We start from the raw sequence: 115,343 nt of genomic DNA, 5'->3' as shown, positions 1-115,343 counted from the left end.
CCCTGACCCTCGTGGCGGCGCTGCCGCTGGGCGCGTACTGCGCGCGGCGGCGGGTGACCCGTACCGAGTGGCGCGGCGCGCTGCTGACCCTCGGCGGGCTCGTCGGCCTGGTCGCCATGACCGGTCCGGCGGCGCCCGGGGAGGCCCTCAGCCTGCGCGAGGCGCTGGTCGTCGCGGCGGCGACGGCGCTCCTGATCGCGTTCCTGGCCTCCGGGGCGAGCCGTGCGGGCGCCGCCCGGGGCCGCGGGCTCGGGCACGCGACCGCCTCCGGGATCGCGTCCGGTGTCGCCTCCGCGCTCACCCAGACCCTCACGGCCGCGCTGGCCCTCGAACTGCCCGGCCACGCGCTCACGTGGTGGCAGACGACCCTGCTCGCGGTCCTCATCTCCGGCTTCGCCGCCGGCGGACTGCTCCTCTCCCAGGCGGCCTACCGGGGCGGGCTCGCCGCGCCGCTCGCCGTGGTCAACCTGTCCAACCCGGCCGCTGCGGCGGTCATCGGCGTGGCCCTGCTCGGCGAGACCTTCCGGGCCGGCGCGTGGGGCTGGCCCGTCGCGGCGGTCGCCGCGCTGGTCGCGGCGCGCGGGGTGATCCTCCTGACGAAGGGCGCCCCGCAGACCGCCGAGGCACCGGCCCCCTCCCCTGTCGTCGCGGGCTCGGCGCCGCGCGCGACCGCCCTTCCGCTCCCACTGCCCGAGGTGGAGCAGACGCCGGCGACGCTGGTCGGCTGATCCATTACGTCATATTGACGAAAATCAACGGAACCCCCTATCGTCACCATGACGACAAGGGGGTTCCATGGCTGACATCACCCGGCGGTCCGGCTGGCGGCATCTGCGCTCCGCGCCCACCGCCCACATCCGCCACCAGCGCGGCGGGCAGCTCGTCCACGACGGCGCGGGGCTGAGCTTCTGGTTCCGGCCGCGGACCGCAGCGCTCTCCGAAGTGCCCGTGAACGACCGCGAGCTCGCGATGGCCTTTCACGCCCGCACCGCCGACTTCCAGGACGTCAGCGTCCAGTCCACCGTCACGTACCGCATCGGCGACCCGGCCGCGGCGGCCACCCGCCTCGACTTCTCCATCGACCCCGACACGGGCGACTGGCGGGGTACGCCCCTGGAGCAGATCGCCACCCTGCTCACCGAGACCGCCCAGCAGCACGCCCTCGACGTCCTCGCGCGCACCACGCTCGCGTCGGCGCTCGTCGACGGCGTCGCGGCGGTCCGGGACCGGATCTCGGCGGGGCTCGCCGCCGAGCCGCGCCTGCCGGACACCGGGATCGAGCTGGTCGCCGTCCGCGTGGTCGCGATCCGCCCGGAGCCAGAGGTGGAGCGCGCGCTGCGCACGCCCGCGCGCGAGCAGATCCAGCAGGAGGCGGACCGGGCGACGTACGAGCGCCGGGCCGTGGCGGTGGAGCGCGAGCGCGCCATCGCCGAGAACGAGCTCGCCAGCAAGATCGAGCTGGCCCGCCAGGAGGAGCGGCTCGTCGAGCAGCGCGGCACGAACGCGCGCCGCGAGGCGGAGGAGAGCGCGGCGGCCGACGCCGTACGGGCCGAGGCCGAGGGAGCCCGGAAGGTCCGGCTCGCGCAGGCCGAGGCCGAGGCGGCGCGCGTGGTCGGCGACGCGCGCGCCGGGGCGCAGGCGGCGTGGCTGCGGGCGCACGCCGAGGCGGATCCGGCCATGCTGCACGCGCTCGCGGTGACCCGCGCGGCGGAGAACCTGCCGCGCATCGACCACCTCACGCTCTCCCCCGACGTGGTGACCGGGCTGCTCGCGAAGCTCGGCGGCGGCAGCGGCAGCGGTGGCGGCGAGGGCGGTTCCCGGTCGTGAGCCTCGCACCCCGCGCGGTCCTCGTGCACCGGACCACGGAGTACGAGGAGCTGCTCGCCCGGCACGGGACGCACGGCCAGGCGGCGTTCTTCCTCTCCACGCGCGGCCGTTCGATCGAGGACGTGCGCGAGCGGCACGAGCGGGTCCTGCGGGCCCTCGCGGAGGTCACGGCGGCGGTGCCGCCGGCGTGGCGGCAGACCCGGGTGGAGCGCGCGGACCTGGACCGGTTCCTGTTCGGGCCCGAGGACGTCGTGGTGGTGGTCGGGCAGGACGGCCTGGTCGCCAACGCGGCGAAGTACCTCTCGGGTCAGCCGGTGGTCGGGATCGACGCCGACCCTGGGCGCAACGCGGGCGTTCTCGTACGCCACCGCGCGGCCCAGGCGCGGCGGCTGCTTCCGTACGCGGCGGGTGCCGGGGCGACGGCCGACGAGCTGACGATGGTGGAGGCGCGGACGGACGACGCCCAGCGCCTCCTCGCCCTCAACGAGATCTACGTGGGCCCGCCGGGCCACCAGACGGCGCGGTACGCGCTGGCCGTCGAGGGCGAGGGCGTGGGCCTTGGATCGGGTACGGGTACGGGCGCGGGATCGGGTACGGGTACGGGGCCGGGGCCCGCGTCGGAGGCCCAGGCGTCCTCGGGTGTCCTGGTCGGTACCGGGACCGGCGCGACCGGCTGGCTCCGCTCGCTCTGGCAGCAGCGCTCCAGCGCCCTCGCCCTGCCCGCCCCCGCGGACCCCCGCCTCGCCTGGTTCGTCCGCGAGGCGTGGCCGTCCCCGACGACCGGCACGACCCATGTCGAAGGCGTCCTCGAACCGGGCCGCGCCCTCCGCCTCACCGTCGAGTCCGACCTCCTCGTCGCCTTCGGCGACGGCGTCGAATCGGACGCCCTCCACCTGACGTGGGGCCAGACGGTCCGCCTGTCGGCGGCGACGGACCGCCTGAGGCTGGTGGGGTGAGGGGGCGGGGCCTGTACGGGTCCCCGCCGTGGAGCGGTCCCGACTGACGTGCCCCCGCCGCGGAGCGGCCCCGGCTGACGGGTCCCCGCCGTGGAGCGGTCCCGACTGACGTGCCCCCGCCGTGGAGCGGTCCCGGCTGGCGGGTCGTCGGATCCCGCGCCCTACCACGTAACCGTCCAAGTCCCCCCGAAGCGGCCCCCTCGCGCCCCCTCCCCGCACCCCCTCCCCCCGCCGAGGGGTGACAAGGGTTTTCCCCGTATCGGGTTCACCTCCCCGTTCCCTACTGTCCTCCACACCGGCAGATACCATCCCTCGAATGCACCGTGACAGGTGCATGAGGAGGGTGGCATCCGCCGGTGGCGGCCTTGACCCGGGCCGTCGCGCCGGTGGCGGCGCACGGGCTCCCCAGCCCAGGGAACGACGGACCGCGACCCCACTTCGCCCCGTGTGCGTCCCGCGCCGCCGCCACTGCACCGTCACGTCGTACTCGAAAGGGCCACATACCTTGAACGGTTCCAGGCGGAGAGTCATATCCGTGGTCGCGAGCGCCGCGATCCTCGGCGCCGCTGCCACCACCGGGGCGATCGCCGCCGTCCCGGGCGCTGCCACCCCGAAGCCGGCTCCGGCTTCCCAGACCATGCGGGCGCTTCCGACCGCCCCGGTCGAGAAGGTCATCGTCACCTACAAGACGAAGTCCGCCGAGGCCGGTTCCAACGCCGCCGCGAAGACGGACACGGCCGCGAAGGCCAAGGAGACGGGCGAGAAGCTCTCGTTCGAGCGCCGCCTCTCCGGCGGTGCCGCCCTGGTCGACCTGGGCGACAGCGCGACCCCGCAGGACGTCAACGAGGTCATGGACGCGTTCCGCGCCGACCCGTCCGTCGCCCTGGTCGAGCCCGACATCCGCGCCTACGCGATGGCGGCCGCCCCGAACGACACCGACTACGCCAAGCAGTGGGACCTCTTCGAGGCCACCGGCGGCATGAACGTGCCCACGGCCTGGGACAAGACGACCGGCTCCGGCGTCACCGTCGCCGTCATCGACACCGGCTACGCGGCCCACTCGGACCTGGCGTCCAACGTCGTCGCCGGCTACGACTTCATCTCCACGTCCGCCGACGCCCGCGACGGCAACGGCCGTGACGCGGACTCGAAGGACGAGGGCGACTGGAACGCCACCGACGGCGAGTGCGGCACCGGCTCCAAGGCGTCCAACTCCTCCTGGCACGGCACGCACGTGGCCGGCACCATCGCCGCGACCACCAACAACTCCAAGGGCATCGCGGGCATCGCGTACAACGCGAAGATCCAGCCCGTCCGTGTCCTCGGCAAGTGCGGCGGCTCGTCCTCCGACATCGCCGACGCCATCACCTGGGCCTCCGGCGGCACCGTCACGGGCGTCCCGGCGAACCCGACCCCGGCCAAGGTCATCAACCTGAGCCTCGGCGGCGCCAGCTCCACCTGCCCGAGCGTCTACCAGACCGCGATCAACGGCGCCGTCTCGCGCGGCACCACCGTCGTCGTCGCCGCGGGCAACAGCAACGCCGACTCCGCCGGCTTCACCCCGGCGAACTGCAACGGTGTCATCACCGTGGCGTCGACCAACCGCGCCGGCAACCGCTCGTACTACTCGAACTTCGGCGCCAAGGTCGACGTGGCCGCGCCCGGCGGCGAGACCCGCAACGCCACCGACACGCCCGGCACCGTCACCACGCCCGAGAACGCGATCTACTCGACGCTGAACTCCGGCACGACGACCCAGTCGGCCGAGAACTACAAGCCCTACCAGGGCACCTCGATGGCCGCGCCGCACGTCGCCGGTCTCGCCGCGCTGCTGAAGTCGGCCAAGAGCACCCTCACCCCGGCCGAGATCGAGTCCGCGATCAAGGCCAACGCCCGTCCGCTGGCCTCCGGCGCCTGCACCCAGGGCTGCGGCACCGGCATCGCCGACGCCGCGAAGACGGTCGACGCCGTCACCGCCACGCCGCCGGTCGGCACCGTCTTCACCAACGCCACCGACGTCACGATCAACGACAACGCCACCGTGTCGTCCTCGATCGCCGTCACCGGCCGCACCGGCAACGCCCCCGCCGCCCTCAAGGTCGGCGTGGACATCAAGCACACCTGGCGCGGTGACCTGGTCGTCGACCTCGTCGCCCCGGACGGCACCGTGCGCAACCTGAAGGCCTCCTCCTCCAACGACAGCGCCGACAACGTCATCGCGACGTACACGGTCGACGCGTCGAGCGAGGTCGCCAACGGCACCTGGAAGCTCCAGGTCCGCGATGTGGCCACGGGTGACACCGGCTACATCGACTCGTGGAGCCTCACCTTCTGATCCACCGCTCAACCACCCCCCACATCAGCATCATTGCTGGTCAGCGACGCGCTCGTGGTCTATACCACGGGCGCGTTCTGGCGTTCGGGGGGCTTCCGGCCGGGGTTCGCTGTCCGGCATTCGGACAGCGGGCCTGGACTCCGGCCGTCAGCTCCGTATTCTCTGCCCACGGGGCTCATGGGCGGGACCCGTGGGCCGGAGGTGAGGGACAGTGACGACAGCGCCGCACCGGCCTGCGCCCATCGGCCGCGAGGAGTTCCTCGCCCGCCTCGAACGCGTCCTGCACACCCGCGGCCGCGCGCTCCTCACCGGCCCCGCCGGGGTCGGCAAGACCGAGCTCGCGCTCGCCGAGGCCGCCCGCGCGGAGGCCCGCGGCGAGACGGTCCTCTGGCTCGCGACCCTGCCGTCCGACCGGGACATACCCGGCGCGGCCGCCGCCGCGCTCGTCGCCTCCGTGGCCGCGACGGTGACCTGGCCGGGGCTCGGCGCGCTCGTCCCCGACGCGGCGCCCGGGCCCGAGACCCCCGGCCTCTTCGCCCCCGGCGTGCTCGCCTCCGGCGTCTTCGACGAACTGCCGGGTCCTCAGCGCACCGCCGTCGCCATGCTCTGCCGCGAGGCCCCGCTCGCGGCCGGCGGCTGGGACCCGATCGCCCTGCGCCTCGGCATCGCCCGCATCCTCCGCGCGCTCGCCTGCCGCGGGCCCGTCCTGCTCGTCGTCGACGGCGTCCAGCACGTGGACGCCGACAGCGCCGACCTGCTCCGCTTCGCGCTCCATCTCGCGCCGCCCGCCCTGCGGGTGGTCGCGGTCGAGACGCCGGAGCCGTACGGGGAGGCCCCCGAGCCGGACGGCCGGCCCAGGGAGCACCACCGCGAGTCCTTCCGCGCCGACGACCCGCACGCCACGCACCTCTGGGTGCCGTCGGAGGCCGACGTCCTGTTCGTGCCCCCGCTGCACGCCGACGAGATCGCCGCGCTCCTCATCCACCACCGGCTGCCGTCCCGGATGGCCGGCCGCATCCACCGGGCGAGCGGCGGCAATCCGCGCCTCGCCCTCGCCGTGGGCCGCTCGCTCGCGGACGCCCGCACTCCCGTACACCACGCCGAGGCGCTCACCCTCTCCGGGCGCGCCCGGGGGCTCGCGCGGCAGCTGCTCGGGGCCGCGCCCCTTCCCGTACGCGAGACGCTGCTGCTCGCGGCACTCGCGCTGCGGCCCTCGGCGACGCTGATCCGGCGGGCGGGGCGGCCCAACGCGGAGGCCGACCTCGCGGCGGCCGAGCGGGCCGACCTGGTGTCGCTCACCGAGGACGGTTCGGTGACGTTCACCGCCGGGCTGCTGCCGTCCACGCTCGTCCACGACGCCTGCTGGGCCGAGCGGAGCGCCGGGCACGCGGCCCTCGCCGAGGTCGTGGACGATCCCGTCGAGGCCGTACGTCACCGGGCGCTCGCCACCGACAGTCCGGACGAGGAGCTCGCGGCCGAGGTCGCGGCGGCGGCCGACACGGCCAGGCGGCGCGGGAACAGCGCGCTGGCCGCCGAACTCGCCCTGCTCGCGGCCGAGTCGACTCCCGGCAGGCACGGTACGCGGCGGATCGCGCGGCTCGTCGACGCCGCCGAGGAGGCCGCCCGGGCGGCCCGCGCCGACCTCGCGATGCGCGCCGCCACCGACCTCCTCGCCCGGGACGCCGCGCCGCCCGACCGGGTACGGGCGCGGCTCGCCGTCCTCGACACGGCGGGGCAGGGACTGACCGAGCTCGACGAGATGTACGTCCACGCCATGGAGGACTCGGAGGGCGACACCGCGCTCCGGGCCGCCGTACAGCTGCGGCTGGCCGTCAAGTACGTGCTCGCCGACGGCGATCCGGAGCGCTCGCGGACCGCAGCGGCCGAATCGGCCGCGCTGGCCGCCTCGATGGGCGACGCCCGGACGGCCGCGCAGGCGCTGACGGTGCAGGCGCGGATGGAGCGGGCCCTCGGTTCGCCCGACGCGGAGGCCGTTCTCGGCCGGGCGCGGGACCTGGAGCTGGCCGAGCGTCCGCTCGGACTCCGCAACGCCGCACAGATCCTGACGATTCGTCACGCGCTCTTCGACGGACGGCTCACGGACGCCCGCGACGAACTCGGCGCGCTGCTCCCGCTGGTGCAGCGGCGCGGGACCGTCGAGGACGCCATCGAACTCCTCAGCACGCTGGCCGAGATCGAGTCCCGGCTCGGCCCGTGCCAGTCCGCGCTCGCGCACGCCGGGCAGTCGCTCGGTCTCACCCTGGAGGCGGGCCTCTCCCCCGGACCCGCGTGGTACGCGCTCGCGCTGGCCGAGACGGCGGGCGGCAGCTTCGCGCGGGCCACGAGCTACGCGCGGCGCAGCGTCCAGGCCTCGGAGGAGGAGGGCGACCGCGTCTTCCTCTCCCGCAGCCGGTACGCGCTCGGCCGCGTGCAGCTGGTCACCGGGGACGTGGGCGCGGCCCTGGAGACGCTGCGCCGGGTCCAGGCCGACGAGCGCGCCCAGTCGAACGTCGACCCGTCCATGCTGCGCTGGCACGAGGAGCTCGCCGAGGCGCTGCTCGCCAACGACGCCTGCGACGAGGCCCTCGAACTCCTCGCGGAGGTACGGCCGGTGGCGGAGCGTCTCGGCCGCGGCCCCGTCCTCCTCGGCTGCGACCGCGTGCGCGGGCTGTGCCTCGCGGCGGAGGGCCGTACGGACGCGGCGGCCGAGCTGCTCACGGGGACGGCCGAGCGGTTCGACCGCGCCGGGCTGCCCCTGGAGCGCGGGCGGGCGCTGATCGCGCTGGCCCGGGTGGAGCGGCGGCGGCGCAGGCGTTCCGCGGCGCAGGCCGCCCTGAACGAGGCCGCCGCGGTCTTCGAGCGGGTCGGCGCGACGCCGTGGCTGGCCCTCGCGAGCGAGACCGCCGCGGGCACGGCGGGCATGGCGGGCATGGCGGGTATGGGCGGCTTGGCGGGCATGGCGGGCGAGAGCACCGGCTCGGGTCCGGTGGCGCGCGAGGAGACCCCGTCCGCCGCCTCCTCGCTCACCGAGGCCGAACTGCGGCTCGCCCGGCTCGTCTGCCAGGGCGCGAGCAACCAGGAAGCGGCGTCGAAGCTCTACTTGAGCGTGAAGACGGTCGAGGCGCGGCTGACGCGGATCTACCAGAAGCTCGACGTCCGCTCCCGGGCGCAGCTGGCGACGGCGCTCAGACCGTGAACGGGCGCTGGTCCGCGTAGTCCGGTTCCGGGCTCCCCGTCACGTGGAGGTTCGGCCGCTGGCTCGACGGCAGCCGCTCCCGGATCGCGCGGTGGAAGTCGCGGTAGCCGCCCTGGAAGGCGCCGTCGTCCCAGACCGCGAGCAGCGCTTCGGTGAAGGCCCCGTTGACGTCGCCGTCGGAGGCGACCTGGTCGTCCTGGCAGGCCGAGACGAGCAGGGCCGTGTGCGCGGCGCCGTCGTCGGGCGTGTCCTTGGCGAGCGAGCGCCTCAGCTCCTCGACGAAGCCCCGGTCGCGCTCGTACAGCCGCCGCTGCCAGGGCTCGGGGAGGTAGCGTCCCCTGACCTCCTCCGCTCCGCCGGCCTCCTCCGCGCCGCCCGGCAGCTCGATCGAGGTGCCGCTGTGGCAGCAGTCGAGGAAGGCGACGATCCGCACGCCGTCGGCGAAGCCGCGGAAGGCCCGCCGGAGCTCGTCGTCGAGGAACTGGCGGTCGTAGAGGACGAGGGTCTCGTCGAACGCGTCGGGTTCGGCGTCCCCTCCCTCGTCCCGGGGCATCTGGCCGCCGTGCCCCGAATAGGTGAAGAGCAGGACGTCGCCGGGGCCGAGCCGGGCCGCCGCCTCGCCGAGGGCTCCGGTGACGTTGGCGACGCTGCCGTCCGGGGTCAGCAGGACGGTGGCCTCGAAGCCGGCGGCGCGGGCGATCCGCGCCATGTCGTGGGCGTCGTTCTCGCAGGCGACCAGCGTGCCCGCCCAGCCCTCGTAGCGGGCCGGGTCGACCTCGTTGAGGCCGACGTGCAGGGAGAGTCCGGTGGCCATGGGGTGCCTCCTTACGGGGGACGGGAGGGCCCGCACGGACCGGCTGATCGAGTGGCTGATCGAGCGGCCTGCGGTACGCCGCCGAGCGTGACCCTCTCCACGCGGTACTTCCATCGTATGAACCCTTCCGATCCTCCGCCCTCCCCCGGCCACACCGCGTTCGCCGACCGCACCGGGTACGACGAGACCTTCCTCGGGCCCGTCGTCCCCCTGCCGCTCCCCGCCCGCTCCGGCATCGCCACGGTCGTCCTGCCGTACGAGCACTTCTCCGTCGCCTTCCGGCCCGACCGGCGGCTCGCCGCCTCGACCGCCGTCTGCATCGACGGACGCGAGCTCCTGGAGGACGTGCCGCGGGACGACGTGTGGGAGTACGACCCCCGGGTGCCGGCCGAGCAGCAGGCCGGCGAGGCCGTGTACGTGAACAACAGCCTCGACCGCGGGCACCTGGTGCGGCGGCTCGACCCCGTGTGGGGCCCGGCGGCGGTGGCGGCGCGGGCCAACACCGACACCTTCCACTTCACCAACGCGGCCCCGCAGGCGGACGTCTTCAACCAGGGCAAACAGCTCTGGCAGGGCCTGGAGAACCACCTCCTCGGCCACGCCGCCGACTTCGACCGCAAGCTCGTGGTCCTCACCGGGCCCGTACTCCACGACTCCGACCCGCCGTACCGGGGCATCCAGGTGCCCCTGCGCTTCTGGAAAGTCGCCGCGTTCCTCCAGGACGGGGCGCTCGCGGCGAGCGCGTACGTCCTCGACCAGAGCCCCGACCTGAGCCGCGACTCCGAGCGGGCGCTCTCCGGGGCGACGCCGGGCGCGCCGCCGCCGCTCGGACCGTTCCGCACGTACCAGGTGCCGGTGGCGGACGTCGCGGAGCTCACGGAGCTGGAGTTCGGGCCCCTGCCGGACGTGGACGTGATGCCGCCGACCCGGGGCCCCGAGGAACGCTGGCGGCGCCTTGAGTCGTACGGGGACATCGTGCTGCACGGGTGAGGTCCCAGGCGCGTACGGGCGAGGTCCCCGGCCCGTACGGGTGACGTCCCAGGCCCGCACGCCAGACGTCCGCGCGCGATTGCGACGCTCCTGGGGCGGTGGAACGATGGGAGGACGTCCGTCAGACCGTGCACCGGGCAGGTGCCGAATGCCGCTCACCGAGACGGAGTGGGGGCTCGTCGCCACGTGGGTGCGGGCCCATCTCCTGGACAGTCCCGAGCCCCGCGAGCGGCTGCTGCGCGCGGGACTCCCGGCCGATTTCGTCCAGGACCTGCCACTCACCCCCGACCCGGACCGCAACGCCCTCCTCGTCGTCGGCGCGGCCCGCAGGGACATCGCCCACCAGCGCCGCCTGCTCTCGGTGCTCGCCGGACTCGACGCGCTGGCCGCCATCGACGACCCGCACGGCTTCGAGCAGGGCGCCGAGGCGCGGAACCTGCTGACCCGGCTGCGCGAGGACGAGCGGCTGCGGCGCTCGCCCGCCGACCCGTTCGCGAGCATGCTCCTCAAGCACGGCACGGAGGCGTTCCTCGACCGCACGGAGCTGCGCGCCAGGCTCCGGGACTTCGTCGCGGACCCGGAGCAGACGGTCCTCGTCGTCGACGGGCCTCCCGACAGCGGGCGCTCGTACACGTACGAGCTGCTGCGCCATCTCGGCCAGCACCTCGACTTCCGGCCCGTACGCGTCACCCTCTCCCGTACGTCCACGGCAGCGCGGCTCCTCGAACGCCTCACGGCCTTCGTGTCGGGGCCCGACGCAGGGGCCGCCGACGCCGCCTCGCTGAATCCGACCCGGCTCAACGACCCGCTGCCCTCCTTCGAGGACGCGGCCCACCGGATCGTCGGGCGGGCGACCGCCGCCGACGAGCGGTTCTGGCTGGTCCTCGACGACTGCGACCGGCTCGACCCCGGATCGGACGTGTGGGACTGCATCGGCGTCCTCGCGCGGGCGGTCTACGAGCACGCTCCGGTACGGCAGGAGACCGTGCCCCGGCTCGTGCTCCTCGGCTATTCGACGGCGATGCGCCAACTCCCGTACGAGGTGAGGAACAACGAGTGCCGGGACACGACCCGCCTGCTCGACGCGGACGATCTTCGGGATTTCTTCCGGGAGTTCTTCCGGGAGTTCTTCCGGGAGTTCTTCGCGGAGACGGAACAGGCGGCGGGCTCGGCGGGCCCGGCGGGCGACGGCCCGTCCGAAGAGAAGATGGTGAGCGAACTGACGGAGACGGCCGTCGCGGAGGTGCTGAGAGCCGTCGACTGGCCGGACGCCGAGGAGAGTTACATGCGCCGGCTGTGCACGGCGGTGGAGGACGTCGTACGGCTCCACAGGGCGTTCCCCCCGGCGCCGCAGCCCGCCCCCGGGGACGCCGGCCAGGTGCTGCGGGACGCCCTGCGGACGAGCCTCGCCGCACCCGCCCCCGCCCTGCCCGACCTGCGCCGGTCGTACCGCGAAGCGGCCTGCCTCCTCCAGGAGTTCGACCCGGCGCTGCTGCGGCTGCCGGGCGAGTCCCTCGCCACCGGCCGGGCGGTCCTCGAACTGGTCGACGACTGCACGGCCCTGCCCTCGGCCGGCGGCACGCAGGTGTGGACCCTGAAGCCGGAGGTGCGGGAGTCGGCCCTGGCGGGCCTGGCGGGGCCGGCCGCGGCCCTCCGCGCCCTCCGGGCCGCCATCGATCCGCGTCCGGAGGTCCCGGGCCCGGAACGGGCGGCACTGGCACTGCTCGCGGGAGCGGGAACGGGAACGAATGCGGGAGCGGGAACGAATGCGGACGCCTATGCAGGCACGGGGACGGAGGCGAGGGCGGCGACGGGAGCCGAAGCGGACGAGACCGGGCTCGGGGACGACGAGGTGCAGGCACTGTGCGACACCCTCCAGGCCGTCCTCTGGCTGAACCTCGTTCCCGGGGTGACCGGACTCCCGGCCGTCGACGACGTTCAGCAGCGGCTGGAGGAGGCCCGGCTCCGGCAGCCGATGCACCGGCTCGCCCGGGGGACGTTCCACGGGCGGGCCGCCGAGCTCGACTCCCTCCACGCCTATCTGGCGCTGCCGGAGGAGCCTGCGGAGCCGCCCGTCCTCCTGCACGGGGTCGGCGGGATCGGGAAGAGCATGCTGCTCGCCCGGTTCCTCGTCGACGCCCTGGCCGCCGCTCCCGACGGATTCCCCTTCGCCTACCTGGACTTCGAGCGGCCGACGCTCTCGATCAACGAGCCCGCCACCATGCTCGCGGAGACCGCGCGCCAGCTCGGCGTCCAGTACCCGGCCCACCGCGAGGCCTTCGACGCGCTCGCGGACGAGTGCGAGCGGACGGCGGCGCTCCATAGGGGCGAGCGCGGCGAGATGGAGGAGTTCGCCCGGCTGTCGACCACCCGGGCGACGTTCGGCCGGGACTACTCGGTGGACTTCCACGCGCGGGCGACCGCGCGCGAGCAGGAGCTCGCCCGCAGGACGGCGACCCTCGTCGCCGAGGCGGTGCGGCCCCCGGCGGGCACGATGGCACCGCCGTTCCTGATGGTCGTCGACTCCTTCGAGGAGGCGCAGTACCGGGGTTCGCCGATCATCGCCCGGATGTGGTCGATCTGGACGGCGCTGCGCGCCGCGTACTCCCGGCTGCGGTTCGTCGTCGCCGGGCGGGCGCCGATCGACCACCCGGCACGCGTCCTGACGCCCCGGACGATGGAGCTCACCGAGCTCGACCCGCAGGCCTCCGTCGAGCTGCTGCTCTCCTCCGGGGTGACGGACGAGGCGGTCGCCGAGGACCTCGCCGCGCGGATCGGCGGGCATCCGCTGAGCCTCAAGCTGGCCGCCCGCACGGTGACGGCCCTGGGCGCGGACTCGCCCTCGATGGCCGAGCTGCTGCGCGGACTGCCCTCCCGGAGGCGGTACTTCGACCGGCAGGTCGACCAGATGCTCATCCAGGGCACGTTGTACGACCGGATCCTCAAGCACATCGCGGAGGACGACGTACGGGCCCTCGTCCAGGCGGGGTTGGCGCTGCGGCACATCACCCCGGACCTCGTGCGGCACGTGCTCGCGGGTCCGGCGGGGCTGCGGGTCGACACCGCCGCGGAGGCCCGGCGGCTGTACGGGCTCCTCACCTCCCGGGTCGACCTCATGGAGTCGGCGGGCCCCGAGGCGATCCGGCACCGGAGCGACCTGCGGGCCATCATGCTGCGGCTGTCGGACCGGGCGCGGACGGATCTGATGCGGGCCGTCGACCGGAGCGCCGTCGCGTACTACGCGGCCCTCGACGGGCCGCGGAACCGCGCCGAGGAGATCTACCACCGTCTCAGGCTCGGCGAGAACCCCCGCACCGTGGAGGCGCGTTGGGAGCCCGGCGTCACCCTCTACCTGGGCGGCGGGACCCACCGCGAGATGAGTCACCGCTCCGCCGCCTTCCTCCTCGGCAAGATCGGCGGGCACGTCCCCGACCAGATCATGGTCGAGGCCGACCAGGAGGACTGGGAGCGGATCGCGGCACGCGAGGTCGAGGACCTGCTCACCCAGGGATACGTGGAGGTGGCGGCGCAGCGCGTGTCGGAGCGGCGGCCGTGGACGCCGTGCAGCAGGCTCCACGCGCTGCGGGCCGAGACCCTCGCCCGCTCGGGGCAGCTCGCAGAGGCCCGGCTCGGCCTGGAGCACGCCGTGGACGGCGCGACGGACGCGGGGTGCGGGGAGACCCAGCTCGAACTGCTCCAGCTGTCGGCCCGGCTCGCCCAGGACGCGGGCGACCTCCCGGCGGCGGACCGGGATCTCCAGGAGGCCGAGGAGATCGCGGAGGGGCTCGGACTGCGGTACGAGTCCCTGGGCGTCCTGGTGGCCCGGTCACGGCTCGCGGCCCTGGCCGACGGAGACGCCTCCCCGGCGGAGGCGCGGCTCGCCCGCACCCTGCGCGGGATGCCGGACGCCGAGCTCGCCCGGCAGCCTTCCCTGGCCCGCACGGCGGCGGCGACGGCCTGCCGGGCGGACCCGCAGCTCCTGGAGCACACGCTGCGGCTCGTGGGGCTGCCGGCGGACGAGGACGCGGTGGTGTCCGAGCTGGCGCACTGGATCGACCGGACGATGACGGCCGAGCCCCGGCTGAGGGAGCCGCTCGCGCACATCCTGGGCACGGCGGCGGGCGGGCCGGTGGCGCGCCTGGACCGGGAGGGCGTGGAGGCCGCGCTGCGGGAGGCGCGGCGGCGCGGGACCCTGGACAGCGTGGCCCGGCAGGCCCTGACGCTGCGGGACGACAGCGGGGACCTGCTGTTCGGGGTGGCGGCGGCGATGGACGCGGGGCCGACGGTGTACGGGGCGGGTCCGGGGGACGGGCCGGAGGAGGGCAGCGCGGAGGAGGGCGGCTTCGTCTCGGGGCCCGAGACACCGGGGCCCGAGACGGCCGGGGCCCCGGCGCCGGGGGCCGCGGCGCCGTGGCCCGAGGTGTCGGGCAGCCCCGGGTCCGGGCCGCCCACCGGCTCCTGGGCCAGACCCCTCCCCCGGCCTTCGCCCCGGACCGTGACCTCCCGGCGGAGCGTCGGCCTCTGGACCCAGCCTCCGCCGAACGCCGCCGGGGCCGCGCCCCGCAAGAAGCCGTTTCTGCCCCAGGAGGAGCTGGTCCGGGTCCGCAACGCCGCCCTGGAGGCCGGGCTCGCCGACCGGACCCTGCGCCCCGCGCTCCTCAAGGGCATCCCGGCGCACTTCACCACCACCCTCGCGCCGATGAGCGACCCACTGCACCAGGCCCACGCCGACCTCAACGCGATGAACCAGGTCGAGCGGCTCATCGACGGCCTGGTGCCGCTGGAGATCTGGCTGCACAACGCGATCGAGCAGACCCGCGAGCCCGGGCCGCTGGCCGTCCTGCAGGGAGCGCTCGACACGGTCGCGCGGGAGATCACGGGCGAGTCCGTCATGCCGGAGGAGATGATGCCGTCGGAGCTGAAGGAGGCGGCGATCCTCCACGACGACACCGTGCCGTACGAGTTCCTCCATGGCGGCATCAGGACCGGAACCTCCGTCGCGCACCTGCGGATTCCGCCGTACGAGGGCGGGACGCCGCTCCTTCCCTCGTACCCGCACGGCGGCACCGGGTGGATGGTGGCGCCGGGACTGCTCATGACCAACCACCATGTTCTGATGGCCCGTTCATGGGACTCGGGGGTGCGGCCCTTCGTCAGCGACGAGGATCTGCGGCTCCAGACGCTGATGTCCCGGTCGCGGTTCGACTTCGTCGAGAACGCGACGGCGACGCCCGAGGTGGTCGCCGCCGAGCTCGCCGCGTGGGACGCGGACCTGGACTACGCGGTCGTGCGGCTGGCACCGGAGGAGAACCCGCGGCCGACGCTGCGGATCGCCACGCGGCCGCTGCGCGTGGCGGAGCGGCAGCGCGTACCCGTCAACATCATCCAGCACCCGGGCGGCCTGCCGAAGCGGGTCGCGCTGCGCAACAACCTCGTCTACCGGGCGGACGAGCGGAACATCCTCTACTTCACCGACACGCGCGGCGGGGCCTCGGGGTCGCCCGTGTGCCTGGACGACTGGACGGTGGTCGGGCTGCACCGGGCGACGCAGAAGGTGGACGAGGTGGAGTTCCAGGGCGAGAGGACCACGTTCGTGAACGTCGGCACCCAGATGAGCAGCATCATGGCCCATCTGCGGGAGCACAGACCGGAGTTGTACGACGAGATCATGGCCGGCCAGGCGGGACGGCCGGCGCCGAGCCGAGGTGACTGACGATGGCCGACGAAAGGTCGCCCGTGGCGACGACGGCGGAACGGGTCTTCCCGGACCTGCGGGAGGTGGCGGACCGGGTCCGGGCGCAACTGGAGGCCGAGATCACGGAGTCCGTGCTCGAACTCCCCGCCGAGGTGGCACCGGCCGTCGAGATCTCCCGGTTCGCCCGGGAGGAGCGGGCCAGGGTCCTGGAGGCGGGGGTCAGCGGCCTGGAGAAGATGGCGGACCACCGCGAGGACGAGATCGGCGAGGACGAGTACTTCGGGGTGGAGGCGATCGTCCTCCTCCAGGGCCGTCCGGCGATCCTGGTACAGCGCCAGGACTTCGCCCCGCAGCGCGACGAGTGGTCAGTGCTCGACGCGCAACGGCCGTCGATCCACGAGTCGTTGATCCGGGTCGGCCGGGTCGAGGTGTCCGGCCACCCCAGTCTCGACTGGATCGGCACGGCGTTCCTCGTCGGCCCGACGACGGTGATGACGAACCGTCATGTGGCGGCCGAGTTCGCCCTCCGCGAGGCCGACCGCGACCGGTGGGGCTTCGCGTTCGGCATGTCGGCCCGGGTGGACCCGGCGGAGGAACTCCCCCTGGACGGAGCCGCGGCGCCCGCCTCGTCCCCCACGTACGAGGTCACGGAGATCATCGGCATCCACCCCGACGTCGACATGGCCCTGCTGCGCATCGAGTCCTCGGGCCCCGACGCCCTCCCCGCTCCCCTGGCGATAGCCGCCGACGCCCCGGCCGATCTGCCGGGCCGCCCGGTGTACGTGATCGGCTACCCGGCCTGGGACGGCCGGCGCAACGAACCCGAGTCGATGCGCCGGATCTTCATGGACGTGTACAACGTGAAGCGCCTCCAGCCGGGCGCGGCGACGGACTTCGTCCCCGGCAGCCTGGTCATGAAGCACGACTGCTCGACCCTCGGCGGCAACAGCGGCTCCCCGGTCTTCGACCTCGACGACCACCGCGTCCTGGGCCTCCACTTCGGCGGCCGCTACCGCACGGGCAACTTCGCTGTCCCCCTGTGGGAACTGGTGGACGACCCGCTGCTGGCCCGGGCGGAGGTGAACTTCGTCTAGACGGCCTCGTCCACGACGACGAACGTGCCCCGGGCGGTCCCTCCGCCCGGGAGCTGCCATTCGGCCGTGACGCCGCCGCGCCCGCCCGTCGGCTCTCCGGCGGTCAGGGTGCGGCGCAGGGTGAGGCGCTCCGGGGTGGTGGAGGTCCTGAGCGTCACCGTGGTGGCGTCGGTCGTGTCCGCGGCGTTCGCGAGTTCCGCCGCCTCGGCGGCCAGGACGGGGGTGACGGTGACCGTCGTGTCGACCGTGTCGTCCACGGACTGGTGCTGGGCCTTCGCGCGGCCGGTGAGGAGCGCGTACAACTCGGCGACGAGGACCGGGTCGTGGGTGCCGTCGTAGATCCATCGGGTGCCGAGGACGCCGTGCTCGGAGGTGCCGATGAGGGCGTCCTCGGCACCTTCGAGGGGGGCGCCCCGGTAGGTCATGGGGACCAGGTAGGCGGCGGCGTCCGGGCCGTCGCCCTCGGTCACCACCATGAACTCGATGCCCACCTCGCCCGCCGGGTCGTCGAGCCGGAACCCGCCCGCCTTCGCCGGGTCGGCCCCGCCCTCCGGAACGGCGTACCAGGCGCGGGTGGGGAGCCACGCGGCGAGCAGCTCCAACTTGGTCGGTTCCATCGTGGTCTTGTGGATGACGGCCATGGTCGACGGTCCCTCGTCTCTCGGTCGGGCAGGAGGCCTTCGGAACCTAACAGACCGTTCCCGGGCCGGGGCCCGGTCCCCGTCGCCATGCGCCCCCGCCACGGCCGCCCTAGCCTGGGAAGTGGAGTGTTGTCCCCGGCCGGCAGGAGGCCCGCCGTGAGGTACTCATTCGAGCGTCGGCGGCGCCCGTGCGCCGGTGTCGCGGCCCTCGGGCTGTTCGTGGTCCCGCTCGGCGCGGGGGCGGCCGTGGCCGTCGAGCCGCCCGGCCCCGTCGCCGCGTACGCGACGTCGGCCGCCGCCGGCGACTTTCCCGAGCTCACGCCCGCCGTCGCCGCCGAGCTCGACGCCGCCGTCCAGGACGTCATGCGGGACGCGAAGGTCCCGGGTGTCATGGTCGCGCTCTCGGCGCCCGGCAAGGGCACGTACCTGCGGTCCTTCGGTGTCTCCGACAAGCAGACCGGGGCGGCCATGAACCCCGGCCTCTTCATGCGGATCGGCAGCGAGACCAAGACGTTCACCGTGACCGCCCTGCTCCAGCTCGTCGACGAGGGGAAGGTCGGCCTCGACGATCCGATCTCCGAGTACGTCGACGGCGTGCCGAGCGGCGACCGGATCACCCTGCGGAACCTCGCCGCCATGCGCAGCGGGCTCTTCAACTACTCGGCGGACGAGGGGTTCTTCAAGGCCCTGACCTCGAATCCCGGACGGCAGTGGACTCCGCAGGAGGTGCTGGCGTACTCCTTCAAGCACCCGGTGCAGTTCGCGCCGGGCGAGGAGTTCCAGTACTCGAACACGAACACCGTCCTGCTCGGCCTCGTCGTCGAGAAGGTCTCCGGGATGCCCCTGGACGAGTACGTCACGAAGAAGGTCTCGGTCCCGGCGGGGCTCAAGCACACCGTCTTCCCGACGGACGCCTCCTTCCCCAGCCCGCACGCCCACGGCTACACCGAGCAGACCGCGTCGGGCGCCGTCGAGGACGCCACCGACTGGAACCCGTCCTGGGGCTGGGCGGCCGGCGCGATGATCTCGGACCTCCGGGACATGCGCACCTGGGCCAAGGTGCTCGCCACGGGCACGCTCCTCAGCCCCGAGACCCAGGCGGAGCGCCTCAAGGTCTACCCGTCCGCCCCCGACGGCTCCGGTTACGGGCTCGGCCTGTTCGACATCGCGGGCTGGATCGGCCACAACGGCTCGCTGCCGGGCTACCAGTCCCTCACGATCTACCTGCCCGAGTCGGAGGCGACCCTCGTCGTCCTGCTCAACAGCGACGTCACCAAGGACGGCACCGCGCCCAGCACGCTCTTCGGCAAGGCGATCACGGAGATCGTGACCCCGGACCACGTGTACGAGATCCCGGCCGCGCCCGCCGCCCAGCCGACGTCCGGCGAAAGCTGACCGGGCCCGGCGCCCGCGTGGCTGCGCGATCGGGGGCGTGCCCGCCGTCAGCATCGGAGACGTGCTCCTCCTCCCCCGCCGCCGCACCGCCCTGCTCGCGGTCCTGCTCACCGTCCTCCTGGTCCTCGTCCTGCCGCCGGGCGGTCCGGGCTCCCCCCGGGAGGACAAGGGCAGCGCCGTGCGCCCGACGCTCTCCGGGGTCTTCACGGGCTCGGACGCCCGGGGCGTGGCGCGGATCGCCCAGGTGGAGCGGTGGCGCGGGCGCGGTCCGCTCCTCGTCGGCCGCACGTACCTCCCCGGCGACGACTGGGAGAGCATCGAGGGCCCGACGGCCTTCCTGGCGCCGTGGTCGCGCTGGCGCGCCGGGCGGAAGGACCGGCTGCTCGTCCTGAACGTGCCCATGCTGGACCGCAGCGAGGCCCGGCTGCCGGACTCGACGGTCTCCATGCTGCTGAGGCGGGGTGAGCGGGGCCGGTACGACGGGCATTTCCGGACGCTCGCCCGGCATCTGGTCCGCGCGAGGCTGGCGGACAGCGTGCTCGTCCTCGGCTGGGAGATGAACGGGGTCACGTACACGCACCGCTGCGGGCCCGCGCCCGCCGCGTGGCGCGCGTACTGGCGGCGGATCGTGAAGGCGATGCGGTCGGTGCCGGGGCAGCGGTTCCGGTTCGACTTCGCGCCGAGCCGGGGGCGGGACGCCGTGGCCTGGACGCGCTGCTATCCCGGTGACGGATACGTGGACATCATCGGCATGGACACCTACGACCAGCCCCGGAGGATGAGCTTCCGCCGCCAGGTCGAGGAGCCGTACGGGCTCCGCCGGCAGGTGACGTTCGCCCGGCAGCACCGCAAGCCCGTCTCGTACCCGGAGTGGGGGCTCTTCCGCAACGGCGACAACCCGGCGTACGTCCAGGGCATGCGGAAGTGGTTCCGCGACCACCCGCCGGTGTACGAGTCCCTCACCGACTACTGCCCGCACGGGGTCTGGCAGTGCGGGCGGAACAGGAAGGCCGCGCGGGAGTACCGCAGGAGGTGAGTCAACAGAGGGCGTCCCAGTGGTGGAGCGTCCGGAGGGCGGAGGCGCGCAGGTCGGGGGTGACGGGTTCCGGGGCGAGCAGGTAGTCGGCGACGGGGGTGAGGAGGAGGGGCGTGTCGGGGGCGCAGGTGAGGAGGAGGGCCTCGTTCCAGGTGTGGCGGATGACGGTGCGGCGGAGCAGGGTGCCGTGGTGGGTCCGGGTGCGGGGCCGGGGCCGGGCCGGGTCGGGGCCGACGCCGGGCGGGGAGGTCGCCGCGGCCGCCTCGGTACGGCGGCGGTGCTCGGGCCCGAGCTCGGGGGCGAGGGCCTCGCGGACGGCGGCGAGGGGGCCGAGCGGTACGTGCTTGGCGGCGTGGTCGAGGAGGGTCGCGGCCTCGGGGGCCAGCCGGTAGGCGGCGAGGACGGCGGCGGTCTCGGCCGGCTCGAAGGGCTGCCGGGCCAGGCAGGCGATGTCCAGGAGGGTGACGGGGTCGGGGGCGTCGGTGGGCCGGTGGAGGCGGGACTCGGCGAGGGCGATGAGGCACTCGACGGGCTCCTCGGCGACCAGGTAGGGGCGTACGGGGACGGTGGCGCCGTCCCCGGGGAGGGCGGAGGTCGAGAGGTGGACCCGGTACCAGGGGTCCACCAGCGGGTCCTCGGCCGGCCAGCGGACGGTGACGTCGGTGTGATGCGAGGCGGGGCCGTGGGTGTGGTGCGGGGCGAAGGCGTGGGTGTCGTCCCGGGCGCAGCCCGTCAGGGACACGTCGATGTGCTCCACCGGGTGGTCGGTGACCAGGCGGATCACCGCCTGCCAGAGCGCCGCCTCGTCGGGGGCCACCAGATCCAGGGTGGCGAGGGGGCGCAGGAGACCCGGGGGGTAGTAACCGGCCAACGGAAGACCCCGGATCGCGCGGACACCGGTGGTGCGGGCGAGGCCCTCGGCGACCCGCGCGTAGTCGTCGGCGCGGTCCTGGGCGCGGCGCAGTTCGTCGCGCGCGGGCCCGCCCATGCGGACGCCGTCGCGGCACAGCGCGGAGAGTACGAGGTGCGGCAGATGCCGGCCCGTCCTGGCACGTTGTAGCAGCTCAGCCGGGCCTTCGGCCGGGTCGGTGCCGAGCAGCCGGTACAGCAGTGCGGTGTTCACGGACATCCGCCTCCGAGGATATGGTCGGGCCCGGCGCCACCGGCGGCCGAGGGGCGGGCGGTACAGGACAGTCTCCGGTGGCCCGCGGTACGCCGATTCTGTTCGGTGGGGTTCAACACCTGATCACCACAGGCTCAACAGGCTCTCGACACCAGGTGGGACGCTGTGGTTAAAAAGCTTTGACCAAATTGATGACACAAAATCTGACATGTGGGCCGGGCGATGCGGCCACTGTCTTCTGGGGCGGGCTGGAGGCAGGGCGTGAGCGAACTCCGTTTCTCCTTACTCGGTCTGATGCGGGTTCACCGGGGCGCTACCGCGCTCAAGGTGGGCAGCCCGCAGCAGCAGGCGATGCTGGCCGTCCTCCTGCTGAGGCCGGGGTACTCGGCGAGCGCCACCGATCTGATCGGTGCGCTGTGGGGTGAGGAGCCGCCGAACGCGGCGATGACCACGGTCCGTACCTACGCGTGGCGTTGGCGCAAGGTGCTGGACGCGGTGGAACCGGGCGCGGACGGCGGGGCGGGCGCGGCGAAGGCCGAGCGGCCCGCGTCGATGCTGGTGTCGATGGGGGACGGCTACCGGCTCGTCCTGCCGAAGCTGGCCGTGGACACGGCGGAGGCCGAGGCGCTGGCCGCCGAGGCGGAGCGCACCGCGCGCTCCGATCCGTCGCGCGCCCGCGATCTCCTGAACCAGGCGCTGGACCTGTGGCAGGGGACGCCGCTCTCCGGCATCCCGGGCCCGTTCGCGGAGCGGCACCGGCACCGCCTGGAGGAGCTGCGGCTGACGCTCCTGGAGGAGCGCATCGGCCTCGATCTCGCCCTCGGCCGGTACTCGCGCTGCATCCCCGAGCTGACCGCGCTGACGACCGAACACCCGCTGCACGAGCGGGCGTACGGGCTGCTGATGCGAGCCCTGTACCAGGCGGGTAGACAGGCGGACGCGCTCGCGGTGTTCCGCGGCGTGCGACAGCTGTTCCTCGCGGAGCTGGGGGTCGCGCCGGGCGCCGACCTGGAGCAGCTGCACCGGAGGATCCTGGAGGGCGATCCGGCGCTCGCGGCCCCGGAGCCGCCGGTCCGGGAGGCGTCGGCGACCGCCTCGGGTACCGGCGCCTGGACGGGCACGGGCCAGGATCCCGGGAGAACCGGGCCGGCGGGCGCGGCCGGGCGTCCGGGCGACGGATCGGCGCGCGGAAACGTCTCTGCGGACTCCGCGGACGGGGCGGGCGGCTCGGGAGGTTCGGGCGGCTCGGGGCTCGCGGCGGACCTCGGCGACGCGAAGGGCGCCGACGAGGCACCCGTACCGGCGAACCAGGCTCAGGCCCCGTCCCCGGCCACCACTCCCGCTCCGCCCCGTCCTGCTCAACTCCCTCCGGACGCGGTGGACTTCACCGGGCGTGCGGCCACCGTTCACCTCCTCGTCGAGAAGCTCGGGTCGAGCGCGCCGCAGGCGATGGCCATCGCCACGGTGGTCGGCATGGGCGGCGTCGGCAAGACGGCGCTCGCGCTCCACGTCGCCCACCGGGTCCGCGACTCCTACCCGGACGGGCAGCTGTACGTGGACCTGCGGGGCTCCGACCCCGTGCCGGCCGACCCCGAGGCGGTGCTCAGCGGGTTCCTGGTGGCGCTCGGGGTGCCCGGGGACGCCGTCCCCGACGGGCTCGACGCCCGCTCGGCGCTCTTCCGCTCCGTCGTGGACGGGCGGCGGCTCCTCGTCGTGCTGGACAACGCCAAGGACGCCGCCCAGATCCGGCCACTGCTCCCGGGGGCCGTCGGCTGCGCGGTCCTGACCACCGGCCGCACCCGGCCGGCCGGCCTCCCGGCGACCGTCCAGGTCGACCTGGACGTCTTCCGGCCCGCCGAGGCCCTCGACCTCCTCGGCCGTACCATCGGCGCCGACCGGCTCGACGCCGAGCGGGACGCGGCCCTCGAACTGGTCGTGGCCTGCGGCTACCTGCCGCTCGCCGTCCGGATCGTCGCCGCCCGGCTCGCGGCCCGGCCGGGCTGGACGGTGGAGACGCTCAGCCGACGGCTCCAGGTGGAGCGGCGGCGGATCGACGAGCTGCGGATCGGCGACCTGGCGGTAGCGGCGGCCTTCGAACTCAGCTACCGCCAGCTGACCGACGACCAGGCCCGCGCGTTCCGGCTGGTCGCCTCGGTCGACGGGCCCGACATCGGCCTCGCCGCCGCGGCGGCCCTCCTCGACCTCGACGAGTACGACGCCGAGGACCTCCTCGAAGCCCTGGTGGACGTGGCGATGGTGGAGTCGCCGTTCCCCGGCCGCTACCGGTACCACGACCTGCTGCGGTCGTTCGCCCGCCGGCGCCCGGCGGAGGGCGCGGCGGCGTCCGACAGCGGGGAGGCCGTCGCGGCGCGCGACCGGCTCCTGGACCATCTCCTCGCCACGGCCTGCACCGCCTTCCAGCACGCGGTCCCCGGGGACCCGGCGGCCGGTGCCCTCGGCCCGGCCCGCTCCCCCGGAGTCCGGCTCGCCGGCTGGGACGCGGCGCGGGAGTGGGCGTCGGCCGAACGCGCGGGCGCGGTGGCGCTCGCCGCCCAGGTCGCACGAGACGCCGAGGTCACGGGAGACGCGGGAGACGCGGAGGCGGGTGCACCCGGTCCCGCGCTGCGGGCCGCGATCGACCTGCTCATCGCGCTCACTCCCTTCGTCCTCACTCCCCCCAGCCGTCAACTCTCGCTCACCGCCGACGCGCTGGCGGACGCGGCGCTGCGCCACGGGGACGTACGGGCCGCCGGGCGGGCGCACTTCCTGCGCGGGAACGCCGCCCTCGCGGCGACCCGTCTCGACGCGGCCGAGGCCGCCGCCCGGGCGGCGGTGGACGCGGCGCGGACCGCCGGCGACACGGTGATCCTGCGGCAGGCGCTCAACGACCTCGGTCTGATCTGCCAGTTCCTCAGCCGCTACGACGAGGCCGTGGACCACTACGACGAGGCGCTGCTCCTCGCCAACGAACTGGGGCACCGTTCCGGCGCCTTGGTGACCACGGTGAACGCCGCGCTGGCTCGGGTGCGCAGCGGACGGGCGGACGAGGCGGTGGAGATCTGTCACGAGGTGCTCGCCGAGCTGCGGACCCGGCAGGACGACCCCGGGCGGGCGTACACCCTGTACGTGCTGGGTCTCGCGCTGCACGGGCTCGGGCGGCACGAGGAGGCGGTGACCTGGTTCCGCGAGTGCCTGGCGGTGGCGACGGGCGCCGGTCTCCGTGACCGGGCGGCGCACGCGCGCTACCGGATGGCGGACAGTCTGCGTTCGCTCGGCAGGGCCGACGAGGCGCTGGACCACGCGGGGCAGGCGCTGGCGCTCTGCGAGGAGCTGGGGGCGGAACGGGACCAGGCGCAGGCGCTGCTGGTCCTCGGCCGTTCGCTCGCCGACCTCGGGCGTGGTGACGAGGCGGGGGCGCGGTTGCGGCAGGCGTACGAGCTGTTCAGGCGGCTCGGGCTCCCGGAGGCCGCTGAAGTGGCCGGCCTGCTGGAGGAGTCCGCGTTGGCGCTGGTCGATCCCTGAGAGGTCGGGTCGGTTCAGGAGCCGGTGCTGTTCCAGTCCTTGTCGTCGGTCGGGGTGGGGGTGGGCGTCGGGGCGGCGGCCGGGGAGGTGACGGTGGTGCCGCCCGTCTCGGTGCCGGAGACACCGTCCGCCATCGCCGTGCCGGCCGCGCCGAGGGCGATCAGGGCGCCGATGCCGATTCCCGCGAGGGTGAAGCGGATACGGGCGGCACCGGGGGTCTGCGAACGCTTGGCCATGTCTGCTCCCTTGGAGGATTCCCCTGGGATTCAGGGGGGTGATCCGGGTTCCCCGGTGTGCTCCGGGGCTGATGGGATGAGATTGGCCTGTGACGTTCAACAGCCGATCGACGCACGAGCACCGTGCGTCGATCGGCTGCGTTGATCGGGGCGTTGATCGGGGCGTTGATCAGATGAATCCCTGGTCAGACCGCTTCGCGGATCTCCAGCGTGCAGCACTTCACGCTGCCGCCGCCCTTGAAGAGCTCCGACAGGTCCATCCCGATCGGGCGGAAGCCGCGCTCGCGCAGCCGCGCCGCCACCCCCGTCGCCGCCTCCGGGATCACCACGTTGAGGCCGTCGCTCATGACGTTGAGCCCGAACACCTCCGCGTCCGCCTCCTCGACGAGGACCGCGTCGGGGAAGAGCCGCCGCAGGACGGCCTGGCTGCCCTCGGAGAAGGCGCCCGGGTAGTACATGACCTCGTCGGTGTCGAGGACGCTGAGCGCGGTGTCCAGGTGGTAGAAGCGGGGGTCGACGAGGTCGAGGCCGATGACCGGGCGGCCGAGGAACTCCTGGGCCTCCGCGTGGCCGGCGGAGACGCTGCGGAAGCCGCGGCCCGCGAGGAGGTACGTCCCCGTCAGGAGGATGTCTCCCTCGCCCTCGTTGACGTGGGCCGGGTCGTGGGTGAGGAAGCCCTGGGCGCGGAACCACTCCAGGTAGGCGGGGCCCTCGGCGGCGCGCTCCGCGTCGCGGAACCGGGCGCCGAGCACCTTGCCGTCGACGACGGTGGCGCCGTTCGCCGCGTACACCATGTCGGGCAGGCCGGGGACGGGGTCGATGAGGTCGACGCGGTGACCGAGGGACACGTACAGCTCGTACAGCCGCTCCCACTGGGCGACGGCGAGGTCGGTGTCGACCGGCTTCGCCGGGTCCATCCAGGGGTTGATCGCGTAGCTGACCTCGAAGTGGGTCGGGCGGCACATCAGGAAGCGGCGCGGGCGAGCGGTGCGGCTCATGGAGGGCTCCGGGGAGTGAGGGTGGGGCGCGGGGACACGGACGTCGTTGCAGGTGGTGCTGTGCTCTGGACGTCAGTGTGGAGAACCGGGCGGCGTTCTGTGAAGATCAAGAGGCCGAACTGCCGGGGAAGATTGCGTCGTTGCCGACTGCCGCCGGAAGATCTCCGGCTCCGGCAGGCCCTCAGGTCCCAGGCGGCGTCACCGGCCGCTCGGGGAAGCTCCGCAGGCCCCGGAGCGGGCTGAGGAGGAGGACCACACCGGCCGAGAGCAGCACGCTCGCCATGATCCACAGGGTGGTGCGGGCGCCGAGCACCTCGCCCAGCCAGCCGCCGAGGAGGGCGCCCACCGGGATGGCGCTGAAGTTGACGGTCGAGGCGCTCGCCCGGATCCGGCCGATCATCGCGGGCGGGCAGTACGCCTGGTAGAAGCTGCCGGCGATGACGTTGCCCGCGACGACTCCGCAGACCGCGACCGCCCAGGCCACCGCGCTCACCGCCAGCGGCAGCCGCTCCCCCGCCATCGGGAGCAGGAGGATGAACGGCGCCCCGACCAGCTCGCAGAGGAGCAGTCCGCGCGCGGTCCCGAACCGTCGGGCGATCCTTCCGGCGAGCGCGGCCCCGGCGAGGCCGCCGATCGACACGACCGCGAAGACCGCGCCGACCCCGCCGGGGGTCACGCCCACCGCGCGGACGAGGAAGACGGTCTGCACCGCCTGGATGCCGTTGAGGCCGAGGTTGCCGACGGCCGCGAAGCTCGCGAGCGTCCGCAGGTACGGGTCGCGGACCAGGAACCGTACGCCCTCGCCGATCTCCCGGAGGATGCCCCGCCGTTCGGCGGCGGGCGGCGGCTTCTCGTCGGCCTCGATGCGGCTCACGCAGACCGCCGCGACCAGGTACGTGACCGCGTCGGCGAGGATGCCGCTGACCGCGCCGAAGGCCTGGGCGAGGAGGCCCGCGAGGCCGGGTCCGGCGATCTCGGCGGCCGCGTCCCCGGAGCGGAGCTTGACGTTGGCCTCCAGGATGTCCGGCTTGGGGACGATCGAGGGCAGCGCGGCGCTGTTCGCGGTCGACAGGAAGACCTTCACCGCGCCGGCGAGCAGGGCCACCCCGATGAGCTGGGTCATGCTGAGGACGCCGAGCCAGCCGGCGACCGGCACGCTGCCGAAGAGGAGGAGCAGGAGCAGGTCGCAGACCAGCATGACCTTGAGGCGGGGCCAGCGGTCCACCCAGGCCCCGGCGAGGAGGCCGAGGAAGAGCCAGGGGACCCAGGCGGAGGCGGTCAGGACGCCGACGGTGAAGGGCGAGGCCTCCAGGGTGACGACGGCGACCAGGGCGAGGGAGACGTTGCCGACGGCGGTGCCGAGGCTGCTGGTCGTCTGGCCGATCCAGAGCCTGCGGAAGTTCGCCTGGGCCCAGAGGCCCCAGCGGCTCCGGCGCGGGCCGTCCCCGACGGGCGGGGAGGCGGGCGTCGGCGGCCTGACGGGCGCGGTGGTCATGAGCGGGTCACTCTCCCAGCTTCTCGGCCAGCACGGAGGCGATCCGCGCGAGGGGCTCCGGCCGCGTCATGGCGCCGTGCGTGCAGGTGATGCGGTGCTCCTCGACCCGGCCGTCGACGTACGGGCCCCAGGCCGCCGCGTAGGGCCAGTCGGCGGGCTTGTCGAGGGTCGCGCCGAAGAAGACGGCCTCGCCCCGGTAGCGGCCGGGGACGTGCTCGGCCATCAGCTTGCGGTGGCGGTCGAAGACCTCGGGCAGCACCTCGGCGGCCTCTCCGAGGAGGGCCCGGAGGTCCGCCTCGCCACGTCCGTCGGCGGGGTCGTAGCCGAGGGAGGCGAGCAGCTCGGCGAGGGTGTCCACCGGGTCGTCGCCGGAGGATCCGTGCGGGGCCTCGGCGGTGGCGTACCGCCCCGGGTCGGCGGGGAGGCCGTCGAGGAGGGCGAGCAGCGCGACCTCCTCCCCTTCCGCCTGCAGGGACACGGCCATGGCCTGGGCGACGACGCCGCCGAAGGACCAGCCGAGCAGGTGGTACGGGCCGTCCGGCTGGACCGCGCGGATCTGCCGTACGTAGTCCTCGGCGATCTCGGCGACCGAGGCCGGCGCCCCTCCCTGGAGCCCGCGGGCCTGGAGGCCGTACACGGGCCGCTCGGGGTCGAGGTGGCGCAGCAGGCCGCTGTAGACCCAGCTGATGCCGGCGGCGGGGTGGACGCAGAAGAGCGGGGGCTTGGTGCCGTCGGCGCGCAGCGGGAGCAGGACGTCGAGGGCTCCACCGGCGGTCGCGGACGCGGTAGCGGACACGGTCGCGGTCGCGGAGGCCGTCGGATCCAGTCTCCGGGCGAGGGCGGCCGGGGTGGGGGCCTCGAAGAGCGCCCGCATGCCGAGGTCGACGCCGAGGGCGGTGCGGAGCCGGCCGAGGAGCTTCATCGCGAGGAGCGAGTGGCCGCCCAGGTCGAAGAAGCCGTCGTCGGCGGAGACCGGCCCCGGCAGGCCGAGGACCTCGGCGTAGAGGCCGCAGAGCAGTTCCTCGTACGCCGTCCGGGGTGCCCGGCCGGCGGTCGAGGCGGTGAAGTCGGGGGCGGGCAGGGCGCGGCGGTCTACCTTGCCGCTGGGGGTGAGGGGCAGCGCGTCGAGCGGGACGACGGCGGCCGGGAGCATGTAGCCGGGGAGCGACTCGGCGGCGAAGGCGCGCAGGTCGGCCGCGAACTCCGGCGGCACCGGCCCGCCGGTCGCCACGTGCGCGACGAGGCGGGGTCCCGCGGTGCCGTCCTCGTGGACCGACACGGTGGCCGCGAGGACGGCCGGGTGCCGGGTCAGGACGTGCTCGATCTCGCCGAGCTCGATCCGGAAGCCGCGGATCTTGACCTGGTGGTCCGTACGGCCCAGGTACTCCAGGTGTCCTTCCCGGGTGCGGCGGACCAGGTCGCCGGTGCGGTACATCCGTTCCCCCGGCGCGAACGGGCAGGCGACGAAGCGCTCGGCGGTGAGGGCCGGGCGGCCGAGGTAGCCGCGGGCGAGGCCGGCGCCGGCGAGGTACAGCTCGCCGGGGACTCCGGCGGGGACCGGGTTCAGGTGCTCGTCCAGGACGTACGCGCGGGTGCCGAGGACCGTGCGGCCGAGGGCCGGGCGGCCGGTGGCGGCGAAGGTCTGGGTGAGCGCGTCGACGGTGGATTCGGTGGGCCCGTACAGGTTGTGTGCCGTCGTGTCCGGGGCTTCCCGGAGCCGGGTCCACAGGGCGGGTCCGACCGCTTCGCCGCCGAGCAGCACCACGCGGGGCGCGGGCTCCGCCAACAGGCCCTCGTCGATGAGCTGTTCGGCGTAGGAGGGGGTGACCTCCAGGACGTCGAGGGACCGGTCGCGGACGTGGCGGACGAGCGCGGCGGCGTCGCGCCGCACCTCGTCGCCGATGAGGTGCAGTTCGTGTCCGGCGGCGAGCCAGAGCAGGCCGTCCCAGGAGGCGTCGAAGCAGAGCGAGGCGGTGAGGGCCACGCGCTGCCGGCCGTGCGCGTCTTCGGTCGCGCCGATCGGGCCGGTGGGCGCGCGGTGCGAGGCCAGCAGCGCGGCGATCGAGCCGTGGTTGACGACGACGCCCTTGGGACGGCCGGTGGAGCCCGAGGTGTAGATGACGTACGCGGCGTCCTCGGCGGCCGCGGCGCGGGGCGGCGGGGTGGCGGCGGCGCGGGGTGGCGGGGTGGCGGCCGGGGTGCCCGCCCCTCTCGGTTCCGCCGTGAGGACGGGGAGGTCCGCGAGGAGTTCCGGCAGGGGCCAGCCGTCGCCGGTGACGACCAGGGCGGGGGCGGCGTCCGCCAGCATGGCGGCGGTGCGGTCCGCCGGGTACTCGGCGTCCAGCGGGAGCGAGGCGGCGCCCGACTTGAGGACGGCGAGCAGGGCGACGACGGTCTCCGCCGAGCGGGGCAGGGCGAGGGCGACGACCGCGTCTGGTCCGGCCCCGGCGGCCGTGAGACGGCCGGCGAGCTCGTCGGCCCGGGCGTCCAGCTCGGCCCAGGTGAGCCGGGTCTCCCCGGCGACCAGGGCGGTCGCCTCCGGGGTACGGGCCGCCTGCGCCGCGAACACGGCGGGCAGCAGGGGGATGTCCGCGGGTGCGTCGGCGTCCTGCGGCGCGAGGAGCGCGGCACGCTCCTCCTCCCCCATGATGTCGGCCTGCCCGATGGGGAGTTCGGGACGGGCCGCGACCTCGGCGAGGAGGCGTCCGAACCGGTCCGCGAGGGCTTCGACGGTCTCCCGGTCGAAGAGGTCGGTGGCGAAGTCGACGGCGCATTCGAGTCCGGCGGGCATCCCGTCGGCGTCGAAGGACTCACCGAGCGCGACGGAGAGGTCGAACTTGGCGACGTGCCCGCCGACGGTCTCGACGGCGGCCGGGAGACCGGCCAGGTCGAGCGGGTCGTCACCGGTGCCGCTCTGCCCCTGGAGGAGCAGCATGACCTGGAAGAGCGGGTGGCGGGCGAGGGAACGAGTCGGGTTGAGCTCCTCGACGAGCCGCTCGAAGGGGATGTCCTGGTGGGCGTGGGCGTCGAGCTGGGTCTCCCGGACGCGGGCGAGGAGGTCGGCGAAGGCCGGGTTGCCCGAGGTGTCGGTGCGCAGGACGAGGGTGTTGACGAAGAAGCCGACCAGGTCGTCCAGGGCCTCGTCCGAACGGCCCGCGACCACCGAGCCGATGGGCACGTCGGTCCCGGCGCCGAGCCGCGTGAGGAGCGCGGCCAGGGCGGCCTGGAAGGTCATGAACATCGTGACCCGGTGCGCACGGCTCAACTCGACGAGTGAGGCGTGCAGTTCTCCGCCGAGCTGGACGACCACGCGGTCGCCCCGGTGGCTGCTGTCGGCGCGGCGCGGGCGGTCCACGGGGAGTGGGATCTCCTCCGGGAGTCCGGCGAGGGCGCCGCGCCAGTAGGCGAGTTGGGCGGCGGCCAGGCTGTCCGGGTCGGTCTCGTCGCCGAGCAGCTCGCGCTGCCAGAGGGCGTAGTCCGCGTACTGGACGGGCAGCGGCTGCCACGCGGGCTCCGCGCCCTCCCGGCGGGCACCGTAGGCGGCGCCCAGGTCGCGCAGGAGCGGGTCCATGGACAGGCCGTCGCCGGCGATGTGGTGCAGGACGAGGACGAGGAGGTGTTCGTCCTCGCCGGCCGGGAAGAGGTGGGCGCGGACGGGGAGTTCGGTGGCGAGGTCGAAGGGGAGGGCGGTGCAGGCGACGAGGGCGGCGGCCGGGTCGGCGGGCGCGGTGGTGCGCCGGTCGAAGGGGACGCGCGCCTCGGCGGGCGGGAGGATGCGCTGGCGGGGTTCGCCGTCCTGTTCGGTGAGGAGCGTGCGCAGGCTCTCGTGGCGGGCCACGAGGTCGCCGAGGGCGAGTTCCAGGGCGTCCGGGTCGAGCGGGCCGGTGAGCCGGAGGGCGAGCGGCAGGTTGTAGAGGGAGCTGGGGCCCTCCATGCGGTCGATCAGCCACAGGCGCCGCTGGGCGTACGAGAGCGGGAGCGGGTCCGGGCGTGCGCCGGCGGTGAGGGCGGGCCGGGTGCCCCGGCCGTCGGCGTCGAGGCGCTGGGCGAGACCGGCGACGGTCGGCGCCTCGAAGACGTCCCGGACGCCGAGCTCGGTCGCGAAGACCGCGCGGATCCGGCTGAGGAGTTTCATGGCGAGGAGCGAGTGCCCGCCGAGGGCGAAGAAGTCGTCGTCGACGGCCACCGGGCCCTGGACGCCGAGGACCTCGCCGAACAGGCCGCAGAGCAGTTCCTCGCGGGCGGTGCGGGCGGCGCGGCCTCCGGAGAAGATCCGGTAGTCGGGGGCGGGGAGGGCGCGCCGGTCGACCTTGCCGCTGCCGGTGAGGGGCAGCGCGTCGAGGGTGACGATCGCGGCGGGGACCATGTAGGCGGGGAGCTCGCCCGCGACGAACCCGCGGAGTTCGACGGCGAGTTCGGGGCTCGGCGCCGTGACCGCGCAGTGGGCGACGAGCCGGAGGTCGCCCTCGGCGCCCTCGTGCGGGGTGACGACGGCCTGGCGGACGGCCGGGTGCCGGGCGAGGACCTGCTCGATCTCGCCGGGCTCGATGCGGAAGCCGCGGATCTTCACCTGGTGGTCGGTGCGGCCCAGGTAGTCGATCCGGCCGTCGCGGGTGCGGCGGACGAGGTCGCCGGTGCGGTACGTCCGCTCGCCCGGGGTGAAGGGGTCGGCGACGAAGCGTTCGGCGGTGAGCGCCGGGCGGCCGAGGTAGCCGCGGGCGAGGCTGTCGCCGGAGAGGTAGAGCTCGCCGGGGACTCCGGCGGGCACGGGGTTGAGGTGTTCGTCGAGGACGTGGGCGCGGGTGCCGAGGACGGTGTGGCCCATGGTGGGGCGCTCGGTCTCGCCGTACGCCTGGAGCAGGGTGTCGACGGTGCACTCGGTGGGGCCGTAGAGGTTGTGGCCCGTGGTGCCCGGGGCCTCGCGGAGCCGGGTCCACAGGGCCTGGCCGACGGCCTCGCCGCCGAGGAGGACGACGCGGGGTGCCGGGTCGTCGAGGAGGCCTTCGGCGATGAGCTGTTCGGCGTAGGTCGGGGTGAACTGGAGCGCCTGGATGCCGTTCTCGCGGACGTGCCGGACGAGGGCGGCGGGCTCGCGGCGCAAGTCGTCGCCGATGAGGTGCAGTTCGTGCCCGGCGACCATCCACAGGAGGCTGTTCCAGGAGGCGTCGAAGCAGAGCGAGGCGGTGAGGGCGGCGCGCAGCCGTCCGTGGGCGCGGACGGGTTCGGCGAAGGTCTCGGCCCGGTGGACGGCGAGGAGGCCGGCGATCGAGCCGTGGCTGACGACGACGCCCTTGGGGCGGCCGGTGGAGCCGGAGGTGTAGATGACGTACGCGGCGTTCGCCGGCCGGAGCCGTACGACGGGAGCCTCGGCCGAACGGCCGGACCAGGTCTCCTCCTCGGCGTCCAGGATCCTGAGTCCTTCGAGGACGTCCGGGAGGGGCCAGCCGTCCCCGGTGAGGACGGCCGCCGGGCGGGCGTCGGCGAGCATGTGGGCGATCCGGTCCCTCGGGTACTCGGCGTCCAGCGGCAGGAACGCCGCACCCGCCTTGAGGACCGCGAGCTGGGAGACGACGGTCTCGGCCGAACGGGGCAGGGCGAGGGCGACGACGTCCTCGGATCCGATCCCGGCGGCCCGCAGTCCGTGGGCGAGGCGGTTGGCGCGGGCGTCGAGTTCGGCGTACGACAGCCTCGTGCCCTCGAAGACCAGGGCGGTCAGGTCGGGGGTCGCGGCGACCTGGGCGGCGAACGCGTCCGGGATGAGGGGCAGTTCGGCGGGGAGCGGCCGGTAGGTGCCGTGGAGCGCGGCGCGCTCCTGTTCGGCGAGCAGGTCGACCTCGCCGATGCGCTGCTCCGGCCGGGCCGTCATGGCCGCGAGGAGCAGGCCGAAGCGGGCGGCGAGGGCCTCGACGGTCTCGCGGTCGAAGAGGTCGGTGGCGAAGTCGACGGCGCAGTCCAGGCCGGCGGGCGAGCCGTCGGGGCCGTGGAACTCCTCCAGGGTCATGTTGAGGTCGAACTTGGCGACCCCGGTGTCCGCCGCCAGGGACTCGGCCCGCAGCCCGGAGAGGGTGAGGTCGGATCCGTCGTTGGACTGGAGGACCATCGCCACCTGAAAGAGCGGGTGGCGGGCGAGGGAGCGGGTCGGGTTGAGCTCCTCGACGAGCCGCTCGAAGGGCACGTCCTGGTGGGCGTAGGCGCCGAGGCCCGTCTCCCGTACACGGCCGAGGAGTTCGGCGAAGGTCGGGTTGCCCGAGGTGTCGGTGCGCAGGACGAGGGTGTTGACGAAGAAGCCGACCAGGTCGTCCAGGGCCTCGTCCGAACGGCCCGCGACCACCGAGCCGATCGGCACGTCGGTCCCGGCGCCGAGCCGCGTGAGCAGCGCGGCCAGGGCGGCCTGGAAGGTCATGAACATCGTGACCCGGCGCTCACGGCTCAACTCGACGAGCGCCTGGTGCAGTTCGGCGTCGACGGTCAGGGCGACGCGGTCGCCCCGGTGGTCGGCGCGGGTGCCGCGCGGCCGGTCGACGGGGAGCGCGAGCTCCTCCGGGAGGTCGGACAGGTTCTCCCGCCAGTAGGCGAGCTGACGCGAGACGAGGCTCTCGGGGTCGGTCTCGTCGCCGAGCAGCTCGCGCTGCCAGAGGGCGTAGTCCGCGTACTGGACGGGCAGCGGCTGCCAGGCGGGCTCCGCGCCCTCCCGGCGGGCGCCGTAGGCGGCGGCGAGGTCGCGCAGGAGGGGTCCCATGGACCAGCCGTCGCCGACGATGTGGTGCAGCGCGACGACGAGGACGTGCTCCTCGGGGGCGGTACGGAGCAGGGTGACCCGCACGGGCGGTTCGGCGGCGAGGTCGAAGGGGCGGCGGGCGGCCCGGTCGATCTCGGCGTCGACGGCTTCGGGCGCGCAGTCGCGTGCCTCGACGGGCAGCGGGGCGTCGGCGGGCGCGAGGACGACCTGGTGGGGCTCGCCGTCGCGTTCGGCGATGACGGTCCGCAGGCTCTCGTGGCGTCCGGCCAGGTCGCCGAGGGCGAGGGTCAGGGCCTCGGGGTCGAGCGGGCCGGTGAGGCGGAGGGCGAGCGGCATGTTGTAGAGGGCGCTCGGTCCCTCCATCCGGTCGATGAGCCACAGGCGCCGCTGGGCGGAGGAGAGCGGGAGGCGCTCGGGGCGCGGGCCGGCCGTCAGGGCGAGGCGGGCACCGGCGCCGTCGAGGCGCTGGGCGAGACCGGCGACGGTCGGCGCCTCGAAGACGTCCCGGATGCCGAGCTCGGCGCCGAGGACGGCGCGGACGCGGCTGAGGAGGCGGGTGGCGAGGAGCGAGTGGCCGCCGAGGGCGAAGAAGTCGTCGTCGACGGTGACGCCGTCGACACCGAGGATCTCGCCGAACAGGCCGCAGAGGATCTCCTCGGGTGCCGTGCGGGCGGCGCGGCCGCCGGCGGCCGTGACGAACTCGGGGGCGGGCAGCGCGGCCCGGTCGAGCTTGCCGTTGACGCCCAGCGGGAGGGCGTCGAGTGCGGCGAAGGCCGCGGGGACCATGTAGTCGGGCAGGGCGGCGGCCACGTGGGCGCGCAGCTCGGCCGGGTCGACGGGGACGCGGGTGACGACGTGGGCGGCGAGGCGGGTGGCCCCCGCGCTCTCTGTCGCGGTCGTGGACCCGTACGGCAGGACGGCGGCCTGGAGGACGTCCGGGTGGCTGGTGAGGACGGCCTCGATCTCGCCGAGCTCGATCCGGAAGCCGCGCACCTTGACCTGGTGGTCCGTACGGCCCAGGTACGCGATCCGGCCGTCCTGGCGGCGGCGCACGAGGTCGCCGGTGCGGTACATCCGCTCGCCCGGGGCGAACGGGTCGGCGACGAAGCGTTCGGCGGTGAGCGCCGGGCGGCCGAGGTAGCCGCGGGCCAGGCTCGCGCCGCTGAGGTACAGCTCGCCGGGGACGCCGGCCGGGACGGGCCGCAGGGCGGCGTCGAGGACGTGGGCGCGGAGGTTCGGCAGCGGGCGGCCGACGAGGGGACGTTCGTCGTCGCCGAGCAGGTGGTGCAGGGAGTCGACGGTGCACTCCGTGGGGCCGTACATGTTCATGACGAGGGTGTCGGGGGCGGCGGAGAGCGCGGTCCAGAGGGACTGGCCGAAGGCCTCGCCGCCGACGAGCAGCAGCGCGGGCGGGCAGCGGTCGAGGAGTCCCTCCTCGACGAGGCGCTCGGCCTGGCCCGGGGTGACGTTGACGATGTCGGCGCCGGTGCTCTCGGCGTACCGCACGATCGCGGCGGCGTCGCGGCGCGTGTCGTCGTCGAGCAGGTGGAGCTCCTGGCCCGCGACCATCCAGAGCAGCGGTTCGAGGGCCGTGTCGAAGGACAGGGACGCGGTGTGGACGAAGCGGAACCTGCGGTCCGGGTGCGCCTGCCGCACGGCGGCGATCGTCTCGGTGCGGTGGAAGGCGAGCAGGTTGGCGAGTCCGCCGTGGCGGACGACGACGCCCTTGGGGCGGCCGGTGGAGCCCGAGGTGTAGATGACGTACGCGGCGTTCGCCGGCCGGAGCCGTACGACGGGAGCCTCGGCCGGCTGTCCCGCCCAGGTCTCCTCGCCCGCGTCGAGGACCGCGAGTCCGTCGAGGACGTCCGGGAGCGGCCAGCCCTCGCCGGTCAGGACGACCGCCGGGCGGGCGTCGGCCAGCATGTGGGCGATCCGGTCCCTCGGGTACTCGGCGTCCAGCGGCAGGAACGCCGCACCCGCCTTGAGGACCGCGAGGACGGCGACGAGCGCGTCCAGGGAGCGCGGGAGGGCGAGGCCGACGAGGTCCTCCGGGCCGACACCGGCGGCGGCGAGGCCCTGGGCCAGGCGGTTGGCGCGGGCGTCGAGCTCCGCGTACGTCAGCCGGGACGCGCCGAGGACGAGCGCGGTCGCGTCGGGGGTGGCGGCGGCCTGGGCGGCGAAGGCGTCCGTGACGAGCGCGTCGGCGCCGGGGAGGGCCGTGTCGTGCCAGGCGGCCAGGGCGGCGCGGCCGGAGTCGCCGAGGACGTCGAGCTCGCCGACCGGGCGGTGCGGGTCGTCGGCGGCCTGGGCGAGCAGGCGCCGCAGGGCGTCGGCGAGGCGTTCGGCGGTGGCGCGGTCGAAGAGGTCGGTGGCGAACTCCAGGCCGCCGTCGAGGCCGGCCGGGGTGCCGTCGGCGTGGTGGCGCTCGGAGAGGTTGAGGGTGAGGTCGAAGGCCGTGGTGGGCAGGCCGAGGGGCTCGTAGGAGGTGCGGGTGCCGGGGAACTCGGGTCCGCCGCCCGCCGTGTTGTCGAAGGCGATCATCACCTGGAAGAGCGGGTGCCGGGACAGCGTGCGCGCCGGGTTCAGCTCCTCGACGAGCCGCTCGAAGGGGACGTCCTGGTGGGCGTAGGCCGCGAGGTCGGCCTCCCTGACCCGGGCGAGCAGCTCGGCGAAGGTCGGCCGGCCGGTGAGGTCGGTGCGGAGCACGAGGGTGCTGGCGAAGAAGCCGACGAGCTCGTCGAGGGACGGGTCGAGGCGCCCGGCGAGCGGGGTGCCGATGGGCAGGTCGTCGCCAGCCCCGAAGCGGTGCAGCAGGGTGGCGTAGGCGGCCTGGAGGACCATGAAGAGGGTGACGCCGTTGGCCGAGGCCAACCCGGAGAGCCTGGCGTGGAGTTCGGCGTCGAGCTCCAGCGGGACGACGTCGCCGCGGTGGCTCGCGACGGCGGGCCGCGGGCGGTCGAGGGGCAGCGGGAGTTCGTCGGGTATGCCGGCCAAGGCCTGGCGCCAGTGGCCGAGTTGGCGGCTGATCGGGGACTGGGGGTCGGCGTCGTCGCCGAGGAGGCGGCGCTGCCAGAGGGTGAAGTCGGCGTACTGGACGGGCAGCGGCTCCACGGCGGGAGCCTCGCCGCCGAGGCGGGCGGTGTAGGCGGCGGCGAGGTCGCGGAAGAGCGGCCGGAGCGACCAGCCGTCGCTGGCGCTGTGGTGCATGACCAGGAGGAGGACGTGCTCCTCGGGCGTCTCGGAGCGCAGATAGGCGTGGATCGGCACGTCGACGGCGAGGTCGAAGGTGTGGCCGACGAGCTCCTGCGCGGGACGCTCGGTCACGGTGAGCAGCGGGGCCGGGGGCGCGGCCAGGATCCGCTGGTACGGGACGCCGTCGTGCTCCCCGAAGACGGTACGGAGCGATTCGTGGCGGGCGACGACGTCGCCGAGCGCCTCCTCCAGGGCCCGGACGTCGAGCGGTCCGGCGAGCCGGAGGGCGAGGGTGACGTTGTACGTGGCCGAGGGGCCCTCGGTCTGACCGAGGAACCACAGGCGGCGCTGGGCGAACGAGAGCGGCAGCCGCTCAGGCCGGGGCTCGGGGCGGAGCGCGGGGCGGGCCGGCTCGGTGGCGAGCCGTTCGGCGAGGGCGGCGACGGTCGGGGCCTGGAAGAGGTCGCCGATGGCGAGTTCGGCGCCGAGTTCGGCGCGCGCCCGGCCGACGAGCCGGGTGGCGAGCAGGGAGTGGCCGCCGAGCTCGAAGAAGTCGTCGTCGATGGTGATGTCCTCGATGCCGAGGATCTCGCCGAAGAGGTCACAGAGGGCCCGCTCGCGCTCGTCGCGCGGGGCGCGGCCCTCGGCGTCGGTGCCGAGCTCGGGGGCGGGCAGGGCGCGCCGGTCGATCTTGCCGTTGGCGTTGAGCGGCAGGGCGGGGAGGACGACCACGGCGGAGGGGACCATGTAGCCGGGGAGGGTCTCGGCGGCGGACCGCTTGATCTCGGCGCCGAGTCCGGCCGCGTCGGCGGCGGACTCCAGGGCCGCTTCCGGGACGGCGCAGTAGGCGACGAGGCGGGTGTCGCCGGGGCGGTCCTCGCGCGGGACGACGATGACCTGGCGGACGGCGGGGTGCCGGGAGAGGACGGCCTCGATCTCGCCGAGCTCGATGCGGAAGCCGCGCAGCTTGACCTGGCCGTCGACCCGGCCGAGGAACTCGACGGCGCCGTCGGCGCGGCGGCGGACGAGGTCGCCGGTGCGGTACATCCGCTCCCCCGGCGTGAACGGGTCGGCGACGAACCGCTCGGCGGTCAGCGCGGGGCGGCGCCAGTAGCCGCGGGCGAGCCCGGCCCCCGCCACGTACAGCTCGCCGGGGACGCCGGGCGGGACGGGCCGCAGGCGGGCGTCGAGGACGTGGGCCCGCATGTTGTCGAGCGGGCCGCCGATCGGCGGGCGCGGGCCCGCCAGGTCGGCGGGGGTGAGCGGGTGGTGGGTGGCGAAGGTGGTGGCCTCCGTCGGCCCGTACACGTGGGCGAGGAGCAGGTCGGGGCAGCGGTCGAGGACGCGGCGCATCAGGGTGCCGGAGGCGGCCTCGCCGCCGGTGCAGACGGTCCGCAGCGCGCGGAAGGTCTCCGGGGCCTGCTCGGCGACCAGGTCGAAGAGGGCCTTGGTGAGGAAGACGGCGCTGACCCGGTGGCGGGTGACGACGGCGCCCAGGGTGTCGGCGTCGAGGCCGCCGGGCGGGGCCACGACGACGGTGCCGCCGGAGAGGAGCGGGGTCCAGAGCTCGTAGGTGGCCGCGTCGAAGGCGTGCGGCGAGTGGAGCAGGATCCGCTCGTGGCGGCCGTCGCGCCAGCGGCGGTCGGCGGCGAGGTCGACGACGTCGCGGTGGCGGACGGCGACGCCCTTGGGGGTTCCGGTGGAGCCGGAGGTGAACATGACGTAGGCGAGCGCGTCGGGGTGGACGGGGACGCCGGGGGCGGTCGCCTCCGCTCCGTGCTCGTCACCGGGGCGGACCACGACGGCCTCGTGCGCGAAGCCCGGTTCGGCGCGGTCGGTGACGAGGACGGGGGCGCCGGTGTCGGCGAGCAGCGCGGTCATCCGCTCCGGCGGCAGGCTCGCGTGCATCGGTACGTAGCAGCCGCCGGCCTTGAGGACGGCGAGGGTCGCGACGACCAGGTCGACCGAGCGCTCCATGAGGAGGGCGACCGGCGACTCGGGGCGGACGCCGGAGGCGATGAGGTGGTGGGCGAGGCGGTTGGCGCGGGCGTCGAGCTCGGCGTAGGTGACGGCACCCGGGCCGGTGCTCGTCCCGGTCCCGTTCCCGGTCCCGGCGCCGTCGTCGTGGGCGAGGGCGGTCGCGTCCGGCGTACGGGCGGCCTGGGCCTCGAAGAGCTCGGGCAGCGAGCCGTACGGGACGGGGGACGCGGTCGCGTTCCACTCGCCGTCCAGGAGCTCGCGCTCCTCGGGGGCGAGGATGCCGAGGGCGCCGATGGGGGCCTCGGGGTCGGCGACGGCGGCGGCGAGCAGACGGCCGAGGCGGTCGAAGAGGGTGGCGACGGTGGCGCGGTCGTAGAGGTCGGCGGCGTACTCGACGGAGCCGGTGAGGCCGTCGGGGGCTCCGTCGGCCGTGTGGCGTTCGGTGATGCCGATGTTGAGGTCGAACTTGGCCACCCGCAGGCCGAGTTCCTCGGGGGTGGCCGCCAGGCCGGGGAGACCGAGCTCGCCCTCCTCGTGGTTCTGGAGAACCAGGAGGGTCTGGAAGAGGGGGTGCCGGCCGAGGGCACGGACCGGGTTGACCTCCTCGACGAGCCGCTCGAAGGGCACGTCCTGGTGGGCGAAGGCGTCGAGCTGGGCCTCGCGGACCCGGCGGAGGAGCTCGGCGAAGGACGGGTCCCCCGAGGTGTCGGTGCGCAGGACGAGGGTGTTGACGAAGAAGCCGACCAGGTCGTTGAGCGCCTCGTCGGAACGGCCCGCGACACCCGTGCCGAGCGGGATGTCGGTACCGGCGCCGAGCCGGGTGAACAGGGCGGCCAGACCGGCCTGGAGGACGGAGAACAGGGTGGAGCGGTGGCGGCGGGCGAGCTCCGCGAGTGCGGCGTGGAGCTCGGGGCCGTACGCGAAGGAGACGGCGTCAGCGGCACCGGTGGGGACCGGCGGCCGGGGCCGGTCCACGGGCAGCTCCAGCTCTTCGGGGAGTCCGGCCAGCACCTCGCCCCAGTAGCCGACCTGACGGCTCATCACACTGTCGGGGTCGGTGTCGTCGCCGAGGAGTTCGCGCTGCCAGAGCGTGTAGTCGGCGTACTGGACCGGGAGCGGCTCCCAGTCGGGCGCGGCGCCGCCGAGGCGGGCGGTGTAGGCGGTGGTGAGATCGCGCAGGAGCGGGCCGAGGGACCAGCCGTCACCGGCGATGTGGTGCAGGACGAGGAGCAGGACGTGCTCGGAGTCCGGGGAGTCCTGGAAGTCCTGGGAATCCCGACCGTCCGCGCCGGGAGTGAGCGAGAAGACCGTGACCCTGAGGGGCAGTTCGACCCCCAGGTCGAAGACGTGCGCCGCGGCGCTGTCCCGTAGCGCCGGATAGTCGTCCGGTGCGCATTCCACCGCGTCGAAGGCGAACTCCGCCTCCGCCGACGGCAGGATGTGCTGCACCGGTACACCCCCGGACACCGGGAACACCGTGCGCAAGGCCTCGTGCCGGGCGACCAGGTCGGCCGTCGCGGCACGCAGCGCCGCGAGGTCGAGCGAGCCGCGCAGGCGGACCGCGAAGGGCAGGTTGTAGAGCGCGGACGGCCCTTCGATCTGGTCGATCAGCCAGAGACGCTGTTGTGCGTACGAAACCGGGATCACGGTGCTTCCTCTGCTCACGTCACGGCGTGGACGGTGGTCGGATTTCCTCAGGCGGGGACGGCGGCGACGGTGGGTTGCACCGTGGGCCGGCAGTCCGGGAGTTCCACGGGGCGGCCCATCGCGACGGCGATGCTCCGGTCTCCGCGGAACGGGTCGCGGCCGTGCGCGCAGAGCACGTTGTCGACCAGCATGACGTCGCCGACCTGCCAGGTCTCGCGGACCGTGGCGGCCTCGTAGGCGGCGTTGAGGGCGTCCACGTCCTCCCGTGACAGCGGTTCGCCGTCACCGAAGCCCGTGTTGAACGGGAATCCGTCCGGGCCGAACTCGTCGGCCATGGCCTCCCGGATGTCCGGGTCGAGGGACCATTCGTTCCAGAACGCGAGGTGGTTGAACCAGACCTCCTCACCCGTCTCGGGGTGGTGGATGGTCGCCGAACGGAGCTGGCTGGTCCGGAGGTTGCCGTCCGGCTGCCACTCCCAGGTGATGCCGTTCTCCCGGCAGTACGCCTCGACGTCGGCGCGGTCCTCGGTGGCGAAGGCGGTCCGCCAGCCGAGCGAGATGTAGTCCGAGTAGTTCCGGGTGAGCGTCCAGCCGGTGGTGCGGCCCCGCTCCGCGAGGTGGGCGGGGAGACCGGCGAGGACCTTGCGGACGTCGGCGGTCGGGGTGGCACCGCCCGCTTCGGGAGCGGTGAGGCAGGCGAAGAGGAGCCTGCCGGGGAAGGTCAGGGTGTAGCTGTTCTCGTTGTGCATCCGGATCGACTGGGCCGGCGGCAGGTCCGTGGAGGAGAAGACGCCGTTGCCGTAGTCGCTGCGGGGGGTGGCCTTCTCCCGGTACGGGGTGGGCTCGGGGATCAGGATGTCGCGGACGGCGGCGACGTCCTCGGTGCGCGCCACCGGCAGGCCCCGCAGGAAGATCGTGCCGTGCTCGTGCAGGGCGGCGGTCAGCGCGGCCTCGTTCTCGCGCAGCCACGCGCACGCCTCGGCGAGGTCGGCGGTGGGCGGCACGTGGGTGAGGGCCGGGCGGCCGGGGTTCAGTTCCCAGGTCGGCATGGCGGCGCTCACCGCTGGTCGAGGGTGGCGAGCAGGCTCGCCGGGCGGATGTCGGTCCAGTTGGCCTCGATCCAGTCGAGGCACTCCTGACGGGTGGCCTCGCCGTGGACGGTGGCCCAGCCGGCGGGGACGTCGATCCAGACCGGCCAGAGCGAGTGCTGGTTCTCGTCGTTGGCCAGGACCAGGTAGCCGGCGCTGTCGTCCTCGAACGGGTTGCTCATGGTGACCTCCGAGACGGTGGAGAGCGGGAGGCGCTCTCGGGTGTGATTCGAAGGTAGGGGCGGTGCGCGGGCCCGAGCGGCACAAGCTCAGGCAGGAGAGCGGCAGTTGTCCTCCCCGCCGCTCCGCCGGTCAGCGGGGGGTGATGTGGACCGGGAAGTGGTCGAGGCCGAAGTTGATGATGGAGCGGTTGTACTGGACGGGGCCGGCCGGTTCGATGACGGCGGCCTTCTCCAGGGCGGCCGTGTACAGGGCGCTGAGCTCGGCCTTCGCCAGGGGGGCGCCGATGCAGTAGTGGGCGCCGAGGCCGAGGGCGAGGTGCTTGTTGGGCGAGCGGTCGAGCAGGATCTCCTCGGGCCGGTCGAAGGCCTCGGGGTCGCGGTTGGCGGACCAGACCCAGACGGCGACGCGGTCGCCGCGGCGGATCTGGCGTCCGCCGAGCTCGATGTCGCGGCTGGCGGTGCGGAGGGTGTGGAGGCCGACGGAGGACCAGCGGAGCAGCTCGTCCACGGCGGAGTCCATGCCGACCTCGCCCCGCTGGAGCTTCTGCCACAGGTCGGGGCGCTGCACGAGCGTGTGGAGGCCCATGGCGGCGGTGTGGCGGACGGTCTGGACGCCGCCGACGACGATGTTGTCGAGGTTGAGGACGACGTCCTCGATCGGCATGTAGCGTCCGTTGATCTTGTACGTGGCCATCATCGAGATCAGGTCGTCGCGCGGGTCCGAGCGGCGCAGCATCACCTGGTGGAGCAGGTAGGGGATCAACTGCTGGTGCCCGGCACGCCGTTCCTCCGGCGTACGGCCCAGGAAGGCGACGTCGCAGACGCGGACGACCATCTCGCGGTCCGCCTCGGGGACGTCGAGGAGGTCGCACATGACGGCGAGCGGGAGCGCGGAGACGACGTCGACGAGGTCGACGGTCCCCTGTTCGAGGGCGCGGTCGAAGAGCTCGCCGGCGCGCTCGGAGATGGAGCGGGCGGCGCCCTTGACCCCGTTCTTGGAGAAGAACGGGTTGGCTGGGGCGCGGAGTTCGCGGTGGCGGGGCGGGTCGGTGAGGGCCATCATGCGGCCGGAGCCGACGGGCACGTTCCCCTCGCCGGCCCCGAGGAGGGAGCCGGACTCGGAGCTGAAGACGGCCGCGTTGCGCAGCACGTCGGCCGACTCCTTGTAGCGGAGCACGGACCAGACGGGACCGTCGTCGACGGTGTCGGTGAGGTGGACGGAGGCCTCGCGGCGGAGCTCGTCGACGAGGGCGGGGGTGTCCGGGCGGGCCCAGAGGGACGGATCGGTGAGGTCGACGGAGGTGGTGGGGGCGGTGGGGGCGGCGGAAGCGGTCAGCACGGGAACTCCTAGGAAGCGACGCGGGTACGGATGAGGGAGGTGAGCAGCTCGACCGGCCCGGGCCGGTCGACGGTCGCGAGCAGGTGCCCGCCGGGGACGACACGGTGTCCGAAGGCGCCGCGGGTGTGGGCGGCCCAGCCGGTGAGCCCGCCGGTGGCGAGCATCGGGTCCTCGGCACCGGCCAGGGCGAAGAGGCGGGAGCCGAGGGGGGCGTGCGGGCGGTGCCGGTACGTCCCGCTGACGGCGAGGTCGACGCGGATGGCCGCGAGGGCGCGCTCGGTCAGCTCGGGGTCGGCGAGGACGAGCTCGTCGAGCCCGGTGAGCCGGAGGAGCTCGGCGGCGTCCAGGTCCTTGGTGCGCCGCCCGCTCCACTCGCCCGGGGAGGGCGCGCCGACGGTGACGACGAGCTCGGGACGGCGGTCGGCGGGGAGGGCGCGGGCGACCTCGTACGCGAGGAGGGCGCCGAAGCTCTGCCCGTAGAAGCCGAAGCGTCCGTCGGCGGCGCCGGTGAGGTGCGGGGTGATCGCCTCGACGACGGCGGCGACGAGCCGGTCGAAGTCGGCTGGCATGGGGTGCCGCCCCCTGCCGCCCCGGGCTGGCGGCCGCAGCGCCCAGACCTCGGCGGCGGGCGCGAGGGCGCGGGCGAGCGGGGTGTAGGCGGTGGCGTCGCCACCGGCGTGCGGGAAGCAGAAGAGCCGGTAGGGCCGGTGCGCCTGCGGCGCGGGCACGAGCAGCCAGTCGCCTTCGACGCGGGGGCGGGTGGCCCGGACCGGCGCGGGCGCCACGGCCTGGCGGAGCGGCGCAGACGCCACGGCCTCGCGGACCGCCGCAGACGCCACGGCCTCGCGGACCGCCGCAGGCGCCACGGCCTCGCGGACCGGCGCAGGCGCCGCAGCCTCGCGGACCGGCGCGGGCTCCGAGGACGGGGTCGGTACGGGGGCCGTCGTGGGCGGCGTGGCGGTCGCGCGGCGGCCGTTCTGCGCCGTCCAGCGGCTCAGTGCGGTCGTCATCGGACGGCCTCGCGGCGGGCCGTCAGGGTGGGGCGGGCCTTGGCCGGGCCGGCCGAGGCGGCGCGGCGGACGGCGGCGGTGAAGTCGGCGAGGTCGGTCGCGTCCAGGAGGTGGCGGAGCTGGAGTTCGACGTCGAGCTTGCGGCGGAGCATGTGGACGACGCGGAGGGCGGCGAGCGAGTGGCCGCCGAGCGAGAGGAAGTCGTCGGTGGGTTCGACGCGGTCGACGCCGAGCACCTTCCGCCAGACGTCCGCGACCTGCTCCTCCACTCCTCCCCCGGCCACACCTCCCCCGGCCGCGGGTGCCTCCGGCTCCGCCGCCGGCTTCGGCAGGGCCGCGTGGTCGACCTTGCCGTTCGGCGTGAGCGGGAGCGCGTCCAGGACGGTGACGCTGTTGGGGACCAGGTGCGCCGGGAGCGTGCGGCGCAGTGCGGCGAGGAGGTCTCCGGACGTGATGCCCGCGCCCGTCACGTACCCGGCCAGACGGGGGTCGCCCGGCGCCGCCTCGTACAGCGTGACCGCCGCGCCGCTCACCCCCGTCAGCGCGCCGAGCGCGTGCTCGACCTCGCCCAGCTCGATCCGGAAGCCGCGCAGCTTGACCTGGCGGTCCACCCTGCCCACGTACTCCAGGAGGCCCTCGGCGGACCGTCGTGCCTGGTCACCGGTGCGGTACATCCGCGCGCCGGGCTCCGTCGCGAACGGGTCCGCGACGAAGCGGCCCGCCGTCAGTCCGGCGTTCCCGGCGTAGCCGTGGGCGAGCCCCGGCCCCGCGAGGTACAGCTCGCCGACCGCGCCGGCCTCCGTGACGGGGGCGAGCCGCGCGTCGAGCAGGTAGGCGCGGACGCCCGGCAGGGGTTCGCCGAGGTGCGGGCCGGGGCCGGCGATCGGGGCCGTGATGGCGTCGACGGTGCACTCCGTGGGGCCGTACAGGTTGAGCGCGTCGACGCCTCCCTCGGCGAGCTCGTTCCACGTCCGTACGGGGACGGGCTCGCCGCCCATGAACAGGCGGGGGACGCGGGTGCCCGCGAGCGGCTCGCGCAGCAGGCGCCAGTGCGAGGGGGTGAGGTCGAGGTCGGTCACCTCGTGCTCGGCGAGGAGCCGGGCGAGGCGCGCGGGGTCGGCGCGCCGCTCGTCGTCGATGACGACGAGGGTGTCGCCCCGGCAGATCCGGACCCACTGCTGGACGGAGGCGTCGAAGGAGACGCTGGCGTTCCAGGCGACGACGCCGGGCTCCGGCCGGTACGCGCCGCTGAGTTCGAGCGCGTCGACGAGGTCGGCGACGGCCCCGTGGGACACCTCGACGCCCTTGGGGCGGCCGGTGGAGCCGGAGGTGTAGATGACGTAGGCGGAGTCGAGGGGGTGGGGGGCGAAGGCCGTGGCCGGGCCCTCGGCGGCCGCGTCCGGGCGGACCACCGGCACTCCGGCCGGGACCGGCGGCTCGGCGTCCGCGCTCACCACGGCCGCGAGGCCCGCGTCGGCCGCCATGAAGGCGATCCGCTCGGCCGGGTAGGCCGGGTCGAGCGGGACGTACGCGGCCCCGGCCCGCCACGCGGCGAGGAGGGCGACGGGCAGGTCGGCGGTACGGGCGAGGTGGACGCCGACGCGGTCGCCGCGCCGCACCCCGGCCGCCCGCAGGGCGCGGGCCAGGGCGTCGGTGCGCCGGTCGAGGGCGGCGAAGTCGAGGCTGCCGTCGACGCCGTGCACGGCGGGCCGGGCGGGGTGGGCGGCGGTGGCGGCGCGCAGCCGGGAGAGCAGGTCGGTGGAGGGGAGGGCGTCGGCGGTGGTCGACGACGGCTCGGCGAAGGTGGTCATGTCTCGGGTGCTCCTCGGAGGAAGGTGAAGGGGCGGTGCGCGTGCGGGGCGTGCGGTGCGCGTGCGGGGCGTGCGGTGCGGGCCGTCTCAGGAGGTGCTGCCGGCCACCTCCTCCGCGAGCCGCGCCAGCGCTCCCGCGTACGTGTCGATGAACTCCTCCGCCGTCGCGTCGTCGACCAGCGCCCGCTGGTGGTCGACCGCGAGGAGGACGCGCTGCGAGACGGGGTCCTGGATGAGGGAGGCGCCGAAGGTGAAGCTGTTGGGCTCGTGGCGGTAGGTCGGTTCGGTGCCGATGCGGCCGTCCTCGATGCGGGCGGCGCTGAGCCGGCCGAGCGCGTGGAACCGCAGGTAGCCGAACTGGCTGTCGAGGGCGGTGTCGGCCATCATCCGGGCGAGCCGGGCGAAGGGCACGCGCCGGTGCGGCATCATGTCGAGCTCTTCGCGGTGGACGTGCCGGACCAGGGCGCTGAGGTCGTTCTCGTCGGGTTCGGCGACGAGCGGCACGGTGTTGAGGAACAGCCCGTAGACCTCCGTACCGCCGAGCCGTTCGAGGCGGCCGTTCATGGCGAGGCCGGTGGTGACCCGGCGGCGTCCGGTGATGCGGGCGAGGGCGTGGAGGTGGGCGGCGAGGGCTACGGACTTGACCGGTACGCCCAACGCGTCGGCGACCGTGCGGAGTTGGTCGGGCGCGTCGGGCAGGACGCGTTCGACGGTGCGCGGGAGGTCGTGGACGTCCTCGCTGCCGGGCCAGAGCTGCCCGGTGGCGCCGTCGAGCCGCTCGTGCCAGTACGCCAGGGACTCGCGGTCCGTCGCGGCGGCGCGTTCCACGGCGACGAAGTCGCGGAAGGCGGTGCGGGGCGGCGGGGTGGGCGCGGAGCCCGGGTCGGCGGCGAGCGCGCTGTGCCGTTCGAGGATCTCGGTGAGCAGGGAGGTGAAGCTCCAGCCGTCGAGGATGGCGTGGTGCTCGGAGATGGTGAGCTGGAAGGCGTCGGCGGCGAGCCGCTGCACGGTGATCCGGAAGAGCGGCGGGGCGGCGAGGTCGAAGGGGTGGTCGCGGTGGTGCGCGAACACCTCCCGTACGGCGGCGTCCTGTTCGGCCTCGTCCCTCTCGCGCAGGTCCGCGAACTCGACGGGCGCGGGCAGCGTGCCGTGGACGAGCTGGAGGGGTTCGCCGTAGCCGGAGAGGTCGAGTCCGGTGCGCAGGACGGCGTGCCGGGCCATGGCCTCCTCGACGGAGCGGCGGAGCGCGGTCTCGTCGAGATCGCCGCTGATCCGGTACGAGTTGACGTTGTGGTAGCTGTCGGTGCCGCCGGCGACCTCCATGTGGAAGACCATGGAGAGCTGCATGGACACCATCGGGTAGGCGTCGACGATGCCGGCGGGCAGGTCGGCCCGGTCGTCCTCGTCGACGAGGGCGAAGGGCTGGTCGGCCGTCGGGTCGGCCTCCACGGGCCGTGCCAGGGGCAGGAGTTCGGCGACGGTCGGGGCGTTGAAGACGTCACGGAGGGCGACCTGCCAGCCGCGGTCGTGGAGGGCTCCGGCGAGCTGGACGGCGCGGATGGAGTCGCCGCCGAGGTGGAAGAAGTCGTCGTGGACGCCGATGTCGGCGATGCCGAGGACGTCGGTCCAGACGGCGGCGAACAGCTCCTCCTCCGGTGTACGGGGCTCCACGTGCCGTCCGGCGCCCAGGGTCGGCGTGGCCCGGTCGGGGGCGGGCAGCGCGGCCCGGTCGACCTTGCCGTTGACGGTGAGGGGCAGGGCGTCGAGGACGGTGACGGTGGCCGGGATCATGTACTCGGGGAGCGTGAGTCCGAGGAAGGCCCGCAGGTCGGCGGGTTCGGCGGGGGCGCGTCCGGTGACGTAGGCGGCGAGCCGGTCGTCGTGCACGGTGACGACGCAGGCGTCGATCTCGGGGTGGGCGGCGACGGCGTTCTCGATCTCGCCGAGCTCGATCCGGAAGCCGCGCAGCTTGACCTGGAAGTCGGCGCGGCCGACGTACTCCAGGCCGCCGCCGGGGAGCCGCTTGGCGACGTCGCCGGTGCGGTAGAGGCGGGCGCCGGGCGGCCCGTACGGGTCGGCGACGAAGCGTCCGGCGGTGAGGCCGGGGCGGCCCCAGTAGCCGTGGGCGAGGCTGCCGCCGCCGATGTACAGCTCACCGGGGACGCCGGGCGGGCTGGGCCGCAGCCAGTCGTCGAGGACGAGGGCGGTGAGGTGCGGCATGGCCTCGCCGACGAGGCTGCGTTCGAAGCCCGCGCCGCCCGCGGCGACGTCGTGGATCGTGACGTGGACGGTGGTCTCGGTGATGCCGTAGAGGTTGCAGAGGCGGGCGGGCGGCAGCGGGTCGAGCTCGTGCCAGCGCTGGACGACGCCGGGGTCGAGCGCCTCGCCGCCGAGCATGATCCAGCGCAGGGCGGGCAGGGCGCGCGGGTGGCGGCGGAGCGCCGGTTCGAGCTGGCGCAGGGCGGAGGGGGTGAGGCAGAGGTGGGTGATCCGATCCTGGTCGAGCAGGCCGGCGAACTCGTCGGGCGAGCGGCTGGTCAGGTACGGGACGACGACGAGCCGGCCGCCGTGGAGCAGCGCGCCCCAGAGCTCCCAGACCGTCCAGTCGAAGGCGTAGCTGTGGAACAGGGTCCAGGCGGTGTCCGGGCCGAAGCCGAAGTGGTCCCTGCCGGAGTCGAGGAGGCGGCTGACGTGCTCGTGGGCGACGGCGACGCCCTTGGGGCGGCCGGTGGAGCCCGAGGTGAAGATGAGGTAGGCGATGTCTCCGGGGCGGCCGACGGCGGGCGGGCGGGTGGCCGGGTGGGCGTCGATCTCCTCGGCTCCGGCGGCGAGGTCGAGGGTTGCCCAGGGGCCCTCGGGGGCGCGGTCGGGGCGGTCGGTGAGGACGAGGGTGACGGCGGTGTCGCCGAAGACGAGGGCGGCGCGGTCGGCGGGTGCGGCGAGGTCGACGGGGACGTACGCGGCGCCCGCCTTGAGGACGGCGAGGATCGACGCCGGTACGGCGGCGGTGCGTTCGAGCAGGAGGCCGACGCGGTCGCCGGGGCGGACCCCGCGGGCGATCAGCGCCCGGGCCAACCGGTTGGCGCGGGCGTCGAGTTCGGCGTAGGTGAGCGTGCCGTCCTCGTCGGCGACGGCCGGCCGGTCGCCGTGGGCGTCGACGGTCCGCTCGAAGAGGTGGTGGAGGCACGTTCCGGGGTCGAGCCGGGCCGGCCGGTGCGTACCGCCGTCCGAGGTGAGGCGGAGGACGGTGGCGTCGGGGTCGGCGAGGGCCGCGTCGAGCAGCTCGGCGTAGTCGGCGGCGAGCCGGCGGACGGTCCCGGCGTCGAAGAGGTCGGTGCTGTACTCGGCTTCGCCGCGTGACAGGCCGCCCTTGCCCTCGGAGCCGTCCGTCGACTCGAAGACCGACCAGGTCAGGTCGAACTTGCTGGTCCCGTTGGAGCGGACCCTCCGCTCGGCGGTCGCGCCGCCGAGGGCGAGCGGTGTCCGGTCCTCGGCGTGGGCGCCGAACACGACCTGGACGAGCGGCGGGTGCTGCGGGGTGCGGGTGGTGCCGAGCAGGTCCACGACCTGGTCGAAGGGGACGTCGAGATAGCCGAAGGCGTCGAAGACGCCGTCCTGGAGGTCGACGAGGAGCCGCCGGAAGGTGTCGCGGGGCGCGAGTCGCACGCGGATCGGCAGGAGGTTCACGAAGTAGCCGAGCAGGTCGGCCACTTCGGGGCGGTTGCGGGTGGTGACGGGGGTGCCGATCACCAGGTCGTCCGCTCCGGTCCAGCGCCCCATGAGCAGGGCGAAGGCGGCGAGCTGGACGGTGAAGGGGGTGACGCCCTCCTGCTCGGCGAGCTCCCGCACCCGGGCGGCGGTGCCCGGGGCGAGGAAGAAGGGCTCGGTGGCGCCGCGCTGGCTGCGCTCGGCCGGCCTCGGCCGGTCGCCGGGCAGTTCGAGCAGGGCGGGGACGCCGTCGAGGCTCCGCTTCCAGTGGGCGAGGTGCTCCTCGTAGGAGGTCTGCTGCTCCTCCTCGGCCCAGTCGGCGTACTGGGTGGTGAGCACCGGCAGGACGGCGTCCCGGCCCTCGGTCAAGGAGCCGTAGATCTCGGTGAGTTCGCGCTCGAAGATCTCGGCGGACCAGCCGTCCCAGACGATGTGGTGGACGACGAACAGCAGGGTGGTGAGATCGTCGGCGACGCGGATCGCCTCGGCGCGGAGCAGCGGCCCCGTGCTCAGGTCGAAGGGGACGGCGGACCGCTCGGCGATCAGCTCCTCGGCGCGGTCGGCCCGCCGGGCGTCGGGCAGTGCGCGGAGGTCGGTGACCGCGAGCGGCACGGCGAGGGCGTCGTGGACGTACTGGCGCGGCCCGTCGGGGTGGAGCGCGAAGGTGGTGCGCAGCGCCTCGTGCCGGGCGACGACGCCGTCCAGGGCGCGCTGGAGCAGGTCGAGGTCGAGCGGTCCGGTGACGTCGTACGTCCACGGGGTGGTGTACGTGGTGGCCTGCGGGTCCCAGCGGTCGAGGAACCACAGTCCGCGCTGGAGGCCGGAGGCGGGAGCCGTGCGGAGGACGCTCCCGCCCTCCTGCGGGGCGGTCGGGTCGGCGGACGGGTCGACGGACGGGCTCACGGCCTCGTTCCCTTCACGGAGGGGCGTACGGGTGGGCGGGGGGTCCAGGGGACGGAGGCTCATCGCGCGACCAGCCGCTCGGCGATGGCGCCGACGGTGCGGCCCCGGAAGACCGTCTGCGGCGGGACGCGGGTGCCGGTCTCCTGGGAGAGCCGCATGGCGACCCGTACGGCGGCGAGGGAGTTGCCTCCGAGCCGGAAGAAGTCGTCCTCCGGGCCGAGGTCGCCGGCGAGGCTGAGGATGCTGCGCACGGCGTCGGCGACGAGCCGCTGGTCGGCGGTGAGGGGGTCGGCGGTGAGCGGGTCGGCGGAGCCCGGCGCCTCCTCGGCGGCCCCGCGCTCGGCCGGGGCGGGCAGTGCCCGCCGGTCCACCTTCCCGTTCGGGTTGAGCGGCAGCGTGTCGAGGACGTCGAGCGTCGCGGGCACCATGTGCTGGGGCAGCAGCCCCGCCAGGTGGTCGAGGAGCGCGTCCGGGTCGGGCGCGAGGCCGCCGACCGCGCCGACGGCGGCGGTGACGTAGGCGGCGAGCCGCGCGTCGCCCTCGGCGGGCTCGTACACGGTCACGGCCGCCTCGCCGACGGACGGGTGACGGGTGAGCGCGTCCTCGATCTCGCCGGGCTCGACCCGGAAGCCGCGGATCTTGACCTGGTCGTCGACGCGGCCGGTGATCTCCAGGACGCCGTCCGCCGTGCGGTGGCCGAGGTCGCCGGTGCGGTAGAGCCGCTCGCCGGGCGCGCCGTACGGGGAGGCGACGAACCGTTCGGCGGTCAGTCCCGGCCTGCCGACGTATCCGAGGGCGAGCCCGCCGCCGGCCGCGTACAGCTCGCCGGTGGTGCCGTCGGGGACGGGCCTGAGCCGCTCGTCGAGGACGTGGACGTCCTTGCCGTTCAGCGGGCGGCCGATCGGGATGGAGGAGCCGGCCGCGTCCTCGCGGGTGGCGCGGTGGCAGGTGGTGAGGCCGAGGCTCTCGACGGGGCCGTAGCCGTTGGCGACGACGAGCTCGGGGTACTGGTCGATCGCCTTGCCGACGTGGGTGACGGAGGCCCGCTCGCCGGCGGTGAAGGCGACGCGGACGTCGTCGTACGTCTCCGGGAACTCCTCCAGGAGGAAGTTGAACAGGCTCGCGGAGAGCTGGAGTTGGGTGACGCCGTGGCGCCGGGTCAGTTCGGCGACGGCCTGCGGGTCGGGCCGCTGGCCGGGCTGGAGGACGCAGGTGCCGCCGAAGGCGAGGGCGCCGTAGAGCTCCAGGGCGAAGGCGTCCCAGGAGACCGGGGAGCACTGGAGCCAGATCTCGTCGGGGCCGAAGCGGGCGTAGTCCTGGCCGAGGTACGTGGTGGTGAGGGCGCGGTGCGGGACGGCGACGCCCTTGGGGCGGCCGGTGGAGCCGGAGGTGAACATCACGCAGGCGAGGTCGGTGCCGGTGACGGGGAGGCCCGGGTCGTGGCCGGGGCGGTGCGCGAGGGCGGTCGCCTCCGCGTCCAGGTCGAGGTGGCGGGAGACGGGGAACGGCGGGCTCGCGTGGCGGTGGGTGACCAGCAGGGCGGCGCCGCTGTCGGCGACCGCGCCGGCCAGGCGCTCGGCCGGGAAGTCCGGGTCGAGGAGGGTGTAGGCGGCGCCGGACTTGAGCGCGGCGAGCAGGGCGACGACGAGGTCCGGGCCGCGTTCGACGAGGACGGCGACGGTGTCGCCGCGTCCCACGCCGAGGTCGCCGAGGTGGTGGGCGAGGCGGTTGGCCCGCGTGTTGAGGGTGCCGTAGTCGACACGCTCGTCGCCGGAGACGAGGGCGAGGGCGCCGGGCTCCCGGGCGGCGCGGTCCTCGAAGAGGGCGTGGACGGGCGCCTCGACAGCGGCGGCGAGGGTGCCGAGCCAGGCCTCGCACAGCTCGGCCATGGTGGCGGGGTCGAAAAGGTCGGAGTCGTACTCGAAGCGGCCGGTGAAGTCGGTGCCCCGGTCGTCGACGGAGATCGAGAGGTCGAAGCGGGAGACGGGATTGGAGTGCAGCTCGCGAGTGACCTCGGTGCCGCCGATGGTCAGCGGACGGCTGTCGAGCGGGTGGAGCTCCAGCAGGACCTGGCAGAGCGGGTTGCGGTCCTCGGCGCGGTCGTCGGGGCGCTCCTCCATGACGGCGCCGGCGATGGCGTCGAAGGGGGCCTCCTGGTGGCGGTAGCCGCCGATGGCGACCTCGCGGACGTGCCGGACGAGCTCGCGGAAGTCCGTGGACTCGTCGACGCGGACCCGGAGCGGCAGCAGGTTGACGAAGTAGCCGATGAGCGCGTCGAGTTCGGAGCGCCCGCGGACGCTCACCGGGGAGCCGAGGACCAGGTCGTCCTGGCCGGTGCGCCGGTGCAGGGTGAGCGCGAGTCCGGCGAGGAGCACCATGAACGGTGTCGCGTCCTCGCTCCGGGCGAGTTCCCTGACGGCCTCGGCGACCGGCCGGGGCATCGCGAAGCGGTGGAACGCGCCCCGGAAGGCCTGGAGTTCGGGGCGGGGGCGGTCGGTGGGGAGCGGTGACTCGGTGGGCGCGTCACGGAGGTGCTCGCGCCAGTAGGCGAGCTGCCGCTCGGCGGTGCCGTCCTGCTGCTGCCAGGCGGCGTAGTCCGCGTACTGGACGGGCAGTTCGGGCAGCTCGGAGGGCCGGCCGGCGGCCAGGGACTCGTACAGGGCGGCGAGTTCGGTCTCCAGGACGGCGAGGGAGCCCTCGTCCCAGACGATGTGGTGGCAGAGGAAGAGCAGGGTGGAGGTGGCGCCGGTGCGGAAGAGATGGGCGCGGACGAGCGGGCCGGTCTCCAGGTCGAAGGGCACGAGGGCGGCCTCGGCGATGCGCTCTCCCACGGCGTCGGCGGTGGTCTCCTCGACGGTGAACGGAACCTCCACGGAGGGGTGGATCACCTGCCGGGGGCCGTCCTCGCCCCACGCGAAGGTGGTGCGCAGGGCGCCGTGCCGGGCGACGACCCCGTTCAGTGCGCCCCGGAGCAGGCCGGGGTCGACGGGTCCGGCGAAGCGGAACACCCAGGGCACGACGTAGGTCGGGGCTCCGGGGTTCCATTGATCCAGAAACCACAGTCCGCGCTGGAAGTTGGCCAGGGGCGCGATGTCGTCGACGGTCCGTTCCAGCGCCGGGCGTTCACCTCCGTCCGTGGCTGCGGTGACGGCGGCGGCGAACTCGGCGAGGGTGGGGGCGTCGAAGATGGTGTACGGCGAGATCATGCCGAACACGTCGAAGACGCGGCCGACCACGCGCACGGCGGTGAGCGAATCACCGCCCAGGTGGAAGAAGTTGTCGTCGGCGCCGACCTCGGGGACGCCGAGGACGTCCGCCCAGACGGCGGCGATGAGCTGCTCGGCGGGGGTACGGGGAGGGCGTCGCCCGGCGACGGGGGCGGCGGGCGCGGCCTGCGGGGCGGGGAGCGCGGCCCGGTCGACCTTGCCGCCGCCGGTCAGCGGGAGGGCGTCGAGGACGGTGACGGTCGCCGGGACCATGTGCTCGGGGAGCCGCTCGGCGAGGTGGGCACGGAGCGCGGCGGGGTCGGGAGCGCCGGCGGGGTCGGGAGCGCCGGCCGGGCCGGTGACGTAGGCGGCGAGCCTTCCCTCGTACGCGACCACGACCGCCGAGGCGATCTCCGGCCGCCCGGTGAGGACCTGCTCGATCTCGCCGGGCTCGACGCGGAAGCCGCGGATCTTCACCTGGTGGTCGGAGCGGCCGACGAACTCGATCGCGTCGCCCTCGGCGGGCTGCCGGACGACGTCGCCGGTGCGGTACATCCGGCCGCCGGGCTCGGGGGCGAAGGGGTCGGCGAGGAAGCGGCCGGCGGTCAGGGCGGGGCGGCCGTGGTAGCCGGAGGCGAGGAGGGACCCGCCGACGTACAGCTCGCCGGTCTCGCCGGGAGACACCGGCGTCAGCTTGTCGTCGAGGACGTAGGCGCGGCGCTCGCCGAGGGGCCGTCCGATCGGGACCGTACCCGCGTCCCCGCCGGCCGGGCCCGTCAGCTCGTGGACGGTGGCGGTGACGACGGTTTCGGTCGGCCCGTACGCGTTGAGCAGGGGCACGCCGGTGGCGGCCCACCAGGTCGCGGCGGCGTCCGGGTAGAGCCGGTCGCTGCCGGAGATCATCAGGCGGAGGGCGCGCGGGGCGCGGCCGTACTCCCGCAGGGCGCCGACGATCTCCTGGAAGTACCCGGCGGCGAGGTTGGCCACCGTGACCGCCTCGGAGTCGAGCAGGTCGAGGAGGGCGGCGGGGGCGAGCAGCTGCTCTTCCGGTACGAGGACGCAGGCGCCGGCCGACAGGGCGGTGAGGACCTGCTCAACGGCGACGTCGACGGTGGGGCGGGCGGCGTGGAGCACCACGTCGTCCTCGGTGAGGCCGAAGCGCTCGACGGCGGCGGCCAGGTGGCCGGCGAGGGCGGCGAGCGGGACGTGGACGCCCTTGGGGCGGCCGGTGGTGCCGGAGGTGTAGATGAGGTATCCGGCGGCCGGGGCGAGGTCCTCGCCCTCGGGACCGGTGCGGGTCAGCTCCCCGTCGACGTACGCGAACGTGGCCCCGGCGTCCTCGCGGATCCAGGCGTTGCGCTCCTCGGGCGCCTCCCGGTCCAGCGGCAGGTACGTGGCGCCCGCCCGCAGGGCGGCGAGCAGGCCGACCACGTGGTCGATCCGGTCCCGGCCGGTGACGGCCACCGTGTGTCCGGGCGCGATCCGGGCGGCGAGTGCGCCGCTCAGCTCGTCGAGCTCCCGGTAGTCGACGGTCCGGGTGCCCAGCCGGAGGGCAGGGCGGTCCGGGAAACGGCGTGCTGCGGACATGAAGGCAAAACCGCGAGATTCCATCATCCAACCCCGATGAATTAACGACGCTGTGGGCAGTGAGAAAACGATAGGACGGGGTTCGGGGGCCGATCGGCAGATCCCCGGGAAGGACATCGGCAGTTTCAACTGCCTGTCGGCGAAAAAGAAAGCAGCCCGCCAAGACGCAGTTCAGGCGTCTTGACGGGCTGCTTCCCTCGATCACGAAGAGAAATTCGGTTCAGAATTCGGGCGACCAGACGTCGTCCCTCTCCAGGGCTCCGGGGGAATACTTCCCGAGTGCGCTGATCAACATTCTGATTTCCAGCGCGAGGCATTCCGCGAACCGTACGAGGCCGGCATCCGGGTCCTCGGCCGTGGCGAGCAGGGCCGCCCGGCCGAGGCCCACCGCGCGGGCGCCGAGGGCGAGGCTCTTCACCGCGCGGCCGCCCTCCCACATGCGCCCGGAGACCAGGAGGCAGGGCGGCGGTCCGGCGGCCGCGAGCCGGCGGAGGCACTCGGCGAGCGGCAGGCCGACCTGGGCGGGGAAGGCCCCCGGCGCCCAGCCGGTGCCGCCCTCCGCCCCGTCGACGGTGACGGCGTCCGCGCCCGCCTCCGCCGCCACCCGGGCGGCCTCGGCGACGTCCCGGCCGGGGTGCAGCTTCACCCAGACGCGGGCCCGGGGGAAGTTGTTGCGCATGAGCCGGATCTGCTGGCGCAGGATCTCCGCCGTGAAGGTGCCGGGGGTGCTGGAGCGCAGGACGCGCCCGTCGCCGAAGACGTCGTCGATGCCGTACCGGTCACCGAGCCTGGCGGCCGCCTCGGCGTCGAGGACGGTCATCCCGCCGAGGCCCGGCTTGGCGCCCTGGCCGACCTTCAACTCGAAGGCGAGCCGCCCGGATTCGAGGAGCGGGAGCGCGGCCGGGTCGCTGTAGACGAGGTTCCACACCTCGGCGTCGGCGTCCTCGGTGGACTGCTGGACGGCGACGCCGCCGCGCCCGTCGGGGAGTTCCTCGGCGTAGGCGCGGAGGCGGCCGAGGAGGGCCCGGTCGGCGGCCTCGCCGAGCCGGCCGTAGCCGTTGACGGGGACGACGTTCTCGCCGATCACCATGGGGAGTCCGAGGGCGCCGGCCTGGCGGCTGAGCGCGAGCCCGAGGTCGCCGCCGGCGGCCCGGGTGGAGCCGAGGGCGGAGACGTACACGGGCAGGGAGGAGGTGAACCCGCCGATCTCCGTGGCGAGTTCGACGTCCCGGTAGTCGGGTTCGCGGCCGAGGTCGATCAGCCGGGCGAGCCGCTGGGGCATGAAGACCGGCGGGGTGATCCGCAGCGCGTCGAGCGCGTCGGCCGCGCGCCCGGCGCCTTCTCCCCCGTCCGCGCCGAACAGGGTACGGCCGTACTCGCCGGGCGGCGGGAAGGCCGCGGCGGCACCGGCGCGGGCGCGCTGCCGGACCTCCTCCTCGGGGAAGCCGGGTGCGGAGAGGTCGCTCACGGCGACACCACCCCGGGCACCTTGGGGAAGGCGCTGGCCTGCCAGACGGCGTCGAGGCCGGCGACGTAACGGGTCAGGCGCTCGACGCCGATGCCGAAGCCGGCGCTCGCGGGGACGCCCTCGCGCACGAGGTCGAGGTACCAGCGGTACTTCTGCGGGTTCTCGCCGGTCTCGCGGATGCGGGTGACGATCTCGGCGTAGTCGTTGGTGCGCTGGCTGCCGCTGCACAGCTCGCCGTAGCCCTCGGCGGCGACGAGGTCGAAGTTCTTGAGCAGGCCCGGCGCCTCGGGGTTCTCGCGGTCGTAGAAGCCGCGCGAGCCCTTCGGGTAGTCGGTGACGAAGAACGGCCGGTCGCGCTGGGCGGAGAGCAGGGCCTCGCCGGTCCAGTCGAGTTCGGCGTCCGGGCTCTGCGGGTGGCCGAGCCCCTGGAGCTCGGAGACCGCCTCGGCGTGCCGCATCCGGCCGAACGAGCCCTTGAGGAGCTCGGTGAACGCGTCGACGTCCCGGCCGAGTTCGGCGAAGTCCTTGGGGAGTTCCCGGACGACGCTGTCGACCATGCGGACGACGAGGTCCTCGACCAGCTGCACGGCGTCGTCCCGGCTCGCGCCCGCGACCTCCACGTCGAGCTGGTGGAACTCGGCGAGGTGCCGGCTGGTGCCCGCGGTCTCCAGCGGTTCCAGCCGGACGTTGGGGGCGACGCAGAAGATCTTGTCGAAGGCGAGCAGCGAGGCCTGCTTGTAGAGGATCGCGCTCGTCATCAGCTTGTAGCGGTGGCCGTAGTAGTCGACGTCGACCTGCTTGGAGCCGCGCGAACCGGGGTCGGTGACCGGCCCGATGATCGGCGGGAACACCTCCGTGAAGCCCTGCTCGCACAGGTACGCGCGGGCGGCGGAGATCAGGTGGTGCTGGATGCGCAGCACACTGCGAGTGGTGGGGGAGGTCAGGTGGCGGCCGGGGTCCGGGAGCGCCGCGGGGGCGGAGGGTCCGTCGGTGGTCATGGCGTGGTGAGTCCCAACTCTCGTCGTGGCACGGACGTGCTGCGGGGCGGTACGGGGGTGAGCGGTGCGGGGACGCGGACCGTTTCGCGTACGAGTCCCGTGGTCGGCGGCGCCGGGACCGGAAGCTCGGACACCGGAAGCTCGGACACCGGAAGCGCGGATACCGGAAGCGCGGATACCGGAAGCGCGGCGGCCCGGTCGTCGTAGGTCCGCTGGACGTGGGAGAGGGCGGAGAGCAGCCCGGCCGAGCCGAGGATCGGCGGGCGGGGTCCGGCCGCGCCGAGCCCGGCGATCGGCATGGACCCGGTGTTCGACCAGGACAGCCGCCCGTCGGCCGCGAGCGAGCTGCGCGTCCGGCCGGCGTTGTCGGGGTGGAGGCAGTAGGGCACGTCGAGGTATCCGGCCGCGAAGGCCCGTACGAGCGCGCGGCCGATGTCGGGGTCGAGGTCGAGGACGGCCCCGATGAGCGCCCGCGCCTCGGCCTCGATGCCGGTGTCCTCCACGGGGACCGTACGCGCGGGGGCGGCGGACCGCTCCTGGGCGGCGGCTACCGCGGCCGTCTCCAGGGCGCGGACGTTCTCGGCCACGGTCGGGATGCGGTGCGCCTCGGCGGTCGTCTTCACGATCAGTCGCGCGGCCCCTGCCCGTACCGCGAGCCGGGCGGCGTCCTGGAGCAGCAGCCGGGCCCCGCCGGGTGTCACGGGGAAGACGCCCATGTAGGCGTAGAGCACGACGTGGTGGTCGACGTCCGGCAGCAGTTCGCCGGCCAGCCGCGCGAGGACGGTGAGCGCCTCCTCGTCCTGGCGGGGGTCGGCCTGCTGGGCGTAGCTGAGCGAGACCGACCGCAGTCCGTTCTGCCGGAAGAAGAGCGCTTCGAGCACGCTGACGGCGACGAGCAGGCTCGGCGGGCAGAGCTGCCCCATGAGGCAGCCCCCGAAGGTCTCCAGGTGCGGTTCGGCGCCCGACTCCCCGGCTTCGGCGAGGAGTTCGCAGGCCCGCCGCCAGGCGACGACCGCTTCGCGCAGGGGCGTACGGCTGTACGGGAGGCAGTACGAGACGGGGCCGCCCTCGGTGGCGTCGAGGCCGACCGACAGGAGCGCGCGGATGATGTGCTGCGGCAGGGCGGAGCCGTGCCGCACCTGGACGGGGAAGCGGGCGTCCGCGAGGCCCCGGAGGACGGCGCGGGTGGTGTCCGCCGGATGGGTGGCGAGGGGGTAGCCGTTGAGGCCGACTCCCTCGGCGAGGGCGCGGCGGGCGGCGGCGAGGTCGCCGGTGCGGGTGTAGCTGTCGAGGGTGAGGGTGCCGACGGTGACGGCCGAGGCGCCCCGGGTGGCGAGGAGGCCGTCGCGCATCCGCGCGGGGTCGGCCATGCCCATGCGGGGCTGGACGACGAGCTGTCCGGCGGCCCGGGCGGCGGCGACGAAGCCGCCGAAGCCCCGCGCGTTCACAGCAGGACTCCCGACGGCGCCGCGGCGAGCGAGCCGACGAAGGACCGGAAGTCGGCCACCGACCGTCCCTCCTCGAAGACCCCGTCGAAGCCGGCGGCGAGGAGTTCCCGCCGGCGCTCGGGGGCGCCGGAGCCGGCGATGCCGAGCTTGCCGCCGATGACCGTCGTCGTACGGGCGAGCTCGGGGCAGGCGCGCAGGGCGGCGATCACGCGCAGCCCGTCGTGGAAGCCGTGGCCGTTGACGCTGCTCAGGACGATCAGGTCGGGGGCGTTCCTGCGGCACTCGGCGACGAGGAGCTCGTCGGGGACGCAGGCGCCCAGGTTGGTGACCCGGTGGCCGAGCTCCTCCAGGAGCAACTGGAGGAAGAACAGGTTCCAGGTGTGCGAGTCGGAGGCCATGGTCGTCACGACGACGTCCAGACCGGTGCCGCCGGTCCCGGCGGGCTCTCCGTACTGCTCCACAGCGTGTTGCTGGTCCACGGCGCGAACCTCTGTGTCGGTGGTGAGGGTGGGTGACATGTCCGGCTGTTCGGCCGTGGACAGAACGCTAGGGACGTTCCGGGCACGGGACCGGCAGGTGCCCCGGCAGGATGCGGGCAGTATCGGGGCGTGGGTGAACCGTCCGGCGGGCGCGTTCACGCCGCGCCCACGAGCTCCCCGTTCCTGCCGCTCGCGGCGAAGCTCCGGCAGAGGTTGAGCACGGTGAACCGGACGCCGTCCCGGGCCGGTACGGTGCGGATGAGCCCGCCGGCGAGCAGCTCGTGCAGCGCCGCGAGGCACTCCTGCGGCGGCCGGCCGCCGAGCACGACGGCGTCCTCGCCGGACCAGTCGCCGGGCTGGGCGGCGAGCCGGTCGAGCAGGTCGCGCTGGTCGAGGGTGAGCCGGTCGAGGGCGGCCCTGAGCGCGGCACGGACGTCGGTCCTGCCGCCGTACCCGGCGGGCGGCGGCGCGAGGTGGAACGGCCCGTCGGCGAGGCGGACGACGAGCTGGCGCGGGGAGAGCACGGTGGACCATCCGGCGGCGAGCTCCAACGCGCCCGGTATCCCGTCGAGTTGACGGCAGAGCGCGGCGACGGCGGGAGCCTCGTCGGCCTCCAGGCGGTAGCGCGGCCGCAGCCTTCGCAGGTGCGAGAGGAGGAGGCGTACGGCTCCGACCTCGGCGAGGGCCACGGGGTCGTGGTCGAGCTCGGGGCCCGGGGTGGGCAGCGGGGCGAGCGGGATGACCTGCCCGCCGGGCAGCGGCTCCGCGAGCCGGGAGGTGATCAGCACCCGCAGGCCGGGGCAGCGCTGGAAGAGCTCGTCGAGGAGGGCGGTGTCCACACCGGCGTCGGCGCCGTCGAGGACGAGGAGGGTGGGCCGGTCCCCGATCGTCCGCGCGAGCTCCGCGCGCCGCTCCGCTCCGGCGGACGGCTGCCGGCCGCAGTCGATCCAGCGCACCGACCAGCGGGAGGCGAGGTAGAGCCGGCGGGCGACCTCCAGGGCGAGCCGGGTCTTGCCGACCCCGCCGAGCCCGGCCAGGGTGACGAGCCGGTCGCCGTGCTCGGCGAAGGCGTCGGCGAGGACCTCGACCTCGAGCTCGCGGCCGACGATGGCGCCGCGCGCGACCGGCGGCGCGGTCGGCTCGTCGCGGGGCTCCTCGGCGAGCGCCTGGCGGCGGGCCGCCGCCTCGAAGACCGAGCGGTGGTGGCCGCCGAGCCGCAGGGCGTCGGCGAGCAGTCGGACGGTCTCCTGGCGGGGCCGCTGCACGCGGCCGCTCTCCATGTCTCGGATCGCCCGGACGCTCAGGGTCGCGTGGTCGGCGAGCACCTGCTGCGTGAGCCCGACGCGCTCGCGCCAGACCCTGAGCAGCTCGCCGAAGCCCGCCGTCGACTGTGCCGACTGAAGAACGTCCATGCCTCGTCCACCTTCCGTGGGTTGGCCAACTCCGGGGAACGGGGGGCCCGGCGCCCGTGTGGAACGCCGAGGTCGACGACGCCCGGTGATAACCGGGCGAGCCGTGTTCCCTTGGTGTCGATGCTCTCCGGCACGGCTCTACGGCCGATCAACGACCGATCACCGCGGGTTCACCCCTGCTCAACGCCCCTTCTCGACGGCCCGTCGTGATCCGCCCCCGCCTGGCGGCCGACCGGAGGCGGACGCCCTGCGGCTCCCCGCCGTGAGATCTCCCCGACTCACGCCGCCACGGGTCGTCTCCCCTCCAGTACGGGCTCGCCGGGCGTCGTCGCGGATCGCGTCATGTCCGAGGCCCCCCGGCCTCTACCGGCTCGCCGGACAGGGCACAGCCACTCTGTGCGGCGCCCGCACGTCCTGACCGGGTGGGCCACTCCCCTACCCCTGGAAGACCCGCACGTCGAGCGGGCTGGCCACGAGGCAGCGCGGCCCCTGGTCGCCGGCGGGCAGTACGGCGCTGACCCGCGCGTATCCGGTCATCATCGCCGACATGTCGATGTCGCCGGTCTGAGCGTCAAGCGCCCAGAGGAGCCGCCTGACCCCCAGGCTGTTCAGGTGCAACCCCGGCGCCGCCTCCGCGTCGGCCTCGGGGCGCTCCTCCCGCACGGAGAGCTCTTGCACGACCTGCCCGACCCTGGAGAGGAAGACGGCCCCGAAGCTGGATCCGCCGTCACTCGACTCCCGCTCGTCGACATCGACGGGCGTGGGCGCCCAGCCCCGCAGGTGGCGGACGGAGCCGTGCAGCAGCCTCGGCAGTCCGACGGGTTCCGGTGCGCGGTCCCGGCGGTACGGGGCGGGTCAACGAACAGCACGAGGTTCCGGTGCGCGCCTCCGAGCGTGACGCACCGGAGCGGGGCCTCGAACTGCACCCACTGCGCGGGAGCGAGGTCGGGCTCCTCGAACCAGCGGGCGACCTCCGTCATGTGGCGGCTCACCTGCCCCAGGTGCCGCAGTCGTGACTGCTCGCCGTCCGGTGTCGGGGGCTCCATGTCGAATCCGCCCACCGGCGTCGTCACCCGCAGCGCGCCCGCACGGGGCACCTTCCTCGGCTCCGGCAGGAACTGCTGGAGTTTGCCCTCGGAAAGATAGACGATCTCTCGCACCGATACCCCTCAAGGTGTCCGGGTCAGTTGGGTAGACCACCAATCATGACGTCACCAGCCCTCGACAGAAGACGACATGACGGATTATCAGATGCACTGGTCCCATGCTCGACGACGCATACCCGATAATGGCCGAGGCACGGGCACGGCACCACGGCGATGACCTCGGGGGACGGGACGTCATGACGGATCAGGCCGATACGAGCTCCGCACTCGACCGGCTGGGCAGCCGCCTCTCCGAAGTGGTGCGACGTCAGGAGGAGTTCGACTACCGGCTGTCCTCGGTGGACAGCAGCCTCGCCGGCCTGCAAGAGCAGGTGGCCCACACGCGCCGGACGCTCGACACGCTGGTCGAGCAATACGGGCGGGACCGGGAAATCGCAAAGGCACAGGCGGAGCTGACGCGGCTGAACGCCGAGTGGCACACCGTCTTCGACCAACGCCGCCACACCCGCACTCTGGCCCGCGGCCTGGTCCACACGCTGACGGCACGAGCAGTGCGGGACCAGGTGGTGAACTCCTCCACCGTGCAGGCCTGCGCCGAGGAACGCATGCTCCTGGAACCGACGTACTGGCTCGCTCCCGCCCTCACGGCCGTGGCCGCGGGCTACCGGTCCGAGACCAGCCGCGCCGAGCGAGCCCGCGCCTACGCCCAAACCCTCGACGAGGCCAAGGCGTTTCTGTTCTTCGCGCTCACCTCCGCGCGCCTCGGCGAGGAACGGGAAGCGGCGGCATGGATGGACCAGTACCTGAGCTCGCTCGATCCCGACAGGCTCGGACAGGACTTCCTCATCGTCCTGGACGCCATCGCCAGCAATGACCTGGGCGAGGAGGCACTCGGCTACGCACGGCAGACCATGTCCCTCTGGAGCACCGGGGGCCAGGGCGCCCACTTGGACACCCTGCACCAGCACCGCTGGGACCGGCTATGGAACCTGGCCGACCGCATGCCCGAGAACCGCTTCCCCGGACTGCGCGTGTCGTGCTCCGAGCTCTGGCCGAGTCTCCAGCAGGGGTGGGAGGCGGCTTCCATCCCGCGCAAGGCCCTGGCACACCTCCGCGACACGTACCCCGGGGAAGCCGTCGCCCCGGAGAGCCCCACGGGGCACGACGCGCACCGCGTCCTGCACGCGCTGGAACGTCTCATCGACCAACTGGAGCCCGACGAGGCCGAGCACAGCGACGCGATGCGGTGGCAGAAGCACATCGTCGAGTGCGGGGGCGACCTGGACGCGGCACAGAAGGCGTTCCTTCCGACCGGTGGCCTCGACGACGAGCCGCTGAACATCTCGGCCCTCCTGGACCGGGGCGTCTTCGACCCCGAGAACGCCGCGATGGGCCCGGCAGCCCGGCGCATGGCCGTCCAGGCCGTGTGGCCGTCGCTCGAAGCGTGCGTACGGCAGTACGTGGCGACCGCGGAGAAGCTGCTTCCCGCTTCGGTCACGCTCACGTTCGAGGACTGGACGTGCACCGTGCCGACGGACCCGCACGCGCGGGTGGAACAGGAGGCGCTCGTCGAGGCGCTGGCGGAGCACATCACCGAGCGCGGCCAGGTCCTTTCCGAGGCGGTCGTACGCCGGTGGCCGCGCGTCGTCCTCGCCGTCCTCGTCGGCGCGCTCACCGGTGGCCTCATCGTCCCGTTCGTCGACGGATCTTGGCGGTACGTCTACGGCACGCTCACCGTGCTGATGGTCGGCTGGGTCATCTGGGAGCTGTGCCGGGTCCCGATACAGCGGTGGCGGCTCGAGGACGACACCGCCCTGCGCCGGAGCCTCGCGGTGAAACTCCTGGAGAAGTCGTTGAACGAACGCCCCGTCATCTTCGCGGAGTGGCTGGCCGGAATGGCGGGCCTCGACGCATTCGCCCTGTGGAACGCACACGACGGAGGACACGAATGACCGCGCCGCGCCGCGGTGACCTCGTCGAGAATCGCTACGAACTGCGCGATCTCCACGGCCGAGGAGCCATGGGAGACGTGTGGACGGCGAAGGACACCAAACTGGACCGGACCGTCGCCGTGAAGTTCCTGGCCGGCCGGCGCATCGGCGGTGAGGACCTGGCCACGGAGTACGCCGACTGGCCGGTCGAGACCTTCAAGGGCGAAGCCAGGGCCATGGCCCGCGTGAACCACAGCAATGTCGCCCACATCTACGACACCGGCGAGCACGCGGACACGCTCTACATCGCCATGGAGTACGTCGAGGGCGGCTCGCTGGCGGACCGACTGACGGCGGGGGTGGCCCTGACGCTGGAGCAGACCGTGCGGTGGACCCGGCACATCTGCGCGGGCCTCGGCGCGGCCCACCTCGCCGGTGTGATCCACCGGGACATCAAGCCGGGCAACATCATGATCGACGAGCAGGGCGACGCGAAGATCGTCGACTTCGGGCTCGCCCGTTTCGCGGACGCCAGCCTCTCGCACATCGGCGCGGGCACTCCCTTGTACAAGGCGCCCGAACGCTGGAAAGGGAAGCAGGGGACCGTCCAGAGCGACCTGTACTCGCTGGGCTGTGTCATGTACGAGATGCTGACGGGGCGCCCGCCGTTCGGCACCCGCAAGGATGACCCCGGTGCCGTGATGCGACGGCACCTCGACGAGCCGCCCGTCTCCACACAGGCGCATCGCCCGGGCATCCCGGCCGCGCTCGATCAGATCGTGCTCGGTCTTCTGACGAAGGAGCCGGCGGACCGGCCGGCCACCGCCGGGGACGTGGCCCGCGCGGTCGACCTGGTGCAGTACGCGCCGGACGGGCCGGCTGACGCGCCGGACATGGCGGCGACCACACATCCGCAGGCCGACGTCATCCACCGCATCCGCGAGGCGGAACGCCGGATCCTGAGGCTGCACTGGGAGCACGGCCCGCGCCACCCCACCGTGATCGAGGCGCGCACGGAGCTGGCCGAGCTGACGGGCCGATCGGGCGACTCCCGTGGAGCCGCGACCCTGTACAACCAGCTCGGCAGGGACTGCCAGGAGTACTTCGGCCCGTACGACGGCCACGTCCTGGACGCCTTCGAAGGCGTCGCGCGCTGGATCGGTCGCCCGGGCGGGGCGTAAGGGCGCCTCGCCACCGGAAGGGCACGGTCGGCGACCGTGCTGCCACTGAACGGGTACGCCCCCGAAACACGCGAAAGGCCGCCCTCTCGGTTGAGAGAACGACCTCCGACGTACGTTTCCGTACAGTCGGGACGACAGGATTTGAACCTGCGACCCCTTGACCCCCAGTCAAGTGCGCTACCAAGCTGCGCCACGTCCCGGTGCCCGTCTGACCTGGGGTTTCCCCTGGCCGAACGCGCATGAGAACAATACCGCACTTTCTCCGGTGGTCACGAACCCTTTCCCGGCGCCCGGACGGCGGATGCGCGCCGCGAGGGCGTCGCTCACTCTCCGTAACGCTTCCGCGCGCCCCCTGATACCTCCGCGCGCCGGGGATGAGGGGCCGGAGAGTGGGGAGCGCGGGCGCCCGGCCCGTGTTCTCGGGGCGGAGGGCGGGTGGCGGCGTGGCCCGTATATCGCTCCTCTGGTGAGCGTGGGGCTCATGCGACGAGGCCAGGGGCGGGTCGGCCATATGCCGTCGAGTTCGTTGCCGTTGGCATGTGGCAGAAAGATGTCCACGGGGAAGGGACTCCGGACCAGACCGAGGGGGCCAACACCACACGAAACACAGTCACATTCGATCGTCAAGAGCTCGTGTTTCGGACAAAAGTCGTGGCGATATTGCTCCGTCCCGGAAAGATCAACACCATGAAGTGGTCGGCCTGTTCGGGACGGGACCACTGCCGATGTACCACCTGCCGGACCACCGCCGGGCAGGCTTTCGCAGGGGAGGACTCGCATGGACAGCTACTTCAGCAGCCGACTGCATCATCAACTCAGAGAGACCGTGCGTGACTTCGCGGAGCGTGAGGTCCGGCCCCGGATAGCCGAGATGGAGGCGTCCAGGACCGTCCACCACGAACTGTCCCGGCGCATCGCCGCGCAGGGGTGGCTGGGCGCGACGATCAGCCAGGAGTACGGCGGCATGGGCGCCGGCCATCTCGCCAAGACGATCATCATCGAGGAGCTCTCCCGGGTCAGCGGCGCGATGGGCGCCATGGTCCAGGCCTCCCAGCTGGGCACCGCCAAGATCGTCCACTTCGGCAGCGACGAGCAGCGCAAGACCTGGCTCCCGGCCGTCGCGGCCGGCGACTGCCTGCCGACCATCGCGGTCACCGAGCCCGAGTCGGGCGGTCACGTCCTCGGGATGTCCGCCACCGCCGTCCGGGACGGCGACGACTACATCCTCAACGGCCGCAAGGTCTACGTCGGCAACAGCCACGTGGGCGACCTGCACGGCGTCGTGGTCAGGACCGGTCCCGGCTCGCGCGGGCTCACGGCCTTTCTGGTCGAATCCGACCGACCCGGCTTCAGGACCGGTCCGCAACAGCCCGCCATGGGCCTGCACGGCTTCAGCTTCGGCGAGCTGATCTTCGAGAACTGCCGGGTACCGGCCTCCAACCGGCTCGGCGACGAGGGCGACGGCCTGTCCGTCGCGTACTCCTCCAGCGTCCTGTACGGCCGGGCCAACCTGACCGCCGTCTCGCTCGGCATCCACCAGGCGATCCTGGAGGAGACCACCCGCTTCGCCTCCGAGCGCATCCGCTACGGCAAGCCGCTCCACGACCTGCCCACGGTCAAGCTCAAGCTCGGCCAGATGCAGTCCCGGCTGATGACGGCCCGGCTGGCCGCGTACCACGCCGTGCACCTGCTCGACCAGGGCCTGTCCTGCGACGCCGAGCTGATGAACGCCAAGCTGGTCAACGTCGAGGCGGCGATCGACTCCGGCCGCAACGCCATGGAGATCCACGCCGCCGCCGGCCTCTTCACCGACCGGGCCATCGAGCGGTACCTCCGGGACGCGCACCACATCTTCGCCCCGGCCGGCACCTCCGACGTCCAGCTCCTCCGCCTCGCCGAGGTCGCCCTCGGCCAGGACAAGGGCAGCTGGTCGGAGCGGCTCTCCGAGGTGGTCCGCACCCGGGAGCTCGAACCCGTGCACGCGTAGGAGCAACGGCGGAGCGGACGGGGCCCCGTACGGCGATCACTCGCCGTGCCGGGGCCCCGTCCGCGTTCCCGCGCGGCGTACCGCGATCAGAACATGCCGTCCTCACGGCGGTGGATCTGCTCCACCAGCTCCGCCGCCATCGCCTTGATCGTCTCCAGACCCGCCCGCCCCCACGGCCGTACGTCCGTGTCGACCACGCAGATCGTGCCCAGCGCGACCCCGGAGCGGTCGATCAGCGGCGCGCCCATGTACGAGCGGATGCCGATCTCGTCCACGACCGGGTTGCCCGCGAAGCGCGGGTAGTCGCAGACGTCCTCCAGGACGAGCGCCTTGCGCCGTACCACCACGTGCGGGCAGTAGCCGTGGTCGCGGGCCATGTACCGCCCGACGCCACCGGCGCCGGCCGCCGCCGCGCCCAGGTCGCTGCCCGAGTGGGTGCCCTCGGGGGTGTGCAGTCCGGCGAAGAACTGCCGGTTCTCGTCGATGAAGTTGACCATCGAGAACGGCGCGCCCGTCACGTCGGCGAGCCGGTGGGCGAACTCGTCGAACGCCGGGTCCGGGCGCTCGCCGAGGCCGAGCTCGCGAAGCCGCCGCACCCGCGCGGGGGCCTCCTTGTCGATGGGGGTCAGGAGGAGATGACCCGTCGGGTCGTAGGTCATGGCGTCGCTCCGAAGCTCGGCACTGCGGCCGGGTTGGTCGGGATGGTGGTGAGCAGGTGCTGGACGAGGGTCACCAGGGTGCGGATGCCGGAGCTGGAGATCCGCGCGTCACAGACGACGACCGGCACCTCCGGCTTGAGGTCGAGCGCGGCCCGTACCTCGTCCGGCTCGTAACGGTAGGCGCCGTCGAACTCGTTGACCGCCACGACGAACCGGATGCCCCGCCGCTCGAAGAAGTCGACGGCGGAGAAGCACTCCTGGAGCCTGCGGGTGTCGGCGAGGACGACCGCGCCGAGCGCGCCCTCGGAGAGCTCGTCCCACATGAACCAGAAGCGCTCCTGTCCGGGCGTGCCGAACAGGTAGAGCACATGACGGTCGTCGAGGGTCATGCGGCCGAAGTCCATGGCCACGGTGGTCGTGGTCTTGGACTCCACGCCCTCCAGGCTGTCGGTGGCCGCGCTGACCGAGGTCAGCAGCTCCTCGGTGCTGAGCGGTTCGATCTCGCTGACCGCGCCCACGAAGGTCGTCTTGCCCACGCCGAACCCGCCCGCCACCAGGATCTTCAGGGCGGCGGGGAAGGGGTCGGTCGCGAAACTCTCGTGGCGCTCAGAGCCGTTGTCGTAGGCCATCGAGCACTGCCTCCAGCAAGGAACGGTCGGTTGGGTTGGCGTGGAACCGGGGGGCCCTGGCGGTCAGCGCCCCGCAGTCCACGAGGTCGGACAGCAGCACCTTGGTGACGACGGCCGGGAGCCGTAAGTGCGCCGCGATCTCCGCCACCGAGGTGGGCCCGTCGCACAGCCCGAGGGCCAGGCTGTGCTCGGGGCCCATGTGGGCCTGCGGGGACGAGCCGGTCGCCATCACCATCGAGAGGAGGTCCAGCGCGGTGCTGGGCTTGGTCCGGCCGCCGCTCACGGTGTACGGCCTGATGAGCCGGCCTGCCGCGTCGTCGAGCCAGGGCCCTTCCTGATGGGACGTCACGTTCACTGCCCGATGCCACCTGCCGCGCCGGCCGCCTGCCGGGCCGGGGTCACCAGGTAGGGCCGGACGCTCTTGACGAGCATCGCCATCTCGTAGCCGAGGACGGCGGCGTCGGCCTCACGCCCGGCGAGGACGGCGAGGCAGGTGCCGGAGCCCGCGGTGGAGACGAACAGGAGCGTGGAGTCGAGCTCCACGACCACCTGCCGGACCTCCCCGCCGTCGCCGAACCGCGCGCCGGCGCTGCGGCCGAGCGAGTACAGGCCGGAGGCGAGGGCCGCCATGTGGTCGGCCGCGTCGGGGTCGAGACCGTGGACGGACTTCACGAGACCGTCGGAGGAGAGCAGGACCGCGTTGCGGGTGTACGGGACGCGCTGGACCAGTCCGCTCAGGAGCCAGTCGAGGTCCGAGGAATGGCCGGTCGGCACATTGCTCGCCATGGTGCATCTACTCCTTGTGCGCGTCGCCTGGACGCAACGATTCGTGGGGGGCGGGCGTGGATTCTGCGAGGCCGATCCCGCGCTGGAACGCGGCCATGAGGCCGGGGTCGAGCAGCGCGTGCTCCTCGGGCTTGCGGGCCGCGGGCTCGTCGCGCAGCTGCGGGACGAGGTGCTCCTGGGCGCGCCGCTTGGGGAGCAGGGGCCGGCCGGACTCCTCGGTGCGGGGGGCCGGGGGCAGCAGCGGGGCCGCGTGCCCGGCACCGGCCGACTGCGCCGGTATCGCGGGGAGGGAGCCGGAGCCGGCCCGGCCTTCGTGAATTCCCTGACCGCCGTGGACTCCCTGGCCGCCATGGACATCCTGACCGCCGTGCCCGCCGTGCCCGCCGTCGTCCGGCCGCCCGCCGGTACGGGTGTACGCGAGCGGGTCCGGCGCCGTCAGGGCCTCCGTGTAGGCCGCGGCCGGTACGGGTGCCGGAGCCGGAGCCGGTACGGGGGCCGGGACCGGGGCCGGAGGCCGTACGGGCTCGGGGGTCTGGACCGGCGGGGCCGACGGAGACGGGGCCGACGGGGGCTGGGAGACGTGGGACTGCGGCTGGGTCTGTGCCTGGGCCTGGGGCTGCATCTGGACCTGCCCCGGCGGGATCGCCGTCGACCCGGTGGCCGCGGCCGCCTGGCGCTCGTGCTGGGCGAGGCCCTCGGGGTCGGCGCCGAGCAGGCCCTGCGGAAGCACCAGGACGGCCTGGACGCCGCCGTAGATGTTCGACTGGAGCCGTACGGCGATGCCGTGCCGGCGCGCCAGCGCCGAGACGACGAAGAGCCCGATGCGGCCGTCCTGGAGCAGGTGCGCCACGTTGACCTGGTCGGGGTCGGAGAGCAGGGCGTTCATCTTGCTCTGCTCGGTGACGGGCATGCCGAGACCGCGGTCCTCGACCTCGATCGCGAGACCCGCCGTGACGTACTGCGCGCGCAGCAGCACGGTGGTGTGCGGCGCGGAGAACAGCGTCGCGTTCTCGACGAGTTCGGCGAGGAGGTGGATGACGTCGGCCACGGCATGGCCCCGGAGCGTACCGTCGATCGGCGGTACGAGCTTCACGCGCGGGTACTGCTCGACCTCGGCGATCGAGGAGCGCAGCACCTCGGTCATGGTGACCGGGTTCGACCACTGGCGGCGGGAGATCGCGCCGCCGAGCACGGCGAGGTTCTCGGCGTGGCGGCGGATGCGGGTGGCCAGGTGGTCGACGTGGAACAGGCCCTTGAGCAGCTCCGGGTCCTCGACCTCGTTCTCCAGCTCGTCGAGGAGCTGGATCTCGCGGTGGACGAGGGACTGGAGACGCCGGGCGAGGTTGACGAAGACCTCGACCTTCTGTTCGTTTCCGACGCTGCTGGAGAGCCGGGACGCCTGGACGACGGCCGCGACCGCGGCCTCGTGCGAGCGGTTCAACTCGTGCGAGAGCAGATCGAATTCGTCACCGGCCTTGGGTCCCGACGGCAGCGCGGGACGGGGCGGAAGCGCCTCGCCCCTGCGCAACTGTTCGACGACCGTACGCAGTTCGCTCTGGCCGCGGGCACTGGAGCGGCGCAGGGCGTTGGCACGGTCGAGGACCGACTTGGCCGCCCGGTCCGCGCCGAGGGCGGCGGCGGTCACCGAGGCGACGGTGAGCGCGGCAGCGCCGGTCAGCGCGGCCCAGAGGCCGGGGGTGGGACCGGCTCCGGTGGAGCGGATGGTGAAGAGGACGGCGGCCGCGCCACCGAGTGCCACCGCGACGGCGGGAAGCACGGAGGTGCGCAGGAGTTGGGAGCGTATGCGGGCTTCCGTCGGGAGCGACGCGGGGGGCTGCGCCGGGGACGTGCTGCTGGCACCGGGGGCGGAGCGGGCGCCCGACCGGCCGTGCCGCCCGCCCTCGCGTCGTTCGGACCGCGAGGCGGGTGCGCGAAGTTGAGACATGAGTGTCCTTGGTACGTGCCCAGGAATCGGCGTACTGCGGGGTACAGGGGGGTGGACTGCGGGGGTCTAACCGAGGGTTCTACGGGGGTTCTACGGGGGTTCTACGGGGGGCCTACAGGGGTGGATTCCAACAGAGGTGCGATGAGCCTACCGATGATCACCAACCACACACTGTAGTCGTCAACCGTTCATGTGCGGTGCGCAGTTGGCAAACTTACCCGTACCGCGACCCGCTCTGGTATCGGCCCCCGCACGCACGGCGTGAAACCAACTGGCCGAAATTCGACGGCTCTACGCCGGCACCCCGCCGAACTGCGGGAACCGCGGGAACGGAAGAGAGCGGAGGCGCTCGTACGCCTCCGCCCCCTGCGGAAATCAGCCCTGACCGGAATCCGACCGGCGGGAAGGGGACCGTGCGGCCCGCCGAAGCTCTACGGGGTCCGCGCGGCCTCCGGCTCGCCGCGACCGGGCTCCGCGGCGGGGTCTTCGGACACCCGGCCGCCTCCCGCGTCGGCGTTCCCGCCCACCGCGCGACCCTCCGGCCCGTGACCGTCGGTGAGACCGGAGCCTCCCCAGCCGCCCACGCCGGAGGGGGCGCCGCCCCGGAGGTCGAGGTGGACGCGGTGACCCTCCTCGGGCGTCATCTGGATACAGTGCGCGAGACATCAGCCTGGTCAAGGAGGGAAGCGTGACCGACACCAGCGACACCCGTCCCGCCGAGGGTGAAGTGCCACGGCAGAGCCGGTTGCACCGCCTGATGCGTTACCTCCCCCTGGTCGCCCCCGTCCTCCTGTGGTCCGTACCCTGCGGGGTGCTCCTGTACGGCGGCCAGCACTGGCCGCTGCCCGCCACTCTGCTCGGCACCGTCCTGTTCGTCCTCGGACTCGTCGGGATGCCGTTCGCGATGGCGCGCGGCCACGGACGGCGTCAGCAGGACCGGGCGGCGATCATCGGCGACACCCTGCTGGGCGCGAGCTGGGTCCTGTTCACCTGGTCCGTGCTCCTCGGCGTCCTCCTGCGGCTCGCCCTGACCGTGGCCGGCGTCGGCGAGAGCCAGGACCGGGCCCGGATCGTCACCTGGGCGGTCCTCGGCGTCACGGCCGTACTGCTCGGCTGGGGATACGCCGAGGCCCGCCGCGTGCCCCGCGTGCGCCGACTCGATGTGCGGCTCCCGCGGCTGGGTCCCGGCCTGGACGGCTTCCGCGTCGTCCTCGTCACCGACACCCACTACGGCCCGCTGGACCGGGCCCGCTGGTCGGCACGGGTGTGCGAGACGGTGAACGCCTTGGAGGCCGATCTGGTCTGCCACACCGGTGACATCGCGGACGGTACGGCCGAACGCCGCCGCGCCCAGGCCGCACCGCTCGGCACCGTGCGAGCCACCCGGGCACGGGTGTACGTCACCGGCAACCACGAGTACTACAGCGAGGCCCAGGGGTGGGTCGACCTGATGGACGAACTGGGCTGGCAGCCACTGCGCAACCGCAACCTGCTCCTCGAACGCGGCGGCGACACCCTCGTGGTCGCCGGCGTGGACGACGTCACCGCCGAGTCCTCCGGCCTGGCCGGCCACCGCGCCCACCTCGCCGGAGCCCTGCGCGGCGCCGACCCCGACCTGCCCGTCCTGCTCCTCGCCCACCAGCCCAAGTTCGTCGACCGCGCGGCAGCCGCCGGCATCGACCTCCAGCTCTCCGGCCACACCCACGGCGGCCAGATCTGGCCCTTCCACCACCTGGTCCGCCTCGACCAGCCCGCCGTCGCCGGCCTCAGCCACCACGGCGACCGGACCCTCCTCTACACGAGCCGAGGCACCGGCTTCTGGGGCCCGCCCTTCCGCGTCTTCGCCCCCAGCGAGATCACCCTGCTGGTCCTCCGCTCCCCGCACCCGCGCACCTCCACGGAGCGCTGAACGGGCCGAACCGACCGCATCTCCACCGGCTGCTCGTCCACGTTCGTCCCGCTCGGCGCCCCACGGTGCGTGGTGTCACCTCTCACCCGCGAGGTCGAGATCAGGCTCGGCCGCCTCGGCGGGAGCCTCGACCGACCGGGGCCGGCGCCACGGCTGCGCGACCGGACGGGACACCCCGCTCCACCAGGGGTCGGACGGCAGCTTCCCCGCAGGCTCGAACGGCTCACCAGGACGAGGGAAGGCCACCGCCTGGCCGGCTTCCTCGGCCTCGTACCTCGTCCACTCCCCCGGCTCCGCCCACGCGTGCGGGGCCAAGTTGAAGGTGCCCCAGTGGATCGGGAGGAGGACGCCCGAGGGGGCGCCGCCCTGGAGGTCGAGGTGGGCGCGGAGGCCCTCCTCGGGGGTCATGTGGATGTCGGGCCAGAAGTCCGAGTAGGCGCCGATCTGGATCATCGTGACGTCGAAGGGGCCGTGGGCCGCGCCGATGTCCTTGAAGCCCGAGAAGTAGCCCGTGTCGCCCGAGTGGTACACGCGGTGCTCGGGGCCCTCGACGGCCCAGGAGGCCCAGAGGGTGTGCTGCTTGTTGCGGATGCCGCGGCCGCAGAAGTGGCGGGCCGGGGTGGCGGTGAGCCGGAGCGCGCCGATCTCGGTGGACTCGTTCCAGTCCAGCTCGCGCAGGCGGGAGGCGGGCACGCCCCAGCGCTCCAGGTGGGCGCCGACGCCGAGCGGCACCGCGAAGACGGTGTCGGTGGCGACGAGCTCCTTGATCGTCGGCAGGTCGAGGTGGTCGTAGTGGTCGTGCGAGATGACGACGACGTCGACCGGGCCCAGGGCCGCCAGGGGGGCCGGGACCGGGTGGAGGCGCTTGGGGCCGACGAACGGGAAGGGGGAGCAGCGCTCGCCCCAGACCGGGTCGAAGAGGACGCGGTGGCCGTCGATCTCCGCCAGGACGCCCGAGTGGCCCATCCAGGTGATGCGCAGGCCGGTGGCCGGGGGCCGGGCGAGGTCGGCGACGGTGGTCGGGTGGACGGGGATCGTGCCGGTGGGGGCTCGGCGCGCCCGTCCCTCCTTCTCGAAGTAGATCTTGGCGAATTCCAGGCTGGAGCCCGAGGGCCCGCGCCGGGCGGGTTCGGGGTTCTGGAAGATCCCGTCCGCGAAGTTCGGCGAGCGGAGGATGCGGGCGAGGCGCTCGCCCGAGGGATCCGCGCCGAAGGACTCGGGGCGCAGAGCGCGCAGCCGGGCCCGTGGGGAACGGTCGGAGCCGGTACCGGTCACAGGACCTCCTGATCTCTGGGGGTCGTTCCATTATGGGCGGCCCGCGTCCCGTACGGCCGGAAGGTCGGCCATACTGAACCGTCGTTCAGTAAGACTCGGCAAGACTTCGGCAAGACCGCAGCAAGAGGCCCCTTCGGAGGCGCGCCATGGAATCCACCCCCCTCCTCTCCGTCGGCTGGACCGACCACGTCACCGGACGTCGCGGCCATCTCGTCGTCGACCGGCTCGTGCGCGGGGTGGCCAGCGGCGGGCTGCGGATGCGGGAGGGGTGCACGGTGGAGGAGGTCACCGGGCTGGCCCGCGGGATGACCATGAAGGAGGCCCTCCACTACGACCCCGAGGCCCGGTACGTGCCGCTGGGCGGCGCGAAGGGCGGCATCGACTGCGACCCGCGCTCCCCGGAGGCGTACGGCGTCCTCGTGCGGTACCTGCGGGCCATGCGTCCGTACATCGAACGCTTCTGGACGACCGGCGAGGACCTCGGGCTCACCCAGGACCTGGTGGACCGCGCCGCGGCCGAGGCCGGGCTCGTGTCCTCCGTACAGGCCGTGTACCCGCTCCTCGACGACGAGGCGGCCGCCAGGAAGCGGCTCTCCGACGCGTTCGCGATCGACGTGGACGGGATCGGTCTCGACGAGCTCGTCGGCGGGCGCGGGGTCGCCGAGTCCGTCCTCGTCGCCCTGGACCGCGCCGGACGCCCGTACGCCGGGACCCGGGTCTCGGTGCAGGGCCTCGGCACGATGGGCGGGGCGACCGCCCTGTTCCTGGCCCGGGCGGGGCTGCGCGTGGTCGCCGTCGCCGACGTGCACGGCACGGTCGTGAACCCCGACGGGCTCGACGTCGAGGCGCTCCTCGCCGCCCGCGACGCCCACGGCGCCGTCGACCGCGCGGCCCTGCGGCCCGGCGACCGGCAGGAGCCGGGGGACGCCTGGCTCGCGGCCGACGCCGAGGTCCTGGTCCCGGCGGCCGTCTCGTACGCGATCGACGCCGGGAACCAGGGACGCGTCACCGCCCGCTGGATCGCGGAGGCGGCGAACATGCCGGTCACGCCGGAGGCCGAGGAGGCCCTCACCGCGCGCGGGGTGACGGTCCTGCCCGACGTCGTCGTGAACTCGTGCACCAACGCCTGGTGGTGGTGGACCCTCTTCGGCGACATCGAGGCCGACGCCGACCAGGCCTTCGCGCGGGTACGGAGCTCGATGCGGGAGCTCGTGGACGGCATGCTCGACCGGGCCGAGGCGGACGGCTCGACCCCGCGCGCGGCAGCGCACGCGCTGGTCGCGGAGCGGCTGCCGGTGATCGCCGAGCGTTACGGCTGGTACTGAGGTGACGCGGGTGCGGTTGGGCGCGGCGGAGCGGCGGGAGGAGCTGCTGCGGGCCGCCGTCGCCCAGATCGAGGAGCGCGGCGTCGCGGCGGTCCGGGTCGCGGACGTGGCCTCCACGCTCGGGGTGAGCAACGCCCTCGTCCTCTACCACTTCTCCACCAAGGAACAGCTGGTCGCCGCCGCCTTCGCGCACGCGGCCGAGGCCGATCTCGTACGGCTCAGGCAGCTCCTCGGCCGGCGTTCCCCGGCGGTGAGCCGGCTGCGCGCCGCCGTCCGCTGGTACGCGCCGACCGGCGAGGCCAAGGGCTGGCGCCTGTGGATCGAGGGCTGGGCGGCCTCGCTGCGCGACCCCGGGCTGCGGCGGGTGGCGGCCTCGCTCGACCGGGAGTGGAAGGCGGCCCTGACGGCGGTGATCGCGGAGGGGGCCGCGGCCGGCGAGTTCCGCTGCGCGGACCCGGGCGCCGCGGCCTGGCGGCTCACCGCCTTCCTCGACGGGCTCGCCGTGCAGACCACGGCGTACGCCGGCTCCCTCCCGCACGCCGGGTCCCTCCCGAACGCCGGTTCCCTCCCGCGCGCCACGCTCCTGCGCTGGGCGGACGAGGCCCTGGACCGGGAGCTGGGCCTGCCCGGGGAGCCGGACGCCGGCGCGTCCGCCCCCGGCTCGTAGGTCAGAGCAGCTCGAAGACGGCCGAGACCGTCACCTGCTCCTCGATCTCGCCGGGCGCGAGCGGGACGCCGGGGTCGTCCGCCGGCATGCTCGGTACGGCTCCGGGGCCCGGCCGCAGCGAGTCGCCCTCGCTGAGCGAGATCAGCTTCCCGAGCTCGTGCCCACTGAGCGCCGCGTGCTGCGAGGCCTTGTCGTAGGCGTCGCGGAAGGCGGCCTCGCGTGCCTTCGTGCGCAGGGCCGACGGGTCGGCGACGTCGAAGACGACGCCGTTGATCCGGCCGGCGTCCCCGGTGGCGTCGTTGACCGCCCCGATGACCTGCCCCGTGCGGTCGAGCTCGCGGACCTTGACCGAGAAGGACTGCCCGGCCTGGTAGGCCGTCACCTTGCTCTCGCCGTCCGCGTTCTGCGTGTACACCGGCGACAGCGAGAGGCTGTCGGTCCTGATGTCCCGGTCGGCGATGCCCTCCTTGCGCAGGACGGCGAGGAGCGCCTTCGACGCCTCGCTCTGCGCCGCCATCGCCTCCTTGGCCGTCTTCTTGGTGGCCTCGACGGCCACCGAGAGGATCGCCAGGTCCGGGGCGGAGGCGGCCCGTCCGCTGCCGGTGACGCTGACCGTGGCGGGGGCGACGGCCGTCACGGCGAGCCGTGGAGCGGTGCCCCCCGGCGCGGCGGCGAGGGCGGGGACCGCGGAGCCCGCGAGGAGCCCGCCGGCCACGACGGTGGCGGCGAGCAGCCGGGCGCCACGCGCGCGCGTGGAGGTCACGGGAGAGAGGTACGGAGGAGGCTGGCGGTTCGTCACGGGCGGTCCCTTCGGGGGCGGGTGCCGGGGCTCCGGCGCGCGCTTCGCAACACCCGTTACCACGGCCCCTCGGACGCCACTCCTGATCGCCGGTCCGCTTCACCTCTCCGTACCAGCCCGACCCGGCCGGGGCCGCTGTCAGACCCGCTTGGTAGAACTCATGACGTCAGCCGATCCCCTTCGTCCGTCGTCTGGAGCACCACCATGACCATCGGTCACCACCTCGAGGAATTCCACGGTCTGCCCGTCTTCGACCTCCCGGAGGCGGAGGCGCGGGTCGAGCTTCCGGAGCCCGGCGCGGTCGCCTGGCGGATCTCCGCCGCGACGTACGCCGAGGGCGACGACGAGCTGTGGGAGCCGATGTTCGAGCGGTTCCTGAAGACGGTCGACCCGAGCCGGGTGCGGGCCCTGGTCGTCGGCGGCTGGAGCGAGGCGTACGAGAACTCGTCGGCCGACATCGTCGCCGCGCTGGGCGCCGCCCGCGACCGGCTGACGGCGCTCGAAGCCGTCTTCCTCGGGGACATGACCTCCGAGGACTGCGAGATCTCCTGGATCATCCAGTCCGACGTGACGCCCCTCCTCGCCGCCTACCCGGCGCTCAAGGAGCTCGGTGTGCGCGGCGGCTCGGACCTGGCCTTCCCCCCGGTCCGTCACAACGCCCTGGAGACCCTGGTGGTCGAGACGGGCGGCCTGGGCGCCGAGGTCGTGCGCGGCATCGTGGGCAGCGAGCTGCCCGCCCTGGTGAAGCTGGACCTGTGGCTGGGCACCGACGAGTACGGCGGCGACAGCACGACCGAGGACCTGGCGCCGCTGCTCTCCGGGACGGCCTTCCCGGCCCTGCGCGACCTGGCCCTGCGCAACAGCGTGATCCAGGACGCCGTGGCCGCCGCCGTGGCGGACGCGCCGGTCGTCGCCCGCGTCGAGCGCCTCGACCTCTCGATGGGCGTGCTCACCGACAAGGGCGCGAGCGCCCTCCTCGCCGGACAGCCGCTGACCCACCTCACGGAGCTCGACCTGTCCCACCACTACCTGTCGGAGGAGACCCAGGAGCGGGTCCGCGCCGCGCTCGCCCCGCACGGTGTGACGGTCGTCCTCGACGACGCGGAGGAGCCGGACGACGACGGGGACGGCGAGGTCTACCGGTACGTCGCGGTCGCGGAATGACCGAGGCCCCGCGCCTCGTGGTCGTCGGCGATCCGGCCGGCCGCCGTGTCGCCTTCTTCCAGGACGCGCTGCGCTCCGCCGGGCTGCCCGCCGCGCGCGTGGTGTCCTGGCCCGAGGTGCTGTGCGGCCGGGCCCGGTTCGCCGGGGGCGAGGCCGTGCGGCTCGACTCGCCCGGCGAGGACCCGGAGGCCGAGCGGCTGCTGCGCGAGGTCGACGACCCGGCCCGGGTCGAGGGCAGCCGCCTCTGGTACGAGCGGTTCACCGCCGCGGTGGCGGGGCTGGCGCTGACCGTCGCCGAGGCGGGGGCGCGTCTGCTCGACGACCCGGCCGAGCTGCCCGTCCTCTTCGACAAGCGGCTGAGCCACGCGCGGCTGCGGGCCGCCGGGGTCCCGGTGCCCGAGTCGCCGACCTCCGGCGCCTCCGCCCCGGTCGTACGGGGCTGGGCGGACGTCCGGGCGATCGCCGAGGGCCCGGGGATGCGCCGGATGTTCGTGAAGCTCGCGCACGGCTCCTCCGCCTCGGGGGTGCTCGCGGTGGAGACGAACGGCGCGGGCCGGGTCCAGGCCACGACCTCGGTCGAGCGCGGCCCGGACGGGCGGCTCTTCAACTCGCTGCGGGTACGGCGCTACACGCGCGAGGAGGAGGTCGCCGCGCTCGTGGACGCCCTCGCCCCCGACGGCCTGCACGTCGAGCGCTGGCTGCCCAAGGCCACCCAGGACGGCCGGGCCGCCGACCTCCGGGTCGTGGTGGTCGACGGGCGGGCCACGCACGCCGTGCTCCGTACCAGCCGCTCCCCCATGACCAACCTCCACCTGGGCGGCGTCCGGGGCGACCTGACGGCCGCCCGGGCCGCGATCACCGCCGCCGGCGGCCGGTGGGAGGAGGCGCTCGGCGTCTGCGAGCGGGCCGCCGCCGCCTTCCCCGGTCGGCGCTGCGTCGGTGTCGACCTGCTGCCCGCCGCCGGCTGGCGCCGCTTCGCCGTGGGCGAGGTCAACGCCTTCGGCGACCTGCTGCCGCGCCTGACGGGCCTGCCCGGCAGCGGAGCCGAGGGCCTCGACACGTACGCGGCGCAGGTCGCCGCCCACTTCCCGCGCGCTGACGCACCACCCCGCACCACAGGAACGAGCACCCCGTGAAACACCCCGACATGAACACGATCGTCGGAAGCCACGACCTGCTCCTGGTCACCCTCGACACGCTGCGGTACGACGTGGCCGTCGAGCTGGCGGCCGAGGGGCGCCTCCCGAACCTGGCCCGGCATCTGCCCGAGGGCGGCTGGGAGCGCCGGCACGCGCCAGGGAGCTTCACCTACGCCTCCCACCAGGCGATCTTCGCCGGTTTCCTGCCGACCCCGGCCGCCCCGGGACCGCACCCCCGGCTCTTCGCGGCCCGCTTCGCGGGAAGCGAGACGACCGCCGACGGCACGTACGTGTACGACACCCCGGACATCGTGTCGGCGCTCGCCGCCGAGGGCTACCGGACGGTCTGCGTCGGCGGGGTGGGCTTCTTCAACCAGCAGCCCCCGCTCGGCACCGTGCTGCCCGGCCTCTTCCAGGAGAGCCACTGGGAGCCCGCCTTCGGCGTCGCCTCGCCGACCTCCTTCGCGTCCCAGGTGGACCGCGCCGAGGAGGTCGTCGCCGGGCTCCCCCGCGAGCGCCGCCTCTTCCTCTTCGTGAACGTGTCCGCGCTGCACCAGCCCAACTGGTTCCACCAGCCGGGGGCGACCCGCGAGGCGGGCGACTCCCGGGCCACGCACGCGGCGGCCCTGGAGTACGTCGACCGGCACATCGGCCGGCTCTTCGCCGCGATGAGCAGCCGCCGTCCGTGCTTCGCGATCGTCTGCTCCGACCACGGGACGGCGTACGGGGAGGACGGCTTCACCGGCCACCGGCTCGGCCACGAGGTCGTGTGGACGGTGCCGTACGCGCAGTTCGTCCTGCCCGGCCCCGAGGAGGGTGACGCCGCATGAGCCCGACCCCCCGCCCGTACCGCAGCTACGTCTACGCGTACCCGCACAAGACGGCCTACCGCGCGCTCCCCGAGCGCCCCGGGCTCGCCGGCCTCTGGGCCGACGAGCCGAAGGACGCGCTCTCGCTCTACGCGCACATACCGTTCTGCGAGGTCCGCTGCGGCTTCTGCAACCTCTTCACCCGGATCGGCGCCCCCGACGAGCTGACGACCCGCTACCTGGACGCGCTCGACCGCCAGGCCACGGCCGTCCGCGAGGCGCTCGGGGACCGCGGGCCGGTGCGCTTCGCCACGGCCGCCTTCGGCGGCGGCACGCCGACCTTCCTCACCGCCGCCGAGCTGGAGCGGCTCTGCGACATCGCCGAGAAGCGGATGGGCGCCGACCTGCGGGCCGTGCCGCTCTCCGTGGAGACCTCGCCGTCGACCGCCACGGCCGACCGGCTGGCCGTCCTCGCCGAGCGGGGCGCGACCCGGCTGAGCATCGGCGTGCAGAGCTTCGTGGAGGCGGAGGCGCGGGCGGCCGTCCGGCCGCAGCGGCGCGCCGACGTGGAGGCGGCGCTCGGCCGCATCCGCGACACCGGCGTCCCCGTGCTCAACATCGACCTCATCTACGGCATCGACGGCCAGACCGAGACGTCCTGGCGGAGCTCGCTCGACGCGGCCCTCGCCTGGCGCCCGGAGGAGCTGTACCTCTACCCGCTGTACGTGCGGCCGCTCACCGGCCTCGGCCGGATCCAGGACCCCGCCGCCGCCGACCGGGAGTGGGACGAGCAGCGGCTCCGCCTCTACCGGTACGGCCGCGACCACCTCCTCGCGCAGGGCTACGAGCAGGTGTCGATGCGGATGTTCCGCCGCGCGGACGCGGGCCCGTCGGGGCCCGACGACTACGCGTGCCAGACGGACGGCATGATCGGCCTGGGCTGCGGCGCCCGCTCGTACACCTCGGCGCTGCACTACTCCTTCGACTACGCCGTCGACATGCGGAAGATCCGCACGATCATCGACACCTACACGGAGACCGGGTCGGAGGAGTTCGCGCGCGCCCACCACGGCTTCGCGACGACCGGCGCCGAGGCCCGGCGCCGCCACCTCCTCCAGTCGCTGCTCCAGGCCGAGGGCATGCCGGTCGCCGGGTACGAGGAGCGGTTCGGCTCCTCTCCGTTCGCGGACTTCGGTCCGGAGCTCGGCCGCTTCGAGGGGTACGGCTGGCTCGACGCGGACGCCCCGGCCGGGCTGCTGCGCCTGTCGCCCGAGGGCCTCGCGCACTCCGACGGGCTCGGGCCCGAGCTCTTCTCCCCCGCCGTGCGGGCCGCCATGGCCGCGTACGAGCTGAAGTAGGCGGTCGTCGTGGATCTCACCGTGCTCTACCGGGGGCCGCTCTCCTCCTGCGACTTCGACTGCCCGTACTGTCCCTTCGCCAAGCGCCGGGACAGCCGGGAGCAGCTGCGCGCGGACCGGGCCGCGCTGGAACGGTTCACCGGCTGGGCGGCCGCGCAGACCGGCGACCGGCTGCGCATCCTCTTCACCCCGTGGGGCGAGGGCCTGGTCCGCTCCTGGTACCGGCGCGCGCTGGTGGAGCTGTCGCGGCTCCCGCACGTCGAGCGGGTCGCGATCCAGACCAACCTGAGCTGCCGCACGGAGTGGCTGGCGGAGGCCGACCCGTCGAGCGTGGCGCTGTGGTGCACGTACCACCCGGGGCAGACGCCGTTCGAGCGGTTCCTCGGCAAGTGCCGGGAGCTCGCGGAGCGGGGCGTCCGGTTCAGCGTGGGCGTGGTCGGCCTGCCGGAGCACGCGGAGGAGGCGCGGCGGCTGCGGGCCGCGCTGCCGCCCCACGTCTACCTGTGGGTGAACGCGGCCGAGGGGCACACGTACACCGACGCGGAGGCGGCGGAGTGGACGGCCCTCGACCCGCTCTTCCCGTACAGCCGGCATCCGCACCGTTCGGCCGGGCTGCCTTGCCGCACGGGCGAGTCGGTGATCTCGGTGGACGGCGAGGGGACGGTGCGGCGCTGCCACTTCGTCAGGGCCGAGCTGGGGAACCTGTACGACGGCTCGTACCGCGCCGCCCTGCGTCCCCGCGCCTGCCCCCTCGCCGTCTGCGACTGTCACATCGGGTACGTCCACCTGGAGACGCTGCCGCTGTACGACGTCTTCGCCGGCGGGGTCCTGGAGCGGATCCCCGCCGCGCGTCCCCCCGGCCTGCCCCTGGGGCTCACAGGGGCATGAGATCCGGGCGCTTGGCCTCGACGTGGTCGCCGGAGCTCTCGCCCCGGAGCCGGCGGCCGATCCAGGGCACGAGGAACTCCTTGGCCCAGTGGAGGTCGTCGCGCCGGACCTCCAGGGTGCCGCGCACCGGCAGCGGCGGCCAGGGCTGGTCCGGGTCGGCCGGGACCTCCATACCGAGGACCTGGGCGGCGCGGAGCGCGACCCGGGTGTGGCCGTCGGGCGAGAGGTGGAGCCGGTCGTCGTCCCAGGCCCGCCGGTCCTGCACGGACTTCAGGGACCACAGGTCGAGGACCGGGCAGTCGTACCGGTCGGCGATGGACCGCACGTGCGCGGTGTACGTGGCGATCTTGCCCCGCAGGTGCTTGAGCACGGGGACGTCACGGGTGTCGAAGCCGGTGGTCACCATGACCGTGCCGACGGCGGACGTGAGGTCCGCGACGGCACGCTCGAAGCGCTCGGCCACGTCGTCGGGGTCCGTGCCGGGGCGGATGATGTCGTTGCCGCCGGCGCAGAAGGTCACCAGGTCGGGGGCGAGTTCCTTCGCCCTCGGGACCTGTTCCGCCACGATCTGGTCGAGCAGGCGTCCCCGTACGGCCAGGTTGGCGTAGCGGAAGGCGTCGTGCTCCGGCAGCTGGTCGGCGAGCAGGACCGCGAAGCGGTCCGCCCAGCCGACGAACGTCCCGTCGGGCCCGGGGTCTCCGACGCCCTCGGTGAAGCTGTCACCGATCGCCGCGTACGACCCGAATGCGTTCTTGTCTTCTGATCTCGAATCGTCTGCCACGGGAGCACATCCTTCCCTTTCGAATGTGACCTACGCGACCGTAGGGAGGGGTTGACGAGCAGTGACATATGCCACCGATAAAGATTCTCCCAAGACGGAATACGAGAACGGCCCGGCACATGAGTGCCGGGCCGTCTCGCTGTCAGGTGTCTCAGATGGAGACGCCGTGGCCGCGCAGGTACGCGAGCGGGTCGATGTCCGAGCCGTAGCTCGGCGAGGTGCGGATCTCGAAGTGCAGGTGCGGGCCGGTGGAGTTGCCGGTCGAGCCGGAGAGGCCGATCTGCTGACCGCCGCTGACCTGCTGGCCGGCGGAGACGGCGAGGGACGAGAGGTGCGCGTACTGCGAGTAGTTGCCGTCGGCGTGCTGGATGACGACCTCGTTGCCGTAGGCGCCGCTCCAGCCGGCGGAGACGACCGTGCCGGCGCCGACGGCGCGGACGGTGGTGCCGGAGGAGGCGATGAAGTCGGCACCGGTGTGGTAGCCGGAGGACCACATGGAGCCGGAGGCGCGGTACGGGGTGGAGACGCCGTTGCCGACGGGGGCGACCCAGCCGGACGAGGTGGCGGCCACCGAGGTGCGCTCGGTGCTGCGGGAGGCGCGCTGGGTGTCGCCGTTCTTCGCGGAGGACGAAGAGGAGGAGGCGGAGGACGAGGAAGAGGAGGCCGCGGAGGACTTCTTCTTGGTGTGCTTGGTCTGCGCCTTCTCGGTGCTCTTCGGGGCGGCCTTCACGGCGGCGGCCGAGGTGCTCTTCGCGCCGAGGGTCAGCTTCATGCCGGGCATGATCAGCGACGGGTCCGCGCCGACGACCTGGCGGTTGTCCTCGTAGAGCTTCTCCCAGCCGCCGGCGACGTTCTGCTCGTCGGCGATCTTCGAGAGGTAGTCGCCGCTGACGACGGAGTACGTCTTCGGGGCCGCCTTCACGGCGGCGGGGGTCGCCTTCACCGCGGCGGGGGCCTTCACCTGGGCGGCGACGGCCACGGCCTGGGCGGGGACGGTCGCCGGGGCGGCCTGCTCGGCGGCGTAGGCCCCGGTGGCGCCGAAGATCGGCAGGGCGACGACGGCGCCGCCCGTACCGGCGGCGACGAGGCCGCGGGTCAGGGGGCTGAACTTGGGACGGCGGTGCTTACCCTTCGTGGGCATGGCGAATTCCTCTCCGGCGCCTACGAGGTGAGCTGTCGGGTTCGGACTGGAGATGCCCGGCCGCGTGTCTCACGCGGCTTCACCCCAAGCCGTCCTGCGTCGCGGGACCGGCGTCTTTCCTGGGTCCCCCGCTCCTGCCACGCATGGGATGAGTGCGGATTCCGGGCGGTGGCAGGATTAGGCGGTCCGACCGGATTGATGGCGACGCTAGACGAGCGGGGTCGGAGCAAACAAGCCGCACTTTTCCTTTCTCAAGATCGGCGGCTAATTCCGGGCCGAATTCCGATCACCCTGCGTGGATGACGGTCCCTCGATTTCCTTTTCATGCACGGGAATTGCTCCGGGCCTCCGACCACGATCCGTCACCTCTATGACCCTGCTCACCAGCGCCCGCCCATCTCACCTGCAAACGGGGCGCGTTGTGGCCTAGACCTCATAACGGACAGATCGACCATTTCGACCAGATGGGGTGCGCCGACACGGCGTCACCTGGATGATTGCCCCAGGAACCGACTCGCGTGCCCGGCACCCGAACACCGACCACCAGGAGCATCCGTGACGCAGCAGCTGCCGCAGGTCCCGCCCACCGACGCGAACGAGCCCGAGCTCGCCGAGGTCCGCAACTTCCGGGACGTGGGCGGCCTGCCGACGACGGACGGGCGCGCGGTGCGGCCCGGGCGCCTCTTCCGCAGCGGCCACCTCGCCCACGCGACCGAGGAGGACGCGGCCTTCCTCGCCTCGCTGAACCTGCACACCGTCTTCGACTTCCGCAACGCCGCCGACCGCCAGGTCGAGGGCGCGGACGTCGAGCTCCCCGGCGTGCGGAACGTGAACATACCGCTGAGCGACCCGGCCGACGGCAAGGAGTTCTGGAAGATGGTCCGCGACGGCGACGTCGCGCAGCTGCGGGAGATCCTGGGCGAGGGCAAGGCCGCGGCCCGTATGTCCGATTCGTACCGCTCGATGCTGGTCGAGCGGACCGCCGAGCACAGCCGCCTCCTGCACGCCCTGGCGGAGGACAGCGTCCCGGCCCTGATGCACTGCGCGGCCGGCAAGGACCGCGCGGGCCTCTCCATCGCGATCACCCTGCTCGCGATCGGCGTCGAGCGGGAGGCCATCGAGGCCGACTACGTGAAGTCGAACGCTCCGCACCGCCGCTACAAGGTGCGACGCAGCTCCACCACGACGGACGCCATGTCGCCCGAGGTGATGGAGCTGCTGAGCCCGCTCTTCGACGCGCGGGTGGAGTACCTGCGGGCCGCCCTGGAGTCGGTCGAGGCGACCTGGGGTTCGGTGGAGGCGTACCTCACGGAGGGCCTGAAGCTCTCTCCGGAGACCCGCGAGCGCCTGCGCGGGCAGTTCCTCACCGAGGCCTGAGCCCGCCGGACGGGCCCTAGCCGTTGCCGCCCATGGAGAACAGCAGGTAGAGGAAGCCGGCGAAGAGGTGACCGGCGATCAGGTAGGCGAAGAGGCGGAGCACGAGCCCCTTCGGGAACTTGCCTTCACCGCGCTCTTCGCCGGTGACCGCTGCGGACTTCTCGGACATGTCGGTCCTTTCGGGGTGAATCAGCGCCGGTGCGGGGTCCCGTCGCCGAGGCACAGCTCGGCGACGGGGCTCTGCATGAGGGTGTGGACGAAGAGCAGCTCGGCACCGCCGCGCGTGGCGGCGCCGATGCGGTGCGGGGTGAGCGAGTCGAAGTGCGCGCTGTCCCCGGGATCGAGGACGTGCACGGCGTCGCCGAGCGCGAGCCGCACCTGGCCCTCCAGGACGTGGATCCACTCCTCGCCCGGGTGGACGCGCACGATGTCGGCCTTCGTGGCGTACGGGACGTGGACGCGGAGGCACTGGAGGGCGCGCCCGGCGCCGCCCGCCTGCCGGTAGATCCAGCCGTCGGCCTCGACGGGATCGGAGCGGCCGGCCCGGACGACGGGGTCGTGCTCGGGAGGGGTCTCGCCGAGCAGCTCGGAGACCGTCGTACCGTAGGTACGGGACAGGGCGAGCAGCATCGGGAGCGAGGGCTGCCGGTTCCCCGTCTCCAGCCGGGAGAGGTGGGCCGGCGAGAGTCCGGCCCGGTGGGCGGCGGCCTCCAGGGTGAGTCGCCGGCGGCGGCGCAGGGCCCGCAGCTGCGGGGCGACGTCCGGCAGGAGGTCGGGCGCGCCGGGAGCGGCGGCGGCAGGGTCCGGGGAGCGGTCCCCGGGGACGTGGTCCATGCGTCCATTCCGCCAGGATCATGCCTCTGAGGCAAGTTTCTTGCCTCAGAGGCAAAACTTCGCGTGATGATCCGTACTGATCCGTGATGATCCCGGGATGCCGCGGATCAGCGCTGCGCGACCGCCTGCTTCACCAGTGTGCGCCCGAAGTCCCACATCAGCCCGCCCCCGCCGTGCGCGTCGTCCATGACCGCCGTGAAGGCCCTGACGAACCGGTCCACGTCCGCCTCGTCGATGACCAGCGGCGGGATCAGTTTGATCACCTCCAGGTGGTCCCCGGAGACCTGGGTGAGGATCCGGTGCCGCTGGAGCAGGGGCACCACGACCATCTGGGCGAAGAGGCCCTTGCGGGCCGCCTGGAGCATCGCCCACCGGCCGCGCAGCCCCAGCGAGGTCGGCCGGCCGAACTCGATCCCGATCATCAGACCGCGCCCCCGCACCTGGTGCAGCAGCTCGTACCGGGGTACGAGCTCCGCCAGGCGCGAGCGCAGCAGCCCGCCGACCCGCCGGACGTGGCCGACGACGTCCTCGTCCTCCATGACGGAGAGCACGGCGAGCCCGGCGGCCATGGCCTGCGCGTTCGCACCGAAGCTCGCCGAGTGGACGAGGACCCGGTCCATCGAGGAGTAGACCTTCCTGAAGATCCAGTCCTTGCCGAGGGTGGCGCCGACCGGCACGTACCCGCCGGAGAGCGCCTTGGCGACGCACACGAGGTCCGGCTCGACGCCGGGCTCGTGCTGGTACGCGTAGAAGTCGCCGGTCCTGCCGAGGCCGGTCTGCACCTCGTCGGCGACGAGCAGCGCGCCGTGCCGGTGCAGCAGCTCCTGGGCGGCACGCAGGAAGCCGGGCGGTGCCTCGTGGACGCCCTTGCCCTGGATGGGCTCGACGACGAAGGCGGCCACGTCGCCCTTGCGCAGCTCCCGCTCCAGGGCGTCGAGGTCCCCGAGGGCGATCGCGGTGTCCGGCAGGAGCGGGCCGAAGCCCTCCCGGAAGCCCTGCTCGCCGTTGACGGAGAGCGCGCCGGTGGTGAGTCCGTGAAAGGCGTGCGCGCAGTAGAGGACCCTGGGCCGCCCGGTGGCGTACCGGGCGAACTTGAGGGCGGTCTCGACGGCCTCGGTGCCGCTGTTGCCGAAGAAGACCCGGTCGAGGTGGGGGCTGTGGGCGAGCAGCCGCTCGGCGAGGAGGCCGGGCAGCGGCTGGCAGTCGAAGCGGGTGAGGTCGGCGAGCTGGGCGTCCAGGACGTCGTGGAGCGCCTTGCGGACGACGGGGTGGTGCCGCCCGAGGCCCATGACGCCGAAGCCGGCGAGCATGTCGAGGTGGTCGACGCCGTCGGCGTCCCAGAAGTGGGCGCCTTCGGCCCGCTCGTAGACCTTGTCGAAGCCGATGGTGTGGAGCATGCGCGGCAGCTGCGGGTTGAGGTACCTCGCGTGCAGCTCGTACCGCTCGCCGCCGCGCTCGGCGAGCAGGGCCCGCAGGTCGAACTCCCCGCTCATCGGAGCCGCCTCACGCCTTGTTCCCCGAGCCCCCGGAGACGGTCTCCCGGACCGCCCGCAGGGATTCCTTGAGGGAGCCCATGGTGGCGAGGACGGCGGTGGGCTCGTATCCGCAGTGCGCCATGCAGTTGGCGCAGCGCGGGTCCTTTCCGCGGCCGTACTTGTCCCAGTCGGTCTCCTCGATGAGTTCGCGGTACGTGGGGACGTAGCCGTCGCTCATGAGATAGCAGGGGCGCTGCCATCCGAAGAGGGAGTAGTTGGGAATGGCCCAGGCGGTGCAGGGGAAATCGGCCTTTCCTTCGAGGAAGTCGAGGAAGAGCGGGGAGTGGTTGAGGCGCCAGCGGCGCCGGTTTCCGCCCGCGAAGGCCTTCTTGAAGAGTTCCCTGGTCTGTTCGACGCCGAGGAAGTGCTCCTGGTCGGGCGCCTTCTCGTAGGCGTAGGCGGGAGAGATCATCATTTCGTCGACCTGGAGGTCGTCGTTGAGGAAATTCAGGACCTCGATGATCGTCTGGGGGGTGTCGGTGTTGAAGAAGGTCGAATTGGTGGTGACGCGGAATCCGCGCCGCCTGGCCTCCTTGATGGCCGCCACGGCCTCGTCGAACACGCCCTCCTTGGCGACGGATTCGTCGTGCCGCTCGCGCAGGCCGTCGATGTGGACGGCGAAGGCGAAGTACGGGGAGGGGGTGAAGTTCTCCAGCTTCTTGCGGAGCAGCATGGCGTTGGTGCAGAGGAAGACGTACTTCCTCTTGGCCACCAACTGCCGGACGATCTCGTGGATCTGAGGGTGCATCAGGGGCTCGCCGCCCGCGATGGACACCATGGGGGCGCCGGACTCCAGGACGGCGCCGACCGCCTGGGCGACGGGCATGCGCTGCTTGAGGACACCCGCCGGGTGCTGGATCTTTCCGCAGCCCTCGCACTTGAGGTTGCAGGCGAAGAGCGGCTCCAGCTCGACGATGAGCGGGAACTTCTCCCGCTTGCGGAGCTTCTGTTCGAAGAGATAGGTCCCGACCCGGATGGACTGACGGAGCGGCATGGCCATAACTCGCTCACCTCCTGGGGAGCAGCAAAGAACGGTGCCATTCGAAGAATGCGGGAAGGACGGCACGGAGAACACGGAAGGCCGATATTCCCCCGCGTACCGTGCCGATCCGGACCAGTTCATGTTCCGGAGCGTCCACGACCACCCGGACGGCCGCAACCGGACGCCCTCCGGGACCGTCTCCGGGGCGGCGGGCGGCCCGCAGGGTCGCCGCGGACTCCATGTCGACCGCGAGGGCACCGGTGGCGCGGAGCGCGGCCCGCTCGGGCCCGCGCACGACGTGGTCGGAGCCGGTGAGCGGGCCGGTGTGGACGGTCCGCCCGGGTACGGCCCTGGCCAGGGCCTTCACGAGGAGGTCGGTGCCGACGCACGCGGTGGTCGTGCCGTCGGGGCCGCGGGTCTCCTCGGCCACGACGATGTCCCCGGGGTGCATGCCGGGGGCCAGCCCGGCGCAGAAGCCGGAGGCGATGACGGCGGCGTCGCGCCACCGCTCCTCGCCGAGCGCCCGGGAGACGGCGCGGTCGGCGCGGTCGGGGCCCATGCCCGTACGCACGACGGTGACGGGGCCGGGCGCGCCGGCGAGACCGCCGCCGCGCAGGGCGAACCGCTCGATGCGCAGCGCGCAGGCGACGAGCAGCGGGGGCACGTCCACGGGACTCTCGGCCCGTTCGCGGCCCATCACCCCTCCTCGGACGACCGGGCGGCCCGTGCCTGGGCCTGGGACCGTGCCTGGGCCTGGGCCCGCGCGAGGGCCCCCGTGGCCGGTTTCGGCTCCCCGTGCAGGTACCGCCCCAGCGCCGTCAGCGGGAAGACCTGACGGTAGAGGTGGTAGTTGATGGAGAAGTCCCAGGGGAAGCCGGTGCCGGTGAAGTACGGCTCGTCCCAGGTGCCGTCCTCCGCCTGCGTGCCGACCAGCCAGGCGACGCCCCGCCGGACGGGCTCGGAGTCGCGCTCGCCTGCGGCGAGGAGGCTGATGAGCGCCCACGCGGTCTGCGAGGCGGTGGAGGCGCCGCGCCCGATCCAGGCCGGGTCGCGGTACGAGCGGAGGTCCTCGCCCCAGCCGCCGTCCTCGTTCTGGCTGGAGCCCAGCCAGGCGACGGCCCGGCGGATCGCCGGGTGGGAGACGGGCATCCCGGCGGCGGTCAGCGCGGGGAGCACCGAGGCCGTGCCGTAGAGGTGGTTGACGCCCCAGCGGCCGAACCAGGCGCCGTTCGGCTCCTGTTCGGCTAGGAGCCAGTCGATGCCCCTGCGGGTGCGCGGGTGTTCGGCCTGTCCCTCGTAGCCGAGCATCTCGACGACGTGGGCGGTGACGTCGGCCGACGGCGGGTCGGTGACCTCGCCGAAGTCGCAGAACGGCAGCTTGTCGGGGAACGGGCTGGTGTTGTCGGCGTCGAAGGCGCCCCAGGCGCCGTTGCGGGACTGCATGCCGAGCGTCCAGCGCGCGCCCCGGGCGACGGCCGCCTCGACGCGGGCGGGGTCCGGGTGGTCGACCCGGCGGAGGGCGAGGAGCACCTCGGCGGTGTCGTCGATGTCGGGGTAGTTGTCGTTGTGGAACTCGAACGCCCAGCCGCCGGGCGGGAGTCCGGGACGGCGCACGGCCCAGTCGCCGGACTTGGTGATCTCCTCGTCGAGCATCCAGTCGACGGCCTTGACCAGGGCCGGGTGGTCGGGCCGCAGCCCGGCGTCGGCGAGCGCGATGGTCGCGAGGCAGGTGTCCCAGACCGGGGACTGGCAGGCCTCGATCATCCGCGAGCCGTCCTCGCGCCACACGGCGAACCGGTCGAGGGACTCCAGGCCCGCGCGCATGACGGGGTGCCCGAGGTCGTAGCCGAGGAGGTGCAGGGCGATGAGGGAGTAGACGGCCGGGGGCTGGATGCCGCCCCAGCAGCCGTCGTTCTCCTGGCGCTCGACGATCCACCGGGCGGCCACGTTCAGCGCGGTGCCCCGCAGGGCGCGCGGGGCCATCCGGTGGTAGACGCGCAGGGCCTTGTCGAGCCGCTGGAAGACCCCGTCCCAGCCGGTGAGGGGCGCGAGGGGCCGGGGCGGGTTCGGCCGGGCGGGGTCGACGTGGAGCTCGTCGAGGGGGAAGGGCGCGGGGCGGACCGGGCGCTTCGCGGAGACGACGGTGAGCGGCACGATGGTCTGGCGGGCCCAGCAGCCGAAGTCGTAGATGTTGAGCGGGAACCACCGGGGCAGGAAGAGCAGTTCCGGCGGCACCTCCGGGAGGTCCTCCCAGCGCCACCAGCCGAAGAGGGCCAGCCAGATGCGGGTGAAGACGCGGGCGCGGGCGATGCCGCCCCCGGCCCGGACCCAGGCGGAGGCGCGGGCCATGTGCGGGGCCTCGGGCGGGTCGCCCGCGAGCCGGAGCGCCACGTAGGCCTCGACGGTGGCGGAGAGCTCGCCGGGCCCGCCGTAGAAGGTGGCCCAGGCGCCGTCCTCGCGCTGCGCGCGGCGGATGTGGAGGGCGGAGGCCCGGGTGGTGTCGGCGTCGAGGATGCCGAGGAACTGCCGGAGCAGCAGGTCCTCGGCGTCCATGGTGACGTTGGTCTCCAGGTCGCCCTTCCACCAGCCCGCCGGATCCTGCTGGGCGAGGAGGTGGTCGACGGCGCGGTCCGCGGCCCGCGCCGCGGCCCCGTCGAGCTCCGGCACCGGGGCGCCGGAGGCGTACGTCGTGCTGGCCGCGGCCGCCCGGGGGCCCGAGGCCCCGGCGCTTCCGTCGGTCGTCGCTGTCATGGCTTCCCCTTTTGGCAGTCGGTGTCATCTGCTTCTGCGGGTCTGCCGTCGGCCGGCGCCGGAAGGCACCGGCCGGCGACCGCGAACTCATATCAGGGTGCGGGCGCTCATCGCTTCCGTACGACCACGAAGTCGGCGAGCGCGGTGAGCTGCTCCCGCACGCGGGCGGGCATGTCCACCTCGTGCAGGGCCTCGATCGCGATGGCGTGCTGGCGGCGGGCCTCCTGGGAGGTCCACTCGCGTCCTCCGGCCTCCTCGATGAGGGCGGCGCGGAAGGCGAACTCCTCCTCGGAGAACGAGTCGAAGTCGTTGGACTTGGCGTCCTCGGCGAGGAGTTCGCCGAGCCGCTCCGAGGCGGGACCGCCGGCGGCGAGCGCGGCGACGACCGGGAGGGACTTCTTGCGCTGGCGCAGGTCGCTCCAGGTCTGCTTGCCGGTGGACTCCGGGTCGCCCCAGATGCCGAGCAGGTCGTCGACGGCCTGGAAGGCGAGGCCGAGGTGGTAGCCGTACTCCTCCAGCTTGTCGGCGGTCCGGTCGTCGGCGCCGCCGAGGACGGCGCCGATGGAGACGGCGCAGGCGAGGAGGGCGCCGGTCTTGTTGCCCTCCATCTCCAGGCACTCCTCGACGGTGACCCGCTCGCGGTGCTCGTAGCTGATGTCCTGGGCCTGGCCGTCGATGAGCTTGCGGGTGGCGGTGGTGAGGCGGCGGGTGGCCCGGCCGGCCTCGACGGTGCCGAGTTCGAGCAGCAGCTCGTTGGCGAGCGCGAAGAGCGCGTCGCCGACGAGGATGGCCTGCGCGGGGCCGTGCACCTTCCACACGGTGTCCCGGTGGCGGCGCTGCTCGTCGCCGTCCATCAGGTCGTCGTGGAGCAGCGAGAAGTTGTGGACGAGCTCCACGGCGACGGCGCCGGGGACGCCGACCTCGGGCGCGGCGCCCGCGGCCTCGGCCGACAGCAGGGCGAGCGCCGGGCGGACGGCCTTGCCGCCGTCGCCGTCGGCGGGGTTGCCCTGGGCGTCGATCCACCCGAAGTGGTAGGCGGCCACGGTGTCCATGGGCGGTGCGAGGCGGTCGACGGCCGCCCGCAGTACGGGGGTGGACAGGGTCCGCCCCCGCTCCAGCAGTGCGGACACGTCCGCGGTGTCGACGGCCGGATTACCCGGCTGCGCAGTCGGCACGGTCTCTCCTCTTGTTCCGGTACTCACAGTCATGCCGCCTCCTGCAGCGGATGGTCATGACGGCGGCCGAGGGTGGAGAGCGCGGCGCCCGCTGCGCTGAAGCCGCTGCGGACGGCGCTCTCCATGGTCGCGGGCCAGCCGGTGGCGGTCCAGGATCCGGCCAGGTAGAGGCCGGTTGCCCGGGTGCGGGCGCCGGGGCGGAGCCGCCCGACGCCGGGGGTGGGGGCGAACGTCGCTGTCCGCTCCCGGGTGACGAAGAAGTCGCGGATCCCGGCGCCCCGGGCGGCGGGCAGCAGCCGCTCCAGCTCCGGGAGGTACCGCTCGCGCAGGACGGCGACGGGCTCGTCGATGTCGTCCTGGGCGGCGGACTGGGACACCGCGAGGTACTGTCCGGGGCCCTTGAGGCCGGAGGATTCGGTGCGGTCGAAGACCCACTGCACCGGGGAGCCGAGGGCGGTGAAGAACGGCTGCCGCAGGACCTTGCGGTCGTAGACGACGTGCAGGTTGAGGATGGGCGCCGTGGCGATGTCGAGAAGCCGGTCGGGGTCGTCGAGGGCGCCCTCGGGCAGCAGCGCGTGCGTCTCGGCCTGCGGCACGGCGAGGACCACCGCGTCGGCGTCGAGGGTCTCCCCGGGCACCTCGACGGACCAACGCCCGTCGTCCGTACGGGAGATCCGCTCGGCCTTGGTGCGCAGCGCGACCCGCACGCCCCCGGCTTCGAGGGCCTTGCCCGCGAGGGTGTCGTGGAGGTCGCCGAGCGGGACGTGGGCCCAGCCGATGTCGGCGGCCCCGGCCTCGGAGAGCAGGCCGGTCTTGAAGACCATCGCGGCGAGGCCCATCGAGGCGTTCGGCGCGGTGGCGTTGAGGGTCGCGACGCCGACGAGGTCCCACAGCGCCTCGACGGTCCGCGGGGACTGGCCGTGACGGCCGAGCCAGGTGGCGAAGTCGATGCCGTCGAGGGCCGGGTCGGCGGGGTCGAGCCGGCCGAGCGCGAGCGCGGCGCGGCCGACGCTCGCGCGTTCGGCGAGGCTGAGGTGCGGGTAGGCGGCGAGGCTGCGGGCCAGGTGCAGCGGTACGGGGAGGGCGTCGCGGCGCAGCCGGCCGAGGCGCGGCCCCTTGGGGTGGGCGACGTCGAGGACGGGCACGTCCATGCGGTCCTGGACGGGGGCGAGGTGGGCGCCGTCGATCCGGTCGAGGAACCAGCGGTAGGCGGTGCAGCACCGCAGGTAGACGTGCTGGCCGTTGTCGACGCTCAGGTCGCCGCGGCGGAAGGAGAAGGCGAGGCCGCCGAGCCGGGGCCGCCCTTCGAGCAGGGTGACCCGCACCCCGGCGTCGGCGAGCTGGAGCGCGGACGTGACTCCGGCGAGACCGCCGCCGACGACGACGGCGTGCGGCCGCCGTTCGCCCGCCCCGGTGTCGTACGTCCCCATCAGGCACGCCTCCTGACGTCGCGTCGGGCGATGCCGCGGGTGTCGAGGCCGGAGAGGCCGCGCACCGCGACGTACGCCTTCTCGCGTCCCGGCAGCGAGACCCGGCCGCGCAGCACGGCCTCGGGGTCGCGCTCGATCCGGTCGAGGAGGCGCCGGTAGATGCCGGCCATGGCGGCGACGCAGGCGCCGCTGCGGCGGTCGAGCATCGGCAGGAGCCGGTACCCCTCGGCGAACAGGGCGCGGGCGCGCCGGACTTCGAAGTGGACGAGCCCGGCGAAGTCGGATCCGACGGGCATGGTCGCGCTGCCGAAGCCGTCCTGGCAGCCGAACTTGTCGAGGTCCTGGGCGGGCAGGTAGGTGCGTCCGTTGCCCGCGTCTTCGCGGACGTCCCTGAGGATGTTGGTGAGTTGGAGCGCGAGGCCGAGGACGTCGGCGTACTCGGGGGCCTTGTGGGCGTCCCGGGCGCCGGGCTGGGTGCCGAAGACGCCGAGGGAGAGCCGGCCGATGGCGCCCGCGACGCAGCGGCAGTAGACCTTCAGGTCGTCCCAGGTCTCGTAGGTCGCGCCGCGCACGTCCATGAGGACGCCGTCGATGAGTTCGTCGAGGCCGCCGAGCGGGATCGGGAAGCGGCGGGCCGAGTCGGCGAGCGCCACGGCGACGGGGTCGGTGTCGTCCTCCTCGACCTCGCCCGCGCGGATCCGGTCGAGCAGGGCGCGGGTCGCTTCGAGCCGCTCCCGCTTGACCTCGGGCGCGAGCGGGCCGTCGCCGATGTCGTCGACGCGGCGCGAGAACGCGTACAGCGCCGACATCGCCTGGCGCTTGTCGGCCGGCAGCAGCCTGATCCCGTACGCGAAGTTACGGGCCTGCTGCCCGGTGACCGCCTCGCAGTAGCTGTAGGCGGCCTGGACCGGCGCGGACGGCTGGGACAGTCCCTCCACGGTCACGCTCACCCCTCTTTCCGCGCCCGGAGCATGACCGCTCCGACCTGGCGCATCAGGCTCGGCTTGCCGGCCTTCGGCGGGCCGGCGAGCACGTCGTATCCGGCGTCGGTGATCGCGTCGAGCGCCGCGATCCCCCCGCCGGTGAAGCCCGCGAGAAGCAGGCGGAGACGGCCGTGGACGCTGCCGACGAGCGGCTCACCGGCGTCCAGCAGGTCGCGGGCGCGCTGGGCCTCGTAGGCGATCAGCGCGCGCACGGAGGCTCCGGCGGTGGGCCGGGCGAGGTCGTCCTCGGTGACGTGGAAGCGCTTCAGGTCCTCCGCCGGCAGGTAGATCCGGTCGCGGCCGAGGTCCTCGGCGACGTCCTGGAGGTGCTCGACGACCTGGAGCGCGGTGCAGATCTCGTCGGAGCGGCGGATCCGCTCGGGCGTCGCGGTGCCGGTGATGCCGAGGACCAGGCGGCCGACGGGGTTCGCCGAGAGCTCGCAGTACGCGAGGAGGTCGTCGTACGTCTCGTAGCGGCGGACCTGCTGGTCCTGGCGGTTGGCCGCGATCAGGCCGAGGAAGGGCTCGGGCGTGAGGCCGCACCGGCGGACGGTCGGCTGGAGCGCGCGGAGCAGGGGGTGGTGCGGGGTGCCGTCGAAGACGCGCCGGAGGTCGGTCTCGAAGGCGTCGAGGAAGGCGAGACGGTTCTCCGTCTCCTCCGGGGAGAGTCCCAGGTGACGGGCGTCGGCGCCGCCGGGGGCGAGGTCGCCGTCGCCGATGTCGTCGACGAGGCGGGCGAAGCCGTAGACGGCCATGAGGTCGTCGCGCCACTCGCGGGGCAGGAAGAAGGGGGCCACGGGGAAGTTCTCGTCCGCGGCCTTGCCGAGTGTGGTGCGCGAGGAGGCGTCGGGGCGCACCTGCCGGGTACCCGTCACTGGGCGCTGTCCGACAAGGGGACGGCGACACCCTCGTGGAGCTGGAGATTCTGCGTCATGGCCGTCACGACTCCCGTTCTACACTGCCGATCCAATCCATCCTATTTCGGACACGCCGCCTACCCCTGCCCGCCGGGCCGTCTCCGGGCGACCCGATGGCCGCGGGGTATGGCCCTACTTGCCTCGAAACAGACCGGTCCAGCTTACGTTGTACGACGGCCGTCGGCGTTCGGGGGTGGCACCGAGCAGGCACTTCGCCCGCACGCGCACACAACACCCCTGCAAAGAGGGGAAGTTGGGGATGCCGGAGGTCAGCGGACCCGGGTGCCGGAGACGACCATCGCGAGGGTGGATTCGACGACGTCGTTCCTGCGCTGGGCGGGCAGGCGGCGGAGGGGGCCTTCGAGCAGGAGCAGTGACAGTCCGTGCACGGCCGACCACGCGGCCACGCCGGCCGCCACCTCCAGGGACTCCAGGGCCTCCAGGGCTTCCTTCAGCAGCGTGAACGCCCTGACCTCGGGTTCGGCGCAGGGTTCGGGCCCCTCGGCGGTCCGGGGGACGCAGAACGCCGCCCGGTAGAGACCGGGCTGCTCCACGGCGAAGCCGACGTACCCCCGGCAGAGGGCGACGAGCCTGCGCTCGGCCGCCAGGGCGGCGTCGTCGGCGCCGGGCTCGCGGGCCACGGCCGACTCCATCGAGTCGGCGAGCAGGCGCAGGGCATGGACCTTGACCGTACGGAGCAGCTCGCCCCGTCCGTCGAAGTGGCGGTAGGCGGCGGTGGGCGAGACGCCGACCCGGCGGGCGGCCTCGCGCAGGACGACCCGCTCGGGGCCGCCGTCGGTGGCGAGGTCGACGGCCGCGCAGATCAGCGCGTTGCGCAGATCGCCGTGGTGGTAGGTCTTTCCCCCCGAGATCGCTGCCATGGGCTCATCCTGCCCGATGTTGACCGCATGAACATTCCAGGTGGGGGCGCGACGCGCGGAAACCGGAAGAGCCCCTACCGGGTGACCGGCAGGGGCTCCGCAGCGCGATCGGGGGCGCTAGCGGGCGGTCTCCCGCTCGTACGCCTTGATGACCTCGTCCGTCGGGCCGTCCATCAGGAGCTGACCCTTCTCCAGCCAGAGCACCCGGTCGCAGGTGTCCCGGATGGACTTGTTGCTGTGGCTGACCAGGAAGACCGTGCCGGCCTCCTTGCGCAGCTCGCGGATGCGCTCCTCGGAGCGGATCTGGAACTTGCGGTCACCGGTCGCGAGCGCCTCGTCGATGAGGAGGACGTCGTGGTTCTTGGCGGCCGCGATGGCGAAGCGGAGCCGGGCGCCCATGCCGGAGGAGTACGTCCGCATCGGGAGGCTGATGAAGTCGCCCTTCTCGTTGATGCCGGAGAAGTCGACGATGCCGTCGTAGCGGGAGCGCACCTCCTCGCGGCTCATGCCCATGGCGAGCCCGCCGAGGATCACGTTGCGCTCACCCGTCAGGTCGTTCATCAGGGCCGCGTTGACGCCGAGCAGCGAGGGCTGGCCGTCGGTGTAGACCTTGCCGCTCTCGGTGGGGAGCAGGCCGGCGATGGCGCGCAGCAGCGTGGACTTGCCGGAGCCGTTGCTGCCGATGAGGCCGATGGCCTCGCCCTTGTACGCGGTGAAGGTGACGCCCCGGACGGCGTGGACCTTGCGGACGCCCCGGGAGACCTCGGCCTTGCCGCGGCCCACGATCCGGCTGAGGGCCGCGGTGGCGCTGCCCTTGCCCCCGCCGCCGGTGTGGACCCGGTAGACGATGTGGACGTCGTCGCAGATGACGGTGGGGACCTGCGCGTCCCGCTCGGTGGTGTCAGCCACGGCCGTACCTCTCCTCGGCCTTCCAGAAGTAGACGAAGCCGCCGATGCCGAAGACCACGGCCCAGGCGAGCGCGGTGATCCAGACGTGGTCGGGCAGGTTGCTCGCGCTGTAGCCGTCGATGAGGGCGAAGCGGATCAGGTCCATGTACACCGCGGCGGGGTTGTACATGAGGATGTCGGCGATCCAGGCCGGCTTGTCGGCCAGCATCGTCTTGATCGAGAACATGACGCCGGAGGCGTACATCCACGTCCGCATGATGAAGGGCATGAGCTGGGCGAGGTCGGGCGTCTTCGCGCCCATCCGGGCCATGATCATGGCGAGGCCCGTGTTGAACACGAACTGGAGGGCGAGCGCCGGGATCACGAGCAGCCACCGGAGGGAGGGGTAGCTGCCGAACGCGATGGCGACGGCCACGAGCACGATCATCGAGTACAGCAGCTGCTGGAGCTGCTGCAACGAGAAGGAGATCGGGAGGGTGGCGCGGGGGAAGTGCAGGGCGCGCACGAGACCGAGGTTGCCCGAGATCGCCCGGACACCGGCCATGACCGAGCTCTGGGTGAAGGTGAACACGAAGATGCCGGTGACCAGGAAGGGGATGTAGACCTCCTTGGTCATCCCCTGTCCGGCGCCCAGGATCAGCCCGAAGATCAGGTAGTAGACCAGGGCGTTGAGCAGCGGGGTCGCCACCTGCCACACCTGGCCCAGCTTCGCCTGGCTGTACTGGGCGGCGAGCTTCGCCGAGGAGAAGGCCAGGATGAAGTGGCGGCGGCTCCACAGGTCGCGCACGTACGCGAAAATCCCGGGCCGGGCGCCGCTGACCGAGAGGCCGTACTTCGCGGCCAGCTCGGCCGGGGCAAGGCCCGCGTCGGGGGAGGGGGGCGCGCTCGTCGCGACCGCCCCGCCCTGGGGTGTGTCACTCACAGTCGAAACCTTCGTGTTCAAAATACGCGGCACGTCGGTACCACGATGTCAGACGACCGGGGGGCGACCCAGCCGGGTCAGCCGCCACACCGTACGCCACCTCATGGGGCGCCGGGGCCCGCAGGGGGCGGCCCATCCCTCGCGGAAACCGCCGGACCACGCCTTGAGGGCGGAGAGCGAGGGCCGACGGGCGAGGGTGAGAAGGAGCCAGACGCCGAGATACACCGGCACCAGAGGCGCGGGCAGATTGCGACGTGCCAGCCAGACGCGGTTGCGGGCCACGTTGAAGTGGTACGAGGCGTGGCGGGACGGTGCGGTGGTGGGATGCAACAGCACCATGTCGGAACGGTAGTCGATCATCCAGTCGGCGTCGAGCGCCCGCCAGGCGAGATCGGTCTCCTCGTGCGCGTAGAAGAACTCGCCCGGGAGCAGGCCGACTTCGGCGAAGACCTTGGTCCGGACGGCGTTGGCGCCACCGAGGAAGGTGGTGACCCGGGAGGAGCGCATCGGGTCCGAGGCGCGGAGCCTCGGGACGTGCCGGCGCTGGGTCTCGCCGGTCTCCGGGTCGGCGATCCGGAAGCTGATGATCCCGAGCCGCGGGTCGGCCGTGAACGCCTGGCGGACGAGCTCGGCGGTGTCCGTGTGCGCGAGGAGGCCGTCGTCGTCGAGGAAGAGCAGGACGTCGACGTCGGTGCCGCCGGGCCCGAAGGCCTCGATGCCGACGTTGCGGCCCGCCGGGATGCCGACGTTCTCCGGCAGGTCGACGGTCCGTACCCAGTCGGGCACCCCGGTGACCGGGGTGCCCTGGCCGACGACGACGACCTCGACCGGGTCGCCCTCCTGCTTGGCGACCGAGTCGATCAACGCGCGCAGGTCGTCGGGGCGGGTGCCCATCGTGATGACGACGGCACCCACCTTGAGCGGCGCACTCACGGCCGGCCTCACTTCAGCCTGCTCGATACCAGGATCGAGACCAGGTGCAGCACGGTCTGGAGCAGGGCGATGCCGCAGAGGACGGCGACACCCAGCCGGGAGAAGAAGAGGTCGCCCCTGATCTGGTCCGCGATGGCGAGGAACAGGATCAGGAAGGAGGCCTCGATCCCCAGGATCAGGCGGTGGAACTTGAGCGCGGCGGCGGCCTTGCGGGCCAGCGCCATGCCGGAGGAGCGCGGCTCGGAGGCCGACTCCTTGACCGGCGGCAGCCCGCCCTGGTGCCGGGCGACACCGACGAGGTCGGTCTCGGCCTTGATCAGGATCGCGCCGAGCGCGGCCAGCGTGCCGAGGAAGGCCCACAGCCAGTCGATCCGGCCCGAGCCCCACAGGTCGGCGGCGCGCAGGCCGAAGCCCACGAGCACCGCCGCGTCGCAGAGGTACGCGCCGACGCGGTCCAGCCAGACGCCCTGCAGAGAGAACTGCTTCTTCCAGCGGGCCACCTCGCCGTCGACACAGTCGAGCAGCAGGTACATCTGGACCATCACGACACCGAGGACGGCGCCCGCGATGCCCGGCACCAGGAGCGCCGGGGCGGCGAGCACGCCGAAGAGGGTCATCAGGTAGGTCAGCTGGTTGGGCGTGACCTTGGTGGTCACCAGCCGCCGGGTGATGCGGAGGGAGATCTCCCGCATGTACAGGCGGCCGCCCCAGTGCTCACCGCTCCGCCGGTCCTTCACACCCGGGGGGTGGACGACCGGACGGAGCTCAGCTACCGATGGCTTTTGCATAGTCGGCGTACGCGTCCCTGATCTCGTCGTCGGACAGGTCGAGGTGTTCCAGGATGGTGAAGCGGCCCGGCCGGGTCTGCGGGGCGAAGGACACCGCCTGGACGAACTCGTCCACGGTGAAGCCCATCTCCTCCGGCAGCACGGGCAGCCCGTGCCGGCGCAGGGTCTCGACCATCTGGGCGGAGCCCTCGGGGGCGCCGCGCAGGTGCATGGCGAAGGCCGCGCCGAGACCGCACTGCTCGCCGTGGCTCGCGGCCCGCGTCGGGAAGAGCAGGTCGAAGGCGTGGCTGATCTCGTGGCAGGCGCCCGAGGAGGGGCGGCTGTCCCCGCTGATCGACATGGCGATGCCGGACATCACCAGGCCCTCGGAGAGGGTGACGAGGAAGTCGTCGTCGCCGACCCCGCCGGGGTGGCGGAGCACGGCCTCGCCGGCGCTGCGGGCCATGGCGGCCGCGAGGCCGTCGACGGGCTCCCCGTTCACCTGGTGGGAGAGCTCCCAGTCGGCGAGGGCGGAGATGTTGGAGATCGCGTCGCCGATGCCGGAACGGATGAACCGGATCGGGGCGTCCCTGATCACGTCCAGGTCGATGACGAGGGCGATCGGGGTGGGCACACCGTACGAACCCCGGCCGTTGTCGTTGTCCAGGGTCGAGATCGGGGAGCAGATCCCGTCGTGCGAGAGGTTGGTGGCGATGGCCACCAGCGGCAGGCCCACCCGGGCCGCCGCGTACTTCGTCACGTCGATGATCTTGCCGCCGCCGAGGGCGACCACGGCGTCGTACCGCTTGCCGCGCATGGCGTCGGCGAGCTTCACGGCCTCGTCGATCGTCCCGCCGGCCACCGGGTACCAGTCGGCACCCGGCAGCTCCGGCGCGAACCGGTCACGCAGCTTGAGACCCGACCCGCCGCTGATCGCGACAGCGATCTTGCCGTTGCTGGAGATCCGCTGGTCCGCGAGGATCGAGGACAGGTCGTCCAGCGCTCCCCCGCGGATGTCGACGACGACCGGCGACGGGATCAGTCGGGTCAGTACTGGCACGCGATCTCCCGGCCCTTGGCGAGGTCGTCGTGGTTGTCGATCTCGACCCACTTGACGTCGCCGATGGGGGCCACGTCGATCTTGAAGCCGCGGTTGACCAGCTCCTGGTAGCCGTCCTCGTAGTAGAGGTCGGGGTCCCGCTCGAAGGTGGTCTTGAGCGCGTCGGCGAGCTCCTCGGCCGCCTCGCCCTCGATGAGGGTGACACCGATGTACTCGCCGGTGGCGGTGGCGGGGTCCATCAGCTTGGTGATGCGCTGGACGCCCTTCTCCGGGTCGACGATGACCTTCATCTCCTCGTCGGCGAGGGTCTTCACCGTGTCGAGGGCGAGGATGATCTTCTTGCCGTCGCCGCGGGCGGCGAGCAGGGTCTTCTCGACGGAGACCGGGTGCACGGTGTCGCCGTTGGCGAGGATCACGGTGTGCTTGATCGAGTCACGGCCGCACCAGAGGGAGTAGGCGTTGTTCCACTCCTCGGCCTTGTCGTTGTCGATCAGCGTGATCTTCAGCCCGTACTTGGCCTCCAGGGCCTCCTTGCGGGCGTAGACGGCCTCCTTGCGGTAGCCGACGATGATCGCGACATCGGTGAGGCCGATCTCGGCGAAGTTCTTGAGCGTCCCGTCGAGGATGGTCAGCTCGTTCTCGGTGCCCTCGCCGGACACGGGCACGAGGGCCTTCGGAAGCGTCTCGGTGTAGGGACGCAGACGCCGTCCGGCACCGGCTGCCAGTACGAGGCCGATCATGCTGTTTCTCCTTCGTCGTGAACGGCGGGTGCTCCGGAGGAGACCCAGAAACGGATGGACTCCACGAGCACCACGAGCGCGACGGCGACCGCGAGTGCGGTCAGTGCCAGGGTGAAGTCGTCACCGCGGTCCGCCAGGAAGGCGGCGAGGACGGTCACCAGGAGCGTGCGCCCCTCGTGTCCGCCGGTGACGCGCACCAGCCACGCGGGCGGCGCGCCGGTGCCTCCGCGAATGCGGTACACCGTGTCGTAGTGATGGTAGGCGACGGCCGCGACCAGCCCGAATGCGGCGGGGAGCGCCTGGGGGGCGTCCGACTTCGCGGCGAGGACCAGGACCGTGCCGTACTCGGCCGCGCGGAGGATCGGCGGGACGAGCCAGTCGAGGGCGCCCTTGAGGGGCGCGGCGACCGCGAATCCGGCGAAGCAGGCGTAGCCGACGGCCGCCGCGATGTTCGCGGGCCCGGGGCCGACGACGTACGAGTTGACCAGGATCAGCACGGCGGCGACGAGCGCGAGGAGCGGCGCCGTGAAGCCCTTGGCGGTACGGCGGCGGCCGATCCGGGCGAAGAGGGTGGCCAGCGGGCCCGAGTCCGCCAGGTCCGCGAGGGCCTGGGCGGCGCGGTCGGTGCGGGTGGCCTTGCGGGTCAGGGAGCGCAGGACGCGGCCGGCGGTGGTGTAGCAGGCGCCGAAGGCGCAGCCGACGATCAGCGCCCAGAAGACGATCCGGGGCGTGGTGAGGGCGGTGAGGACCGCGATCATCGCCCAGCGCTCGCCGATCGGCAGGATGATCATGCGGCGGGCCCAGACGGTCCAGCCGAGGTTGTCGAGCCGGTCGGAGAGGGCCGCGGTGGGGCTCGTGTTCGCCGTGGCGTCGTGGTTGGCCTCGTTGAACGAGAAGTCGACCACGTGCCGGCAGGTCATGAGGATCATCGCGCCGAGCGCGAGGGCCCAGACGTCGTCGCCGTTGCGGGCGGCGCCGAGCGCGAGGCCCGCGTAGAAGGCGTACTCCTTGGCCCGGTCGAAGGTCGCGTCGAGCCAGGCGCCCATCGTCGAGTACTTGAGCGCGTACCGGGCGAGCTGCCCGTCCGTGCAGTCGAGGACGAAGGAGACGAGGAGCAGCACGCCGGCGGCGACGTAGCCGCCGCGCTCGCCGGTCGCCGCGCAGCCGGCCGCGATCAGCGCGGTGAGCAGCGAGGCGGTGGTGACCTGGTTGGGGGTCAGTCCGCGGCGCGCGCACCAGCGGGCGATGTACCGCGAGTACGGGCTGATGAAGAAGGTGGTGAAGAAGCCGTCGTGGGCCTTGACCGCCGAGCGGAGGCGTACGGCCTCCTCGTCGACGGCGGCGACGGCGGCGCGGGCCTCGGCGCGGGCCGTGTCGTCGCCGGGCACGGTGGCGACGAGGGTGCCGAGCTGCGGCCGGTGCACGGCGACGCCGTCGGCGTCGAGGGCGTCGGCGAGCGTGCCGGGGAGGTCGTCGGCGAGGTCGTCGGTGAGCGTGCCGGTGGCCCGGTCCGCACCGGGGACGGAGGCGGCGGTCAGCGCGCGGGCGAGCGCGGGGCGGGCCGCGCTCTGCGCGGTCATCGCGCCGGGCGCCGCGGCGGCCGGGAACCGGGGGTCGGTCAGGGTGAGGCGCAGCGCGTGGCGGTGGCCGACGAACCGGGGGTCGACGAGCGCGACGCGCTCCCCCGCCGGTACGGCGGCCAGCAGCGCGCCCGCTTCCTCGGCGCCGGAGGCGATCCGGACGTCGAAGCCGAGCGACCGCAGATCACCGTCGAGCGAGGATCCGGGTGCCGGCGGGCCGGTGAGGATGGCGGTCGACAGACGAACTCACTCCTTGGAGCTGACAGAGGGGCCGTCGGGCCCATGACGGCCCGGGGCGCTGCGGTGCGCTCCGCACCGGGCGGCGACACGTCGGCTGAGGCTATCGGATGAACAGAGCGTGAGTTCACCGAGGCTTCTCGGGCCGGACTCCCCCGGGACGGCCCGCGGACGCGCGGATGCGGGTGTCGCACCGGGACCGGCCCCCGGGAGCGGTTTCCCGCCACGGTCGGCCGGGAGGGCATCGTCGCAGGTCAGGGCAATGACAACGGTGTTCAGTACCGTGTTGCAGATACCCCCCTCCCGTAGTTCACTGGGCCCCTGGGCAGACGGAACGACTCGACCGGGAGGCCATGTCATGGGGGCTGGACACGACCACGGGCACAGCCACGGGGGACCGCCCCCGACGGGCACCGCCGGGGCCGCGTACAAGAACCGGCTGCGGATCGCGCTCGGCATCACACTCTCCGTGATGGTGATCGAGATCATCGGCGGTGTGGTCGCCGACTCGCTCGCCCTGATCGCGGACGCGGCCCACATGGCGACCGACGCGGTCGGCCTCGCGATGGCCCTGCTCGCCATCCACTTCGCCAACCGCCCGCCCTCCGGCAACCGCACCTTCGGCTTCGCGCGGGCCGAGATCCTGGCCGCGCTCGCCAACTGTCTGCTGCTGCTCGTCGTCGGCGGCTACGTGCTGTACGAGGCGATCCAGCGGTTCGTCGAGCCGGCGGAGACCAAGGGCGGACTGGCCATCGCGTTCGCGGTGGTCGGCCTGGTGGCCAACATCATCTCCCTGTCCCTGCTCATGCGCGGGCAGAAGGAGAGCCTCAACGTCCGGGGCGCCTATCTGGAGGTCCTCGCGGACGCGCTCGGCTCGGTGACGGTGATCGTCGCCTCCGGCATCATCCTCGCCACCGGCTGGCAGTACGCGGACCCGATCGCCTCGATCGTGATCGGCCTGATGATCGTGCCGCGCACGCTCAAGCTGCTGCGCGAGACGCTGGACGTCCTCCTGGAGGCGGCCCCCAAGGGCGTCGACATGGCGGAGGTACGGGCCCACATCCTGGCCCTGCCGGGCGTCGAGGGCGTCCACGACCTGCACGCCTGGACGATCACCTCCGGGATGCCGGTCCTCTCCGCCCACGTGGTGGTGGACCAGGACGCGCTCGACTCGGTCGGCCACGAGAAGATGCTGCACGACCTCCAGGGCTGCCTGGGCTCCCACTTCGACGTGGAGCACTGCACCTTCCAGCTGGAGCCGGTGGGCCACGCGCAGCACGAGGCGAAGCTCTGTCTCTGACTCCCGCGCTCCGCGCCTGTTAGGCTTTTCGTACGAACACGTGTGGAGAGGAGCTGAGGTTGATGACCGTCGCTATGGAGGCTGCCCAGTGCGGCAGCGCCCGGTCGTCCCTCAGCCTCCGGGTCTCCGGCTGACCTGATCCCGGTCTCACCACCGGTACGTCACGTCGTCGGCCGGGACCCTCACCTCAAAGGGTTTCCCACGTTGTCCGACAACGCCATGCACGACGCCTTCTTCGCCCTGCACCACGGTCTTCCGCGACAGGGTCCCGGCTCCGACTCCACCACCCGTCGGCTCCTCGCGCTCGCGGGGCCGCTCCCCGAGCGTCCCCGGGTGCTCGACCTGGGCTGCGGCCCGGGCCGTTCCGCGCTGCTCCTCGCCGCCGAGGCGGGAGCCGAGGTCACCGCCGTCGACACCCACGAGCCGTTCCTCGACGAGCTGCGCGCGAGCGCCGCCGCGCGCGGACTCGACGGCTCGATCCGTACCCTCAACGCCGACATGGGCGCACTGCCCTTCGCCGACGGCTCCTTCGACCTGGTCTGGGCCGAGAGCTCGGTCTTCGTCCTCGGCTTCGACCGGGCGCTGGCCGAGTGGCGCAGGCTGCTCGCGCCCGGCGGCACCCTCGTCCTCACCGAGTGCGTGTGGACGACCGGGGAGCCGGGCCCGGTGGCCCGCGCCTTCTGGGACGAGAACTACCCGCTCCGTACGGTCACCGCGAACGCGGCGGCGGCCGTCGCGGCCGGCTACCACGTCCTCGGCACCGTCCCGCAGCCCGAGGGCGACTGGGCGGAGTACTACGGTCCGCTCGCCACCCACGTGGAGGCCGCGGACACCTCGGTCCCCGGCATGGCCGAGGCCGTGGCGGGGGCGCGTGCCGAGATCGCGCTCCGGCGCGAGCACGGCACCGACTACGGGTACGCGGGCTTCGTCCTGCGTCCCGCCGACCCGCGCTGGCCCGTCCGCCCGGAGGCTCCCGAGGACGCCCCGGCGGTCTGGCGGGTCACCGCGGAGGCCTTCGACTCGGACGCGGAGGCCGAACTGGTCGACGCGCTCCGGCAGGACCCCGAGGCCTGGCTGCCCGGCCTGTCGTACGTGGCGGAGGCCCCGGACGGCTCGGTCGCGGCGCACGCGCTGATCACCCGGTGCCTCGTGGGCGGCGCCCCCGCGGCGGCGCTCGCGCCGGTGTCGGTGGCTCCCGCGTACCAGCGGACGGGCGCGGGGCAGGCCGTGGTCCGGGCGGTGCTCGACGCGGCCCGGCTGCGGGGCGAGTCGCTCGTCCTCGTCCTGGGCCACCCGGAGTACTACCCGAAGTTCGGGTTCGTACGAGCGTCCGCATATGGAATCAAGCCAGGTTTCGAGGTCCCCGACGAGGCCATGATGGCGCTCGTCCTGGACGAATCCGCACCCGTTCCGTCCGGGACGATCGTCTACCCGGCGGCTTTCGGCGTCTGACCGGCTCCTTCGGGGGTGCCTGGGGCCCCTGAGCCGTCAGCCGCTCCCGTCGCGCCGACGTACGCCGGTGCGACGGGAGCGGCGCCGTCCGGCCGACGAAGTGCGGACAAGCCGCTTTTGTACGGCAGACTGGGGTGGCCCTACCGGGGCCGAGGACCGAAGCGAAGGATGGGTATGCCGACCACACCAGCCACCGCGGACCAGATCTCGCCGGAGATCCTGTCGAACGGTGTCCAGTCGTCCGGGGTTCCGGAGTCGATCATGCTCGAACTGGTCGACGAGGACGGGACGACCATCGGCACGGCGGAGAAGCTCGCCGCCCACCAGGCGCCGGGCCAGCTGCACCGCGCCTTCTCCGTCTTCCTCTTCGACGAGTCGGGCCGGCTGCTGCTCCAGCGGCGGGCGCTCGGCAAGTACCACTCCCCCGGCGTCTGGTCGAACACCTGCTGCGGCCACCCCTACCCGGGCGAGGCGCCGTTCGCCGCCGCCGCCCGGCGCACCTTCGAGGAGCTCGGGGTCTCGCCGTCGCTGATGGCCGAGGCGGGCACCGTCCGCTACAACCACCCGGACCCGGCCTCGGGCCTGGTGGAGCAGGAGTTCAACCACCTCTTCGTCGGCCTCGTGCAGGCCGAGCCGCGGCCGGACCCGGAGGAGATCGCGGACACCGCGTTCGTGACCGCCGCCGAGCTGACCGAGCGGCACGCCGCCGCGCCGTTCTCCGCCTGGTTCATGACGGTGCTCGACGCGGCGCGCCCCGCGATCCGCGAGCTGACCGGCGACTCCGGCGGCTGGTAGAACGCCTGGTCAGATCGCGCCCCCTGGTCCCGGTGCCATCGGGACCAGGGGCAGCGCCGCCCAGATGATCTTGCCACCGCTCGCCGTGTGCTCGACGTCGCACGCGCCGCCGGCCTCCAGGGCGATCTCCCGGACCAGGAGCAGCCCGCGGCCGCCGGTCTGGCCCCAGTCCGCCTCCAGGGCCTTGGGACGGTACGGGTGGTTGTCCTCGACGGACACCCGGACCCACTCGGGGCCGATGGCGACCTCCACCGCTATCTCCGGGGACAGCAGCGCCGCGTGCCGCACGGCGTTGGTGACCAGCTCGGAGACGATCAGCAGCAGGCCGTCCATGATGTCGTCGTGGACGGGTACGGCCTGGCGGACCAGCAGGTCGCGCACCGCGTGCCGGGCCTGCGGGACGGAGACGTCGACCGCGGGTGCGGTGAAGCGCCAGACTCCTTCGTAGGACGGTGACCGGGCGGGTACACCTCCGTGGGTCTCCACGGTACGGTTCCCACCCTCGTGCTCGATTCTCGCCACGGATCGAGTCTTGGCAATCCGCGCGGGCGGCCCGCCCTACTGACCAGAAGTCGACACTTATCGACCACCTTCTGATCGATGGAGTATGCCGACGTCAGTTGTGCGACTGATTCGGCTCGCTTTTTTGCTGCGCGACCAGGCGAGGACACCCGGCGGATCCCGGAAGATCCCGGCGGATAGCATCCGGCCCATGGAGCCGCAGCTGAAGGACAGCGTCACGGACGGGGTCGCCACCGTCGTCATCGCCAACCCCGCGAAGCGCAACGCGATGAGCGCCGGGATGTGGCGTGCGCTGCCCGGCGTGCTGGAGCGGCTCGCCGCCGACCCGGCGGTGCGGGCGCTCGTCCTCACCGGCGAGGGGGAGACGTTCTGCGCGGGCGCGGACATCTCGACGCTGCGGGAGCCCGGCGACGAGCAGCAGACGCTCGCGGTACGGGCCGAGGAGGCCCTCGCGGCCTTCCCGAAGCCGACCCTGGCCGCCGTCCGGGGCTTCTGCGTCGGCGGCGGCAGCCAGCTCGCCGCCGCCTGCGACCTGCGGTTCGCCGAGGAGGGCTCCCGGTTCGGGATCACCCCGTCGAAGCTCGGGATCGTCTACCCGTCCTCGTCCACCCGGAGGCTGACCGCCCTGGTGGGGCCGTCGACCGCCAAGTACCTGCTGTTCTCGGGCGAGTTGATGGACGCGGAGCGGGCGCTGCGGACCGGGTTCGTGGACGAGCTGCATCCGGCGGGCGAACTGGACAAGCGGGTCGCGGAGTTCGGCCGCCTCCTCGTCTCGCGCTCGCTCCTCACGCAGGCGGCGGCGAAGGAGTTCGCCGACGGGCGCCTCGACCGGGACGCGTACTGGGCGGAGCAGGCGCGCGGCAGCGGCGACACCGCCGAGGGGGTCGCCGCCTTCCTGGAGCGCCGCGCGCCCCGCTTCACGTACGGGCTCTGAAGGCCCTCACTTCCCCACGAGCGTCTCCGTGCGCTGCCCGCGCCACTGGGCGACGATCTCGGCCGGGGCCTTCTCCGGCGAGCCCGCGTCGTACGGCGGCTGCGGGTCGTACTCCGTGAGCAGCTGGACCGTCTGGGCGGTCGCGTCCCCGGCGATCCGGCCGAGCAGGTGCAGGGCCATGTCGATGCCGGAGGAGACCCCGGCGGCCGTGACGTACTTGCCGTCGAAGACGACCCGCTCGCCGGTGGGCTCGACGCCGAGCGCCCGCAGTTCGTCGAAGGCGAGCCAGTGGGTGGTGGCGCGGCGGTCCCTCAGGAGGCCGGCGGCGGCGAGGGCCAGGGAGCCCGTGCAGACGGAGGTGGTCCAGGTGCTGGTCTCGTCGGCGGCCCGCAGCCAGGCCCGGACCTCCGGGTCGTCCTTGGCCGCGCGGACGTCGGGGCCGCCCGGGACGAGGACGATGTCCGGGCGGGGCACGTCGGCGAGGGCGCTCTCCGCGACGAGCGTCAGGTTTCTCTGGTCGTTCCGGACCGGGCCCGCCTCCTTGGCGACGAACACGGTCTCGGCGCCGGGCAGCCGGGAGAGGATCTCGTACGGTCCGACGGCGTCGAGCGCGGTGAAGCCGTCGAAGAGCAGGATGGCGATCTGCATGGTGGTCCCTTTCGGTCAGACGACGGGCTGGGCGGGAGCGTGGAAGCGCCGGCGGTACTCCGCCGGCGGGGTGGCCAGCGCCTTGACGAAGGCGCGGCGCATCGCCTCGGGGGTGCCGTAGCCGGAGGCGCGGGCGACCTCCTCGACGCCGCGCGAGGTCTCCTCCAGGAGGCGGCGGGCGTGTTCGAGGCGGACCCGGTCGACGTACCAGCCGGGAGTGGTGCCCGTCTCGGCCTGGAAGGCGCGGGCGAAGTGGCGGGGCGAGAGCCGGGCCCGGGCGGCGAGCGCCTCGACGGAGAGGTCCCCGTCCGGGTGCTCGGTGATCCACTGCTGGAGGTCGCGCAGCGGCTCGCGCCGCGCGGTCTGGGCGGCGAGCTGGGCACTGAACTGGGCCTGGTTGCCGGGGCGGCGCAGGAACACGACGAGGTGGCGGGCGACGGTGAGGGCGACGTCCCGGCCCAGGTCCTCCTCGACGAGGGCGAGCGCCAGGTCGATCCCGGCGGTGACGCCGGCGGAGGTGGCGAGCCGCCCGTCCCGTACGAAGATGGGCTCGGGGTCGACCTCGACGGCGGGGTGGCGGCGGGCGAGGCGTTCGCAGGCGAGCCAGTGGGTGGTCACGCGGTGGCCGTCGAGGAGCCCCGCCTCGGCGAGGAGCAGCGCGCCGGTGCAGACGGAGACGAGCCGCTCGGCGTCCGGGGCGTTCTCGCGCAGCCACGCGACGAGGGCGGGGGCGGGCGTCCGGGTGCCCTCGCCGCCGGGGACCAGGAGGGTGTGGGGCGGGCCGTCGGCGACGGCCTCGGCGAGGGTCGTGTCGGGCAGCAGGCGCAGGCCGCTGTGCGTGCGGACCGCTCCGCCGTCGAGGGAGGCGGTGCGGATCGGGTACGCGGAGGGGTCTCCGGCGGCGCGGGCGGCACCGGCGAAGACCTCGAAGGGGCCGGTGACGTCGAGGCTCTGCACGCCGTCGAAGAGGACGACGAGAACGGGTCGCTGCGTCATGGGTCCATCCTTGGCGGGCCCCGCGATGTCCGCAACGACGTACATCCCACCTTTTCTGCCATCGGGCGGCGGGGAGTCGTCCGCCGACGCCCTTTCCCTTCGTACCGACCAGTCGGTAACGTCCGGTCCCATGTCGACCTCTCTGCCGCCGCGCGCGGGCCGCCGCTGTCACAACGCCCTCAACCCGATCCACTCCACCGTGTACTTCTCCCCGGACCTGGACCGCGAGTTCGGCGCCCTCGGGTTCACCGACCCGGCCGCGATGCGGCTCGCCTCGCGGAGCGCCGCGCTCGGCGCGGTGGGCGCGGGGACCGTCGCCGCCACCTTCTACAACTACGACCACACGCACCTCGCCCGGTACTTCCCCGCCGTGTGGGAGACCGCCGCCCCCTCCGAGGTCCTGGCCGCGCGGCTGCGCGCCGTCGACACCACCCTGCGCCGCCTCCTCGGCGAGGAGACCGTCTCCTCGCCCGAGATGGCCGAGGCCGCTGTCCTCGCGCTGCGGGCCACGGAGGCCTGCACCCGGCACGCCCGGCCCCTGTACTCGGCCCACGCGGACCTCCCGGTGCCGGACGCCCCGCACCTCGCGTACTGGTACGCCACCACCCTCCTGCGCGAGCACCGGGGCGACGGCCACCTCTCGGCCCTGCTCGCGGCGGGCCTCGACCCGGTCGAGGCGCTCGTCTCGCACACCGCCACCGGCAAGGGCATGTCCCCTCGCTGGGTCCTCGGCTCGCGCGGCTGGGCGCGCGCCGACTGGGAGGCCGCCACGGAACGGCTGCGCGGGCGCGGGCTGCTCGACGCCGAGGGAGAGCTCACGGAGGCGGGCACGGCCCTGCGCGAGGAGCTCGAACTGCACACCGACCGGCTGGACTCCGCCCCGTACGAGCACCTCGGCGCGACCGGCGTCGAGCGGCTCACCGAACTGGGCCGCGACTTCCTGGTCACGGCGGCGACGGCGGGCGCCTTCCCGGCCGACCTCATCGGCAAGGGCTGACCGCCGGGGACCGGCGAGCGGGGACGCGGGACGCGCGCGGGACGGGGCGGTTGCCCCGCCGGGGTGGTCGACCCGGCAGAATGGGGCCGCAAGCTTGAGGCACGAGAAGGCGAGTCGGGACACCGTGACGACGTCCATCGAAGCAAGGATCGCCGAGGAGCTCGGCGTACGCGAGCGACAGGTGAAGGCGGCCGTCGAGCTGCTCGACGGCGGTTCGACCGTGCCGTTCATCGCGCGCTACCGCAAGGAAGCGACCGAGATGCTCGACGACGCGCAGCTGCGCACGCTCGAAGAGCGGCTGCGCTACCTGCGCGAGCTGGAGGACCGCCGCTCGGCGATCCTCGACTCGGTACGCGAGCAGGGCAAGCTGACCCCCGAGGTCGAGGCCCGGATCCTGGCCGCCGACACCAAGGCGCGCCTGGAGGACATCTACCTGCCCTTCAAGCCGAAGCGCAGGACCAAGGCGCAGATCGCCCGCGAGGCCGGTCTGACCCCGCTCGCCGAGGGGCTGCTCGCCGACCCGTCCGTGGAGCCGACGGCCGCCGCCGCGGCCTTCGTCGACGCGGACAAGGGCGTCGCGGACACCGCCGCCGCCCTGGAGGGCGCGCGGTCGATCCTCACCGAGAAGTTCTCCGAGGACGCCGACCTCATCGGCGAGCTCCGCGAGCGCATGTGGGGCCGCGGCCGGCTCGCCGCGAAGGTCCGCGACGGGCAGGAGGAGGCGGGCGCGAAGTTCGCCGACTACTTCGACTTCGCCGAGCCGTTCACCGCGCTCCCCTCGCACCGGATCCTCGCCATGCTGCGCGGCGAGAAGGAGGACGTCCTCAGCCTGGAGCTCGTCCCGGAGGAGGCCACGGAGGGCCCGTCCTCGTACGAGGGGATCGTCGCCCACCGCTTCGGCGTCGCCGACCGGGGCCGCCCCGGCGACAAGTGGCTCCAGGACACCGTCCGTTGGGCCTGGCGCACCCGCATCCTCGTCCACCTCGGCATCGACCTGCGGCTCCGGCTGCGGACGGCCGCCGAGGACGAGGCCGTCCGGGTCTTCGCCGCGAACCTCCGCGACCTGCTCCTCGCCGCGCCCGCCGGCACCCGCGCGACCCTGGGCCTCGACCCCGGTTTCCGTACGGGCGTGAAGGTCGCCGTCGTGGACGCGACCGGCAAGGTCGTGGCCACCGACACGATCTACCCGCACGTGCCCGCCAACAAGTGGGACCAGGCGCTCGACAGGCTGGCCCGGCTCGCGAAGGAGCACGCGGTCGAGCTGGTCGCGATCGGCAACGGCACGGCGTCCCGCGAGACCGACAAGCTCGCCGGTGAACTGCTCGCGAAGCACCCCGAGTTGAACCTGACGAAGGTGATGGTCTCGGAGGCCGGCGCCTCGGTCTACTCGGCCTCCGCCTTCGCCTCGCAGGAACTCCCGGGCCTGGACGTGTCGTTGCGCGGCGCGGTCTCGATTGCCCGACGGCTCCAGGACCCGCTGGCCGAGCTCGTGAAGATCGACCCGAAGTCGATCGGCGTCGGCCAGTACCAGCACGACCTGGCCGAGGTGAAGCTCTCGCGCTCGCTCGACGCCGTGGTCGAGGACTGTGTGAACGGCGTCGGTGTCGACGTCAACACCGCTTCCACGCCGCTGCTTTCACGCGTCTCCGGCATCAGCGCGACCCTCGCCGAGAACATCGTCGCGCACCGCGACGCCAACGGCCCCTTCCGCTCCCGCAAGGCGCTCAAGGACGTGGCGCGGCTCGGCCCGAAGGCGTACGAGCAGTGCGCGGGCTTCCTGCGCATCCGGGGCGGCGACGACCCGCTCGACGCCTCCGCGGTGCACCCGGAGGCGTACCCCGTCGTGCGGCGGATGGCGAAGACCACGGGTGGCCAGGTCGCCGCGCTCATCGGCGACACGGGCACGCTGCGCTCGCTGCGGGCCGACGCGTTCGTCGACGAGACCTTCGGTCTGCCGACCGTGACGGACATCCTGCGCGAGCTGGAGAAGCCCGGCCGCGACCCGCGGCCCGCGTTCAAGACGGCCACCTTCAAGGAGGGCGTCGAGAAGATCGGCGACCTGGCCTCGGGGATGGTCCTGGAGGGCGTCGTCACGAACGTGGCCGCCTTCGGCGCGTTCGTCGACATCGGCGTTCACCAGGACGGCCTGGTGCACGTCTCGGCGATGTCGAAGACCTTCGTCAAGGACCCGCGCGACGTCGTGAAGCCGGGTGACGTGGTCAAGGTCAAGGTCATGGACGTCGACATCCCGCGCAAGCGGATCTCGCTGACGCTCCGCCTGGACGACGAGGCGGGCGCGGACGCGTCGGCCGGCGGCGCGCCGAAGCGCGAGCGGGGCGGCCAGGGCGGGCGTCCTCCGCAGCAGCGACAGGGCGGCGGCGGTCGCGGTGACGGCCGTGACGGCGGTCGCGGCGGTGACGGCGGCGGTCGCCGGAACGACCGCGGCGGTCGTTCCACGGCGCAGGCCCCCGCCCCCGGCAACAGCGCCATGGCGGACGCCCTGCGCAAGGCCGGGCTCCTCGGCGAGGGCGGCGGCGGCAAGCGCCGCTGAGTCGCACCCGTACACGAGAGAAGGCCGCGCCCCCCGCGGGTGCGGGGGGGGGGGCGTGTGTCCTGTGCCGGTGGGTCTACCGCGGGGGTTTGGGGGGGAGCGCACC

80 protein-coding genes, 1 tRNA gene, 1 pseudogene and 1 riboswitch (1 of these 83 running past the window's edge) are annotated in these 115,343 nt (G+C 73.7%); of the genes and pseudogenes, 29 read left to right on the top strand and 53 right to left on the bottom strand.

Features of this window, described 5'->3' with window-relative positions:
* The 5 genes from ACFC0Z_RS01300 to ACFC0Z_RS01280 form a co-directional block, all read left to right on the top strand.
* On the top strand, window positions 1–728 hold the 3' portion of the coding sequence (locus ACFC0Z_RS01300) for a DMT family transporter (RefSeq protein WP_376431466.1). Its footprint begins 253 nt before the window's first position; only the last 728 of its 981 coding nucleotides appear in the window; its start codon lies off the left edge, out of view; its stop codon occupies window positions 726–728.
* Between the two features lie 67 nt (window positions 729–795).
* Window positions 796–1,827, top strand: coding sequence for an SPFH domain-containing protein (locus ACFC0Z_RS01295; RefSeq protein WP_376431464.1), 1,032 nt, complete (start codon window positions 796–798; stop codon window positions 1,825–1,827).
* Entirely contained in the window at window positions 1,824–2,783 is a 960-nt protein-coding gene (locus ACFC0Z_RS01290) for a hypothetical protein (protein WP_376431462.1), read from the top strand. The genes ACFC0Z_RS01295 and ACFC0Z_RS01290 overlap by 4 nt, the downstream gene beginning before the upstream one ends.
* A gap of 637 nt (window positions 2,784–3,420) precedes the next feature.
* The gene (locus tag ACFC0Z_RS01285) at window positions 3,421–5,118 is read left to right on the top strand and encodes a S8 family serine peptidase (protein WP_376433410.1); all 1,698 of its coding nucleotides are present in this window, start codon (window positions 3,421–3,423) and stop codon (window positions 5,116–5,118) included.
* A gap of 211 nt (window positions 5,119–5,329) precedes the next feature.
* The gene (locus ACFC0Z_RS01280; protein ID WP_376431460.1) at window positions 5,330–8,314 is read left to right on the top strand and encodes an AAA family ATPase; all 2,985 of its coding nucleotides are present in this window, start codon (window positions 5,330–5,332) and stop codon (window positions 8,312–8,314) included.
* Here the strand turns inward: ACFC0Z_RS01280 and ACFC0Z_RS01275 are convergent.
* The gene (locus tag ACFC0Z_RS01275) at window positions 8,304–9,128 is read right to left on the bottom strand and encodes a caspase domain-containing protein (RefSeq protein WP_376431458.1); all 825 of its coding nucleotides are present in this window, start codon (window positions 9,126–9,128) and stop codon (window positions 8,304–8,306) included. The two genes, ACFC0Z_RS01280 and ACFC0Z_RS01275, sit on opposite strands and share 11 nt — an antisense overlap.
* A 117-nt stretch (window positions 9,129–9,245) precedes the next feature.
* Here ACFC0Z_RS01275 and ACFC0Z_RS01270 point away from each other — a divergent pair, with 117 nt between their 5' ends.
* The 3 genes from ACFC0Z_RS01270 to ACFC0Z_RS01260 all read left to right on the top strand — a co-directional run bounded on the left by ACFC0Z_RS01270 (window position 9,246) and on the right by ACFC0Z_RS01260 (window position 16,907).
* Window positions 9,246–10,118: a DNA/RNA non-specific endonuclease gene (locus ACFC0Z_RS01270; RefSeq protein WP_376431457.1), complete on the top strand. Its 873-nt coding sequence runs from the start codon at window positions 9,246–9,248 to the stop codon at window positions 10,116–10,118.
* A 148-nt stretch (window positions 10,119–10,266) separates the two neighbouring features.
* The gene (locus tag ACFC0Z_RS01265; RefSeq protein ID WP_376431455.1) at window positions 10,267–15,831 is read left to right on the top strand and encodes a trypsin-like peptidase domain-containing protein; all 5,565 of its coding nucleotides are present in this window, start codon (window positions 10,267–10,269) and stop codon (window positions 15,829–15,831) included.
* 2 nt (window positions 15,832–15,833) lie between these two features.
* The gene (locus ACFC0Z_RS01260; protein ID WP_376431453.1) at window positions 15,834–16,907 is read left to right on the top strand and encodes a trypsin-like serine peptidase; all 1,074 of its coding nucleotides are present in this window, start codon (window positions 15,834–15,836) and stop codon (window positions 16,905–16,907) included.
* On the opposite strand, the gene ACFC0Z_RS01255 is transcribed toward ACFC0Z_RS01260, so the two are convergent.
* Complete coding sequence (locus tag ACFC0Z_RS01255) at window positions 16,904–17,548, bottom strand: 1,4-alpha-glucan branching protein (RefSeq protein ID WP_376431451.1); 645 nt, start codon at window positions 17,546–17,548, stop codon at window positions 16,904–16,906. The genes ACFC0Z_RS01260 and ACFC0Z_RS01255 overlap by 4 nt on opposite strands.
* Before the next feature lie 156 nt (window positions 17,549–17,704).
* On the opposite strand from ACFC0Z_RS01255, the gene ACFC0Z_RS01250 reads away from it, so the two are divergent.
* Window positions 17,705–18,943 (top strand): serine hydrolase domain-containing protein, encoded by a 1,239-nt coding sequence (locus tag ACFC0Z_RS01250; RefSeq protein WP_376431450.1) that lies wholly within the window; start codon window positions 17,705–17,707, stop codon window positions 18,941–18,943.
* 37 nt (window positions 18,944–18,980) lie between these two features.
* Complete coding sequence (locus ACFC0Z_RS01245) at window positions 18,981–19,979, top strand: glycoside hydrolase family 26 protein (protein ID WP_376431448.1); 999 nt, start codon at window positions 18,981–18,983, stop codon at window positions 19,977–19,979.
* Between the two features lies 1 nt (window position 19,980).
* Here ACFC0Z_RS01245 and ACFC0Z_RS01240 read toward each other — a convergent pair whose 3' ends face one another.
* Window positions 19,981–21,108, bottom strand: a complete 1,128-nt coding sequence (locus tag ACFC0Z_RS01240; RefSeq protein ID WP_376431446.1) for a hypothetical protein — start codon at window positions 21,106–21,108, stop codon at window positions 19,981–19,983.
* A 255-nt stretch (window positions 21,109–21,363) separates the two neighbouring features.
* Here ACFC0Z_RS01240 and ACFC0Z_RS01235 point away from each other — a divergent pair, with 255 nt between their 5' ends.
* A complete protein-coding gene (locus ACFC0Z_RS01235; protein ID WP_376431444.1) occupies window positions 21,364–24,624 on the top strand; it encodes a BTAD domain-containing putative transcriptional regulator in 3,261 nt (1,086 codons plus the stop codon).
* 14 nt (window positions 24,625–24,638) lie between these two features.
* Here the strand turns inward: ACFC0Z_RS01235 and ACFC0Z_RS01230 are convergent, their stop codons facing one another.
* The 18 genes and pseudogenes from ACFC0Z_RS01230 to ACFC0Z_RS01145 all read right to left on the bottom strand — a co-directional run.
* The gene (locus tag ACFC0Z_RS01230) at window positions 24,639–24,860 is read right to left on the bottom strand and encodes a hypothetical protein (RefSeq protein WP_376431442.1); all 222 of its coding nucleotides are present in this window, start codon (window positions 24,858–24,860) and stop codon (window positions 24,639–24,641) included.
* Window positions 24,861–25,045: 185 nt separating this feature from the next.
* Complete coding sequence (ddaH, locus tag ACFC0Z_RS01225; protein ID WP_376431440.1) at window positions 25,046–25,858, bottom strand: dimethylargininase; 813 nt, start codon at window positions 25,856–25,858, stop codon at window positions 25,046–25,048.
* A gap of 181 nt (window positions 25,859–26,039) precedes the next feature.
* A complete protein-coding gene (locus ACFC0Z_RS01220) occupies window positions 26,040–27,353 on the bottom strand; it encodes an MFS transporter (protein WP_376431438.1) in 1,314 nt (437 codons plus the stop codon).
* 7 nt (window positions 27,354–27,360) lie between these two features.
* Entirely contained in the window at window positions 27,361–40,911 is a 13,551-nt protein-coding gene (locus ACFC0Z_RS01215; protein ID WP_376431436.1) for an amino acid adenylation domain-containing protein, read from the bottom strand.
* 47 nt (window positions 40,912–40,958) lie between these two features.
* Window positions 40,959–41,960, bottom strand: coding sequence for a TauD/TfdA family dioxygenase (locus ACFC0Z_RS01210; RefSeq protein WP_376431434.1), 1,002 nt, complete (start codon window positions 41,958–41,960; stop codon window positions 40,959–40,961).
* An 8-nt stretch (window positions 41,961–41,968) separates the two neighbouring features.
* The gene (locus tag ACFC0Z_RS01205) at window positions 41,969–42,181 is read right to left on the bottom strand and encodes an MbtH family protein (protein ID WP_376431432.1); all 213 of its coding nucleotides are present in this window, start codon (window positions 42,179–42,181) and stop codon (window positions 41,969–41,971) included.
* Window positions 42,182–42,311: 130 nt separating this feature from the next.
* A complete protein-coding gene (locus ACFC0Z_RS01200) occupies window positions 42,312–43,520 on the bottom strand; it encodes a cytochrome P450 (RefSeq protein ID WP_376431430.1) in 1,209 nt (402 codons plus the stop codon).
* Window positions 43,521–43,528: 8 nt separating this feature from the next.
* Window positions 43,529–44,530: a thioesterase domain-containing protein gene (locus ACFC0Z_RS01195; RefSeq protein WP_376431428.1), complete on the bottom strand. Its 1,002-nt coding sequence runs from the start codon at window positions 44,528–44,530 to the stop codon at window positions 43,529–43,531.
* Window positions 44,527–46,341, bottom strand: a complete 1,815-nt coding sequence (locus ACFC0Z_RS01190; RefSeq protein WP_376431426.1) for a non-ribosomal peptide synthetase — start codon at window positions 46,339–46,341, stop codon at window positions 44,527–44,529. Before ACFC0Z_RS01190 ends, ACFC0Z_RS01195 begins: the two co-directional genes overlap by 4 nt.
* An 87-nt stretch (window positions 46,342–46,428) precedes the next feature.
* Entirely contained in the window at window positions 46,429–50,952 is a 4,524-nt protein-coding gene (locus tag ACFC0Z_RS01185; RefSeq protein ID WP_376431424.1) for an amino acid adenylation domain-containing protein, read from the bottom strand.
* A 59-nt stretch (window positions 50,953–51,011) separates the two neighbouring features.
* Entirely contained in the window at window positions 51,012–55,745 is a 4,734-nt protein-coding gene (locus tag ACFC0Z_RS01180) for an amino acid adenylation domain-containing protein (protein WP_376431422.1), read from the bottom strand.
* A gap of 220 nt (window positions 55,746–55,965) precedes the next feature.
* Window positions 55,966–57,213 (bottom strand): glutamate synthase-related protein, encoded by a 1,248-nt coding sequence (locus ACFC0Z_RS01175; protein WP_376431420.1) that lies wholly within the window; start codon window positions 57,211–57,213, stop codon window positions 55,966–55,968.
* The gene (locus ACFC0Z_RS01170; RefSeq protein WP_376431418.1) at window positions 57,210–58,211 is read right to left on the bottom strand and encodes an asparagine synthetase A; all 1,002 of its coding nucleotides are present in this window, start codon (window positions 58,209–58,211) and stop codon (window positions 57,210–57,212) included. The genes ACFC0Z_RS01175 and ACFC0Z_RS01170 overlap by 4 nt, the downstream gene beginning before the upstream one ends.
* The gene (locus tag ACFC0Z_RS01165; protein WP_376431416.1) at window positions 58,208–59,659 is read right to left on the bottom strand and encodes a methylaspartate mutase; all 1,452 of its coding nucleotides are present in this window, start codon (window positions 59,657–59,659) and stop codon (window positions 58,208–58,210) included. The genes ACFC0Z_RS01170 and ACFC0Z_RS01165 overlap by 4 nt, the downstream gene beginning before the upstream one ends.
* Complete coding sequence (locus ACFC0Z_RS01160; protein ID WP_376431414.1) at window positions 59,656–60,138, bottom strand: cobalamin B12-binding domain-containing protein; 483 nt, start codon at window positions 60,136–60,138, stop codon at window positions 59,656–59,658. The genes ACFC0Z_RS01165 and ACFC0Z_RS01160 overlap by 4 nt, the downstream gene beginning before the upstream one ends.
* A 155-nt stretch (window positions 60,139–60,293) precedes the next feature.
* Complete coding sequence (locus ACFC0Z_RS01155) at window positions 60,294–61,550, bottom strand: helix-turn-helix domain-containing protein (protein WP_376431412.1); 1,257 nt, start codon at window positions 61,548–61,550, stop codon at window positions 60,294–60,296.
* A gap of 435 nt (window positions 61,551–61,985) precedes the next feature.
* The gene (locus ACFC0Z_RS01150) at window positions 61,986–62,351 is read right to left on the bottom strand and encodes an SAVMC3_10250 family protein (RefSeq protein WP_376433408.1); all 366 of its coding nucleotides are present in this window, start codon (window positions 62,349–62,351) and stop codon (window positions 61,986–61,988) included.
* Window positions 62,352–62,404: 53 nt separating this feature from the next.
* Window positions 62,405–62,710 (bottom strand): annotated as a pseudogene (locus ACFC0Z_RS01145) (SAVMC3_10250 family protein); the annotation flags it as partial.
* Window positions 62,711–62,892: 182 nt separating this feature from the next.
* Between ACFC0Z_RS01145 and ACFC0Z_RS01140 the strand changes: the two are divergent.
* Together ACFC0Z_RS01140 and ACFC0Z_RS01135 are read left to right on the top strand one after the other, a co-directional pair.
* Window positions 62,893–64,608, top strand: coding sequence for a hypothetical protein (locus ACFC0Z_RS01140; RefSeq protein ID WP_376431410.1), 1,716 nt, complete (start codon window positions 62,893–62,895; stop codon window positions 64,606–64,608).
* Window positions 64,605–65,768 carry a serine/threonine-protein kinase gene (locus ACFC0Z_RS01135; protein WP_376431408.1) on the top strand — a complete coding sequence of 388 codons (1,164 nt, stop codon included), beginning with the start codon at window positions 64,605–64,607 and terminating at the stop codon, window positions 65,766–65,768. Before ACFC0Z_RS01140 ends, ACFC0Z_RS01135 begins: the two co-directional genes overlap by 4 nt.
* A 126-nt stretch (window positions 65,769–65,894) precedes the next feature.
* On the opposite strand, the gene ACFC0Z_RS01130 is transcribed toward ACFC0Z_RS01135, so the two are convergent.
* Window positions 65,895–65,968 (bottom strand) — tRNA-Pro (locus ACFC0Z_RS01130).
* A gap of 578 nt (window positions 65,969–66,546) precedes the next feature.
* Between ACFC0Z_RS01130 and ACFC0Z_RS01125 the strand changes: the two genes are divergently transcribed.
* Entirely contained in the window at window positions 66,547–67,755 is a 1,209-nt protein-coding gene (locus tag ACFC0Z_RS01125) for an acyl-CoA dehydrogenase family protein (RefSeq protein ID WP_376431406.1), read from the top strand.
* Between the two features lie 86 nt (window positions 67,756–67,841).
* Here ACFC0Z_RS01125 and ACFC0Z_RS01120 read toward each other — a convergent pair whose 3' ends face one another.
* From ACFC0Z_RS01120 to ACFC0Z_RS01095, 6 genes are all read right to left on the bottom strand, one after another.
* A complete protein-coding gene (locus ACFC0Z_RS01120) occupies window positions 67,842–68,414 on the bottom strand; it encodes a GAF domain-containing protein (RefSeq protein ID WP_360805996.1) in 573 nt (190 codons plus the stop codon).
* Window positions 68,411–69,043: an ATP/GTP-binding protein gene (locus tag ACFC0Z_RS01115; RefSeq protein WP_376431404.1), complete on the bottom strand. Its 633-nt coding sequence runs from the start codon at window positions 69,041–69,043 to the stop codon at window positions 68,411–68,413. Before ACFC0Z_RS01115 ends, ACFC0Z_RS01120 begins: the two co-directional genes overlap by 4 nt.
* Window positions 69,021–69,398, bottom strand: a complete 378-nt coding sequence (locus ACFC0Z_RS01110) for a DUF742 domain-containing protein (RefSeq protein WP_376431402.1) — start codon at window positions 69,396–69,398, stop codon at window positions 69,021–69,023. The genes ACFC0Z_RS01115 and ACFC0Z_RS01110 overlap by 23 nt, the downstream gene beginning before the upstream one ends.
* Window positions 69,395–69,829, bottom strand: coding sequence for a roadblock/LC7 domain-containing protein (locus ACFC0Z_RS01105; RefSeq protein ID WP_150264598.1), 435 nt, complete (start codon window positions 69,827–69,829; stop codon window positions 69,395–69,397). The genes ACFC0Z_RS01110 and ACFC0Z_RS01105 overlap by 4 nt, the downstream gene beginning before the upstream one ends.
* 7 nt (window positions 69,830–69,836) lie before the next feature.
* Window positions 69,837–71,774 (bottom strand): sensor histidine kinase, encoded by a 1,938-nt coding sequence (locus ACFC0Z_RS01100; protein ID WP_376431400.1) that lies wholly within the window; start codon window positions 71,772–71,774, stop codon window positions 69,837–69,839.
* 431 nt (window positions 71,775–72,205) lie between these two features.
* Window positions 72,206–72,418 (bottom strand): hypothetical protein, encoded by a 213-nt coding sequence (locus tag ACFC0Z_RS01095; RefSeq protein ID WP_376431398.1) that lies wholly within the window; start codon window positions 72,416–72,418, stop codon window positions 72,206–72,208.
* 44 nt (window positions 72,419–72,462) lie between these two features.
* Between ACFC0Z_RS01095 and ACFC0Z_RS01090 the strand changes: the two genes are divergently transcribed.
* Entirely contained in the window at window positions 72,463–73,683 is a 1,221-nt protein-coding gene (locus tag ACFC0Z_RS01090; protein WP_376431396.1) for a metallophosphoesterase, read from the top strand.
* A 75-nt stretch (window positions 73,684–73,758) separates the two neighbouring features.
* On the opposite strand, the gene ACFC0Z_RS01085 is transcribed toward ACFC0Z_RS01090, so the two are convergent.
* Complete coding sequence (locus ACFC0Z_RS01085; RefSeq protein WP_376431394.1) at window positions 73,759–74,958, bottom strand: MBL fold metallo-hydrolase; 1,200 nt, start codon at window positions 74,956–74,958, stop codon at window positions 73,759–73,761.
* 146 nt (window positions 74,959–75,104) lie between these two features.
* Here ACFC0Z_RS01085 and ACFC0Z_RS01080 point away from each other — a divergent pair, with 146 nt between their 5' ends.
* Both ACFC0Z_RS01080 and ACFC0Z_RS01075 read left to right on the top strand, forming a co-directional pair.
* Window positions 75,105–76,283, top strand: coding sequence for a Glu/Leu/Phe/Val dehydrogenase dimerization domain-containing protein (locus ACFC0Z_RS01080; RefSeq protein WP_376431392.1), 1,179 nt, complete (start codon window positions 75,105–75,107; stop codon window positions 76,281–76,283).
* Between the two features lies 1 nt (window position 76,284).
* The gene (locus ACFC0Z_RS01075) at window positions 76,285–76,950 is read left to right on the top strand and encodes a TetR family transcriptional regulator C-terminal domain-containing protein (protein ID WP_376431390.1); all 666 of its coding nucleotides are present in this window, start codon (window positions 76,285–76,287) and stop codon (window positions 76,948–76,950) included.
* 1 nt (window position 76,951) lies between these two features.
* Here the strand turns inward: ACFC0Z_RS01075 and ACFC0Z_RS01070 are convergent, their stop codons facing one another.
* A complete protein-coding gene (locus tag ACFC0Z_RS01070; RefSeq protein ID WP_376431388.1) occupies window positions 76,952–77,713 on the bottom strand; it encodes an SIMPL domain-containing protein in 762 nt (253 codons plus the stop codon).
* A gap of 240 nt (window positions 77,714–77,953) precedes the next feature.
* Here ACFC0Z_RS01070 and ACFC0Z_RS01065 point away from each other — a divergent pair, with 240 nt between their 5' ends.
* Genes ACFC0Z_RS01065 through ACFC0Z_RS01045 form a run of 5 tightly spaced genes read left to right on the top strand, consistent with a single transcriptional unit; the run spans window position 77,954 to window position 83,107 of the window.
* Window positions 77,954–78,913: an STM4015 family protein gene (locus ACFC0Z_RS01065; RefSeq protein ID WP_376431386.1), complete on the top strand. Its 960-nt coding sequence runs from the start codon at window positions 77,954–77,956 to the stop codon at window positions 78,911–78,913.
* On the top strand, window positions 78,910–80,049 hold the full coding sequence (locus ACFC0Z_RS01060) for an STM4014 family protein (protein WP_376431384.1): 1,140 nt from the start codon (window positions 78,910–78,912) through the stop codon (window positions 80,047–80,049). The genes ACFC0Z_RS01065 and ACFC0Z_RS01060 overlap by 4 nt, the downstream gene beginning before the upstream one ends.
* A gap of 11 nt (window positions 80,050–80,060) precedes the next feature.
* Entirely contained in the window at window positions 80,061–80,882 is an 822-nt protein-coding gene (locus ACFC0Z_RS01055) for an STM4013/SEN3800 family hydrolase (protein ID WP_376431382.1), read from the top strand.
* On the top strand, window positions 80,879–82,219 hold the full coding sequence (locus ACFC0Z_RS01050; protein ID WP_376431380.1) for an STM4012 family radical SAM protein: 1,341 nt from the start codon (window positions 80,879–80,881) through the stop codon (window positions 82,217–82,219). The genes ACFC0Z_RS01055 and ACFC0Z_RS01050 overlap by 4 nt, the downstream gene beginning before the upstream one ends.
* 9 nt (window positions 82,220–82,228) lie before the next feature.
* Window positions 82,229–83,107: an STM4011 family radical SAM protein gene (locus ACFC0Z_RS01045; protein WP_376431378.1), complete on the top strand. Its 879-nt coding sequence runs from the start codon at window positions 82,229–82,231 to the stop codon at window positions 83,105–83,107.
* Here the strand turns inward: ACFC0Z_RS01045 and ACFC0Z_RS01040 are convergent.
* Entirely contained in the window at window positions 83,094–83,888 is a 795-nt protein-coding gene (locus ACFC0Z_RS01040; protein ID WP_376431376.1) for an SGNH/GDSL hydrolase family protein, read from the bottom strand. The two genes, ACFC0Z_RS01045 and ACFC0Z_RS01040, sit on opposite strands and share 14 nt — an antisense overlap.
* Before the next feature lie 151 nt (window positions 83,889–84,039).
* Window positions 84,040–85,029, bottom strand: a complete 990-nt coding sequence (locus ACFC0Z_RS01035) for a peptidoglycan DD-metalloendopeptidase family protein (RefSeq protein ID WP_376431374.1) — start codon at window positions 85,027–85,029, stop codon at window positions 84,040–84,042.
* A gap of 4 nt (window positions 85,030–85,033) precedes the next feature.
* Window positions 85,034–85,190: riboswitch (cyclic di-AMP (ydaO/yuaA leader) on the bottom strand.
* Between the two features lie 394 nt (window positions 85,191–85,584).
* Between ACFC0Z_RS01035 and ACFC0Z_RS01030 the strand changes: the two genes are divergently transcribed.
* Window positions 85,585–86,406 carry a tyrosine-protein phosphatase gene (locus tag ACFC0Z_RS01030; RefSeq protein WP_376431372.1) on the top strand — a complete coding sequence of 274 codons (822 nt, stop codon included), beginning with the start codon at window positions 85,585–85,587 and terminating at the stop codon, window positions 86,404–86,406.
* 16 nt (window positions 86,407–86,422) lie between these two features.
* On the opposite strand, the gene ACFC0Z_RS01025 is transcribed toward ACFC0Z_RS01030, so the two are convergent.
* From ACFC0Z_RS01025 to ACFC0Z_RS00940, 18 genes are all read right to left on the bottom strand, one after another.
* Entirely contained in the window at window positions 86,423–86,575 is a 153-nt protein-coding gene (locus tag ACFC0Z_RS01025; RefSeq protein ID WP_376431370.1) for a DUF6126 family protein, read from the bottom strand.
* A gap of 20 nt (window positions 86,576–86,595) precedes the next feature.
* Entirely contained in the window at window positions 86,596–87,240 is a 645-nt protein-coding gene (locus ACFC0Z_RS01020; RefSeq protein ID WP_376431368.1) for an XRE family transcriptional regulator, read from the bottom strand.
* 107 nt (window positions 87,241–87,347) lie between these two features.
* Window positions 87,348–88,733, bottom strand: coding sequence for an aspartate aminotransferase family protein (locus ACFC0Z_RS01015; RefSeq protein ID WP_376431366.1), 1,386 nt, complete (start codon window positions 88,731–88,733; stop codon window positions 87,348–87,350).
* Window positions 88,734–88,743: 10 nt separating this feature from the next.
* On the bottom strand, window positions 88,744–89,775 hold the full coding sequence (gene hpnH, locus ACFC0Z_RS01010) for an adenosyl-hopene transferase HpnH (protein WP_376431364.1): 1,032 nt from the start codon (window positions 89,773–89,775) through the stop codon (window positions 88,744–88,746).
* A gap of 7 nt (window positions 89,776–89,782) precedes the next feature.
* Window positions 89,783–90,454, bottom strand: a complete 672-nt coding sequence (locus tag ACFC0Z_RS01005; protein ID WP_376431362.1) for a 1-hydroxy-2-methyl-2-butenyl 4-diphosphate reductase — start codon at window positions 90,452–90,454, stop codon at window positions 89,783–89,785.
* On the bottom strand, window positions 90,454–92,508 hold the full coding sequence (shc, locus tag ACFC0Z_RS01000) for a squalene--hopene cyclase (RefSeq protein ID WP_376431360.1): 2,055 nt from the start codon (window positions 92,506–92,508) through the stop codon (window positions 90,454–90,456). Before shc ends, ACFC0Z_RS01005 begins: the two co-directional genes overlap by 1 nt.
* Window positions 92,509–92,615: 107 nt before the next feature.
* Window positions 92,616–93,716, bottom strand: a complete 1,101-nt coding sequence (locus ACFC0Z_RS00995; RefSeq protein WP_376431358.1) for a polyprenyl synthetase family protein — start codon at window positions 93,714–93,716, stop codon at window positions 92,616–92,618.
* Window positions 93,713–95,113: a hydroxysqualene dehydroxylase HpnE gene (hpnE, locus tag ACFC0Z_RS00990; RefSeq protein ID WP_376431356.1), complete on the bottom strand. Its 1,401-nt coding sequence runs from the start codon at window positions 95,111–95,113 to the stop codon at window positions 93,713–93,715. The genes ACFC0Z_RS00995 and hpnE overlap by 4 nt, the downstream gene beginning before the upstream one ends.
* Window positions 95,113–96,063, bottom strand: coding sequence for a presqualene diphosphate synthase HpnD (hpnD, locus tag ACFC0Z_RS00985; protein ID WP_376431354.1), 951 nt, complete (start codon window positions 96,061–96,063; stop codon window positions 95,113–95,115). Before hpnD ends, hpnE begins: the two co-directional genes overlap by 1 nt.
* The gene (gene hpnC, locus ACFC0Z_RS00980) at window positions 96,060–96,971 is read right to left on the bottom strand and encodes a squalene synthase HpnC (RefSeq protein ID WP_376431352.1); all 912 of its coding nucleotides are present in this window, start codon (window positions 96,969–96,971) and stop codon (window positions 96,060–96,062) included. The genes hpnD and hpnC overlap by 4 nt, the downstream gene beginning before the upstream one ends.
* Window positions 96,972–97,282: 311 nt before the next feature.
* Window positions 97,283–97,894: a TetR/AcrR family transcriptional regulator gene (locus ACFC0Z_RS00975; protein WP_376431350.1), complete on the bottom strand. Its 612-nt coding sequence runs from the start codon at window positions 97,892–97,894 to the stop codon at window positions 97,283–97,285.
* Between the two features lie 117 nt (window positions 97,895–98,011).
* Window positions 98,012–98,803, bottom strand: a complete 792-nt coding sequence (locus ACFC0Z_RS00970; protein WP_376431348.1) for an ABC transporter ATP-binding protein — start codon at window positions 98,801–98,803, stop codon at window positions 98,012–98,014.
* A complete protein-coding gene (locus ACFC0Z_RS00965) occupies window positions 98,796–99,725 on the bottom strand; it encodes an ABC transporter permease (protein ID WP_376431347.1) in 930 nt (309 codons plus the stop codon). The genes ACFC0Z_RS00970 and ACFC0Z_RS00965 overlap by 8 nt, the downstream gene beginning before the upstream one ends.
* Window positions 99,726–99,773: 48 nt before the next feature.
* Window positions 99,774–100,619, bottom strand: coding sequence for a glycosyltransferase family 2 protein (locus ACFC0Z_RS00960; protein ID WP_376433406.1), 846 nt, complete (start codon window positions 100,617–100,619; stop codon window positions 99,774–99,776).
* Window positions 100,620–100,666: 47 nt separating this feature from the next.
* The gene (locus tag ACFC0Z_RS00955) at window positions 100,667–101,446 is read right to left on the bottom strand and encodes a CDP-alcohol phosphatidyltransferase family protein (RefSeq protein WP_376431345.1); all 780 of its coding nucleotides are present in this window, start codon (window positions 101,444–101,446) and stop codon (window positions 100,667–100,669) included.
* Window positions 101,424–102,485, bottom strand: a complete 1,062-nt coding sequence (locus ACFC0Z_RS00950; protein WP_376431343.1) for an iron-containing alcohol dehydrogenase family protein — start codon at window positions 102,483–102,485, stop codon at window positions 101,424–101,426. Before ACFC0Z_RS00950 ends, ACFC0Z_RS00955 begins: the two co-directional genes overlap by 23 nt.
* A complete protein-coding gene (locus tag ACFC0Z_RS00945; RefSeq protein WP_376431341.1) occupies window positions 102,473–103,225 on the bottom strand; it encodes a sugar phosphate nucleotidyltransferase in 753 nt (250 codons plus the stop codon). The genes ACFC0Z_RS00950 and ACFC0Z_RS00945 overlap by 13 nt, the downstream gene beginning before the upstream one ends.
* Entirely contained in the window at window positions 103,222–105,045 is a 1,824-nt protein-coding gene (locus tag ACFC0Z_RS00940) for a DUF5941 domain-containing protein (RefSeq protein ID WP_376433404.1), read from the bottom strand. Before ACFC0Z_RS00940 ends, ACFC0Z_RS00945 begins: the two co-directional genes overlap by 4 nt.
* 355 nt (window positions 105,046–105,400) lie before the next feature.
* Here ACFC0Z_RS00940 and ACFC0Z_RS00935 point away from each other — a divergent pair, with 355 nt between their 5' ends.
* The 3 genes from ACFC0Z_RS00935 (at window position 105,401) to idi (ending at window position 108,589) form a co-directional block, all read left to right on the top strand.
* Window positions 105,401–106,342, top strand: coding sequence for a cation diffusion facilitator family transporter (locus tag ACFC0Z_RS00935; RefSeq protein ID WP_376431339.1), 942 nt, complete (start codon window positions 105,401–105,403; stop codon window positions 106,340–106,342).
* A gap of 204 nt (window positions 106,343–106,546) precedes the next feature.
* Window positions 106,547–107,794 (top strand): GNAT family N-acetyltransferase, encoded by a 1,248-nt coding sequence (locus ACFC0Z_RS00930; protein ID WP_376431337.1) that lies wholly within the window; start codon window positions 106,547–106,549, stop codon window positions 107,792–107,794.
* Between the two features lie 174 nt (window positions 107,795–107,968).
* Window positions 107,969–108,589 carry an isopentenyl-diphosphate Delta-isomerase gene (gene idi / locus ACFC0Z_RS00925; RefSeq protein ID WP_376431335.1) on the top strand — a complete coding sequence of 207 codons (621 nt, stop codon included), beginning with the start codon at window positions 107,969–107,971 and terminating at the stop codon, window positions 108,587–108,589.
* A 9-nt stretch (window positions 108,590–108,598) separates the two neighbouring features.
* Here idi and ACFC0Z_RS00920 read toward each other — a convergent pair whose 3' ends face one another.
* Entirely contained in the window at window positions 108,599–109,075 is a 477-nt protein-coding gene (locus tag ACFC0Z_RS00920; protein WP_376431333.1) for an ATP-binding protein, read from the bottom strand.
* A 226-nt stretch (window positions 109,076–109,301) separates the two neighbouring features.
* Between ACFC0Z_RS00920 and ACFC0Z_RS00915 the strand changes: the two genes are divergently transcribed.
* Window positions 109,302–110,045, top strand: coding sequence for an enoyl-CoA hydratase/isomerase family protein (locus tag ACFC0Z_RS00915; RefSeq protein ID WP_376431331.1), 744 nt, complete (start codon window positions 109,302–109,304; stop codon window positions 110,043–110,045).
* 6 nt (window positions 110,046–110,051) lie between these two features.
* Here ACFC0Z_RS00915 and ACFC0Z_RS00910 read toward each other — a convergent pair whose 3' ends face one another.
* Together ACFC0Z_RS00910 and ACFC0Z_RS00905 are read right to left on the bottom strand one after the other, a co-directional pair.
* Window positions 110,052–110,693: a DJ-1/PfpI family protein gene (locus tag ACFC0Z_RS00910; protein WP_376431329.1), complete on the bottom strand. Its 642-nt coding sequence runs from the start codon at window positions 110,691–110,693 to the stop codon at window positions 110,052–110,054.
* A 15-nt stretch (window positions 110,694–110,708) separates the two neighbouring features.
* Window positions 110,709–111,689, bottom strand: a complete 981-nt coding sequence (locus ACFC0Z_RS00905) for a GlxA family transcriptional regulator (RefSeq protein WP_376431327.1) — start codon at window positions 111,687–111,689, stop codon at window positions 110,709–110,711.
* Between the two features lie 130 nt (window positions 111,690–111,819).
* On the opposite strand from ACFC0Z_RS00905, the gene ACFC0Z_RS00900 reads away from it, so the two are divergent.
* Entirely contained in the window at window positions 111,820–112,686 is an 867-nt protein-coding gene (locus ACFC0Z_RS00900) for a hypothetical protein (RefSeq protein ID WP_376431325.1), read from the top strand.
* Window positions 112,687–112,810: 124 nt separating this feature from the next.
* Complete coding sequence (locus ACFC0Z_RS00895; RefSeq protein WP_376431323.1) at window positions 112,811–115,237, top strand: Tex family protein; 2,427 nt, start codon at window positions 112,811–112,813, stop codon at window positions 115,235–115,237.
* Window positions 115,238–115,343 lie beyond the last annotated feature (106 nt).

Origin of the sequence: Streptomyces sp. NPDC056144 (genome assembly GCF_042264145.1) — a bacterium.
Taxonomy (GTDB): Bacteria; Actinomycetota; Actinomycetes; order Streptomycetales; family Streptomycetaceae; genus Streptomyces.
This window is presented reverse-complemented; position numbering and strand designations above follow the sequence as displayed.

Coding starts and splice junctions, on each gene's coding strand:
- ACFC0Z_RS01205 (WP_376431432.1), bottom strand. CDS start 42,181: ATGAGCAACCCGTTCGAGGACGACAGCGCCGGCTACCTGGTCCTGGCC.
- ACFC0Z_RS01065 (WP_376431386.1), top strand. CDS start 77,954: ATGACCATCGGTCACCACCTCGAGGAATTCCACGGTCTGCCCGTCTTC.
- ACFC0Z_RS01195 (WP_376431428.1), bottom strand. CDS start 44,530: ATGACGACCGCACTGAGCCGCTGGACGGCGCAGAACGGCCGCCGCGCG.
- idi (WP_376431335.1), top strand. CDS start 107,969: ATGCCGACCACACCAGCCACCGCGGACCAGATCTCGCCGGAGATCCTG.
- ACFC0Z_RS01240 (WP_376431446.1), bottom strand. CDS start 21,108: ATGTCCGTGAACACCGCACTGCTGTACCGGCTGCTCGGCACCGACCCG.
- ACFC0Z_RS01260 (WP_376431453.1), top strand. CDS start 15,834: ATGGCCGACGAAAGGTCGCCCGTGGCGACGACGGCGGAACGGGTCTTC.
- ACFC0Z_RS01025 (WP_376431370.1), bottom strand. CDS start 86,575: ATGTCCGAGAAGTCCGCAGCGGTCACCGGCGAAGAGCGCGGTGAAGGC.
- ACFC0Z_RS01190 (WP_376431426.1), bottom strand. CDS start 46,341: ATGACCACCTTCGCCGAGCCGTCGTCGACCACCGCCGACGCCCTCCCC.
- shc (WP_376431360.1), bottom strand. CDS start 92,508: ATGACAGCGACGACCGACGGAAGCGCCGGGGCCTCGGGCCCCCGGGCG.
- ACFC0Z_RS00935 (WP_376431339.1), top strand. CDS start 105,401: ATGGGGGCTGGACACGACCACGGGCACAGCCACGGGGGACCGCCCCCG.
- ddaH (WP_376431440.1), bottom strand. CDS start 25,858: ATGAGCCGCACCGCTCGCCCGCGCCGCTTCCTGATGTGCCGCCCGACC.
- ACFC0Z_RS00955 (WP_376431345.1), bottom strand. CDS start 101,446: ATGCAAAAGCCATCGGTAGCTGAGCTCCGTCCGGTCGTCCACCCCCCG.
- ACFC0Z_RS01285 (WP_376433410.1), top strand. CDS start 3,421: ATGCGGGCGCTTCCGACCGCCCCGGTCGAGAAGGTCATCGTCACCTAC.
- ACFC0Z_RS01230 (WP_376431442.1), bottom strand. CDS start 24,860: ATGGCCAAGCGTTCGCAGACCCCCGGTGCCGCCCGTATCCGCTTCACC.
- ACFC0Z_RS01270 (WP_376431457.1), top strand. CDS start 9,246: ATGAACCCTTCCGATCCTCCGCCCTCCCCCGGCCACACCGCGTTCGCC.
- ACFC0Z_RS01155 (WP_376431412.1), bottom strand. CDS start 61,550: ATGGACGTTCTTCAGTCGGCACAGTCGACGGCGGGCTTCGGCGAGCTG.
- ACFC0Z_RS00995 (WP_376431358.1), bottom strand. CDS start 93,716: ATGACTGTGAGTACCGGAACAAGAGGAGAGACCGTGCCGACTGCGCAG.
- ACFC0Z_RS01015 (WP_376431366.1), bottom strand. CDS start 88,733: ATGAGCGGGGAGTTCGACCTGCGGGCCCTGCTCGCCGAGCGCGGCGGC.
- ACFC0Z_RS01210 (WP_376431434.1), bottom strand. CDS start 41,960: ATGCCGACCTGGGAACTGAACCCCGGCCGCCCGGCCCTCACCCACGTG.
- ACFC0Z_RS01005 (WP_376431362.1), bottom strand. CDS start 90,454: ATGGGCCGCGAACGGGCCGAGAGTCCCGTGGACGTGCCCCCGCTGCTC.
- ACFC0Z_RS01125 (WP_376431406.1), top strand. CDS start 66,547: ATGGACAGCTACTTCAGCAGCCGACTGCATCATCAACTCAGAGAGACC.
- ACFC0Z_RS00910 (WP_376431329.1), bottom strand. CDS start 110,693: ATGCAGATCGCCATCCTGCTCTTCGACGGCTTCACCGCGCTCGACGCC.
- hpnH (WP_376431364.1), bottom strand. CDS start 89,775: ATGGCCATGCCGCTCCGTCAGTCCATCCGGGTCGGGACCTATCTCTTC.
- ACFC0Z_RS01275 (WP_376431458.1), bottom strand. CDS start 9,128: ATGGCCACCGGACTCTCCCTGCACGTCGGCCTCAACGAGGTCGACCCG.
- ACFC0Z_RS01050 (WP_376431380.1), top strand. CDS start 80,879: ATGAGCCCGACCCCCCGCCCGTACCGCAGCTACGTCTACGCGTACCCG.
- ACFC0Z_RS01105 (WP_150264598.1), bottom strand. CDS start 69,829: ATGGCGAGCAATGTGCCGACCGGCCATTCCTCGGACCTCGACTGGCTC.
- ACFC0Z_RS01255 (WP_376431451.1), bottom strand. CDS start 17,548: ATGGCCGTCATCCACAAGACCACGATGGAACCGACCAAGTTGGAGCTG.
- ACFC0Z_RS01115 (WP_376431404.1), bottom strand. CDS start 69,043: ATGGCCTACGACAACGGCTCTGAGCGCCACGAGAGTTTCGCGACCGAC.
- ACFC0Z_RS01295 (WP_376431464.1), top strand. CDS start 796: ATGGCTGACATCACCCGGCGGTCCGGCTGGCGGCATCTGCGCTCCGCG.
- ACFC0Z_RS01140 (WP_376431410.1), top strand. CDS start 62,893: ATGACGGATCAGGCCGATACGAGCTCCGCACTCGACCGGCTGGGCAGC.
- ACFC0Z_RS01100 (WP_376431400.1), bottom strand. CDS start 71,774: ATGTCTCAACTTCGCGCACCCGCCTCGCGGTCCGAACGACGCGAGGGC.
- ACFC0Z_RS01180 (WP_376431422.1), bottom strand. CDS start 55,745: ATGTCCGCAGCACGCCGTTTCCCGGACCGCCCTGCCCTCCGGCTGGGC.
- ACFC0Z_RS00900 (WP_376431325.1), top strand. CDS start 111,820: ATGTCGACCTCTCTGCCGCCGCGCGCGGGCCGCCGCTGTCACAACGCC.
- ACFC0Z_RS01080 (WP_376431392.1), top strand. CDS start 75,105: ATGGAATCCACCCCCCTCCTCTCCGTCGGCTGGACCGACCACGTCACC.
- ACFC0Z_RS01055 (WP_376431382.1), top strand. CDS start 80,061: ATGAACACGATCGTCGGAAGCCACGACCTGCTCCTGGTCACCCTCGAC.
- ACFC0Z_RS01220 (WP_376431438.1), bottom strand. CDS start 27,353: ATGACCACCGCGCCCGTCAGGCCGCCGACGCCCGCCTCCCCGCCCGTC.
- hpnE (WP_376431356.1), bottom strand. CDS start 95,113: ATGGGGACGTACGACACCGGGGCGGGCGAACGGCGGCCGCACGCCGTC.
- ACFC0Z_RS00945 (WP_376431341.1), bottom strand. CDS start 103,225: ATGATCGGCCTCGTACTGGCAGCCGGTGCCGGACGGCGTCTGCGTCCC.
- ACFC0Z_RS01035 (WP_376431374.1), bottom strand. CDS start 85,029: ATGCCCACGAAGGGTAAGCACCGCCGTCCCAAGTTCAGCCCCCTGACC.
- ACFC0Z_RS01120 (WP_360805996.1), bottom strand. CDS start 68,414: ATGACCTACGACCCGACGGGTCATCTCCTCCTGACCCCCATCGACAAG.
- ACFC0Z_RS00905 (WP_376431327.1), bottom strand. CDS start 111,689: ATGACGCAGCGACCCGTTCTCGTCGTCCTCTTCGACGGCGTGCAGAGC.
- ACFC0Z_RS01170 (WP_376431418.1), bottom strand. CDS start 58,211: ATGACCACCGACGGACCCTCCGCCCCCGCGGCGCTCCCGGACCCCGGC.
- ACFC0Z_RS00975 (WP_376431350.1), bottom strand. CDS start 97,894: ATGGCAGCGATCTCGGGGGGAAAGACCTACCACCACGGCGATCTGCGC.
- ACFC0Z_RS01135 (WP_376431408.1), top strand. CDS start 64,605: ATGACCGCGCCGCGCCGCGGTGACCTCGTCGAGAATCGCTACGAACTG.
- ACFC0Z_RS01265 (WP_376431455.1), top strand. CDS start 10,267: ATGCCGCTCACCGAGACGGAGTGGGGGCTCGTCGCCACGTGGGTGCGG.
- ACFC0Z_RS01020 (WP_376431368.1), bottom strand. CDS start 87,240: ATGGACCACGTCCCCGGGGACCGCTCCCCGGACCCTGCCGCCGCCGCT.
- ACFC0Z_RS00915 (WP_376431331.1), top strand. CDS start 109,302: ATGGAGCCGCAGCTGAAGGACAGCGTCACGGACGGGGTCGCCACCGTC.
- ACFC0Z_RS01060 (WP_376431384.1), top strand. CDS start 78,910: ATGACCGAGGCCCCGCGCCTCGTGGTCGTCGGCGATCCGGCCGGCCGC.
- ACFC0Z_RS01095 (WP_376431398.1), bottom strand. CDS start 72,418: ATGACGCCCGAGGAGGGTCACCGCGTCCACCTCGACCTCCGGGGCGGC.
- ACFC0Z_RS00960 (WP_376433406.1), bottom strand. CDS start 100,619: ATGGGCACCCGCCCCGACGACCTGCGCGCGTTGATCGACTCGGTCGCC.